Below are 115,343 nucleotides of genomic sequence, written 5' to 3' on the forward strand. Positions count from 1 at the left end.
TGTAATTTGGTCTATAGTCTTTGATTATATTGCTTATTCAAAAGTAAACAATATGCAATATAACCTTGTTTGACATTGATTAGTGACAAGTCGAGCTAATTTAATCATTGATATAATAAAATTGCAACTATCTAAACGTTTGCATCTTATTATATTACAAAAACAATGTGTCATTCGCCAAATTTTGTAGTAAAACCAACAAATAAACCATTGGCAGTCAATATTTCGAGTGTAGAAATACTCATCCTAAGCTTCATTTATACTACATATTGAAACATCATTGGCAAAATAATAGTTTGATAAACAAGCATTTAGCAGATTGCTCACACTTACCAAAAGAAATAAGGTCAAATTTCAGAAATGACGCCAGATATGCGTAAATTAACCATTATAAAGGTCTAAACTATACGATATTTCACAAAAGGCATCACTAAAATCGATTGATTAACTCAATGAATATTAAAACAGCTATTTACATTCTATTACTGTTTATTACTTCATCATCAGGCTTTGCACAACTACAACATTCACCTCATATCAAGCAATATACTACCGACAATGGATTGCCTCATAACATTGGGTTTGATGTAATCCAAGACAGCAAAAATTATATTTGGCTTGGTACCGATGATGGGTTGGTACGTTTTAATGGTAAGCGCTTTAAGACTTATCGAAGCGCTGATGGCTTACTGAGCAATTATATCATCAACCTGACAGAAAGCAAAGAGGGTAAACTATGGATTGGCTCGTGGAAAGGTGGGCTCAACTATTTATACAACGACTCTATTTTTACCCCTAAACTTGATTACCCACTTTTTCGAGTATCTTATGTAGGTGTTCAGGGTGATAAACTGTGGCTATCTGACCGTAGGTCTACACTATACCCTTATACTTATAAAAACAATGAATGGAAGTTTGGCCATCGTAAAAAATCCACTTTCCTGTACCAAACCAAGGATTCTTTCCCTAGATACAGCCATTATATACCTCCGTCTGAATACTCAAAATCAGGTTATACACGAAAACTAGATTATACCCAAGCCTATCTTACTACCACCAAAGCTATGTTATTATTTGGTTCACTTCCAGGAGTATGGCAATACCATAATGACACAACTTTCAGTCGTTTTTACCCTAATATAATCAAAAATGATACAGTATACGACATTTCTCAAGACGCTAACCAAACTTATTGGGTAAGCTGTAAAGGTAAAATTTTAAAAATAGATGCGGCAAAAAATGTAGAGGTGATTCAAAAGGGATTACCCAATCAAAATATTACCAATGTAGAGGTGACTTCTTCAGGTAAAATCTATTTTATTACAAACTATATCAATCTCAACAACCGGGGATTTTATAGCTATGACCCTACCACAGCCACTACGGTTGACCTTAAATCCAAACTTGGATTAAAGGTATTGCCAGTAGCAGTAAAAGTAGATCACGAAGATAATGTGTGGCTTATTACCAATGGTGAAGGAGTGTACTGTATGTTATCTCATCCTTTTACCAATTATGACAAACAAGATGGACTTACAAATATTTTTGTAAATACAATTAATGAAGATAAAGAGGGAAACATTTATGTAGGTACTATCAATGGGGTATTTGTTTATAAAAACAATGTTTTTTCAAGAAAGTATTTACTTGGGAAAAATGCTTCAGAGGAAGTAAACAGCATAATAAAAGATAAAAACCAATCATTATTGATTAGCATTTTACAAAATATTAAGCAAGGTTCACAAAGTCACCTATTCAGGAATACAACGAAAAAAGTTGAAAAACTCAATATCCAGTCGTTTAGTAAAAGCCCATACCTTGATAGTCAAAATAAAATTTGGACATTTCAAGATAATACTATTGTTTTTTGTGATTATTCTGAGACCAACTCTTTTTATACCAAGAGCTGCAAACTTGGTAAAGACCTAATGATCCATCAAGTATTAGAGTACCAAGGCAAACATTGGTTAGCTACTAATAAAGGGCTTCTTGCCTTTAAGCATACCATTTTAAGCAATAATAGTCTGGAGATTACCCTTACAGATACTCTTAATATAGCTGATGGTTTGAGCAGTAATTTTATAAACCAAGTAGCCATAGGTAAAAAAGGAGCACTATGGATAGGCACCAAAGAAGGAATATGTAAGTGGGTCAATGGAACCATAGCGTGTTTTGGCACTTCAGACGGGCTGGTATCTAACAACTGCAACCAGGTACTGGTAGATCATCAAGGTATTATATGGGTGGGTACTTCTAAAGGCTTGTCTCGTTTTGATGGCAAGCAATTTATCAACTATACCCATAAAAATGGACTCATTGCTTCTGATATTAACTGTTTGTTTTTAAGCAATAAAAAACAACTTTGGATAGGTACAAGTAAAGGAGTATCCAGGTTAGACCTTAGTAAACCCTTTAAGAAGGCGGCACCGCCCAAACTATACATAGAAGATATTCAGGTCAACGGCATTGATCAGAGATTAAATACTCCCCTTCAGGTTAAATATCACTCTTCCCTTAAGTTGTACTTCTCAGCATTGACTTATACCTACAACGAAGGGGTTCGCTATCAGTACCGACTCAAGGGAGATAAGTGGCAAGAAACCAGCCTAGCTTTTGTAGAGTACAGCACCCTTACCAAAGGAACCTATACGTTTGAAGTAAGAGCCAAGAAGTTTAACAGTGTCTGGTCTGCATCTACTAAAATAGTATTTGAGGTAATCCCTCCTTTTTGGGATACCTGGTGGTTCAAAGTATTGGTAGGTTTAGGCTTTGTTCTACTGGTATACGGCATTGTCAAGTGGCGGTCGCAACAACTGATAAAAGATAAACTTAAGCTAGAACAAGTAGTAGTACAACGAACTTTTGAGCTTGCCCAACAAAAAGAAGAAATTGCTTCACAAGCAGAAAAGCTTAAAGAAATGGATCAAATAAAATCTCATTTTTTCTCTAATGTTTCGCACGAACTTCGTACGCCACTTACTCTCATTATTGGTCCTGCCGAACAAATACTTCATTCGGCTGAAAGCACTACCACCCAATCTCACTCAAAGTCTATATTAAGCAATGCCCAACGCCTTTTAAAGCTGATTAACCAACTGTTAGACTTCTCTAAACTAGAAAGCGGCAAACTGATTTTACAACTTAAAACAGGTAAATTTCACGTTTTTTTGAAAAACATTATCTATTCTTTCGAGTTGCTTGCCAATCAAAAAAACATTGGTCTTAAGTTGCTATTGCATCAAGAGGAGATAATGGGTGAGTTTGACCATGACAAGCTTGAAAAAGTGTTTTTTAATTTATTGTCCAACGCACTGAAATTTACTCCCGAAAATGGCTTGGTTACAATAGAAGTAAAACAAAAAGAGGAGATGGTACAAATCAAGGTATCGGATACAGGGATTGGTATCCCTCCTCAGTCACTGCCTTTTATATTTGACAGGTTTTATCAGGTAGATGGATCACAAACCAGAACACACGAAGGTACTGGTATTGGGTTGTCACTGGTAAAAGAACTGTTGGAACTACACGGAGGCAATATAAAAGCAAGCAGTGAAGTGGATAAAGGCACCACATTTTTTATTCAACTCCCCATTGTTTGTCACTCTTCAAAAGCAATGGCTCCTACAAAAGAAACAGCTCTCACGCTGACCGACCCAGTAGATATAAATACACAAGAAGATCAAACACCACCTCCTTTGCCAGTTGAGGCAAGTCATACCGTATTGGTGGTAGAAGATAACCATGAACTCCGACAGTTTATAAGGACAGAACTAGCCGTTACTTATCAGGTAATAGAAGCAGCAGATGGCGTAGAAGGTATTGAAAAAGCTAGCAACCAACTGCCCGACTTGATTATAAGTGACCTGATGATGCCAAAAGCTGATGGGTTGGAGTTATTAAGAACACTTAGAAATAACCCACAAACTTGCCACATACCTATCATTATTTTATCGGCAAAGGCATCTTTTGAGAGTAAAATTACTGGATTAGAAACTGGTGGAGACGACTATCTCACAAAACCGTTTAGTCCTAGAGAGCTTGTGCTTAGAATAAAAAATACACTGGAAAGAAGGGAAAAACTAAAAGAGGCATTTATGCAGCAAATGGCCAAGCCAGAGCTTGTAGTAGAACCCTCTCAGGTAACGGCTACTTCTATGGATGAAGTTTTTTTGACAAAAGCGCTTGATACAGTAGAAGAACACCTCAATAATACAGGGTTTGATGTTTCAGCATTTAGCAAAGAAATGGGCATGAGTCAATCGGGCTTGTTCAAAAAACTCAAGGCTATTACTAATTTATCTACCACTGAGTTTATTCGTACTATTAGGCTTAAGCGAGCGGCTTCGTTGATTAAACAAAAAAGTGGCCGTATCGAAGAAATTGCGTTTCAGGTAGGTTTTAATGATGTATCTTATTTTAACCGTTGTTTCAAAAAACAATTTGGAGTAACCCCAAAAAAATACCAGTAACTTTGATGAGTTATTGGCAAATACCCCTCACAATCAACCGACAAACAACATTTTAATACAAATTACAGATATGTCTGGTTTTTTTCAACATACGTCCAAGTATCCCTACCAGGTTTTACCTTCCTTTGCATCATCAAATAATACAAATAACTGGTCGGTTATCAAACTACAAATTGCAAGTATGGAGCTTGTCTTGTCTTTTTAAGTGTAAGCAAAAACAGTGATTTTTATCTCCTGTTGGTAACCCACTCTTAAAAGTCAAGATAAGTGATGATATAAGATAAAGCATATTACAAAAGCAGTGATGATTTATCTTCAATAAGTGACTCAAATTTTGAAAGATAAAGGCAAGTTGAAAGGCTTGCCTTTTACTTACTTGTTGGTTTGTAACGAAGTCCGGCTAACCACTTATTTTACTTAAAACTTAACCAGTATTCATCAGTGAATTTAGACGCTATTACCCAAGGTCATTTGGTAAAAAGAGCCATACTTGACCAAATCATTACTCAGGCTCGTTCTCAAGTACAAGCCACTAACAGCATTTACAATCAATTTAAAAACCTGCTGGACCCTATGGAAACCTGGCGGCATGGGCATTATCGTAACCTTGCTTGTATGCTTGATATGTCCATCAATACTCTTAAGTACTATGTACAAGAAGGAGATCACCTCAAACAAAACAACAGAAAAAAAATATTGCAATTTTTAGGGTACTCTCCAAACAACTGGGACACACTCGAACAAGAAGCCATATTTAAGTTACTGGCAAAAAAGCTGAGTGTATAAGACACGAACCTAAATTTCAACTCCAAATATTCTTTGCCAAAAAAGTTAAGAAAAAAAATCACAAACTGTTGATTATCAAAGTTTTTATTTTTTAAATCTTGGTATAAAACCATTGCTTGACCTCCTACTTTTGCAATGTCAAATATAAAGACATTGTACAGTGAATCTCTTGGGAAAACGGGTAAAACGGTGCTAAACACTTAATTATTTTTTAGCACTATTTATCTATGTAAACAATGAGGGTCAATCATTTCAAACAAAACCAGATTTAATATTTCACTTATGAAACGACAGTTATCACTCCTCTTAGCAATGGCATGCTTTTGCATAGCTGGTTATGCTCAAACTAATGGTAGTTTTGAAAACCTTACAGGAACCAACCACGGTTTTGCTTTTTCAGCAGGGCAAGTAGTTGGCTGGAAACAATCGCATGGAACACCCAGCATTGCAGGTGGAGCGCCTGGTCAGGGAAACCGTTCCGCTTGGATGTGGTCTTACTCTGGCAGAGGCGAGGGTATTGTTCAACCGTATAGTTTCGCGGCAGGGCGTACTTATACCGTAAGCTTTTGGGTAAGAACCAATAATCCTGATGGACAGTTTTATATAAAAGCTGCCAATGGTGTACCCAATGGAACCTCTAGTAGCATACCATCGGTCAGTAGTCAAAAAACGATCTACAGCGCAGGATTGGTTTTTCCAAACTGGACCAAAAGAACCGTTACATTTACAGCTACCAGCAACTACTCTCAGCTGTGGATTTACCCCCAGCTTAATAGTTATCCAAGCAATGGACAAGCAGAGTTGATGATGGACGGGATCAGTATTTCTACGTGCACTCCTGTTTCTGTATATGTACCTAACTATAGCTTTGAGAGTTTGACAGGTACTAACCATGGTTTTGCTTTTTCGGCTGGGCAAGTAACTGGCTGGAAACAATCGCACGGTACGCCGAGTATTGGTGGAGGAGCTACCGGACAAGGAAGTCGTTCGGCGTGGATGTGGTCTTACTCTGGCAGAGGCGAAGGCATTGTGACGAATGTGGGGCTTCAAAGTGGTAAAACTTATAAGATCAGGTTCTGGGTAAGAACCAATAATCCTGATGGACAGTTTTATATAAAAATTGCCAACAATGTGCCTAGCGGAACATCTACCTCATCTACTATACCATCGGTAAGTAGCCAACAAACCTTATATACTTCTGGCTTGAACTTCTCAAACTGGACAGAGAAAACAATTATTTTTAGGGCTAATAACAACTACTCTCAGTTATGGATTTACCCTCAACTTAACAGTTACCCAAGCAATGGGCAAGCAGAGTTGATGGTAGATGGAATCAGAATTGAGACTGTTTGCCACAAAAAACCTGTGATATGGCCATTGCCTATCAAAGATATTAAAGAACTAAAAGTAGCTGTCTATCCTAACCCTACTACTGAACGTATTTCGGTCACTTTACCTACCGAGACAGAGGAAGCTACCATCACGCTTTATGACTTGGTCAGTGGTAGAAAAGTAGGCACATTTAAGGCTACTCAAATAGACAACGAATGGAGCATACCTGAGCACATCAAAGGTGGGTTGTACCAAATGGTAATCACTGATGCTAAAAACAATGCTACCAAATCTATGAGGTTAGTAGTAAACCGTAAATAAGTAGCATTTACTTACCTATAATATTAATATTTAACCCCTTGTTGTGAACAACAGGGGGCTTTTTATATCTCATTTTACAATTGATTATGAAATTTGTGATTAAATATTTGCCCATTTTATTCTGTACATTATTCATTTTTACGGCTTGTAATAAAGAAGCAACCCAACCCGATAACAATGACTTGCCACAAACCAAAAGTAAACAAACGTTAGATTGTAATATTACTTATTTGACAAGTACTTTTAAGGAAATGACCGTAGGCAACACTGTTACAGCCAGCATTAGAGGGGGCAGAGTGGATACTAAAGTCAAAACTTTTAGTTATAATATAAGCAATGCTACCAATGCCAACAGAACTTACTTAAAAATAAGTGGTTTTGATGATGGTTGCTCTTGTTACTCTCCTTCTGACGATGCCAACGGTTGCAAAAGGTTGGTTATAAAAGATAAGTATGGCAACGTAGTACTCAATACACTTTGTCAGCCAGTAGATAAATTTGTAAAAATTTCAGGTACTCAATTTTCGGTCATCCTCAATGTGCCTTGTTGGATTGGTGGGAGCTCAGAAGTAAACATTGAAGCAATGGATTGGTAGTTTTAAATATTACTTTACACGCTATTAAAACCACGCCTTACTTATACAAGCAGGGCGTGGTTTCAGCTATTTTAACGGTTGAGTTGCTTACCTATTGAACTCAAAAAATGACAGGACATGTGCCTTTTCCTTGTTATTATCCTATGCAAATAGCAAAATATCACAAAACACTTCGCTTTTACAGCAACCCTATAAGTCAACAATACGTTTTTCTAAAACAAAATCTCATTACTTGTCCTCTTCATGGGTAAGGTTAATCCTTAAAAATCAGTTTTCACCTAATTTCATTCCTTATGATTATTTATGAAAGTCAGTTCATACAAATAGAATTTTTCAAACAAAGTAATTCATCACTGGTCACCTGGTCATCTAAGTCTATAGATATGGATGAAAGCATCTATAAAACAGAGATGATGAACTACCTTCAGGCGACATTGAAAGCTAAACCAGATCGAAGTATTATTGATACTCGCCTGCTTAACTTCCCCATTTCTCCTGAGCTCCAAGCTTGGACTAATGAGGCATTCTTCCCTCCGTTATTAAGCATTGGCTTGACAAAAGCTGCATTTTTAGTCAGTACAGAGTTTGTCACCCAGCTTTCGATAGAACAAACCGTAGAAGATGCTGAAGATAATCCATTCACTACCCGGTATTTTGATAATTTAGAAGAAGCTAAAAGTTGGCTCTTAGCCTTGTAACTTCCAAAACAGGCAAATAATGCTGGTGTAGCATTATTTGCCTGTTTTCATTCATTAAATATACAGTACTGTCCACTGCTGTTTAGCCAGCCATCAAGTCTAACACCTTAACCACTAAATATCTAACTTATTAACCTCAAAAAAAACGAATCAAGTTCGGCTTGACACATCTAATACCAAAACTTCCAGTAAACAACCGCTTTAAACGAGCTCTAAAAGAATTTTAAAGCTGAAACAGCAAAAGTTCAAGAAAAACCACTAGTGTTATTTATTGGGCAACAATAGATATACCTGCCTTGTTGTATGTAGTTATTTTGAATAACTTTATCTATCAAGCAAAACTACTACTATTTACTACTTCTTTGATGAGAATTACTGTAACTATAGCTTTACTATCAACCCTTTTACTAAACGGCTGTGGGGTGTTTGCCCAGCCCCAGTTCAACGTAAAACACTATACAACTGACAACGGGTTGCCCCATAACATAGGCTATGGGCTACTGCAAGACCGTAAGGGGTATATTTGGATTGGTACTGATGATGGCTTGGCACGATTTGATGGAAAGAGTTTTAAAGTCTATCGTACTGATGATGGCTTATTGAGCAATTATATCATCGATATAGTAGAAGATCGCCAAGGAGTACTGTGGTTGGGTAGTTGGAAAGGTGGGGTTAACTGTATAAAGGACGATTCAGTATTTACACCGACGCTTAACAAACCTCTGTTTAGGGTAGCCTATATTGCCAAGGATAAAAATCAACTATTTTTATCAGATTTAGGTAATACAGTACGTCATTACACCCTCAATAAAAACCAATGGCTCAATCGTCCTTCTGGCTTAGTTTACCTTACTCACGACACTACTCTTACCTATGCGCAGAAGAAACAAACTAAAAAACTGATCAATGTACTCAATGTGCAAATACACTTGGCAAGTGATGGTACACCTTTATTTTTTGGCAAATTCCCTGGAGTTTGGCAATACCAAAACGACCAAATTTTTACTCCTTTTTGCAGCAACATTATTCGCAATGATTCTATTACTCACCTTTCGCAAGATACCCAAGGAAGGTACTGGTTGGGGACTCAAGGCAAAATACTGATAATTGATGCCCAAAAGCAATTGGATAAAACATACCATCATTTGCCCAATGAAAGTATTTATAGCATAAAAGTAGCCTCTTCGGGCGTGATTTACTTTCTCACTAACTATCACAAATTTAGTCATCGAGGGTTTTATAGCTACAACCCAACCACTCAAGAACTAACTGATTTAAAAAAAGCCCTCAAGCTCAAAACAACCCCTGTTGCCATAGAAATAGACAAAGAAGATAATGTATGGCTCACTACCAACGGCGATGGAGTGTATTGTATTAGTCCTTCATTGTTTCAACACTACGATCAAAAAGATGGCTTACCCAATGTCTTTATCAGAAATGTAAAAGAAGATAATGCTGGTAACATATACGTAGGTACTATTGATGGTTTGGTGCGCTACCAAAACGGGAAATTTGTCAATCAACAAGTACTTGACCATTCCTCTCGCTATCAAGTACTTAGAATGTTTTTAGATCGCCGCCACAATGTTTTGACATCAGTAGCTCCTTCAGAGTTGAATACTTCCAATAACATATTTTTGTATAAAGTAGCACACAAGACATCAACAAAACTCTACAATGCTTCTTTTTATAACCCATCATATGTAGACCAACAAAACCGCCTCTGGAGCTTTACTAACAAAAGTATTTTTTGGTATCCTTACCCAAAAAAATCACCGTTCAAAGTCCCTTATTATTATTTTAAAAAAGGGCTGATAGTCTCACAAATATTTGAGCATGAGGGGCAACACTGGCTTGCCTCTAACCAAGGTCTACTGGCTTTTGATACGCATAAGCGTCCAAATTTACGTTTTTTAGATACCCTCAACACTCGCCAGGGCTTGATTAGTAATGATGTAAATGTGGTAAAAAAAGCGCCTGATGGGGCATTATGGATAGGTACCAAAACAGGGTTGTGTCGCCTTAAAAATGGACAAATCACTTGTTTTACTCAAGCAAAAGATGGATTGATACATAATAACTGTACCCAACTAGAGTTTGACCGATATAACCGTTTATGGATAGGCACTCTTCAGGGTTTATCGTGTTTTGATGGACAAAGCTTTATCAATTATAGCCATAAAACAGGACTCATTGCCTCTGACATTAACTGCTTGTTTGCTGATAGTAAACAAAAACTTTGGGTAGGTACAAGCAAAGGCATATCGGTGTTAGACATTCGTGCATCGCTCAAAAGAATTCCCCTTGCCAAGGTATACATAGACCAGCTTCTACTGAATGATGTGCCACAAGAGATTCATTCTACACTAAGGGTTAATTATCCCTCTAACCTCAAAATCTATTTTAATGCATTGAGCTATACTTACCCCAAGGGCATAAGGTACCAATACCGTTTGAATAAGGGCAAGTGGAAAAACGTCCCCCAGCAAGTAATAGAGTACAACGCTTTTGAACAGGGGAATTATATTATTGAGATAAGGGCTAAAAAATTTAACAGTGGATGGTCACTGCCTAAGAACATTTTGCTCATTGTACGCCCCCCTATGTGGCTTACCTGGTGGGCAATCAGCTTGTACATTATAGTGGGGTTATTTATGATGTGGGGGGTGATCAGGTGGCGGTCAGCCACATTGGTAAAAGAAAAACTAAAGCTAGAACAGGTGGTCGTTCAACGAACTTATGAGCTTGCCCAGCAAAAAGAAGAAATTGCTTCACAAGCCGAAAAACTCAAAGTATTGAACCAGGTACAGTCCAACTTTTTTTCTGGCATTTCGCACGAGTTAAGGACCCCACTCACGCTTATTGTAGAACCTGCCGAAAAGCTACTACAATATAACCAAGAAGAGCCTGGGAAAAGGTATACACAAACGATACTTGGCAATGCCCAACGATTGCTCAGACTTATCAATCAATTGATGGATTTCTCGAAATTGGAAAGTGGTAAAATGACTTTGCAGCTTAGTAACAACAGTTTATACCAGTTGTTGGTAGAGGTAATAGCATCGTTTGAACTGCTTGCCCAGCAAAAAAACATTGAGCTTAAGCTTACTGCATCAAATCAGGCTTTACACTATAAGTTTGATCACGACAAGGTCGAGAAAGTAGTTTTTAATTTAATTAGCAATGCCCTAAAGTTTACCCCAACACAAGGAAACATAGAGGTTCATTTGTGGCAAAGCCCTGATGAGGTAAAGATCACTGTTACTGATACAGGCATTGGCATTGCTCCTGCAGATTTGCCTTTTGTATTTGATCGTTTTTATCAGGTAGATGGCTCTACTACCAAAAACTACCCAGGAACAGGCATTGGGCTTGCCTTGGTAAAAGAGCTGGTAGAGCTACACGAAGGCAGCATTGAAGTAACCAGCCAGGAAAACAAGGGAAGTACATTTGTGGTGAAGTTCCCCTTTACCTCAGTCAGTGCTAGTGAGGGCATCTCAGTAGTTATTGATACTCCACTGTATGGTACACCAGTAGCCTCTACCCCACTAGCAAATGCTTCTCCTGAGCCAGGTAGCCAGCCAGGTACTATCAACCTGCCTACAGTATTAGTCACAGAAGATAATTCTGAGTTACGGCAATTTATTGCCTCTGAGCTCATCGGTACTTATCGAGTAATAGAAGCCACCAACGGGGCAGAAGGCATTGAGCGGGCAATCAAGCAGTTGCCCGACTTGATTATCACCGACATTATGATGCCTCAAACAGATGGTTTTGAGCTGGTAAATACACTCAGGAACAACCCTGCAACAAGCCATATTCCTATCATTATTTTATCGGCTAAAGCCTCTCCCGAAAGCAAGCTCAAAGGGTTAGAAATCGGGAGTGATGACTACCTTACCAAACCATTTAGCTCAAAAGAACTCTTGCTAAAAGTAAGAAACATTATAGGCAGAAAAGAAAAACTATGGCAGGTTTTTCAACAAAGCCTGACTAAACCCAACCTACCTATTGAACCTTCGCAGGTAACTGCCACCTCTATGGATGAGGCATTGCTACAAAAAGCACTTGAAATAGTAGAAGTTCACCTTAACAATACCGCCTTTGATGTTACACTTTTTTGTCAGGAAATGGGCATGAGTCGCTCTAGTTTGCACCAAAAACTCAAGGCTTTGACCAATATGTCTACTACCGAGTTTATCAGAAGCATTCGGCTAAAAAGAGCGGCTTCATTGATTCAACAACAAAGTGGACGGATAGAAGAGATTGCATTTCAGACAGGCTTCAATGATGTATCTTATTTTAACCGTTGTTTTAAAAAACAATTTGGGATGACGCCAAAAAAATACCAACAACCAAATACATAACATACTCAATTACAGTAATTTAAAAACACTTACACATATCTTCAATTTTTCTATACATACGTCCAAGTCTCCCCATTTTTTTTCCTCTTCCTTTGCATCGCTAACCTACTGAGGCTACAATCATAACTTATGGAGCTTCAGGTATTAGTGTTGAATTATTTAACATTTATTAACAAACAAAACATAATTCATTATGCAATCTGTATTTAAATACCTTTTAGTTTTTGTATGCGCTGCTTTTATATGTGTATCATGTAATAGCACTGAAGAAGTAAACCCTGCTACTCAAAATACACCTGAAGCTATCAGTAGTCGTGTGACAGATGATATACTACAAGCTGGTGACGTTGTAACCCCAGGCATTAACAATGGAACCATTACTTATAGCTATCAAGTAGAGGGTAACTCTAACACCAGTAGAACCTGGATCAAGGTAAGCGATTTTGCGGAAGGCTGTTCTTGCAGTAGTGACTGCCCAAGATTAATCATTAAAGATATAAATAATAATACCATACTGGATACTAACTGCCAGCCACTTACTAAGTATGTACGAGTACCTGGCAACTATTTTTCTGTAACCATATATGATCCAAGTTGGATGACAAGCAACGGCTCTGATGTTAACATTCAGATTCAGAGCTGGTAGTGATATACCACCCAAAACCTCATAGGACTTGTTTCTTACGAGGTTTTTCATCATATCTATTGGTTCTAACAAGCAAAACGTAACTCATTATGCAATCTATGTTCAAATACCTTTTAGTTTTTGTATGTGCAGCTTTTATATGTGTATCATGCAATACTACCGAAGAGGTCAAGCCGGAGGCTCAAACATCTACTATTAGTAAAATAAATCAACGTTCTACCTGTAGATTAATTCCTTCAAGTATGCTTCCACAAAACATAACCACAGGTCAAATTGTCACGCCATCTGTTACAGGTAACGGTTCTAATACAATACTCAAAACATTTACTTACACAGTAACTAACCCACGTAATGCTTCCAGAGTATGGCTACATGTAAAAGATTTTGTTGATTGGTGTGGCGCTATAGATAACAACGATAGTTCTCCCTATACTACCCTGGTGATTAAAGATGCTAATGGCAACGAGTTGTATAACCAAAGTTGTGAAGTAGCCAGGTATGTAAAAGTACCAGGTAATAAATTTACTGTCACCCTGAAAGTACATTGTGCACTCACTATCACCCCAGAAGCCAATATTGAAGTAACCAATTTGTAATCAAATTAAGTAAAGGGTTATATACAATGACCTAATACTATCTAAAACCTAACTATATCAGCGATGCTTCTCCTCTGAAAGCATCGCTTTTTTTTGTAATAAATACAATTCTATGAGTTATCAAATATATTACATGTACACAGCCCCTTATACTACAGGTGTTGTCACATTATTATCATTTATTTTTATCATCGTTATATTACTCGATCTGGCAAAGGTATCTGCTGCTTTATTCTCTGATTTTGAAAAATATAAAGCCAGAAAAGCTATGATAAAACCAATGGTAAAACACAAAAGTAAAATATTGAGCTGGGGTGGCACACTATTAATAGGAGCCTTGGCTTTTACTCATTATTTCTTATCCGAAACAGAAACAAACCTCAAGGCAGGAGGTGTTATGTTTGGGGTAGCACTTGGGGTGGGAGTTTTATTTTTGATTGCAGGCTTAATCCATGCTTATCTTCAACCCAAAATAGAAAGTAAGAAAGGGTTAGTCATTTATTTTATTGTTTTGTCATTATTGTGTGGAGTCGTTTTGTACGCTACCTATGTTTTTAGCATAGTGCAACACCCCGAATTGATGGAAAAATGGCAGGAGTTACAATCAATAAATATACAAAACCCACTTTTTGTGGGGGTACATAAAACTGCTTATTTTTCTTAGAAATCAGTACCCATTGTAAAATAAGAAGATTCAAATTAATACTAAACCAGCGTATTTTACAGGATAACTTGTCAATTATCCTAAAAATAGAAATAACATTATCCGTTAAGTGATCTGGAAAAAATAAGATGTGCCAATTCAAGAAAATATATTGTTCTCAGACGATTCAAAAAAAACGGTGCATAGCCAAAGCTATGGAGCTTTTTTTTTGAGAAGAATGAGGGCAATAGATACACTTTAATGGCTCAAATTATTTATGAAAGATCACTAAAGTTGATCAAACTGTTGCTAACAACATGTCATAAAATAAGTATCCAACTAAACGGTGTTTAAGCACAGCCTTAAAAACCCGATAATTAATTGTTATATGAAGAAAAAGGCGAAAGTAGAAGCTAAATATATATTTCCTCTAATTTGTTTACTTGTAGCCATCTGTGTAGGTATTATTTACTTATTTGTAACGGGTATTATCGATAGTAATCCTGATACTTCTTATGGAGTATTAATTCGAACATCCTCTGGTTTAAAGCACCAAGTCGAGCTCTATAGTACATTTTTCTGGATAACCACCTTGATTGGCTATACTATATACATAGTAGCCAAAGGAATTAAACAAAAGGTGAAATTCACTTTTAAAGAACTTAAAACTTATACTCAAGAAGTACTGATGGGTTTTGTAGGTGCTTGGTTCTTTACTCTTCTAATGTTGGTCAGTGCATTTAGTAGCTACAACCAAAGCTTTAAGGAAGTAATAAAAACAGAAACAATTTATATAACAGCAATAAAAAGTCGAGTAAAACACCATGGGGGCAACAGAGGTAGTTCGGCTAAAACATATTATTATATTTCTACCAACTCCAAAAATAAGGCGTTTAAAAAAATTACTACCTCTAGTCTTTTTTATGGTTCGCTTCGAGAAGGGGTTCCTCTCGTAGTAAACTCATATCGTGGAAGGCTAAATTATTCATTTTCGGAGGTCAAAATTCCCAAAAGATACATTAACAAGGACTTGATTAATTTGAGGGGAAAGGCACTCCAAGGTTTTCTTAATCAAAAGGCTATCCCAGTTTATGTACTTTGGTTTGCGCTTATGGCAATACTTTGGCTCTTCATTTTTCTCTTGATAGCTTCACCAAGCTATAAGGAAAAAGCAAAGTTAACCTATAAAATCTTGTTAGTATTAGGGCTATTTCCACTCCCATTCGAGCTATACTTTTACTTTTTTAGCTACAATACATTTACTGCCACTATCATACTCGCAGCATTTTGGATGTCGATGGTATTATCTGCATTGCCAGGATCTATACTAGTGAAACAGATACTTCCTTTGATCATAAAGTTTCAAGCAAAAAAAAGAGGGGTATTGATATACTATATTTCAGTCTGTATTATTTTTTTAAGCCTATTGGCAGGGTTATTCATTTATCTCATCTACTTTATTGCCAAGCTCCGAAATATAGAGTTGTTTTAACTGTTCAAAATAGACTGTATGTTTACAAATGAATAACCCCCACAAAAATCGCTTTTTGTGGGGGTTAAAAAACTATGGACTACTGACTACCAACTAATCTACATGCTTCGTCTATACTGCCCACCTACTTCTTAGAATACCTTTTATCAAAACTGAATATTACACTTAGGTAGCCATTTCTTTATTTTTTCTTTTTCAGTTGCTGATATAGGGTTTTTTCTTAAGTTTAAATCTTTCAGATTTTTCAGCTGTCCAATATGCTCAGGTAAACTCTTTAAATTATTATATGAGAGGTTCAGTTGCTTTAATTTTTTGAGTTTTCCAATGCTTTGAGGTAATGTAGTAAGTTTATTAGAACTTAAATCTAACCGGAGTATGCTTTCAAGTTGTCCAATATTTTGAGTTAGTACAGTTAATTTATTATTCCCCAATATTAAAGCTTGCAAGTTTTTGAGTTTTCCAATGCTCTCAGGCACAATAGAGATTTGGTTATATAATAAATTCAATTTTTTCAAGTTTTTAAGTTTCTGAATACTTGTAGGTAAAGTATCCAAGCGATTGACTAATAAATATAATTCTTCCAGGCTTGTAATTTGTGTAATACTTGCAAATGATTTAGGTGTCTGATTAGCAGTTGCTAAATATAATTTTTTCAAGTTTTTGAGTTTTCCAATGCTGTTAGGCAAAGTTACAAGTGGGTTAGCACCTATATTCAATTCTTCTAATTTTTTCAACTGCCCCAAGCTTTCAGGTAAAGTAGAGAGCCTATTTCTTCTTAAATCCAGATATTGTAATTCCTGAAGCTGTCCTATGCTTTCTGGTAACCTATCCAATTTATTACGAACCAACGTCAGGTATTGTAATTCAGGAAGTTGCCCTATATTTTCTGGTAATGTGGTTAGGTTATTACTTGCTAAATATAATTTTTTTAAAGATTTTAACTGACCTAATATAGTCAGCATAGTTTGAAAATAATTTCCTTCTAAATTTAGTTCTTCCAGCTTCTTGAGTTGTCCAAAACTCTTGGGTAACCTGGTTAATTTATTTGAACTTAGACTTAACCAACGTAAGCTTTTAAGTCGTCCAATACTGTTAGGTAAAGTTGTAAGCCGATTTCTCCTTAAATTTAATACTTTCAACTGTTTAAGTTTGCCAATATCATCTAATAAACTAGTCAATGTATTGACTTCTAAAAAAAGCTGCTGCAAGTTTTTAAGTTGCCCTATGCTTGTAGGTAAGGTTGTTAGCTGGTTTGCTCCTAAATCTAGTTTTTTCAAGCTTTTGAGTTGCCCTATGCTTATAGGTAAAATTGTTAGCTGATTTCCTTGTAAATCTAGTTTTTCCAGGCTTTTGAGCTGCCCTATGCTTGTAGGTAATTTGGTAAGATAATTCTCTCTTAGATTTAATATTGTTAGATTTTTGAGTTGTCCAATATTATTAGGCAAAGCTACCAAGCCACTACTTTTTAAGTTTAATACTTTCAAGTTGTGAAGTTGTGAAAAGTTTTCTGGTAAAGTAGTTAGCAGATGGTCGTTCATATGTAATATTCTCAAGCTTTCTGGTAATTGGATATTGGCAGGCAAGATAATTCGTGAACTTCCATTTAAGTTTAATACCTTCAGTTTTTTAAGCTGTGTAATATTTTCAGGTAATTTCTTTAAGCTAAGATTAGATGTTAAGTTCAACTTTTGCAAATTTTTGAGCTGTTCTATATTATCAGGTAATTTCTTTAAGCTAAGATTATCTGTTAAATTCAACTCTTCTAAATTTTGAAGCTTTGTAACACTCGCAGGCAAAGTTGTGAATTTATTACGTGTTAAATTCAACTCTTCTAAATTTTGAAGTTTCGCAAAACTCGCAGGCAAAGTTGTGAGTTGATTATATTCTAAGTTTAATTTTTTTAAATTTTTTAGCTCTCCAATATTTGCAGGCAAAGTTGTGAGTTGATTATGTTCTAAGTTTAATTTATAAACTTGTTCAGGAGTTTTCAGAGCTTCAGTCAAAGACATATAAACTTTATTTTCCTGTGCCTGAATGGTCACTGTAGTCAACAGTAAAAATAGAGTGAAATAGAGTAGTAATTTCATTAGATGTTTAAGATAAAAACTTTGTTAAACAAAAACCCCACAAAATCACTTCTGCAGGGTTATTAAATATCACTTTTAAAAAGCACTAACTAACAAGTTTATAAGTCAGCGCTTTATGAACAAATTCTTTTTTGTAGAACAGAACCTGTGCCACTAAAAACCGATGCCTTCTATCTACTGATTTATAAAACATTAAAGATCAATGTTTTATAAATCGACAAGTTGCTTATAGAACAGCGTCAAACTTGCATCACCGATATACATCGGTATCTAAGGACTTGCCCCCTGTCGGGGCTATAGACTAGTCCTACATATTTCTACGGTACTGCCCACCTACTTCATACAAAGCATCAGACATTTGCCCCAATGAGCAAACCTTAGCGGCTTCCATCAAAGCATCAAACATATTCCCGTTTTCTATGGCAGTTTGCTGCAACTCTTTCAAACGTTGTTTACCAATTTCCTCGTTACGTTGGTGAAACGCATCGCGGGTGGTAATGGCAAACTCTTTTTCTTCGGTAGTAGAACGAATCACTTCATCAGGTACAATGGTAGGCGAACCATTTGGATCAAGGAAAGTGTTTACCCCAATCAATGGCAGTTCACCAGTATGCTTTTTCATTTCATAATGCATAGACTCTTCCTGGATCTTGGCACGTTGGTACATACGCTCCATTGCGCCCAGCACCCCACCACGCTCCGAGATAGACTTAAACTCGGTCAGCACGGCTTGTTCTACCAAGTCAGTGAGTTCCTCAATAATAAATGCTCCTTGCAACGGATTTTCATTTTTGGCAAGTCCCAACTCGTGGTTAATGATCAACTGAATAGCCATTGCTCGACGCACCGATTCTTCAGTAGGGGTAGTAATCGCCTCGTCGTAAGCATTGGTATGCAAAGAGTTACAGTTGTCATAAATGGCATACAATGCCTGAAGGGTCGTACGAATATCGTTGAAACCAATCTCTTGGGCATGCAAAGAACGTCCTGAGGTTTGAATATGATACTTGAGCTTTTGTGAACGCTCGTTTCCACCATACTTGTGCTTGATGGCTTTTGCCCAGATTCTTCGAGCCACTCGCCCAATCACCGAATATTCAGGGTCAATTCCGTTTGAGAAGAAGTAAGAAAAGTTAGGGGCAAAATCATCGATATGCATTCCTCGTGAGAGGTAATATTCTACGAAAGTAAAGCCGTTAGACAAGGTAAGCGCAAGCTGGGTAATGGGGTTGGCGCCTGCCTCGGCAATATGATAACCAGAAATAGACACTGAGTAGAAGTTGCGTATCTTATGGTCAATAAAATACTGCTGAATATCACCCATCATACGCAAGGCAAACTCAGTAGAGAAAATACAAGTATTTTGTGCCTGATCTTCTTTGAGTATATCAGCTTGTACTGTTCCACGTACTTTCGATATAGCACTGGCTTTTATTTGCGCATATACATCAGCGGGCAATACCTGGTCGCCCGAAACCCCCAATAACATCAATCCTAAGCCATCGTTTCCTTCGGGCAAATCACCGTTGTAGCGAGGACGCTCTACACCTTTGTCGGCATAGATTTTCTCAATTTTAGCTTCTACTTCAGCTTCCAGCCCATTTTCTTTAATGTACATTTCACATTGTTGGTCAACGGCAGCGTTCATAAAGAAACCTAACAACATAGGCGCAGGGCCATTGATGGTCATCGACACCGAAGTTTTAGGATTACACAGGTCAAAACCAGAATATAGTTTTTTGGCATCGTCCAAAGTAGCCACACTCACCCCAGAATTACCAATCTTACCATAAATATCAGGACGGTGGTCGGGATTGTTTCCATACAAGGTTACTGAGTCAAACGCAGTAGATAAACGTTTGGCAGGAAGCCCCTTTGATACATAATGGAAGCGTCGGTTGGTACGCTCTGGTCCACCCTCTCCAGCAAACATACGGGTAGGGTCTTCGCCCTGACGCTTGAGAGGAAATACTCCTGCCGAATAAGGGAAAAAACCGGGAGCATTTTCGGTAAGAATCCAACGCAAAATATCGCCCCAATCTTGGTAGCGTGGCAACGATACCTTAGGCACACGAGTACCTGACAAGCTAGTGTGATATAAATCTTGTTCAATGACTCTATCACGTACCTGAAACTGGTATTTGTCAGCTTTATAACGTTTAATGGTGTCTGCCCAGCCTTTGAGCGATGCCTTGCACTCATTGTCTAAGCGAGACTCCAAGTCATTGTACATATCAATGAGGTCTTTCAAATAATCAGGCTCCCCTTGTACATGTTCAATGGCGTGTACAACCTCTTCACTCTCTTCGACAAACTCGATGGTTTTTTTACCAATATTGGCGCGCAATTGATCAATTGTACCTTTGAGCTGGTACATACGGCGAGCAATGTTCGCCTGCTCATCTACAAAACTATCGTACTTGGCAGAGTCTTCACAAATTTCGGCAAGGTAACGAACACGGTCTGGAGGAATGATAAAGATTTTTTCAGACATTGCTTCACTGATAGAGAAGCCTGACTTAAGGTGTTCAGCTCCAGTACGCTCAACAATCTTGTCCATTAATCGGCGGTACAAAGTGTTGGTACCTGGGTCGTTGAACTGAGAAGCAATAGAACCAAAGATGGGTAATTCTTCGTCAGGTGTGTCAAACTCCAGTTTGTTGCGTTTGTATTGCTTACGTACATCACGCAAGGCATCTAACGAACCTCGTTTGTCGAATTTGTTGATAGCAATCATATCAGCAAAGTCTAACATATCTATTTTCTCCAACTGGGTGGCAGCTCCATACTCAGCCGTCATTACATAGAGCGATGCATCAGAGTGGTCTACAATCTCTGTATCAGATTGCCCAATACCCGAAGTTTCCACAATCACTAGGTCAAAGCCTGACGCTTTACAAATATCAATGGCATCTTGTACATGGCGACTCAAGGCAAGGTTAGACTGACGAGTGGCCAAAGAACGCATGTATACCCTGCCATTGCTGATAGAGTTCATTCGGATGCGATCGCCCAATAATGCCCCTCCAGTTTTTCTTTTAGAAGGGTCTACTGATATAACCGCAATGGTTTTATCTTCAAAATCAAGTAAATAACGACGAACCAACTCATCTACCAACGAAGATTTACCAGCACCACCCGTTCCGGTAATACCCAGTACTGGCGCTTGCGAGTTGGCTACTTTTTTACTTAAATCTTTACGAATTGTCTCAAATTCTTCCGGGTAGTTTTCGGCTACTGAAATCAAACGGGCAAGCTCAAGCGGGTTACGTTTGGGCAGGCTGTCAACGAGTTCGTTCAATGAGTGGGTAGGCACCTCTTCTGCCAAAGCCTCTTGTCCATTAATATCTCCAGCAGTTTGCAGCTTTTTCTGGCGGGTTTTATATGTCGAAAAATCTGACGTTTCCAACAAGTGGTTAATCATCCCCTGCAACCCTAGGTCACGCCCGTCGTCAGGCGAGTATATTTTATCAATGCCATACTGGTGAAGTTCTTCTGCCTCAGAGGGCAAAATAGTACCACCACCACCGCCAAATATTTTAATGTTTGCCCCACGCTCTTTGAGCAAGTCATACATATACTTCAAATACTCTACATGTCCTCCCTGGTACGAGGTCATGGCTATAGCCTGGGCATCTTCCTGAATGGCACAGTCTACCACTTCGGCTACGCTACGGTTATGACCAAGGTGAATTACCTCAGCACCAGAAGCCTGAATAATACGTCGCATAATGTTGATAGCAGCATCGTGCCCATCAAACAGAGAAGCGGCTGTTACCACCCGGATGTGGTTTTTGGGTTTATAGGGTTTTATCTTGTCGGTCATAATATCTTCTTTTCTAACTTTTAAGCTACAGGTGTCGAGCAACAAGTCTCAAGTAGTTTATGGATAAGCCTTTTGTAGCTCGCAACTTGATGCTATTACAAATCTACATAATTTTTAAGGTTATTGGAAACACACCATTTTGTCTGCAAATAGTCCGATTTGGTATTTTTTAAAATATGCCAATAAATATTAGGTAGGTACTTAGAGGCAAAAAAGGATACCACGAGTAAAAAGCATAAATAGTGTGTGAAATTTTATTTTGATTGAAACTAAAATTAACCTTAATAAGCAAATAAAAACATAAAAATAACGAATTCAACAAAAATATATAATGTGTGCAATTATTTTTTGCTTCAAAAACATTCACTTTTTATGGTACTCAATTTTCACTGTTTCACTTGTGATGCCCCACGATTTGCAAAGAAAATTTTAGGCAAAAAATAAGTAATCACTTATTTTTTGAGAAGCAAAGTATTCACCTCCTGGTTTTTATAACTGAAGCAGGTCAAACTTGACCTAAGAGCAATTTTATAATCCAAAAGAAAAGCCTGGGCAGGTTCTCTTATCCGCAAAACCAAAGTAAGCACTTCAAGTGTTGGATTAACACCAAATGAACTGTTTTTTATAAGAGTGCCTCTTGTATAAGTCAAAGTAGCTTTGAGCAATACAACTACACAAATTTTCGCTAATTTTAGTCATTTGTTTCCTTCTTTTACCCAGGTTAACAGTCCTGTTTTTATACAATTGGTTTTGTGCCATTTGTGGCATATATTTGATATGTTTGTAAAAACTCCTCCGAGCGCTTCTTTAAAATTAGCCAAAGGCAGAGCAGTTGTTTTATTTTAAGAAACCAATAGGTACTTGTTTACCTACATAATAAAAATTCAAACTATGACTTACGACGTTACAGTAATAGGGTCAGGTCCGGGTGGCTATGTTGCAGCCATCAGAGCTTCTCAATTAGGTTTTAAAACAGCCATTATCGAAAAATCTGCTACCTTAGGGGGCACCTGCCTCAATGTAGGTTGTATTCCCTCAAAAGCATTGCTTGATTCTTCTGAGCATTATTACAACGCTAAAAAATCATTTAAAACCCATGGTATCAAACTCAAAGACCTTGAGGTAGACATGCCACAAATGATTAAAAGAAAAGGTGATGTAGTAGACCAAAATACCAGTGGCATTCGGTTTTTGATGAAGAAAAACAATATTGATGAGTTTCATGGTTGGGGGTCTTTTGTTGATAAAAACACCATTAAAGTAACCAATGACAAGGGTGAAACTCAAGAAGTGAAAACCAAAAAGGTAATTATTGCCACTGGTTCAGAGCCTACTTCTTTGCCTAATATTGACTTTGATGGTGAACGCATCATCTCTTCTACTGAAGCACTTGAAATTACCAAAGTTCCTGAAACAATGGTCATCATAGGGGCTGGGGTAATTGCTACCGAGTTGGGGTCGGTGTATGCGCGCTTGGGCACTAAAGTAACTATGATAGAGTACCTGGATGCGGCTATTCCAAGTATGGATCGCACAATGAGCAAGGAGCTGACCAAGTCGCTTAAAAAAATAGGCATTAAGTTCTTTTTTAGCCACAGAGTAACCAATATTGTAAACAAAGGGGGACACACAGAAGTTACTGCAGTGAACAAAAAAGAAGAAGAAGTAAAGTTTACTGGAGAATACTGCCTGGTGGCAATAGGACGACGCCCTTACACTGAGAAACTAGGGCTTGAAAACATTGGTGTTCAAACCGAGCGGGGACGTATTCCGGTAAACGAACACCTCGAAACCAGCGTGCCAGGGATATACGCCATAGGCGACGTAGTACGTGGGGCTATGTTGGCTCATAAAGCCGAAGAGGAAGGTGTTTTTGTAGCCGAGGCAATGGCAGGACAAAAACCTCACATGAATTATTTGCTTATACCAGGCGTAGTGTATACCTGGCCAGAAGTAGCCAGTGTAGGCTATACCGAAGAGCAACTCAAAGACAACAAACATGAATATAAAGTAGGTACATTTCCTTACCGTGCACTGGGACGCTCGCGGGCTAGTATGGACATAGAGGGTTTGGTAAAGATATTGGCCGATAAAACAACCGATGAAATATTAGGGGTACACATCATAGGGGCACGTGCTGCCGATATGATTATGGAAGGGGTAGTAGCAATGGAGTTTAAAGCATCTGCTGAAGACATTGCCCGCATATCTCACCCACACCCTACTTATACTGAAGCTTTTAAAGAAGCTTGCCTTGCCGCAACAGAAAATCGCCCTATACACATGTAAGGGGTATTTTTGTGGTAAATCTCAAAAAGTAGAGGGGTTCTATACCTCTTCTACTTTTTGAAATTAAATAAAAGCTATTTTTTTGCAAATTTAATATTATTTATTACATTGGTCTAGTTTTGAAGCTTTTGCTTTTTTTTTAACAGACCACCAAAAAAGGCATGACATTAACAAAACATTTTTTCTTTCAAAAAACGAAAAATATCAGGGATGGCTAAGCTAAAAAATATTATTAAGCAACTCTCTAATGATGATTACGAACAGATATACAAATCATTAGCAGATAGTAATGCTGAGAAATCTGCTGACCTGCTAAGATACATGCACCAGGAGCAGTTATCTGATGCGAAGGTAATGGAAAAGCTTAAAGTAAACACCAATGCCTATTATACTTTACGCTCCAGGCTCAATCAAAAAATTGAGGAACATCTCCTTGCCCAAATAGAAAGCCCACGTACCGATCTCTTACGAAAAGTTGCTAATATCAATGAAATTGTGTTTACCAAAAAACGCACGATTGCTATTACAACTCTCAAAACTCTGGAAAAACAATTATTGGATTACGACTTATCCAACGAATTAATGATTGTTTATAAAACACTCAAAAAATTACACGCTACTTCTCCAGAGCACTTTACCTATTCTCAGCTGTACAACAAGCACGTTGCTTATACACTGGCGGTAGATGAGGTAGAAAGTTTATTGTCTGACTACTTTAAAAAATATGGCATATACAGCTTCTCAGACGATGATACTGACAAAATGAAGCTTTCGCTATTGATGAAAGAGGTACATAATAAGTGTAAAATGCACGCTTCCGATCACTCACATCGCTTGTATATTTACCAAAGTTGTGTAAATATTTTTCATCGCCTGTTTGTAGAGCCCGATGACGAAACTTTTGAGGAGGACAATTTAGAACCTATTGAAGATATTTTCAATAAGGTAGATAGTATCTTCTCAGACTATGAAAAAGATACCATTTATTTTCACCTCAATATTGTATTTCAACTGTTGCGTCTGGAGTATTATAATCACTATAAACTTTATCGTAAGGCTGAGAAATACTTTGAGGATGTAAACGATTCTATTGGCAGTTTACTTTCTTGCTACAACCTATACACCTTCCCTTCACGCTTTTTATTTACCAAGCTTGAGCGCCACAACCGTTTGGGTACTCAACACGACATGTACGAAGAAAACAAGGGGTTGTTTCTGGAGTTTGAACCTGACCGTCAAAACATTCCACAATATGTTACTTATGTAGCTTACCGGGCTTTGTGTTGTTTTTACGCAGAAAAATACGAGGAAGCAGTGCGCTGGATCAACAATTTGCTCAACGATATTAGCCTTAAAAAATACCCGTACGTACACCTTGAAATTAAGCTTTTGCTGGCAATACAATACTGTATACTCAAAGATAGCGACTTATTCTCGCAGCTTATGAACAGTATACAGCGTCAGATTCGTTTATTGGGTAAAGAGACCTGTATTCACGTGGTATTATTTTCTAAGATTCTGAAAACTGCCAACCAAACCAATCGTGCTGATCGGGAGACCAAAATCAGAGGGTTTATGGATAAGCTCAAAAAGACTTACTGGACTGGCTTTTGTCTGACCAAGTATATAAAGTTAGATGATGACTTTATCAAAAGAGTACTTTAATACCTAATATCACCTTGTAAACAACTTTTATTTAAACAACAAAACGCATAAGATCCTTGATCTTATGCGTTTTTTATGTCTTAGTCTTAGTGTGTATCAAAAAGCCTTATTACAGTTTCATTGCATTTAGGTTGTCTTTGGTCAACGGCTTGTTTACATACGCCTTTACGTACTCGTATCTTTTAGAACGTTTGATGTCTTTTGAGTTGATAGAAGAGGTAAGCATTACAATTTTACAATGTTGTTTGATACGATCGGGCAAACGTTCAAACTCGTCCAAAAATTGAAAACCATCCATTAATGGCATATCTATATCCAAGAAGATAACATCAGGCAAAAAGCTGTTATTGCCCATTTTAGAGGCTATTTTTTCTGCATTTCTTAAAAACTCTATGGCACTTTTTCCACCAGTATGAGTATAAATGTTGTCAGTAATACTGGAAGATTCGATAATTTTCTGATTAATAAGATTATCGATCTCATTATCATCTATTAACATTACCGCATTATATGTAACTTGTGAGTTTGTCATAGTTTTTGATTTTCTACCAAGTGATTTGATTGATGATACAACATGACCATTTGTAAGTATAGTTCTTATCAATTATTAAATAGACCTCTAAGTAGTTATTTTTTCATCTACACTTAATAAATGTTAATCATAGTATTTGAACTAAAAATAAAAAACATTTTATAATTAATCAATAATCCGCGAAAATGATCGGTTTATAAAAGGTAGTTTTTAAGTTAACTTTTCCAAAATACAAATTCTAGTAACTATTTCTTATGTTTTCAGTAATATTTAATTGTTTTCAGAAAAATAAGTTTGAGGCAAGTGGTGTTTTGTATAAAGCAAAAAAAACAAGGTGAGAATTTTATGATAAATTCCCACCTTGTTAAAACGAATATCTATGAGTTGAAGTTGACTAATTTAAACGATTATTTCAGTCAACATCAAACTTAATTCCTTGTGCCAAAGGTAGTTCCTGACTATAATTAATAGTATTGGTCTGACGACGCATGTATACTTTCCAAGAATCAGAACCAGACTCACGTCCACCCCCGGTTTCTTTTTCTCCGCCAAAAGCTCCGCCGATTTCAGCACCTGAAGTACCTATATTTACGTTGGCAATACCACAATCAGAGCCACGGAAAGAAAGGAATGTCTCGGTTTCCTGTACATTGTCAGAGAAGATAGCCGAAGATAACCCTTGTTTTACATCATTCTGAATATCAATGGCGTTCATTACATCACCACTGTATTTGATCAAATACAAGATAGGGGCAAAGGTTTCTTCCTGTACCATCTGGTAGCTGTTTTCAGCTTCTACAATGGCAGGTTGTACATAGTTGCCACCCTCTAAGCCATTCAAGCTTAACACGTCGCCACCAGTAAGCAGTTTACCACCTTCTTTTTGTACACTTTCCAATGCATTGGTAAAACCTTGTACAGCCTCTTGATCAATCAATGGTCCAACCAATGTGTCAGCCTTCAATGGATTACCAATAGATAACCCTCCATAAGCTTTCACCAAACGGTCTTTTACATTGTCATAAATAGAGTCATGAATGATCAAACGACGGGTAGTGGTACAACGTTGTCCACAAGTACCTACTGCGCCAAACAAGGTAGCTCTCATAGCCATTTCGATATTGGCGTTTGCGGTCATAATGATGGCATTGTTTCCGCCTAACTCCAGCAAACTTTTACCCAAACGACCAGCCACCGTTTGTGCTACGCTTTTACCCATGCGAGTAGAACCAGTAGCCGATACCAAAGGAACACGCTTATCTTCTGCCATCCACTTGCCTAGCTCAGCGTCTCCATTGATAAAACTAAAAATACCTTCAGGCAAGTTGTTTTCTTTCAATACCTGTGCAGCAATGTGTTGACAAGCAATGGCACACAAAGGCGTTTTTTCAGAAGGCTTCCACACACAAACATCGCCACAAATAGCCGCCAACATTGCGTTCCAAGACCATACTGCTACCGGGAAGTTAAAAGCCGATATGATTCCAATGATACCTAAGGGTTGGTATTTTTCAAGCATTTGGTGCTCAGGGCGCTCAGAAACAATGGTTTTTCCGTACAGTTGACGAGACTGACCTACGGCAAAATCGCAGATGTCAATCATTTCTTGTACTTCGCCCAAACCTTCTTGGTAAATTTTACCCATTTCGAGGGTAACTAATTTGCCTAAAGGCTCTTTATATTCTCTTAATTTATTTCCAATCTGACGAACAATTTCACCACGTTTTGGGGCAGGCACTTGTCGCCATTCTACAAAAGCTTTTTGAGCGGCACCAATTACCTTGTCATACTCTTCACGAGTAGCATATTGCACTGTTGCCAAGTATTGCCCATCTATAGGCGAGTGAATAGCTTTTTGAGTACCACCTTGTACCGAACCATATTCTTGTCCCGTTCCATAAGAAGGGTTCATGTCCTTGATTCCAAGTGTACTTAATATTTGTTGAATTTCTTCAGTGGTTTTTGTTGTAGCTTCCATATATCAACCTAGTGATTAATGATAAATTTGAGCAAAGTTACGCCAATTTTAAGGCAATAAAAAAGGGTATTTATAGATTTTACCCAAAATACCCTTTTTATTGTTCAAAAAATTTATTGGTATGTTTAGTGATCTTTTATAAATAATTTGAGCCATTAAAGTGTATCTATTGCCCTCATTCTTCTCAAAAAAAAAGCCTCATAGCTTTGGCTATGCACCGTTTTTTTTGAATCGTCTGAGAACAATATATTTTCTTAAATTGGCACATCTTATTTTTTCCAGATCACTTACCAGCCTATAGCATAGTAAGCTTTTTCGCCATTGGGGTACATTCCTTCTATCGCTATTACCCTTTTACGTTTTTTAATCAAACGCTCAATATCTTTGGGAGAATTGACTGACTCTTCACCAAAGTAAGTGATAATGAATCCTTTACGAATGCCTGACTCTTTCAGTTTCCCCTTACCAGCATCAATTACCTTTACTCCATGATCAATCTTGAGTTTGGTTTTTTCACTGAGACTTATTCCTTCAAACACCGCACCCAGTATTTTTTCAGTAGCTATTTTGCGTGGAGTACGCATAATTTTAAAGTTTCCCTGGCGGTTACGTAGTGTAGCCATTGTGCTTAATACCCGCTCGCCACGTGCATAAGTCACCTTTACCTGATCGCCAGGACGTCGAGTAGCAATCAGCGACTGAAGGTCAGCCATATTGCGTACTTGCTGGTCATCTATTTTAATAATGACATCTCCTATTTTTAGCCCGGCGCTGCGCGCAGCACCTGACTTAGTCAAGGTGGCAATGTACACCCCACTTACTACACTCAAATCTTTATTGCTGGCAAAGTTAGCATCTACATTTTGGATAGAAACCCCCAATAACGCCCGTTGGGTTTGTCCATACTTCATGAGGTCATCCAGCACCTTTTTCACAATATTTACCGGTATAGCGAATGAATAGCCTGAATAAGAGCCTGTGCGAGTCGCAATGGCAGTATTAATGCCTACCAACTCACCCTTGAGGTTTACCAGCGCACCACCGCTGTTTCCAGGGTTTACAGCTGCATCGGTTTGAATAAACGACTCTATGGCATACTGTCCACTTAGTATGTTGATGTTTCTGCCTTTGGCACTTACAATACCCGCAGTTACAGTAGAGGTCAAGTCAAAAGGGTTACCTACTGCCAATACCCATTCACCAATATGGGTTTTATCAGAGTTGCCATACTTTACAAAAGGCAAATTCTTTTCTTGTATCTTAAGCAAGGCGAGGTCGGTGGTGGGGTCTTTGCCAACAAGTTTGGCTTTATAGCTTCGCTTATCATTTAAAACTACATCTATTTGCCCAGCATTTTCTATTACATGATAATTAGTGGCAACATAGCCATTGTCAGTAATAATGACACCAGAGCCAGAAGACTGACGGGGGCGACGTTGACGACGGCGATAATTGTCTTCTCCGTGGAACTGCCTGAACATATCTTCTAAAGGGTCTGAAGAAGAAGAGGAGTATTTACCCTTGCCAGCATAGGTAGTTTTAATATGCACTACGGCAGACTTTACAGCGTTGGCCGCAATTACAAAATTCAAACCTTTGGGTACTTTAATGGTAGAGTCTTTAAGAAAATTAGCCAGTTGGATATTCTGACGATCCTGAATTGAACGAATGGTTTGCTTGGGTTGTAAGTATTGGTTGAGTTTTACAGCTACAAAGCCCCCTAGTATTGATGCCAACAACAGGCTTATTAAATAACTTTTTTTGTTCATAGTGTATCAAGTGTTAAACTGTATATCAGTAAGCATCAACAAGGCATTAGACGTAATGTATGACTCACTAACGTACTAAAAATAATAAATAATTTTAACTAATTGGTCATTCTTCTCATAAAAAACCTCCATCAGGCTTGTTTTTACATCATTCATTGCTCTGCAATTCCAGGCTCTTGTCAAGCAAAGCTTTTAGAGGCAAGCAACCTTTTGTGCCTTTACTTTGTTCACTTTAAAAAAATATTCAATTTTTTTTCCTACGTTAAACACCCCAAAAACCTTCATTAAATACCTGAGGACACCTTTTTATCAAAAGGATAAAAGTCAGACAGAATATTTTTTTATTTTTTTTCTCTAAAAACTTGCTTAATTATTCAAATCGTCCTTATCTTTGCAACGCATTTTTACTGAATGACACTCCTCCTTAGCTCAGTTGGTTAGAGCATCTGACTGTTAATCAGAGGGTCGTTGGTTCGAGTCCAACAGGAGGAGCGATATTTAGTGTTCATAGTGTTAAAGAATATTGTTGGTTAAAGGTAAAACTAAATTAGTTTTACCTTTTTTTATTCAATGTAGCATTTTATCAATAATACTCCTCCTTAGCTCAGTTGGTTAGAGCATCTGACTGTTAATCAGAGGGTCGTTGGTTCGAGTCCAACAGGAGGAGCAATACTTTCTTATCAAATTGCCTAAATAACCTTTAGTCAAAAATACCTAACTTTACTTTTTATTGTGATACCCTCCCATCTGAAAAGGTGTTTTAACTCAATAATTTTATACTTATAAAATTCTCACCCACTTTCCGCACGTGTATTTTAAAAATCAATAATTAACAAGTGCTTGAAGATCAGTAACTTATCAGTGTATTTTGCTTTAGGGAAAATACCTTATATCATTTAAAATCTCTTTTTGTTGCTAAGTGTAAAAACCCCTTAGAATATAATTCTTATTTTAATGTTTTTATGAATTTTTATATTGAGAAATACCTGTTTAAGTCTTGAAAATTCTGAAGTATACGTGCGAAAAGTCGGTTCTCAGTTAAACCTAGTACCTTAAACACTAAATACCTAACCCATTAAATTCGAACATACCCGAATCAAGTTCGGGATTTAGAAACTCGGCACAGTAGAACTGTAGCCTCGGTTCTTTGGCGACTTTTGCCCCCTGACTTTACTTTAAAAAACTTGCGTAGCTAAGGTTCCGATATGCATCGAAATTCAGAAAGCGAACTCTGCGCGATTTTTAAAGTTCGTCAGAAAACAAAACTCATCCCAAATAGTAGTGCATTTACTTAATGCTTAACGCCCTGGATTACTTCATTTTAGGACGTACCGTTTTTTTCTTGGCAGCCTTTTCTTCTTCACTCAAAGGCGACTCTTCTTTTTTAATTCTTTTGTAAACAAATAATTGCCACTTTTCCTCTTCCACCATGTTTTTATCCATTTCGGCGCGAGCCAATGTAAAAAACAGGTCAGATAAACGATTGATATAAGCAGGAATGGCTTCGTGTACTTCATCTTCTTTCATAAGGCTTACTAGGTGTCGCTCACCACGACGCATCTGCGTGCGTACCACATGGCACAAAGCAGACACTTCATTGCCTCCTGGCAACAAAAAATAATCAGAGGCAGTCCTTAAATTATTTTCTAACTGATCAATCCATTGCTCACAAAAATCTGCCCCATCGGTAGGCATGGGGTTTGTATTTACTTTTTTAACATCAGAGGGACGCGCCAAATGCGACATCATATCCATCATATCTTTCTGAATTTTTCGCAAGTTGGTTTGCCACTCATGGCTAATATCTAATTTAGCCCTTAACAAACCAATGGTAGAGTTTACTTCATCAAGTGTACCATAACATTCTACTCGAATATCATCTTTGAATACTCGCTTGCCACCGTATAAACCCGTTTTTCCGGCATCTCCTTTCTTAGTATATATTTTCATTGTTTTTTGTTTGAGGGCGGATAAGAGCTAAGCCTAAAGCAACCAGCACAATACAACATCTAGTAAGTGTTTGGGTCTCCTTTTGAATGGAGCGTACTATTCAGATGATGGACTTGTAGAATTGACCTGTTAGTCTTGATCCAGCCCTGGTTCGCGAAAGCTTTATCAAATTGACAAATAAAGTAAAGTATCCTGGCTTGTGGAGTTTTTCCAGTTACAGTTGCGCGTCAGCTCATGATTTTCACACGATTCCTTATTACTTTATTTGCATAGCGTAAGAGTTTGGTTTTAAACCAAGCCCCCATCTTGACTTTTAATAATAGATGATAAACACCTTGCTTCCTGCAGAATAGCCTGAGAACTCATCTTTACTTTTAATAATGAAATGTAAACCATTCAAAAAATCAGGGTGAGTTCTAGCAAAAAGCAAGGTTATTATTTTCGTTTGTATCAAAAACCAAAATGAGTTTACACTCTAAACTATGGCAATAAAGATAACGCAAGAAGGGATGTTTTCAAAGCAAATATTTACAATGAGGCATAGCTTAGTAAACTACCCAAATAATCTCCTTCATAAAAAAACACCTCTCTTTTAAAAAACGCTACAAACTTTCCAGTTCTTGCTGGAAACCACCAGATAAAATAGGAAAGCGAAACCAACTACGAGGGTCTATGCTGTAATCGTCTAAGTGAAAAGAAGGAGCAAACCGTTCTCGTTTCCATTGGTTACGACTCCATAAGCGAAAAAACTTACGAATATGTTCTTTCAAGAGTTCTATATCTGCTACTTCTGATTGCAGTTGTTCAAATATTTGCTTGGGTGAAAGGCGCTCATATAATGTAAGGCGCTCTATAGCCTGCAATACTTCGTAAGGCATCAGGTCTTTCTCATCAGTTTGTTGTTGAGTACTGTCATCGTCTTTGGGGCGAAGCTCAGCAGTAGGCTGCAAAGCATTGACATGCCTTAGTTCTTTTTGTCCCAGTGAGGTTTCTGCCCATTTGAGCCATTCACGGATAAAGTGTTTATCTACTCCTGCAATAGGTGATATACCGCCCGATGTATCGCCATCCATAGTAGTGTAGCCTACACTGCCCTCGCTACGATTAGAAGTAGCAATCAACAAAGCTCCTTTGATGTTAGCAAGCATCCAAATAATAGGAGAACGAGCTCTTGCCTGAATATTTTGTAAAGCAATATCGTGTTTATGCCAGCTCAGCGATTGGTTAATAATATATTCTATTTTTTTAGAGTAACTGGTCACATCCTCTTTGATGCTCCAGTGATGAAAGGTAGCACCCAAATCTTGAGCAAGCAATTTGGCAGAGTTGAGGGTTTGATAGCTCGAATTGTCAGAAGATTGATATACACATGTAAGCAAGTGTTTGACGATGTGCCTAAGAGGTGGGTCTTCTTCACGCAAAGCATCTTTCATTTGTTCTTCGTCAAAGGCAACTCCTGATTTTTCAAGAAATGCCTCCCAGCCCAATTCTGCTACTCCTCGCTTTACCATTTCGGCAACCATTACAGCGCAAGTAGATGAATCGGCTCCACCTGATAATGAGAGAATATAACCTTTGCTGCGGCTTTTGCGCATATAGTCAAACAAAGCAAGTGAAAGTACCTGTACAAACTCCTGATTTTTGTTAAACTGAGCAGCTTCCAGGGTAGCATCAGAGTTCTCAGGGTTTTTAAAATCTACCTGGGTGGTTAATAGGTCAACGTTTTTAAAAGAAAACAACTGATTACGCCCAATTACCTGATTGCCCTGAGTAACAAATACTTGCCCATCGTAGATCATCTTACCAGCTTCATTACCTAACAAGTTGCAATACAAATACGCAGGAGCATTGGCTTCCAACATCAGCTTTTCACGATTTTTGGCTTTGGCAAAAGCAAAATGACTGGCACTGGGGTTGAGTATCAGATTTACTTTACGTTTATTGAGTTGGTGCGCTGGACGCTTTTGGCCGCTCCAGGCATCTTCACATATTTCAAGACCAATTTTAATATTTTTGGCAATGTAAATAATATCTCCAAAAGGGTACTTTTTCGTTCCTACCTTTAGCATCTCCAGCCTGCCTGCTTTCCAGGCTTTAAACCAGCGTGGTTCATAATGTACCCCATCATTGGCAAGGTTTTGCTTGGCTGAGAAACCCAGAATTTCTTGGTTATGCATTAGACATACACAGTCGTACAAGTCATTATCAAACTTTACTGGCAAGCCTACTGCTACTACAATATTGGTGCACCACTGGGCGATTTCATTCAGTTGCCCAAGTGCCTTGTCTGCCACCCAATCGCTCAAAAACATATCTTCACATCCATACCCTGTAATGCACAGTTCAGGCAAACACAATACATCTACTGATGCATCCTTAGCCTGTTCTATAGCATTTTGTATATTTTTTAGGTTGTTTTCCCAATCCAACGGAGTTTGATTGAGTGCTGCACCGCCAATTTTAAGCCTTGTCATAATTGTTGTTTGTTTGAATACCTAAATTAGAAGGTTTCAAAAAACTTTCCAATTTTTGATTGCTTGGTTCTATAGATAAAAAACCGTTCGGAAAATCAACTTCCAAACGGTTATATTTTGCTTCAAAAGTACCTGCTCACTAATTGGCCGTAGTACCTGTAGAAGGTGTTGTGGTATCTTTATTGGTTTCGTTGTCTTGCTTTTTATCTTCAGCATCTTTAAAAAACCTACGCTGCATGACCAAAATAACTGCTACCCCCAGAAAGATAGCTGAATCGGCAATGTTGAAAATAGGCCAAAGCGCATAATATTGTCCTCCCAACCATTGAGGCAAATGCCCTTCCCAAATGTCAAGGTAGATCATGTCTATCACTTGCCCATGAAACCAAGGAGTAGGAGAACCGGCAGGAGCATTATTTAAAAACACTCCATAAAAAGTACTATCTACCACATTGCCCACCGCTCCGGCAAGTATAAGTGCTACACACCATACAAGCCCAGTATGCGCTTTGCGTTTGACAAGCAACGACATGTAGTAAGCAATGCCTACTGTAGCAAGCAAGCGAAACAGGGTAAGGATGAGCTTGCCATATACAGAACCTAGTTTAAGGCCAAACGCCATTCCAGGGTTGAGTACATAGTGAATTTTGAGCCAGCTTCCCAATACCTTAATTTCCCCAGCCAATCCTGGATCCATATTATAATGTACCAACAATTTTACTGCTTGATCGAGCAAGATTACGACAAAACTTAATAGAAAGTATTTATATAATTTATGTGTCTTTTTCATTCGCTTCAGAGATTCTTAAATGACATGGTAGTTGCCTTTACGCAATTGTCTTATATTTTTTTCGGCGTTTTTTGGCAAAAAATTGTTTTTGGCGCACAATAATAACAATAACTCCGATAAAAATTGCGGCATCAGCTATATTAAAAACTGTAGCAGGGACATATTTTCCACCAACAAAAGGAATCCAATGGGGTAAATACCCACCAAGCAAATCGATGTAAATCATATCTATTACCTGTCCATGAAACCAAGCAAAAGGGACATCAGCAGGGGCGTTGTTCAACAAAACCCCATAAAAAACACTGTCGATAAGGTTGCCTATAGCTCCGCCCAAAATGAGCGCAATGCAATAGATCAAACCTGAATGCGCATGACGATGGAGTAGCCTTCTAAGGTAAAACAAGATGCCAATGGTAGCCAATAACCTAAAAATAGTGAGTGCCAATTTGCCATAAGTACGCCCCCATTCTACTCCAAATGCCATTCCTGAGTTGAGCTCATACTGCACCTTAAGCCAGTTGCCCAGCAGATTAATTTGTCCCAAAAAACCTTGACCCATATTAAAGTGTATCCATAGTTTTACTGTATGATCAAGCAAAATCACCCCTAATACAAATACATACACTTTGTAATATTTCATAACTATCAGACTAAACTATTCTACCACCAGTGTGGTTAGCGTTAAAAAATGTAGTAATAGCAAAAATACAAAATGTTTGATAAAGAACCTTAAGGGTTTACAGCCTCTACCTACTTTATCTTTATAAACTTGCCCTTGTTTTATTAAAAGTTTTCCCTGCAAAAACACCAATCCTGAAAAAATGTAGTATCTTTGCGCACCAAAACCAATAGACAGACGGGTTCTGTCATTTATGGTCATTTACTTTAAGATAATATGGTAAGAATTAGATTAGCAAGAAGAGGGCGCAAAAAAAAGCCCTTGTACGATGTTGTCATAGCTGACAGAAAAGCACCACGTGATGGTCGATTCATCGAAAAAATTGGAACGTATAACCCACATACAGTTCCGGCTACTATTGTTTTAGACGATGAGCGCGCTTTGAAATGGGTATTGGATGGTGCACAACCAACAGATACCGTAAAAGCAATGCTTTCTTACAGAGGCGTATTGATTCGTAAACACCTAGAAATAGGGGTACGAAAAGGTGCGATCACTGAAGAGCAAGCAGCTCAAAAGTTTGAAGAATGGAAAGCTAAGAAAGATGCTAAGATTACTGCACGTATTGAAAAACTTTCTACCGAAGGCGAAGCAGCTAAAAAGGCTCGTTTGGCAGCAGAGGCAGAAGTAAGCGCAAAACGTGCTGAAGCTCTTAAGAAAAAACAAGAAGAAGCTGCGAAAGCTGCTGAAAGCGAAAATGCTGAAGGTGGTGAAGCTGGCGATGCAGAAGCTACTGCTGAAACCAACGAGGCAGAAAACACTGAATCATAAACAAGAGATTCCGAATATTCAGAAAAATCACTTGTTCATTCTTGACAAACCTTTGCTTTTCTTGAGAAGCAAAGGTTTTTTTATGCTTTCTATCGGGCAACACGTTGCTCAGAGCTAGTCACTAAATATATAACAATGAATTTTGAAGATTGCTACGAAGTAGGCTACATAGCCAAAACGTATGGAGTAAAAGGTGAAATCCATGCAGTGTTTGATGTGGATAACTCGGAAGAGTATCGTGAAATAGAATCAATTTTTGTGGTAAAAGATCGTCACATGGTCCCCTACTTTATCGAGCAGGTAAGGTTTGTACAAGGCTATGTACGTCTTAAGTTTGAAGAAATAGACGATGTAGACCAAGCAAAAATGCTGGTGGGGAGCAAGTTGATGTTACCTATTGATGTACTCCCCGAAACTGAAGAGGAAGAGTACTACTTCCACGATATTTTGGGGTATATGGTAGTAGATGCCGACAAGGGTGAAATAGGTAAAGTAACCCAACTCTATGATTCTACCAACCAAGATTTGATTGGGGTAACTCACCAAGGTAAAGAAGTATTAATACCTTATATCAAAGACCAGATCATTCAAAAGCTTGACCATGAACAAAAAGTTATTGTGGTAACTTTGCCAGGAGGTTTGCTGGATGTGTACTTGGAGGATGAATAAAATAATCAGTTAAAGATAAAGCCCCATTATTGGTCATATAATGGGGCTTATTTTTTATGAATGAACAATCACTATGACCAAGTATTTGATGCCTTATATCCCACTTGTTTCAAGTTTTGAGTGTAACTATTGCCTGAAAATCCCTCTTACCTGACGCTATGCTTTAGTGTACTGCTTCCTTTACTATTCCAATAAATCTTATCCCCAATTCAATATTTGACTAAACACCAGGTTAGTTTTTTTACAAAAGTCTCTCCACTGACTTTACCACCTAAAGTATTAAAAGTCAATTCAAATATTAATAGTCACAAAACCAATAAAACCATGTTAAAAAAACTTTTATGCTTGCTAACACTTATGATGGTTATGATTCCACTAGTTCAGGCACAAACCAACGTCCATTGGAAACTTACCAACGCTCAAGGTAAAGCTTTGTCTATCAACAAGCCATTGTCTATCAAAGCTACCCCTGACATAGTAGTAGTAGCCAATAACCAACAGGCTAAAATAAAACTTATGGAAATAACTGTTTTCAGAGGCGGAGGGTCAATTGCTACCAAGTTGTACAATTCGAACACTTTTTCGTTGGAAAAAGATTTCCAGCTTGAAAAGGGAGATGGCGTATTGATAAAAGTCAAAAAAGCCATAGATAGCAAGACCCAAAAAGTCAAAGAAGTGGATGGACAGATAGCTTTTACAACAACCAAGTAAGTAAGCCTTTCACTTTTTCCTTTACTAAAAAAGAGCATTGATACTAGTCATAGCTCTTTTTTAGTTTTGTGTTTTATCAATATCTATTGATGATTATTTTCGACAAATATAAACAAATGCAGGGGGGATATTTAAAGGGGTAAAATCACGAGTCACTGAGGGAAACTGTTTTTTGAGCATACCAAAACTTGCCAATGAATATTGAAACTGGGTATAAACTCCTTCGTCACTCAAAGTGTTTTTGATGGCTTCCATTATATTGGTGTTCAAATCTTTAGGAAAAATAGCCAAGGGCAATCCAGATACAACTGCATTGGTATGTATTAGGTTATGTTGCGCCAAATATTCAGGAATTTTCTCAGCAGAATCGGCAATTACGTGTAAACGCTTATCATTAATTCCTTCAAGCAAATCTATAAACTTTGGGTTTACCTCAAAACTCAGCAATTGAGCATCAGGTAGCATTTTATCAAGAATAGCTTTTGTAATGCACCCATTACCTGCACCCAGTTCTACAATAACTTTAGCCTTTGAAAAATCAATAGGCAATAGCATTTTACGAATCAAAAAACGAGAGCTTTGAGCAATGGTACCCGCTTGCCTGATATTTTTAGTAGCTTCAAAAAAAAATTGTAGACGGTTCAAATCTGAGAGAGTTTAAATGTAATTGCTGATAATAAAGCTTTGCAAAGCTACAAGGCTGGGGGCACAAATCAAAAGATACACCCACTAGTCCGCCATAAAATACACTCTGTAGCTCCCCAAAACATTTATCCAAGCCCAGGAAAACGCATACAAAAAAAACAGAAAATACACTCTTGTTATCCTACAAGAATATATTTTCTATGTTGAAACTTGCCTGTATAATGCGCTTATGCTCTCTATGCAGTGATGCTTTTCATTGATTTTAGGGATATTTTCCAGTTCATAATCCTTTCATTCTACTCACACAAACCACAGAGATAAGTTATTACAATGAAGGATACATTTTTAAGACTTACTCACTTTTGTTTCTTTACCAAGCAACCACTCCCTAGCTTCTGGCTCATTGTCAAAGTATTTCAATGCGGTCTCCATGTTTTGCACTGTCTGCTCAATACTCAGTTGTGATATAAACTCTGCTGCTACTACCATTGCTGATTTAGGGGGCAGATAATCATTAAACTGTTGCGTTACCCAGTCTTGCAGCTCAGGATCAACTATAAAGTTAAAATCTTGAGTCAACGACAAACTACCAACAAAAGGGTGATGATCACGAAAAACTTTCGCCAGTGCCAGTATTTCAGGTCTATATTGATCAACCGTAAGGTGCTGGGTACTGGAAGTCCACTTACTTATTATCCAAGAGTTTTCCGAATCATAAGAAACTTCCAGAAAGTCACTTTTATACTCTAATTCTACCATTGCCTGATAATTTATTGGTTTACTATATAAAAATAGAGAGTAAAATAAGGCATACTTTACCCTGCTATAAATTATTACTTATTAAATAATATGTTATAAATGCCTGTTAGCTTTCTTTCAACCTCGCTTTAAACATAGAACTCATCTCGTCTTTTAATAATGAGTTGCAAATCGTTCAAAAAAGTCAGACGAGCTCATATCCAATACTGCTATAAAAATCAATGATTTGTGTAGTTTTGGACTGTTACTTCATCAAATACAAGCACAAGGTGCTGGATTCTATTCAAGTAAAAAGTAACCAAAAATAATTGTTGTGAAAGGTCAGTGAGCTTGTATATTAAAGCTACTGTATTTATTCTCTTTTCTGGTTCGTAATCCTTCCACACAAACCTCAAAAGCAAGCTACAGGTAACCGTACGGTTGTTAATTCTCACTCACTTTTGTTTGGTTCATGAGCCATTCTCTAGCTTCTTGCTCGTTTGAGAAATAATTAACTATTATATCCATGCTTTGCACTGTTTGCTCAATACTCAGTTGTGACACAAACTCTTGTGCTACTACCACTGCAGATTTAGAAGGCTGGTATCCTTCAAATTGCTGAGTTAACCATTCCTGCGTTTCAGGATCAAGTATAAAGTAAAAATCTTGAGTCAATGCCAAACTACCAAAAACGGGCTTATGGTCAATAAAAGCCTGACATACCACCAACACTTCCTGTTTGTATTGATCAATGGTAAGATAGCGGGTATTAGGTGTCCATTTACTTATCACCCAAGAATTTTCTGAATCATAAGAAACTTCGAGAAATTCGCTTTTATACTCTAATTCTATCATTGCCTGATAATTTATTGGTTTATTATATAAAAATAGAGAGCAAAATAAGACATACCCTACACTCTATAAGTTATTATTTATCAAATAATACGTTATAAACACCTGTCAGTTTCCTTTGAATCTAAATTTCCAATGGCTTAAAACTCCCCTTCTGATGATATAGAAAGTGCTTATAGGCTCCTGTTTTCCTTTTCCCCACAAAAACCACCAAGGTGAGTGCTACTACAGTTCAATCTTTGAGTTTAGCTCATTTTTGTTTTATCAAGCAACCATTCCTTAGCTTCTGACTCATTGTCAAAATAACGAACTATTACATCCAGATCTTGCACAGTTTGCTCAATGCTCAATTGTGATACAAACTCTGATCCTACTACTATTGCTGATTTAGAGGGAAGGTACCCTTCAAAAATTTTTGTTATCCATTCCTGCATTTCAGGATCAACCACAAAATGAAAGTCTTGGGTTAATGACAAAATGCCTGCAAGAGGTTGGTGATCCACAAAAACCTTAAGTAATGCCAATGTTTCCTGTTTGTATTGGTCAATAGTAAGGTAACGAGTGTTGTCTGTCCACTTGTTCACCACCCAAGAGTTTGCCGAATCATAAGAAACTTCTAGAAAATCACTTTTGTACTCTAATTCTATCATTGCCTGATAATTTATTTGTTTAATTATATAAAATAGAGAGCAAAATAAATCACACTTTACCCTCTACAAGTTATTACTTATCAAATAATACGTTATAAGCGTATGTAAGTGCCCTTTCAATCTAATTTTCCAATGACTTAAAGTTTATTTTACTTTACCAATCAACCAATCCCTGGCTTCTGGTTCATTGTCAAAGTAGCGAACCATCACATCCATATTTTGTAATGTTTGCTCAATACTCAGTTGTGATACAAACTCGGCTGCTACTACCATTGCAGATTTAGGGGGCAAATAATCATTAAACTGTTGTGCTGTCCATTCCTGCGTTGCAGGATCAATCACAAAGTGAAAATCTTGAGTCAGGGACAAATTACAAGCAAAAGGATAATGGTTCATAAAAACCTCACGTGCCGCCAATATTTCCTGTTTGTATTGGTCAATTGTAAGATGACGGGTATTGGGTGTCCACCTAGTTACCACCAAAGAGTTTTCCGAGTCATAAGAAATCTCAATAAATTCACTTTTGTACTCTAATTCTATCATTGCCTGATGATTTATTGATTATATAAAAATAGAGCGTAAAACAAGTCACACTTTACCCTCTACAAGTTGTTAATTATCAAATAATACGTTGTAAACGTATGGAAGTACCCTTTCAATCTAATTTTCTAATGACTTAAAATTCCCTTCTGATGACACGAAAAAGAGTACCAGTTCACTATCCTTTTACCCTACCCACAAAACCACTGGGGTAAGCAGTTACCACAATTTAATGTGCAGTCTTCAAGTTTAGCTTGCTTTGCCAAGCAACCAATCCTCGGCTTCAGATTGACTGGCAAAGTATTTCACTGCGGTGTCCAAATCTTGCACTGTTTGCTCAATACTCAGTTGTGATACAAACTCTGCTGCTACTACCACTGCAGATTTAGGGGGCATATAATCAGTAAACTGTTGTACCACCCACTGCTGCAGGATGGGATCAATCACAAAGTGAAAATCCTGGGTTAATGACAAACTACCAGCAAAGGAATGATGGTCAACAAAAATCTGACGTAATGCCACTACTTCTGGCTTGTATCGGTCAATTGTAAGGTGACGGGTATTGGGTGTCCACCTACTTATCACCCAAGAATTTTCTGAATCATAAGAAACTTCGAGAAATTCACTTTTGTACTCTAATTCTACCATTGCCTGATTATTTATTGGTTAATTATATAAAAATAAAGAATAAAATAGGGTATATTTCATTCTTTATCAAATAATACGTTATAAGTAGCAGCCAGTTTCTTTTCCATTGGCTTAAAATTCCCCTTGCGAGGATATAGAAAATGTTTATAGATTTCTAATTCATACATCTTTCATTTTCCCTACATAAACCATTAGGATAAGTACTACCACAGTTTAATGTATAGCCTTTAAGTTTAGCTCACTTTTTTTGCTTTACCAAGCAACCAATCCTTGGCTTCAGATTGACTGGCAAAGTATTTCACTGCGGCCTCCAGATCTTGCGCTGTTTGCTCAATACTCAGTTGCGATACAAACTCTGCTGCTACTACCACTGCGGATTTCGGGGGCATGTAACCAGTAAACTGTTGTACCACCCACTGCTGTGTTGCAGGATCAATTACAAAGTAAAAATCTTGAGCCAACAATAAACTACCAGCAAAGGGATGATGGTCAACAAAAGCCTGACGAAACGCCATTACTTCCTGTTTGTATTGGTCAATTGTAAGGTGAAGGGTATTGGGTGTCCACCTGGTTATCACCCAAGAATTTTCCGAATCATAAGAAATCTCTAGAAATTCACTTTTGTACTCTAATTCTACCATTGCCTGATAATTTATTTGTTGATTATATAAAAATAGAGAATAAAATAAGGCGTATTTTATCCTCTATCAAATAATACGTTATAAGCACCAGCCAGTTTCTTTTCCAATGGCTTAAAATTCCCCTTGCGATGATATAGAAAAATGCTTACAAGTTTCTAATTCATACATCTTTCATTTTCCCTACACAAACCACTAGCGTAAGCACTGCCACAGTTTAATGTGTAGCCTTTAAGTTATTTAGCTTACTTTTTCTTTACCAATCAACCACTCCCTGGCTTCAGGTTCATTGTCAAAGTATTTCACTGCGGTCTCCATATCTTGTACTGTTTGTTCAATACTCAGTTGTGCTACAAACTCGGCTGCTACTACCACTGCCGATTTAGGGGGCAGATAATCATTAAGTTGTTGTGCCGTCCATTCCTGCGTTGCAGGATCAATCACAAAGTAAAAATCTTGATTCAGCGACAAATTGCAAGCAAAAGGATAATGATTAATAAAAACCTGACGTACCGCCAATATTTCCTCTTTGTATTGGTCAATTGTAAGGTGAAGGGTATTGGGTGTCCACTTACTGATCACCCAAGAGTTTTCCGAATCATAAGAAACTTCGAGAAATTCACTTTTGCACTCTAATTCTATCATTACCTGATAATTTATTTGTTGATTATATAAAAATAGAGAATAAAATAAGGCGTATTCTATCCGCTATCAAATAATACGTTATAAGCACATGCCAATTTCTTTTCCAATGGCTTAAAATCCCCTTTCCAAATCATATAGAAAAATGCTTATAGGTTTCTAATTCATACATCTTTCACTTTCCCTGTACCAACCATCGCAGTAAGCACTGCCATAATCTAATGTATGCCTTTAAATTTAGCTTGCTTTTTCTTTACCAAGCAACCATTCCCTAGCCTCTGGTTCATTGTCAAAGTATTTCACTGCGGTCTCCATATCTTGTACTGTTTGTTCAATACTCAGTTGTGCTACAAACTCGGCTGCTACTACCACTGCCGATTTAGGGGGCAGATAATCATTAAGTTGTTGTGCCATCCATTCCTGCGTTGCAGGATCAATCACAAAGTGAAAATCTTGATTCAGCGACAAATTGCAAGCAAAAGGATAATGATTAATAAAAACCTGACGTACCGCCAATATTTCCTCTTTGTATTGGTCAATTGTAAGGTGAAGGGTATTGGGTTTCCATCTACTGATTACCCAAGAGTTTTCCGAATCATAAGAAACTTCGAGAAATTCACTTTTGTACTCTAATTCTACCATTGCCTAGTAATTTATTTGTTGATTACATAAAAACATAGAATAAAATAAGGTATATTTTATCCTCTATCAAATAATACGTTATAAACACATGCCAGTTTCTTTTCAATCTAAACTTCCAATCCCCCTTCCAAATCATATAGAAAAATGCTTATAGATTTCTAATTCATACATCTTTCACTTTCCCTGTACCAACCATCGCAGTAAGCACTGCCATAATCTAATGTATAGCCTTTAAATTTAGCTTGCTTTTTCTTTACCAAGCAACCATTCCCTAGCCTCTGGTTCATTGTCAAAATAACAAACTGCTCCATCTAAGCTCTGAAGTGTTTGTTCAATACTCAACTGCGACACAAACTCTGCCGCTACTATTGTTGCCGATTTGGCAGGAAAATAACCTTCAAACTGTAGCATTACCCAATCTTGCAGTTCAGGGGCAACTATAAAGTTAAAATCCTGAGCCAATGACAAGTTGCCAGTAAGAGGTTGGTGATTAGCGAAAGCCTTCACCAGTGCATGTATTTCGCGTTTGTATTGGTCGACAGTGAGGTAACTGGTATTGGCTGTCCACTTACTTATTACCCAAGAATTTTCCGAATCATAAGAAATTTCCAAAAAATCGCTTTTGTACTCTAATTCTATCATTAACTGATAATTTATTGGTTTACTATATTAAAAATAGAGGGCAAAATAAATCACACTTTACCCTTTTGTTACTATTTACTATCTATCTAAAAAATACGTTATAAACACCTGCGAGTTTCTCCGTTTAATCTAATTTTCCAATGACTTAAAATCCCCTCTGATAATACGAAATCGCTTACGGGCTTCTACCACATAAATACTCCCAGGAAATTTCGTTAAGTGGTTTCGGTAATATTCCTTGGCTTTCTCAGGGTTTTTAAGGTATTCTTCGTAGATTTTTCCTATGGTAAAATGGGCATCATCAGCCAATATATCTTGCCCATGCTGTTTTACAATTTGTTCAAGCACTTCGATGGTTTCTTGAAATTTAGCCATTTTAAGCAGTAACTTAGATTTGCTCCATAAAATTTCATCTTTCAAACTGTGGTCTTTGTACTTTTTTTCCATCTCAACCAGCTTATCCAAAGCTTCTTTATCTTTATGCTGAAACATCAACAGCTCTACTCCAGCGTAGGCTTTCATTGCCGAGTTGGTAGTGTCCATATCCAATGCAGTGTTATCCCTGATCAATAAACTCAAATTCATTGCGTCGTTGGCAATTTCACGGGTAGTGGCTTCTTTCAAAATATCTAAATGCCCCTGTGCCAACTCAAAATCGCCCTTAAAATAAGAAAGTTTCCCATTGCGTAGCTTTGCCTCATACCCTAAAGGCCTTCTCTTTCGCGTTTTCTCCACCTGTGAGTAAAGCAAAGTAGCTTCCCAGGGTTCTCCCTTCAAAATATAAATATCGCCCAGGTCGAGGCGGCATTGGGCTATAAAGCGTTGATTGTACCCGCTCAGTTTGATAGCATCTTTTAAAGTAACCACTGCAGTGTCTTTCTTATCAAGATAAAAAGCCTGTAATAACGCAATGCTTCTCATGGCGTTCAACGTACGAAAGTTGCGCCCCAGGTCTTTCAATAGCTGGCTATAGTCACCAATTAATGACTCAATATCAGTTCTAGCTACGGGGTAAGTGTTCTTTACTACTGCTTCTTTGGCTTTGATTAAGTAATGGCGAGCCACTGAATAATTGCTACCTTTCGGATACTTCTTGACCACATAGGCAAACATTCGCTTGGCATTTTTGTAGTCCTCATTGCGCATAGCAATCATTCCAATGTTCAACAATTCGCTCCCTTCCTGTCGATAACGTCGGTCAAGTGCTTTGGCTTGAATAAAGGCTCTGTAAAACAACTTTTGTTGTAAATAGATCCAGAGTAGAAACTCGTTATAGATAATCTCACCAGGCTGCTTCTGTAGCTTTGTAAGCAATATTTTTTCAAACTTCTCTAAGTCTTTTTGAGTTGTCAGGCGATCTTGCAAGGCTCCTTTGACAGATTCCAGGTTTTTGCGATCGTCCAATGCGACATTGATATATTCATCAATCATTGGTTCAAACTTGCCCAAAGTAGCATACACATTGGCCAGTTCTTGAGCAAACAGGTACTTGTTGGCAATGCCTCGGCGGGCATTCAAATATATCTTCTCTGCCCAGGTAGCTTTATCAAGCAATACAAAGTGCTCAGCGGCCGCTGACACCACGTGATCAGGTTTCTTACGTACATCATTCACCACCCGCTCGAACTGCTTGTCAGCCCGCCCTATCTTGCCTTGTCGTTCGAGTACAAAGCCATAGTCAATAGGCAAAGTAGGATTTTCAGGCTCAATTCGCATGCGTCGCTTAATCAATTTTTCGGCATCTTTAAATTGTTTTTGAGCCAGCAACGACGCCAGGTAGTTAGTATAGACTTGTTGTAGGTAGGTGGTACGCAGTGAAAGTTTTTCATATAAACTATTGGCTTTTTCATACTCCTTCTTCTGAAAGTACTCATCTGCCAATTGTAGGTTTTTATTTTGTGCCACTGCTTGCGGTGGCATAATCAAATTTGCAAATATTATGATCCCTAACATCAAAAAAAATCGGGTAATGGTCTGATTCATTTTTTTATCTTTTTTTATTTCATGGCTAATATTCATGTTCATACATTAAAATATACTACAATAAAAATAACATCTTTCGAAAACACATTTCGAAAGTAACAGTATTAACGGCAATTCCTATCGATAAGATTTTTTTATCTTTTAAAAAATTCTGCTTTCAAGCGAAAAGCTTCTAACCTCTTTTAAATAAAGAACAATAAATTATTTAATTACTTAAGTATTATTATTATTATCATGCTGTGGATAACTTTTGTTTTTCACTTGAGAATATTTTCCTGCCAATATTGCTAAATATACATTGTCGAGGTTCACTTTTATTTCGAGGAGTTATACCCACCTTATTCGATTTGTCCACATACTTATCCACATTGTTTCAATTTGTTTTGCTAAAATCATGATCGAGAATCGATGTTGATAACCCCTATTTTTTGGTGGATAAACATGTGGATAAATTGTGGATAAACAAAGGGTTTTACACACCCCTATAGTTTTTCAACATTGGAGTTAAAGTTATCCACCTAAATATGTGGACAAATCAGGCACTTATCCACACAATTTTTAGGGTTATCCACAGGTTTTGTGGATAATGTGGATAAGTAGTGGGGGGATCTATGACTTGAAACTAGAGTTATCTACGTTGATTTTTAACATTTGTGGATAAATTAATGGTTTATCCACAAAGTTATCCACATTTATAGTCGAGTCTGTTGACATAAATAGCATTACATTCGATAATATCGCTTGGTTTTCGATAAGTATTTGCTGTCAATTGGTGTAGAAAGCCATTTAATTATTTAGGTGTAGCAATATGTTTAATCTATTAAATGGCTAATGAGGAGTTGTTTTCGAAGAAAAGTAAGTAGCAGAGGTTATCCACAAATCAATATAAAATTTGGGCAAAATCATTTTTTAGCGCTCACCATGACGTTCGATAAACTTGTTTTATCAAGTGATAAAGCTCACTTGTAAGTGGTTTATATAGCTTTAAGTTTAGAATTTAAGGATAATATTTTGTTCCCAGTTGGCTCTTAGTTGAATAGAACTAGGGTAAAATGTAATGTTTTCGGCAGGCTTGTTTTCCTTATAGTTTGAGAAATCCCACTTACCATTATTGTTTTCATCAATGATAATTCTGATGCTGTAACTGCCTGGAGCCAGGTTATCAAATTTAAAACTATTGCCTGTCACTTCGCCACTTTTACGTTCTTTGATTATCTGAAACTCTTGGTTGAGTAGTTGTATGATAAAATGGGGGCTTTGGGTTTCTATAGCAATATTTACTAGGCCTATTTTGGTAGGGTCTAGTCGGTTGAGCGTAGTTTTGATCATTTGGCTTGAGTCGTTTACTGCACTTACAAATGCAGCACTGTCAGCTACTAGTTTTATAACGTTTTTAAAAGAAACCGGGCGGGTGATGTTTAATTGGGTTTTAAACTGGTTCCATTCAAACTTGGCACTACTGTCTATCAATGGCTTTAGGTTTACCGTATCGGCATCTACCAGGTACTTGAGCTTTTCGGCTGCAAACTGTACTATAGGTTTGCTAAATTTAACAGTAAGGTCTAGTTTGTTTCCTACAATGCCTAGTGTATTTTTAGGTTGAATGTCTATTTTAAAGGTCGCTTTGTCTTTTTCTTTGACAGGCTTATTGTTGAAACGAAGATTTACCTCTTCACTCAATCTATTTTGGGCAGAGTCTTGAGCTATGATACGAAGCCGCAAGGAGTCTAAGCCTTGCATATTGTAGAAGGTCAACTTCTTGCCACGATCAGTCAGGTTATACAATACTTTTTGGCGCAGGTTGGTTTGTCCCGAATCTACTTTGAGTGTTTGAACTCCTTCGTTAAATTTTATTTCAAAATAGTGTTTTTGACGCAATTTGCCAATCATACGAGGGGCATCATAATCTTCTTGTACCAGGTTTAAGTTAAGTGAATCTTGACTTCCTTGAGTGAGGTCAACTATTTCGGGGGCAAACCCAATCAATTCATTTTTATTATAATACTTGTTATTGTTGGCATCCTGAATAGCATATAATCTATAGCGATTGGCTTTTATATTTTTGAAGTGGTAAATGCCAGCATCATTGGTTTGGGTAAGGTAGTATGGTTCATCTTTGTCTACTTTAAGCGTATCATCTACTTTATATAATGCTACAATGGTTTTTTTAGCTGCTTTATTTGTTAACGGAATCATTACTTTTCCTTTTATTTCCATTGTGTCCAATTGACTACCAGTACTAAAAGCCAGCCTTACTGGTGTAGGGTTGCCTTCGGTAATGTCTTGAATACTTTCCCGGAAATCAAGGTTGTAGGTAGTATTGCTGTCCAAGGGTTGTAAAAAGGTAATGCGTAGCCTTTTCTTGCTTATTTTAAATGTATAATCTTTGACTCTTGGGGTAATGATTAATTCTTGCTTTAGCTTGGGTGCTTTGATCCACTCATTAAAATATAATTCTATTTTGTCGTCCTTATAATTGAGTTGTTCAAGCTTAGGGTACGAACGAGCCGTATCCATGGTAGGAGGCAAGCTATCTTTGGCACCACCAGTGGGTGCCATAATATTGGCACAACCACTCACACTAAGGAGCATCCAAACCACCATACCAAGGTATACTATATATAGGTATATAACACGAGTCATCATCAACAGGAAAATTTATCAACTAATAGACTTAGCGGTGCAAACTTATTGATAATTCGTGTTTTGTGTCGAAATCGCTACTACTTATTTTTGAATTTGTCTGAAAATAAGCTGATCTAGGTAGTGAATAATTTCAGAAGTTTCTGAGTCAGCGCATTTAAGTTCAGTAAGAGAAGGTAAATGTTGCGAAAAAAAGATTTGTTGATGAGCCGATTCCAGCATTGTACTGGTAAGTGCATGGGCATAAGGGTAGTCGCTGTTATACGCTTTGATCATATTGGCTACTTTTTTACAAAGCGATTTGTAACTATGAAAAAAACCAAACTTATTTTCGTCGTCTACACTTTTGGTATAATAAGTTTTAGATGATTCAGACACTACTATGCGGTGCAAAGCAGCCTCATTGATATGAGGAAAGTGAGACTCACTGTGCGAGCTTAATGATTCAGCTATGATTCTAATGGCTATTTTAAGTTGCTTTTCTGTATCTTCTATATTGTTGGTTTGGTAGTCTATCTGGTACTCTAGCCAGCTCCAGTACCATACCAGTAAATACACCAGCAAGTTATGTTTGTTTTCAAAATAGCGGTAAATAGAAGCTTCAGTAGAACTGATTTGGTTGGCTAATTTCTTGAATGTAAAGTCCTCGAAGCCAAGTTCATCGATTAGGTCGATGCTTTTGCTTATGATTTTTTTTCCTAACTGAGTTTGTTCTGGGTCTCTCAGGTAGATATTATCATTGACATTTATTTTAATGGTCGCTCTAACACCCATTATTTAATTATGGTTTGATGTGAAACTACTATCAAAGTTCAAAGTAAAGGTTTTTATTTTAATAGTAAAACTATTATTCTAACTGATACACATAAAAGAAAGTTTTATGCAAGGTGAATTATTTAGCCTGTTTCTTTATAAGTGAGGAGAAAGGGTGAAAAAAACAAAAAAATCAATGACTCCCAAAGTCATTGATTTTTTTGTTTGGTAGTAGTTGGTCTAGTGCTTTGGGGATTAAATAAGTTGCCTATTAATTTGGATGAATTAACTACGTTGAGCTCGCGAAAAGCTCGGTTTTGTTTTCTGACGAGTCGTTAAAATGGCGGATAGCCATAGCTATCTAACTTTTTTACGAGGAAGTCAGAGGGCAAAAGTCGCTAAATAATATGTAAATAACTATGCACTAATACTCACCTTCTTCTATGTCATCAATCTCATTGTCAGCCTCGTTTTCGAGTACGTGGGCAAGCTTGGTACCCTTAAGCATATTGCTAAATACATGGGCTACGCTTTTACCTCCCAATATGGCAAGTGGAGACATCGACTTGGCTACTTTTTCGGCCAAGGCTTTGTCAGCAAAAGATTGTAACGCTGCAATGAGTTTAGGCGATACCGCTTCAGCCTTTTGTACCACTGCCTCCACATCAGCACGCAAAAGCTCCAACTCTTGCTCTAGTTCTTTCTGGGCAATATCCAGCAATAAATCTTCTTCTTTTTGCTTTCGTTCCAGTTCTGCATCATTTATTTGAGTCAGTAGACTTTGCTCTTCTAGGTTGGCTTCCAGGTTACGTCTTTTCGTCTGAATTTCAGTATTGATGCGGCTCAATATCAGTTCCAATTCTTTTTCAGCTTCTTTTTTCTCTAGTTCAAATTGTTTCTGCACAGTGACAGATTTAGTAGCTGAAATTTTTTGATTAATATCTTCACTTTTTTGGGTAAATTCTAGTTTTCGCTTTTCAGCGTCTATGCGCAAAGTTTGTTTGACTACTTCTTGCTGGGCAGAAATTAGTAAATTTTCAATGCTAATATCGCTTAGGCGAATGTCAAGTACTTCAAGGTCGTATATATGTACGTTGTTTTCTTCAAACAACCTGCCCGGACGTTTATTGGTCTTGCTTGAGGCACCCAATACTCCATTGCGTAAGATATCAATGCCATTGCCGTAAAAATCCATAATTGTATGTTTTTTCACCAAATTGCGAATGAATGAACGCATATGGTCGGTCAAGAACTTGACGTAGTTTTGCACATTAAACCATTTTTCAGAATCTCCGGTAAAGTTTACTCTATAAGATAAAGTAATGCTTACTTGAGTAAAGTCAGAAGATTCAGCCTTTACTATATCAGATATTTTGTTGTGCAAGGCACGCAAATATACGGTGTCTATAGTGTTTTCTGTAGTTTTAGGAGTGCCTGTAGAAAGTGTGATGGCTTCCAGGCTTTCATCATATTCCAGTAAATAAGTTTGAGGACCTACGATTACTTTGCGTTGCCCGGTTTTACTCACTACCAAAATAGCATAACCCGTCCATAAATTAATGGTTACCGCCCCATCATACTTTGTGTCTAAAGTAATGGTGCGAGGTGGGGTAAAAGTTTGGTCACGGGTAAATTCATCTCCAGCCATTTCTTTCGATACTTTTTCCTTTTTGTTGCGGCGGGGTTTTTCAGCAATTTCGTCATCAAGCTCTTCGGCTTCTACTGCCGCCAATGGTTCAGTTGATGCTTCAAGGTAACCTTCCGATGACTTTCGCCTGTCAAGTTCTCCCTTTAGTTGTTTATTATACTCCAGTGCCTCACTGTTGCCCGGAAACCACAACTTTACTTTTTTAGGATCAATTACTCTTTTTACAAAAACAGCTTCACGAGGGTCAGGCAAAAACATGGCAGGTCCTTTTTTAAGCGATACCTTTCCGGTTTTACGATTCAAATAGTAGCGTCCTTCACCCGCTGGAATGGCTATAGCATAATGCCGTTCCTTATTACCATATTTGATAATGGCGTGTTCGGGACGTGGGTAATAAATCATCTGCTCTTTACCAGTTACAAATAATTCCTCCCCTTCTTTGTAAGTCTGCCCGTTTTCTTCATAAGGAGCAATTACCTTGATATACAAGCCGCTCATTTCATTCAACTCTATGGCTTTAAACTTACGCGACCCATTTCGATAGACAAACTCCTCGGTGGGTTGAGGAAAAACCACGGCAGGCCCTTGAATATAACGTTTGTTGCCATCTTCATCCAACAAAATGCAATACTCTAACCGTTCTAATGTAACTGCTTCTCTTACGTAGTTGCCATTGACATCACGCACTACTTCTATGCCAGTAGGAGGAATATAAAAAGAAACAGAGTCTCCTTTAATAATAAGCATTTTGCCCATCGTCAAATCGGGCATATCTTCAATATTGGTTACCTCAGCAGTTTCGCTTCCATCATTATTTTCTTCTTCGTCTTTGGGGTGCTCTGCCGAGCTTTTGGTTTTTATTACGGCTTTTGCCCAGTTTTTATGAGCTTCATCTTCGTCGTATACCCTTACAGCCAAGTACTGATTAGACCTGAGGTTGTGCCCTCTCAGTACCTTTACCATTTGTCCTGGCCAAAGCGCAAAATTGATAGGACCAGGAATGTTTACTTTACGCCCTACATTTAATGCAACCAAATTACTTACTGTACCATTTTTGGGCTGGGTTTCATCTTGAGGTGGGTTTTTCATTACCACATACCAACCTTCTGGTGCAGTTGTAAAAGTTTGCAATGATTTGTCTAATGTACAGCGGTCAAATTTTTTACTGTGTGGGTCAAATATGACAGGTTTATCAGTATTCGCCAAACTAGTTTTGTAGGGACCAACATATACGTTGATATTCCCTTTGGTTTGGTCAGAAATAAAAGCAAATTCATTAGGGGTGAGCACCAAGTCGCGCTCGCGGTTTGAGTCTGACATATTGTTTCGTCTTTTGATTGTTCGGTATCTGGTTTTTAAGCAGTTATATTTATATAATCAACCCTGCTTTACAGTTGAATGAATTTACACAAAAATTTCACCTTTTTGAATAATGCCCACACTATTTGTTGTTTATCTACTAAAAAGCATAAGGCAGCAACCAACCCGGAGTAGTGGTAAAACAGGAAGTTTTATATTGTAAATATTTGATAGAAAAATTACCCAAGTTTACCCACTTTGCAGGTGCTTAGAGGGGAGTTTTGAGGCCTAAATCAAAACAACTAGAGTGAGTTTTGAACTTATCGCCTAAAATTTTCTATTTTCGCAGCATATTCTATCCTACATGTTGGAGAATGCATGTAGAGTAATTTATCATTGATAGTAGAAACCAAAGACTTATGTTTGAGTTTAAGAAAATTAACAATATGGTAGGTTGGGCTATTTTTGCCATTGCTACCATAGTTTATATGCTGACTGTTCAGCGAACAGCCAGTTATTGGGATTGCGGCGAATTTATTGCCTGTTCATATAAATTACAAGTTCCTCACCCGGCAGGAGCTCCTTTCTTTTTGTTGCTTGGGCGCATGTTTTCTTTCTTGGCTCTGGGTGATGTAACACAGGTAGCATTTTGGATCAATACCATCTCAGCTTTAGCAAGTAGCTTTTCTATCCTGTTTTTGTTCTGGTCTATTACTATGCTAGGGCTTAAGCTTTTACCAGTTAAAAACGAGCAAGATTTATCTCCCAGCCAAATTATTATGTTAATGGGAGGAGGTGTCATAGGAGCACTGGTATACACTTTTTCCGATTCGTTTTGGTTTTCGGCAGTAGAAGCCGAAGTATATGCGATGTCATCGTTTTTTACTGCCTTTGTTTTTTGGGCCATGCTTCGTTGGGAGCGCATAGACGATCCTCGTAGTTCTAACCGTTGGTTGATTTTAATTGCCTATATGATGGGCTTGTCTATTGGGGTGCACTTGTTGAACCTGGTGGCAATTCCAGCCTTGGGTTTGGTATATTATTATAAACGTTACAATACATACAACCTACTGGGTATTGTGGCAGCATTGGCTGTAGGTGGTGGTTTGATTATATTGATCATGTACGGCATTATCCCTGGTTTACCTACCTTGGCTGGTAACCTTGAAATCACCTTTGTTAATAGTTTTGGTTTGCCTTTTGGATCAGGTATTTTGTTTTTTATGGTAGTCCTATTGGGGGGTGTTACCTTCGGAGTGTACTATACACAGAAAAGAGAAAAAGTGTTGGCAAACACTGCCATGTTGTGCCTTACATTTGTTTTGTTTGGGTATGCATCTTACGGCATTGTATTGATTAGAGCCAATTATAACCCTCCTATCAATGAAAACGACCCTAGCGATATTGTACGTTATGTATCTTATTTGAAACGTGAACAATACGGTGATCGCCCTTTAGTACATGGGCGTACTTTTATGTCTCAGATTACTAAGCAAGATAGAGGAGAGGCAAAATACCGCAAGGATGACAAAAGTAAGCGTTATGAGATTTATGATTATAAAATTAAAAATACTTATGACAATACGATGTGGTTTCCTCGCATGTACAGTAAACAGTCCAATCACCCCGACTTGTACCGTGAACGTACTGGGTTAGCTAAAGGGCAGAAACCCAGAACTATACATAACTTAAAGTTTATGTTTTCTTATCAGTTGGGGCATATGTATTGGCGATACTTTGGCTGGAACTTTATCGGAAGAGAGAGTGACATTCAAGATGCTGGCGTAGCTACCTTTACCAGTCGTAGTAATTTGCCCGAAGGTATTGCTAAAAACAAAGCACATAATAAGTTTTATGGCATACCACTTATATTGGGATTATTGGGGGTGTTATTTATGCTCATGCGTAACCAAAGGGTAGGGCTAGTTACTGGAATGTTATTTTTCCTTACCGGAATAGGCTTAGTACTTTACCTCAATTCGCCCCCAGTAGAGCCTCGCGAGCGCGATTATATATATGTAGGTTCCTTTTATGTGTTTGCCATTTGGATAGGCTTTGGGGTCATGTTCATGGCAGAAGTCTTGCAAGGGGTGCTCAAAAAAGGATTGGCCGCACCAGTATTGGCAACAGCCATCTCATTAGTTGCCCCTGTGATCATGGCTCAGCAAGGTTGGGATGATCACGATAGGTCGCGTCAATATCAATCTATTGAGTCTGCCAAAAACCTTTTGAATTCGTGTGCCCCCAATGCTATTCTATTTACTGAAGGCGACAATGATACATTTCCGTTGTGGTATATACAAGAAGTAGAAGGCTTCCGTACCGATGTAAGGGTGTGTAACCTAAGTTTATTGGGTACTGCCTGGTATGCCCGCCAAATGACTCGTAAAACTTACGAATCGGAGGCTTTGCCTATCACATTGAAGCCTGAAAATTACCAGACTGGTACTAACGACTACCTTACTTATTGGGCGGCAAATCAGGGAAGCCGATTCAACGAGCGAGTAGCAAACGGTATGTTAAAGCAAGGCTTAAACCTAAATAGCTACATTGGCTTGTTGAACAAACAAGATAAACGATTGTATCAGTCAAGGGGGAACGATGGTATTTATACATACCCTTCTAAACTATTGGCTATTAATCAAAACAAGGCAGCTATTGTCAAGCAAAAAGATTTTGTTCCTAAAGATTTACACGATAAAATTCCATCTGTAATGATTTGGAATATGGGCAAACAATACATTTACAAACACCATTTGTTGATGTTGGATATTATTGCTACCAATGCCAAAAATGACTGGAAACGACCTATATATTTTACCAGCAATATTAGTGGGAATAACTCACTGAACCTTAAAGAGTTTATGCAGCTCGAAGGGTTGGCTTATCGCTTGTTGCCTGTACGTGTACCTGGAGCAAAAGATGGCTTTGTAAATGCTGAACTGATGTATGAAAACATGTTGCCTGTAAAGCTAGGTGGCATAGGCGATGGTAAAACTAAAGGATTTTTCTATCGTGGACTAGACGACCCCAAGGCGTACCATGATGAAAATGCAAGGCGCTTCCCTACTACTACCCGTTCTTCTTTCCGACGTCTGGTGCAACAGTTGATCAAAGAGGGCAAAATGGATAAAGCCAAAAAAGCAGCTAAGTTTTGTTTAGAGGCCATTACCGATGAGGCAATTCCTTATAGTATGTTCTTCACGCCTTTTATTGATGAGTTATTTAAAGTAGGTTTAGAAAAAGAAGCACTTGAAATGGCACGAACAATAGGGCACAGAGTAGAGCAAAAACTCAACTATATTTATGATAACAATTTGAGACGAAGAAACCCTAACTCGTTGCGTTATGCCATGTACAACCTTTACTCTTTAGTAAATGCTTTGCAAGGTCAAAAAGGGAAAGAAGCTCAAGCATTGCATAAAAAATATGACCAAGTTCAGAAGAACAATATGGGTCGATTTAGCAATGCCTTTGAATAAAAAATAATTGCTATCAATGTTATATAAAAAGCACCCTCAGCTGAGGGTGCTTTTTTTTTGAAAGTCAAACTTCTTTGACTCCCTGTTTTTTATGACTCAAATACTGTAATTAAATATAAATATGCTGTAATTTTGTTTAGCTATAATCTACACTGTTTAGTAAAACTAAAACTCTTAAAGTCTTGACCAATCAACAAATCTTTAATTTACTTAAGTTACACGCATCTCTGTTAGAGCTACACGGCGAAAATAACTTTAAAGTACGTTCGTACCACACGGCAGTTTTTAACATGGAAGCTTTGACTGAACCTTTGTCTGGCATGTCGCTCAAAGAGCTACAGGAGTTAGACGGAATAGGCAAGGCTATAGCCACCAAAATAGATGACATCAATCAAACCGGAACTTTCAAGCAGTTGGAGGAGTATCGGGCAAAAACTCCTGAGGGGTTGATAGATATGATGGAGATTGACGGATTGGGAATCAAGAAAATAAAAGTAATTTGGGAAGGGTTAGGTATTGAAGATATAGAAGCTTTGTTGCTGGCTTGCGAAACCGACCAACTTGCTCAGGTCAAAGGTTTTGGGCAAAAAACCCAGGAAAACATTAAAAATGCGCTTTTGTTTCGCAAAGCCAATGCACAGCGCTTGCATTATGCCCAAGCCGAGACATTGGCACAACAACTCAAGGATTATTTACAGGAAAAATCGCTTTCGGGTAAGTTTGAAGTAGTAGGGCAAATCAGACGTAAGCTTAATCTGGTAGACCAGGTACAGGTAATTGCTACTACGCCACAAGAAGAGTTATTTACAGTCCTGACAAACTGCGAGTTTTTGGAGCAAAGCCTCAAAAATACAGGTTTGTATGCGTGGCGAGGTAAATTCGCCAATAGTCCACTTAGGGTCGAAGCTCGTTGGTGTACTGCTGATGAGTTTGTTGGAGAAGTATTTATCCATTCAGCTAGTCCGGCACATTTGGAGTATGCCGAAGCTGGAATGCCCACATTATACCAAATAGCCCGCGAGCATAAGCTCCCTACCGAAGAAGCTATTTATCAGAAAGCCAACCTTGCTTATGTTGTACCTGAAATGCGTGAAGGTGATTTTGAGCTGGCGCTTGCCAAAGCAGGTAAGCTTCCTCAATTGCTGGAAGTGGGCGATTTGAAAGGTATTCTACACGCCCACTCTACCTATAGCGATGGCAAAAACACTTTAGAAGAAATGGCGCTTGCGGTAAAAAATGCCGGGTATGAATATTTGGGCATTACTGATCATTCTCAGTCGGCTTTTTATGCCAATGGCTTGCCAGTGGGCAGAGTACTTGACCAGATTAAAGAAATAGATGCATTGAATGAAAAGTTGGCGCCTTTCAAAATATTTAAAGGAATGGAGTCGGACATTATAGCCGATGGTGGGCTTGATTATGATAATGATATTCTTGCCAAGTTTGATTTTATCATTGCTTCTGTTCATTCGGGATTGAAAATGGCAGAAGAAAAAGCCACCGCAAGATTGATTAAGGCTATAGAAAACCCTTATACTACTATGTTGGGGCACCCTACCGGGCGTTTGTTATTAAGGCGCGAGGGTTACCCTGTAAACCACAAAAAAGTAATAGATGCTTGTGCAGCAAACAATGTGAGCATCGAAATAAACGCCAGCCCTTGGCGATTAGATATAGACTGGCAGTGGGTACACTATGCTATAGAGAAAGGTGTAAAATTAAGCATCAACCCTGATTCGCACGAGGTTGGCACCATTGATCATGTGTATTATGGGGTGTGTGTAGGGCGAAAAGGTGGGTTAACAAAAGAAATGACGTTAAATACTCTCGGAGTTGACACTTTAGGTAGATATTTTGCGGATCGAAAAAAGCAAAAGGGGATTTAATGTTTTGTTTTGTACCAGGGCTATAGATTAGCTGCTGGTACAGGGCTAAATTCAAGGCTGTGAGGTGGTGTTTTGAGGTGAGAGGCATAGTCGTTCCCTATTGTACAATATTTGCACACACACCATCTAAACAGAACTATGAAAAATATCATTTTAGACGAAGTAAAGGGGTTGATTCAAAACGAAAACATTGGTGATGCTCTTCAGAAACTCAGTGGGTTTGTCGAAGAACAACGTCAAGAAATGTACAATGTTTTGAGTATCCAACAGAGGTATTACAATGACTACCTCAACCGTATTGACGACTTGTCAATGAGTGAAGAAATCCACTCGCAAATAAAAACTAATTTGTGCCATAGTTTGCTCAAAATAGTAAACAATATAGAAGAGGCGACCGAAAAAGTAGCTGAGCCAAGCATAGCTCCAATGCCCAATAAGTTTGACATAGATTATGTGCTGCCTGAGCATAGTACTGTATTTATTATAATCGATGCCGACACCCCTACCACAGCCGAAGACCTTATCAGTACGGTATACCACGATGAATCTTTTCAAGAGGCGCAAGTATTGATTGTAAATGTCGAGCAATACGCATATTTTGATGAGTTTTTGACCGATTTGCAAGCCAACCACCTGGAGGGCTATCCAATAAATGCTTATGGCAAAGATTGGGTAGTGGGCAATCACACCCGTTTTTTTAAGTCTTTTGTATTGCCACACCAATGGCTGGCTTCTCAGGATGAAGAGGAAGCAAATGCTGAGAACGAAAAACCTGAGGAAGAAGGGCAGGTAAAAGCAATGGCTACCGAGGAGGAAACAGGTGAATTGTTAGAAGCTAATACAGAGGATAATCCGTTGGTAGATGCACGTTTACATATTCCCTTTAAGGACACAGGTATACACATCAAGTTTAAGTCATATTACGATTGGTGTGAGTGTAATTTTTGGGGAGTTGTTAATAGTGGTTTTGAGACTGCCTATGGTTTGTTTACGTCTGATGAGGCGGTTTTTCAAGACATTTTTTCGGGTGAATTTTCGTCAAAACTTACGGGTGAGTTTTTTAGCCTGATTCAAAAAAATGCCCCTGATTTGCCTTACAAAAAGTATAGTGAAGTAAACCCTGATGACTATAAATATAAACTCATCATTCAGCCTTATCAGCCCTTAGATAACGTACCCAACAAATCGGTTTTTATACTTTAGTGATATAACTTAACTTTTGATGGTTTGAGTTTTTTGTTGCTTTGTAAAAACGACTTGTAGGCACATTTGAGTTGTGTATGGCTCGGTTGCCTAACCTTTGAAACGTCCTAAAAAAGTTATCCACCAGTTATCCACAAAAAAACGAGGTAAAATGTGGATAACTTTTGGCTTTAAAATTCAGTGAAGGATTGTTGCAAGTTTTGCCTCAAAGGCAGAGGTAATACTTTGTTGTAACTCAATTAAAAAGGAGGAGCTACATAAGTAAAACCGTCTTCTCCTAAGTTATTAGTCAAAACTCTAAGATTTTTCTTTATATCATCATACGGTCCTGTCAAGTAGATAGGCTTACCGTCTTTGCCAAACTCTATTTCGTCTATTCCATCTGTAATCAAGTCTTCGTCCAAAAATCTTTGGGTAATTGCCCAGTCTTTATCCATAGGGTCAAAACCACAACTTGCTGCGTGGTCAATGCCCCCAAAAATAAGGTTATGAGCCGTTTCTTCATTAATTTGTTCATATTCACGCCCTTCTCTCATAAAATTTTCATCGACAAAATCTTCATATTCGTTAGCATCCATATTGATAAAATATAGGGTGCTTTTCAGCCCCAAACATCCCTTATCTATCAGGTAAACACAACAGCAAATTTTGCCGCTGTGCATTTTCTTACTTACATATACTGATACCAGCTCATGCCCCGAAAACCAGTCAGCACTGGCGTAGCATTTATAAAAAGGTAAATCACTACTTTTGTTCGCAATATACTTTCTGGTAAGTTGGCGTTCTTTTTTGGTTAGTTGCTGCATTTCTTTATAATTAAAATTAAAAATAGCACATTTTGCTTAAATTTAGACCCATTATATAATACTGTCTTAAAAATAACAAATATGCCTGAATTTAAAACCCTCCACGACGCCTTTGAATGGTTTCTTGAAAACGTGTATCCTCAACTTTCTTCTGAACAAAAAAGGCGATTAAAAGACGTAAGGTACGATTTCTATGCAGAAGGTAGGAAAGTATCAGTTAACCGTATGAATAGGTTTTTGCATGAATTTAGTGATTTTGAAAATATTTTCCGTGTGAATAACAAAAAACAAAAGTCGTAGATTTTTAAAATAAACGATTTTTCACTATCTTTGATCGTCTTTGAAAAACAAAGATGCCCCTGAGGTGTTAGATTTGACCGTCTTACCCCAGAGGCTTTGCTAAATATAAAAACTTAACAGTATGCAAGGTACTAATTTCTTTGAGGTTGCCCAAAGCCCTTATTCGCTTGATTGGTTTGAGCAAGGCATTCGTGCTCGTTTAGAGCATCTCTCATTATCGGCAGACACACCATTAGAACATTATAGCCAAACTGGGCAAAGCTTAAGCCCTGATAATATCGAAAAAATGATTAGTCATTTGGAGTTGCGTATGTTAGAAATGAGCTATTTGATAAACGAATTAAAATTGTTGCAAAAGCTTAAGACTGATGTGTTGCCTTAGTTTTATAAAAATACTTACTTCATTGCCTTACCTCAGCGTTTTGGGTAGGGCAATTTAGCCTACTTTTGTGCCCCAATATTGCCTCTGAAGTCAACACTTTTAAAAAAAATAAACCCTCTCCTGCTTTTTAATTTAAAAAGTGTAAATTAGTATTGAGTTTTAATTAGGTAAGGTATAGTTAACAAGATTACCTATACTCAGTCAGATTGATTATTAATATTGAATTGAACACACAAAATGGATAAATTTTCTTATATCGGAAACGCTGATGTGGCTTATGTAGAAGAGCTGTACCAGCAATATAAAAACGACCCCGAATCGGTTGACAGTACCTGGCAATATTTCTTTAAAGGATTTGACTTTTCGGTAGAGCAATATGGAGAACCAGGTGAAAACACCAACGGACAAAACGGGGCTGCTTCTACAACCAAAGGTAAAGCTTCTAAAACCGATATAGAGAAAGAAATCAGCGTTCGTGAGTTGATCTCGGCTTACCGTTCGCGTGCCCATCTTTTGTCTACAACCAACCCAGTAAGACCACGCCGCGACCGTCGGGCTCGGCTCGAACTCAAAGATTTTGGTTTGACCGATGCCGACCTTAATACTACCTTTGAGGCAGGACGTACTATTTTTGATCGCCCAGCTACTTTGAAAGAAATCACTGACGCCCTTAAGCATATTTATGAGCGCACCATTGGTTTTGAGTATGCCTATATTCGTGAGCCAGAAGTACTGGAGTGGTTCAAACAAAAAATTGAGAGCGAGTCGCTCAACTTCAATCCTTCGTCTGACTACAAAAAAAGAATTTTATCTAAACTCAATGAGGCAGTAGCCTTTGAGAATTTTTTACATACCAAATACATTGGACAAAAACGCTTCTCAATAGAAGGAGGCGAAAGCACTATTCCAGCCTTAGACGCGGTGATTAACCGTAGTGCAGAGCTAGGAGTAAAAGAAGTAGTAATAGGTATGGCACACCGGGGGCGTCTCAACGTGTTGGTAAACATTATGGGTAAAACCTATGAAGATGTTTTCAACGAGTTTGAAGGCGAAATGCCCGAAGAAGCAATGGGAGATGGTGATGTAAAATATCACTTGGGTTTTGCTACCGAAATAGACACTCCTGAAGGGCACAGGGTAAATTTACAATTAGCTCCTAACCCTTCACACCTTGAGGCGGTAGATCCCTTGGTAGAAGGATACGTACGTGCCAAGTGTGACCGTATGTATGATGGTAATGTAGATCGAATATTGCCTGTTTTGATTCACGGAGATGCGGCGATTGCCGGACAGGGTTTGGTATATGAAATTACCCAAATGTCGAAACTGGAAGGCTACCATACCGGAGGAACTATTCATTTTGTAATCAACAACCAAGTAGGTTTTACTACCAATTTTGAAGATGCCCGTTCTAGTATTTACTGTACCGACGTGGCAAAAATGACTGACTCACCTGTATTGCACGTAAACGGTGATGATCCTGAGGCAGTAGTATTTTGCTGTAGGTTGGCAGCTGAGTTTCGTGAGAAATTTAACCGCGATATTTTCATCGACTTGGTGTGTTACCGTAAACATGGGCACAACGAAAGTGATGAACCTAAATTTACCCAGCCTGCGTTGTACAAGCTGATCTCTAAGCACCCCAATCCACGTGAACTATACTTGAGTCGTCTCAAAGAAAGTGGTGACTTGGACGCAAGTATTGCCAAAGAAATGGAGCAGGAGTTTAAGCAAATGTTACAGGACAGGCTCAATATGGTTAAGCAAAAAGCCGTTGCATATAAATTACAACCTGTAGAGAAAGAATGGGAAGAGTTGCGTTGGTCTACTCCTACCGACTTTGATAGGGTATACGATACCAAAATCACGGCTGATATGGTGGATAAAATAGGGAAGGCATTGACCTTTTTGCCAAAAGGTTTCAAACCTATTCGCCAGATAGAAAAATTGCTCGAAAAACGCAAAGACATGTTCTTTGGCAGTAAAATACTTGATTGGGCTTCTGCCGAATTGCTGGCGTATGGGTCTATACTTGCTGAAGGTAAGATTGTACGCTTTAGTGGACAAGACGTAAAACGAGGTACTTTTTCGCACCGCCACGCTGTATTGCATGATGCCAATACCAGTGAACCTTTCTATAGCCTTGATTATATTCAAGAAGGGCAAGAGAAAATGCGCATCTACAACTCACTATTGTCTGAATATGGCGTACTAGGTTTTGAGTTTGGCTATGCGATGGCAAACCCTCACGCTCTTACCATTTGGGAAGCCCAATTTGGAGATTTTGCCAATGGTGCACAAATTATCATAGATCAGTTCATTACTGCTGTGGAGTCTAAATGGCAAAAAATGAATGGCTTGGTTATGTTGTTGCCGCACGGTTATGAAGGGCAAGGACCTGAACACTCAAGTGCCCGACTAGAGCGTTTTTTGCAAATGTCAGCAGAGTACAACATTATTGTGGCTAACTTGACTACCCCTGCCAACCTTTTCCATATTTTACGACGTCAGTTGGCTTGGGAATTCCGCAAGCCGTTGGTGATTATGTCACCTAAGTCGTTATTGCGTGACAAGAAAGTAGTGTCCTCTGTAGCTGAGTTTACCGATGGGCAGTTTCATGAAGTCATAGGTGATGACTATGTAGAGGCTAAAAAGGTGAAAAAAGTATTGTTGTGTACTGGTAAAATCTATTACGACTTGCTTAAAAAGCAACAAGACGATAAGCGCAAAGATGTAGCAATTATTCGTGTAGAACAATTGCACCCATTCCCTACTAAGTCTATCCACTTAAAATTGGGTAAATATGTCAATGCCAAAACGTATTGGGTGCAGGAAGAACCAGTAAATATGGGTGCCTGGAGTTACATTCAGCGAGTATATCGTTATGACCAAATAGAGGTCATCGCTCGTAAGTCAAGTGCTTCACCTGCCACTGGTTATCACACAGTACATAGCCAAGAGCAAGCGACTATTATAGAGGCTGCTTTTAAGTAAGAAAAGATAGTATTTATAAAATAAACAAAACCCCATTTGATTGTATATTGAGTGGGGTTTTATAATTTTATCCCTACCACCAAAATGTCATCTCTTTGACTTGTTTGGTGCATATATTCATCCAGGTTTTCTTCTAGCACTCGTTGTTGTTCGGACATTGGTTTCAAAGCCTGCGAAGCCAGGAGTTTTTTGAGTTTTTGTGAGCCAAAACTTTTTCTGGCTACATTGTTCTGATCACTATACCCGTCAGTGGTCAAAAATATTAAATCATTTTTGTGTAAGGTAAGTGTGTGCTCTTCAAAAACCTGATGGTTTCTGGGAACTATGCCAATAGAAATTCTACTACCTTTGACTTCACCAAACTCTTGACTATCACTTTTAATGTAATACATAGGGCGTTTGGCACCACCAAAAACAACCTTTACAGTGCCATCAGGCAAGTATTGAATATTGCACAGCGCCATGTCCATTCCTGATTGATTACCCGTTTTTTCTCGTTGTAGGGCGTGCTTTAACTCAGATTTTAGTGTTTCTAATATTTGGGCAGGTTGAATAATATTTTTTTGGTGTACAATCTCATTCAGCAAAGTATAACTCATCATACTCATAAAAGCTCCTGGCACCCCGTGTCCGGTACAATCTATAGCGGCTACTAGCCTTATATCCTTGCCATCTTTAGTTTTATCTGCCCAATAAAAATCTCCCGATACGATGTCACGTGGACGAAAAAGCACAAAATAGTTTTTAAATATTCCTTGCATTCTGTCATTAAAAGGCAAAATAGCATCTTGAATAAGCTTGGCTGCCTCTATACTCTTTTTTACCTGAAGGTTTTTCTGATAAAGCTGTTGGTTTTTTTTTTCAATAAAGTCACGTTGAGCGGTAATTTCTTCGTGTTGTTGCTGGAGCTCTTCGTGTTGTACCATAATCTCTTCTTGTTTATGCTGAAGCTCAACAGTACGTTGTTGCACCTTTTTTTCAAGGCTGGCTTTTTGTTTAAGCAACCGACTTGCATTGATGCGTAAAACGATTAATACAAATAATATTGCACATACCACATACAAGGTATAAGCCCACCAAGTGCGGTGCCAGGGAGGGTAAACCTTGAACTCGAAACGTGCCAACTTGCTTAGGTCACCATGCGCATTTTTAGCCCTTACTTCAAAAACATAATTACCTTCGGGCAAATTGGTATAATTAGTATTGCGTTCTATGCTCCATTTAGACCATTTTTCTTGAAAACCTTTTAACCTGAACTGATACTGGTTTTGGTTGCTATGTTCATAAAACAAAGAAGCGTAATCAAACCTAAGCGTGTTGAACTGATAATCAAGAGAGACAGAATGTAGGCTGTTTTCAGTAAAAAGAAGAGAATCATTATTAATGAATACTTTCCTGATAATGGTTTGATAAGTGTTGGGAGGACTCTTTTTCCATTGGTCATCATATAATATCATAGTTTGGTCTTTGGCTATTGCCACCCGTCCGTCTGTTAACTCTATGATAGCTTCACTATCAAGTGAAGTTTGTATAGCTCTGAAAGGTTTTTCTACGAGTGTATATCCGTTGTTAGAGGTTGCTTTTAGCATGGCCAACTCGACTTTATCAGGTTTTTTTATCTGGATAAATAAATTCCCCTTTCTTGTTTCATATATGTAATATACTTGTTTGCCTTTGGTGTAAGCATGTAAAATAGGGTGAGGATGAAAACGTTTTTTTGCCCGGTCAAATGCATATATGCCATCTGTTGTACCAAAAATTAGCTGACCGTTTTTTAAGCGAAACACTATATTGGCTGCAGTAGAAGGTAAGCCATCCTTGGCTGTATATACTACTTGCTTTACCACACTATCTTTTGCGGCATTGAGCCATACCCTAAAAATACCTAACTGGAAATCGTGAATCCATAAACTTTCATCTTTATCTTCTATAATAGAGTATATTTTTGCCGTTACTTTTTCGCCTTTTACTTTTTTCTTTATCCATTTCCCTTTTTTCTGAGCCATCAAAAATAATCCCTGGTTATAAGTACCTATCATCAGTTTAGAAGGGGCGTTTTTTAGTGCTACAAGTGTTTGTGTATAAGCTTGATCTACAATCCTTTCAGGCTTTCCATTTTTCATTTCATAAATAGTACCGGTATGTGCCACATAAAACCTGCCTTGGTGTTCCAAAAAGTCCCATACTCCATCTTTGATTCCTTTTACTTCTTCAAAACGACCTTGTTTGTTCAAGAATGAAAGCCCATTCATAGTACCCACATAGAGCCTTTGGTTATGATAGGTCATCCTTAGAATTTGCCCGGAAAAGCCGTGCCTTTTGTCCCAATAGGTAAAAGAGCTATTATTATGGATTTGCCCAATTCCTTTTTCACCCAAGGTCCATATATTACCTTCTTTATCAAAATCAAAATTGTAGATTAAAAGGGTGGGAGTATCTCGATTAGAAGCAATAAAACGTTGAATTTTACCATCTTTGCCTAATACATACAATCCTTTGTTTTTGATGGTAAGCGCAATAGAGCCATTGTTCAGCACCTTGAAATAATAAATAACAAAAGTCGTGTTTAATTTGGCAAAAACATTGTCGAGTTCAGTTGTAAAAGCTTCTTCTCTCTGAAATTTGCCGTTTTTTAGGTATAACCAACGCATTTGATGAGTTTTGGCATCAAACGCAAGCAAAGTGTCTTGGCTATAGTTTATTATACGCCATATATCAGGCAGGTTTTTTACTCCTTGAAGGAGGTTAGTTTTTACTAGTTTTTTTCCATTCCAAGCAAATAAATCACTTCCAGCTTGTGCATATATATTATTGTTAAAATGAAAGACTTGTTTGCCTTTTTTAGCAATGGGGGCAAATTGTCCCTTATTATAAATTGTTGAATCATCAGGATCTACATAAGTAAACTTGCCATTTTGATAAATCAATGCTTTTTTAAACCAATCTATAAAAGCAACGCCTTTGTCCAGAGGTAAAATAGTTCGAATCGTTTTAAATTTTCTCTGTTCTTTAGGAATAGATGGAATCAAGGATACATATTTGCGGTTTTGTCCGGTAGAGTCGTACCCCAAATAGCCTAATTCATTGTTGGAGCCCACAAATAGGGTGTCTTGGTAATAACCAATAGCAAAGACAAAACCTTTATTCTTTATTGGGAATTTACGCCATTCTTTACCATCATATTGTAGAATTCCAAAGTTATCGCCCACATACACCATGCCTGTTTTATCTTGCGTCAACGCCCAACTCTGGTATCCTCCTTTATAGTCTTTAGGTAGGTGTTTGGTCACGTAGGGAGTTTGCGCCTGAGAGACAGTAGCGGCATAAACAAGTAAAACATTGATAATTAAGAACAGTTTCATCATAGTGCATATAGTATAGTCGTGTAAGCCAAAGAGAGCCCTTGGCGTGAGTTATAGTTAATTTTATAACAAAGCAGCTGCCTTGCAAAGTACACAACAGGTAAGGAGTGCTATAGCTGAATGCCCAATATTACAATATCATCGCGTTGGTCTGCCTCTTCTTGGTATTCAGTTTTGGCTTTCAACAACCGCGTACGTTGTACATTTAATGGTTCATGCATGATTTCTTCTAACAACGTAATGAATTGCTTGGTTCCAAAAGATTTACGGTTGTTATTAGGTGTATCTACAAATCCATCACTACTCAAATAAAGTATATCAGTGCGTTTGAGTTGAACCGTGTGATTCTCTAACTCTTGGGCTATTTGCTTAGGTATCCAACCACCAATAAAAAAACGATTTCTTTGGATTTGATGCAACTTTTTTTGATGTGTATAATACAACGGACGTTTGGCGTTACTGTATATTAGCTCTACCTTGTCCGAATCATCTATATATTGCACCCTACACAAGCATATATCCATGCCATCATTATTATCTGATTCTTTCTGATGCAAACCCTTACGAATGCCCTCTTGTATTTTAGATATGATCTTTTTGGGATCAAAAACCTTCTTTTCATTGACTATTTCGCTCAATAATCTACTGCCTATCATGCTCATAAAAGCCCCTGGTACTCCGTGTCCGGTGCAGTCTACAGCTGCCACAAAACTATATACTTCAAAAGAAGGGATATCATCAATTATGACACGTTTCTTTACATGGCTCATCCAATAAAAGTCGCCAGAAACAATGTCTTTGGGTTCGTAGATGATAAAATGATCAGTAAAAACTTTTTCAAAGCTTTTGCTGCTGGGCAAAATGGCTGCTTGGATTTTTTGTGCATAACGGATACTGGCTGTAATTTCTTGGTTTTGGGTTTCTATTTTAAACTTTTGTAACTCTATTTTAGTATAACTATCCGTATTTTGTAATGCTATGGTAATATATACTGCAAGGTTACGTAACAAGTTGAGGTGATAATTTGTATATACGTTACTTTGCAAACTTTGTACACTTACCAAGCCAATTACTTCTTGTTCGACAATAAGTGGTATACAAATGAAAGCATTTAACAGTTCATCTTGTCGATAACTGTCCAACGACTCCACATAATTGTGATACTCTTTGTACACGTCATTCACTATAATTTCTTTTTGGCGAAGTACACACAGCACTCCAAACCTGTTTTCATCGGTAGCAGGTACTGTCAGTTGGGGCATTTTCTCGCCTAAATGTATATAGTCGTTAAAAGTAATCGTGTGTGCTTTTGGATCATATAAGCCTATCCCAAACTCTGCAACATCCATCAAGTTATTTACATTATTATACACAGTCTCTACTATCTGGCTTAACGATAGTTTTGAAGTGATTTCTTGCCCTATTTCACTCAATAGTTTTACATTCTGATAAGCTTGCTCTATTTCATCACTTTTACTTACCAATTCATTGTTGACTGTTTTCAGGATTTCAGCTTGTATCTGTATTTCTTCTTTTTGTTGTTCCAGTGCCGAATTTTTATGTTCAATAGCAGTATTGGCTTCTTTGAGGTTTTCAGCTTGTATCTGTATCTCTTCTTTTTGTTGCTCAAGTTCTGAGTTTTTTAGCAAGATTTCATCGTTCTTATGGCGAATCTCTGCAGTACGGGCTTCCACTGTTTTTTCCAGTTTATCTTTTTGTTGCTCCAACCTTCGAGTATATAGTTTGATGGTAACACCTATCAATATGATGCTCACGAATGTATACCCTGTATAAGCCCAAATGGTACGGTGCCAGGGAGGGAGTATTTGGAAACTGTAGGTAAACACTGGGCTTTTTTCTTGGTATAGGTTACGGGTTTGAATGTGCAATATATAACTCCCTTCTCTTAAGTTGGTATATTCTTTATAAGTCTCCTTAGTCCATGGCGACCACTCTTTGTCTAGTCCTGCCAGGCGGTAACGAAACTCGTTTTTGTGGTTATCAGCATAAAAGGTACTGCTTACATTAAACCTAAAACTATTATAAGTGTATTTAAATATGGGGTACTGATACTCCTGTTTGGGCAGGCTTGTCATTTGCCCCTGTGCATTGGCGAAGGTACCTCCAAATATTATAGAATCTTTTGCACCAGTAAGAGATATTTCGCGTAACAATACTTTGAAAGGTTGTTTTATACGGGGTTTTTGAGGGGCATAATGAATCACCCCTTCCTTGGTGGCAAACAATACATTTTTGTCATCTATTGGGTTCAAATGGGGGGCAAGTTTTTCTATAAACGAGCCACGCAATTTTCTGAAAGGATTGGTTATTTTTTTGTAGCTACCATTGGCTTGTTTTTGTAGCAAACCCACTTCCAGGTATTTGTCTTTTGCCTCTTTATGCGCCACATACCAAATTCCTTGTTGGGCGTCGTTGCGTAGATAAACCAACATTTTGTGATCACCAATTAACTTGTTTAACTTGGTTTCTCTCACCATTTTGTCTTGGGTTTCATCATATAAGTATACCCCATTTTCGGTAGCAAACATGTTTTCACCATTTACTTTAAACAAACGGTTATAGGTATTGGCAGGGAGTCCCTTGGTTTTGTCATAAAACTTAATATTTACTATACTATCAAGTGGTGTATTAAGCGTGAGTTTATAGATACCGTGTTGGTCACTACTTACCCAGACAGTACCTGCTTTTCCTTCTTGTATATAACGCGAGTTTTTTGAAAATCCCTTGATCACGTTTTTTACCTGCCATTGTTTGTCTTTCCACTCCAGTAAAATCAACCCCCTTTTACCGCCAGCCATCAACAAGTTAGGCTGCTTGTTCAAAGAGATTATAGTCCACATATTACCATTCGTCTTTTTCAAGGCTTGAACTTTGACGGGTTTTTGGAGAGTATTAAACTTTAAAATACCTGGATTGAAGGCGGCCAAGAGTTGGTTTTTGAAAGTTTTAAATTGCCACGTTTGATTCACCAAATTCGGAATGGTTTTAAAGCGAATCGAGTCTTTCAAAGGGTTTTCATAATGAAGCCAGTTTTTATAAAAAAATCCTTGGGAAGTACCTGTCAATAGCTTGTTTTGATGCACATAAGTGTAATAGGTAGAGCCTTCCAATCCTGACGAAGCGTCTAATACACTAAACGGTGAATTGAGTTCGATAAAAGCAATTCCTTTAGCAAGCCCTGCCCACAAATTATGGTGATGATCTATATATAAATTATACACTGAGTTGCTTTGTAGTCCATTGCCTTTATGAATATGTTGTACTACCTGCCCAGCCTTATTTAAAATAACAATGCCTGCACTTGAAGTGCCAAAAGCATAATGGTTATCATCTATTTGAGTGGAACAGTACAGCTCTTTGTCCAATAAGAATTGTTTGATATGAGGAGCAAAAGGGGTAAGGGTATCCCCATTGTAAATATATAATTGTGTGAATATGTTGAGCAAACTTTTGTTTTTACCAAACGGAAATCCTTCCATTGGTATTTTTTTGTTAAACTGAGGCACTTTCACTAGCTTACCCTGCACCAGTTTGAATGTACCTACTTTAAAGTCTCTAAAGTGTGCTTGGTTGTTGATCAGGCAAAGTGTAGTAAATCTCTTTTTAGGGCGAATTGCTTTTAATTTTTTATCTTTCAAAACAAACAATGCTGAACGGCTACGGCATATTACTCCTTCGTTAGTTACCACCATATCCCAAATGTCTTTAAATCCGGCAACATCTTTAGGAACTTGGTTCATAAGCGAAGCTACATAGGTTTTGCCAGTAGAATCTGTGTCTACATAACCAATAAAATTTTGTGCACCTACATACATTATCCCATCTTGCCCCATCTTCACGCTTCTTGTGGTTGATTTATTAGGTATTTCCAGCAAACGCCACTTTACCCCATCAAACTCTAGCAAGCCTGAAGAGTTGCCTACATAAATAATTCCTCGTTTATCTTGACCGATATACCAGTTCTGGTCGTGGGCGTGGTAATCATCTGTAGTATAATTTTTAATAAAAGGTAGTCCTTTGTTTTTGACCTGTGCCCAACAATAAGAAGATTGAATGGTTGATAGTAAACAAGCAAATAAAAAAAGGTAACGTGTAATCATAATCGAATAAATGTACTTGTTGTTTTTGGGCTATAATTTATCAATTGACTGGGTGAGGATTTGCTTTGTATAACAAATGACTGTATGTAGGTCAGGGTTTTGTGTAATTGTAATACAGTCTGTCTGGCGAATAGAATATGCCCAAATAATTCCCTGAATGCTGGTAATTTTAAAGTAGCATATAATTTAGGTTAGCAAACTTGTTTTTACACAAAAAACAAGCTAAAAAGAGCCAGTTTTTGATAAAAAATGCAAAGTACTTGTTAGTTATGTATTGAAAAATACAAGATATAATATAGGTACCCAAAAAAACATAAATAAGTTGTGTCAAATGTTACAGCAAATAACTAAGGTAAAGTTCCAAAAAGAAATAAGATATACTACTTTTGTGAGCAAACCAGCTACTCAAAAATACAGATATTTGGTAGTTGTGGAATAACCAAAAAAAATGTTTAAATTAGCCAACATAATATAGATATTTGGAACATTAACAACACCAAATCTTTATTCTTTTACTACATATGAAATGTGCTAAAATAAAGTCATCAGGTTTAGTTATATCATTATAATTAAAATGTAGAAATTATTATGGCAACATTATTTACTCAAAATACAGAATCGATCCTATAATTTAAAAATAAATTGAAAGGAAAAATATTATGGCCGTAGAAATGAAAATTCCTGATTTGGCGGAATCTATCACAGAAGTTGTTATTTCGCAATGGTTGAAACAGGATGGAGACTACGTAGAACTTGATGAAATGATTTGTGAGGTAGAGACTGACAAAGCTGCTCAGGAACTTGCCGCCGAATCAGCAGGAATTCTTCGTATTATGGTTCCTGAAGGCGAAACAGTGAATGTGGGTGATGTTATATGTCGTATCGAAGCAAGCGAAAATGGTTCTTCGGCTGGTTCTTCAAAAACTGCGGCTAATGCGTCTGACAATACTGCTACTAAAATTGCTACTACTACCGATGCACCCACTACCACTGGCAAAGAGGTAGAAATGCGTGTACCTGAACTGGCAGAGTCTATTACTGAGGTAATGATTGGAGCTTGGTTGAAAGAAGATGGAGATTTTGTTACTTTGGATGAGCCTATATGTGAGGTAGAAACCGACAAGGCAGCTCAAGAATTGCCCGCTGAGGCTACTGGTATATTACAAATGGTGGCAAAAGAAGGCGAAACCTTGAATGTGGGTGATTTAATTTGTACTATCAAAGTAACCGAAGCACCCGTAAGCAATGGTACTGCATCAAAACCTTCGTCAGATGCTGGTGCAAATAACATTGAAACTTCGTCGGCAGCTGGGCATCCATCACCTGCAGCAAGCAAAATACTTGCTGAAAAAGGCATTGATCCTGCTGATGTAAAAGGTACTGGTGTAGGAGGACGCATCACGAAAGAAGATGCCATGAATGCTCAAAAGAAGAAGCCTAAAGCTGAGGCTCCTGCCCAAAACAAAAAAGAAACTGCAGCACCCAAAGCTACTGTGTCCGCACCTGCACCAGGTAGCCGCAACCAAAACCGTAAGCGTATGTCACCGCTTCGTAAAACAGTTGCTCGCCGTTTGGTGTCTGTAAAGAATGAAACCGCCATGCTTACTACTTTCAATGAGGTAAACATGCAACCTATCAAAGACTTACGAGCTAAGTACAAAGAGCAGTTCAAAGAAAAGTACGGTGTAGGTTTAGGGTTTATGGGCTTTTTTGTAAAGGCTTGTTGTGCTGCATTGACAGAGATTCCAGGAGTAAATGCGATGATAGACGGCAACGAAATCGTTTATAACGAATTTTGTGATATTTCGGTGGCTGTATCAGCACCCAAGGGCTTGGTAGTACCTGTGTTACGCAACGCTGAGAGCTTGAGTTTTCAAGGCATAGAGCAAGGCATTAAAGACTTGGCACTCAAGGCTCGTGATAATAAGTTGTCTATCGAAGAGATGCAAGGAGGGACGTTTACCATTACCAATGGAGGGGTATTTGGTTCTATGTTGTCTACGCCTATTATCAACGCACCGCAATCGGCCATCTTAGGAATGCACAATATTGTAGACCGACCAATGGCTGTAAATGGTGAAGTGAAAATATTACCGATTATGTACCTTGCCTTGTCTTACGACCACCGAATTATAGACGGACGCGAGGCCGTAACCTTTTTGGTAAGATTAAAACAATTGCTCGAAGAGCCCGAAAGATTAATGTTTGGCGTATAAAGCACGTTTTTTAAGATATACAAAAGCCTGTTCAACATTTGCTGAGCAGGCTTTTGTTTTTTCACAACAATAAGTTGTTTATTAACGATTTTTTTGTAAAACGTAACCTTTTTGACTCTAAAAATCGTTATATTTATCAAAACATTCATAAACCAAAACCTAATATTATGAGTAGCGAATCGCATAAGAATGCCCGCAAAATGATGAGTTTCAACACTTTGGCATTCATTGTTTCATCTGTTTTCTTTGTGTACTTTGTAGGTATGTTATTTTATAGCTTACTTACTGCAGGTACCATTCTAACAGGTCCAGGTATTTTTAGTAGTGTGGCTCTTGTTGGATATGTACTTATTAGCTTGCGTCATGTACGACGTTCGTGGAAATCTTTCAGTGATCTAAACTACAAAACATCAATAACCAGTGGCATTATTGCCTGGGTTTACCCATTAGGAATGATTTTGTTAGCCTGGTTGCTTAGATAAGCTCCGGTACTCCAAATATAAATAAAGAGTTTAATGAGCCTGTAAGAACCTTTCTTACAGGCTTTTTTTACATAGCTAAGACCGGGTAAATTGGGTAATTACTTGTGTGTGTTGTGGGTATAGTTTGATAAGTTCCTCTCTCTTGGCAAGTTCAAAGTCTTCAAACTCAAATCCTGGGGCTACTGTACAGCCTATCAAGGCAAAACTATCAGGCGCAATTACTCTGATAGCAAACCACGATCCAGTAGGAATCACCGTTTGTAACAACTCACCATTGGCTATATCACTGCCAATGTGTTGGGTAGTCAGGTTGCCGTCAGCATCTATCATGTGTAGTTCTAGGGCGGTACCTGTATGAAAGTGCCATAGCTCGGTGGTGCGTAAACGGTGAAACGTTGAAAACTCTTTAGTTTCTAACAAAAAATAAATGCTGGTGACATGACAGCGCTTGCTTGGGTACCTTTCGGGAAGTGCTTCTTGTGAAAAAATTTCTTCAGAACGATAAGTTTCTTTGTAATAACCTCCTTCTGGGTGAGGAGTCATACCTAACTGGTCGATAAAGTATTGTGCGTTGTGAGGCATTGCTAATAGATTTAAGTCTATAAATACCCCAAAGTTGCTCATCTTATGTTTGCTTTCCCAAATTTTCTGTCATAAAATTAAATGTGTGTTTCAAAGTTGGTATTTAGAATTAAAAATGATGATTTTTTTGCTTGGCGAAGTCAACCAGGCACTGCTTTATCCTTAAAAATATAAGTCTTAAGTCCTCCTCCTTTTCAGTGCACAAGCGTCAAAACCATTTGCAACTCCTTCAATAAAAACTGGTCTTTTTCTAAAAAAAATACATACTATGAAAAGGATCATTCTTTACTTTGCTGTTTTGTTATTATTGGTTGCTGGAATCTGGTTAATATATAAAAATTATATTTTTGTTACTCCACTCATCATTCCTAAGGTAGCGATTCAACCGTTTTTGGGCATTGATGATGCTTCAGTTAAAGAAGTAAAAAAAGGCATTGAGCGTTACTATGGTATTCAAGTAACTGTCTTGCCTTTGATAACATTACCACCACATGCCAAAAACACCCATATTCTTAAAAAGTACCACTTAAGACTCCCTGTTCGCTATCGAGCTGATAGCCTGATTGCATACTTGAGGCGTACCAAATCCAATGATTTTGATTATATAATAGGACTTACTAATCAAGATATTTCAGTTACTAAAGACAAAAAGCCTAAGTGGTTGTATACCGATTGGGGGATTTTTGGTTTGGGCTATCTTCCTGGTTCTAGCTGTATTGTATCTACCTTTAGGTTGCATCGTTATGCTAACCTACAATTGATGCGTACTCGTTTGCGAAAAGTAGCCATTCATGAGTTAGGGCATAACTTTGGTCTTGACCATTGTCCCAGTCGTCAGTGTGTAATGCAAAGTGCTCGTGAAACAATGGTGACTATAGATACCGAACCAGAAAGCCTTTGCCATAATTGTAAAAATATAATGAAAGCTAAGTTTTTGCTGGGTTTTCCTGGTGAGTAATTAGTAAGAAAGTAATGGAATGATGGATTTATAGGGGTATATCTTTGAAAGCATCCAACGAAAAGGTATTTTTAGTAACTGTTTTTCATCCAACCTTTTTTCCTTATGATAGTAAAACGTGTAGCCTTACTCACTTTAGTATGCTTATGCACCACATTGGTTGATGCATATGCCCAGTTTGTTCGGGAAGACATCTTGTATATCAAACCCAATGCGCAAGATTATTTGTTGTATACTACTACCCGCTCTAACTTTGGTGCTTTTTCCAAAATATTGCCTAAGTCTACCAACATTGCAAAAAAATACCTTTACATCAACCCTGAAAAATACAGTATTGGTGAAACCTCTCGCTATAAGAAGATTATGTTTCCTACCGGAAACTTTGCCTTAATGAGCGAAGAACGTTTCACTGACAAAGAGTTGAAGGTAAATAAAGAAGGTATTTTTACCTTTAGGTTTGATTCTATACCAAGGCTAGGAGGGAGACATTATGGCTTATCTACTACTGTTAGATATTACAAACAGCTTACTTATGTGTGGGTACTACCCGAAGATTATGAGTTTGTTGATTATAGCTGCAACAAACCAGGGCAATGGGTAAAAAAAGGGAATACCTTGGCTTATTTTGGCTACAAAGTAAATGATGTATTACCTAAAATCAGGTTTCGCCCTGTGTTACAAGTTACCCTCGAAAACGTGAAATCACTCCTTTATGAAGTTAACTCTAAAGGAATGGCGGTAACCAGTAACAGCAAAGGAGTGCAAATTAATTGTCGTAGGGGAGTATTATTTACCAAGGGCACAACTGCGATTTCATCGCTAGGGCAAAATATTTTGGTAAGGTTGGCAAAAACCCTCAAAAGCTCTGTCAAAGTTCGCCTGGCAATTGCTGTTCCGGTCAGAAATGGAATAGATGCAGGGCGTTGGATGTTGGCGTCGGCAAGGGGGCGCACTATGGTAGAACAACTCATCAACCGAGGCATTGATCCGGCACGCATTGAGGTAAATACATTTGGTGTAAAAACTAGCCAGGCAAAAAAAGGCATTGAAATTCAACTAATTAATGCTCCCAAACGCAAGCAGTAATATAATTTGACTGTCTAAAGTACCTATAAGGCTTTAATGTGTTACTTTTTTTACCTCAAGTTTATCAGGGCATTGTGCCAACAATTGGGTTTGGGTAAGTTGTAATACTGGATGTACCAGCAAAGGAGCTATTTCTACCAAAGGTGTTAAAGTAAATCTGCGGAGAGCAATTTGGCTGTGTGGTACATTCAAATCCTCGCTCTCTAGCATCATTTGATCATAGTATAAAATATCAATATCAATTAGTCGTTCACCCCATTTCCTGTATTTTTGCCGCCCCATGGCTGCCTCTATGCTTTGGGTTACCCTTAGCAACTCCCTTACTTCCAGAGAAGTATTGATTGCCAATACCTGATTATAAAACACGGGTTGATCTGCTATGCCCCAAGGCATTGTTTCATAAATAGCCGAGTGTTTTTGTACCCTGCCTGCTTGGCTTGTCAGCATTTGTATGGCTGTATGTAGGTTTTGGGTTTTGTCTCCTAGGTTGGTTCCCAGCAATAAATAAGTAATAGACATAAAACAATTAATTGTAATTTATTGGGCAAAGTTAATATTGCTATTGCTATCTTAAATTAACTCTGTTTGTTTTTTTCTATTTTTGTTTACAACCATTGATAGTCATCCAAATTTAAAGATTATGATTCGTAGATTTTTAGGTAATGTCTTAGCTACATTCGTTGGTATTAGTTTGTTTACCGGGCTGGTCATTTTTTTCATATTTACCCTTGTAAGTAGTAGCAGTACTATCACTACTGACCAAAAGAGTGTATTGTTGCTTAAGTTAAATGGTAATATTACCGAACTAGACATAGATAACCCTGTACCTAGCCTTGACAATCCTTTGAATCCGGTGGTTGATGGCACAGGTTTGATGGGAATTTTGCATAACATAGAAAAAGCTAAAAATGATCCTAACATTGCTGGCATAGTGCTGCATTTGCAAAGTATAGGGGCTGGTTTTGCTTCATTAAAAGAGTTAAGAGAGGCTTTGAATGATTTTAAGCAGAGCAAAAAGTTTGTTTGGGCTTATGGCGAATACCTCAGCGAAGGCGCTTATTACTTGACCTCTGTTGCCAATAAAATTTACCTGAACCCTACGGGATCGCTTGAGTTCAATGGGTTGAGTGCACAACGTACATTTTACAAAGGAGCTTTTGATAAATTAGACATAAAACCAGAGATTTTCAGGGTAGGTACTTATAAAAGTGCTGTGGAGCCCTATATGACTGATAAAATGAGTGAAGCAAGCCGAAGACAAACCGAGTCTTACCTCAATAGTATTTATGATTTATACTTAAAAGATATTGCCACTTCCCGTAAAGTATCTCTTGCTCGGCTTACTCAGGCATCAGACAGTGGCTTGGTACAAAGTCCAGCAGACGCACTTAAGTATCAATTGATTACTAAAATAGGTTATTATGACGAGCTGGAGGCAGAGGTGAAGCAGCGGCTTGACTTAAACGAAAATCAAAAAATAAAATGGGTGAGGCTGAGCAAGTACCGTGAAGTAGAAACCGAATGGGAAAAGCAGCAAAAAAAATCTAACCACCGCATTGCTGTAATTGTTGCCGATGGAGAGATTCGTTCGGGCAATGGGAGGGATGGCATTGTAGGTGCTGCCAAAATAGTAAAAGCTTTGCGGAGAGCACGAAAAAGCAAAAGTGTAAAGGCCATTGTTTTGAGAGTAAATTCACCTGGTGGTAGTGCCTTGGCTTCTGATATAATGTGGCGTGAAATTCATCTTACCCGAAAGGTAAAACCTGTAATTGCTTCTATGTCTGATGTAGCAGCTTCGGGAGGGTATTATATAGCAATGGCGTGTGACACTATAGTGGCTCAGCCTAATACTATTACGGGGTCTATTGGCATTTTTAGTATTTACTTTAACCTTGCGGCGTTTCAAAAAAATAAGTTGGGCATTACCAATGACTATGTAAATACTGGCAAGTTTTCGGCTTTGGGTGACCCTTCTTACCCGTTTACTGAAGCCGACCGCCAGATTTTGCAACGTAGCATAGAAAGAGGTTATGAATCTTTTACTTCCAAGGCTGCCAAGGACCGTGGTATGTCGTTAGCTGAACTCAAAAGTGTTGCATCAGGTAGGGTGTGGGCAGGCAACGAAGCCAAACAAAATGGTTTAGTAGATGTTTTGGGTAGTTTTAACGATGCGTTGGCAATTGCAGCAAAAAAAGCAAAACTTAGCAAAAAAGACTATAGATTATGGTTTTTGCCTGTAGAAAAGCCTCTCATAGATAAAATTAAGGATAACTTAGGAGTATCGGTAAAAGCCCGGCAACGGATGTTAAAACAAGAGTTGGGAGAGTTATACCCTTACCTTGAAATACTCAAAAAAATCAAAGAAACCCCACAAGTTCAGGCACGTTTGCCTTATGATATTGTGATAAAATAAGCAAGCAACAAGCCACCAGGTGTTTTTTGCTTGTGGCTTGTTACTTTTCTTTTAGGAATTTAGTCAGAGCTACTAAAAAATAAAGTAATTCAAAAGAAGACTGTATCTGTTTGTTCCGCTTTGCAGAACCTTTGATTGAACGATGAAAAAAAACTTTGCGTAGCCTTAGCCATGGAAGTCCCTTACAGGGTAAATTTTTGAAGAAGCACAACGCTCAGAGATGAAGTTCAATGAATTAGGTTATTTTTGTAGTTTTACTAAGCACCGTTTATGACCCTATTTTACCTTCCCGCCATTGTTCTATTTTGGGGTACCACACCTGCTCATATTCGGGGTAACGCACCAAAGTGTAATGGTTGTCTACAAATTGATTAGGGTTGCGTAAAAATGTAAAATGGATGTCTGAGAAACTGGCACTTTGGGCATAAGTCCACATCTCTTTATTACGGGTACGCACTACTCTGGTAGGGTTGCCAAACACAATAAAAACCATTCCCTTATCAGTTTTCCAACCTGGTTTATAAGTAGTAAAAAACTTGTTGGCAAGTTTTACCCGGCGGTAATATTCACGAATGCTTCGTTTGGCTACCTTTATGTTGCCCGACATAAGCTCAAGCCAAAGCCTGTCTAAATCTTTTTTCTTTTCCGACGATTGCTTGAGCTTGTTCAACTCACCTTTGGTAGTAATGTATGTCAATGGATCTATCAAGTCTACTATTTTGCTAAATTTAGGGTAACGGTGTTCGGCTACAATAAAACTAATGCCATAGTATTGGTTAGTGTCTGCCTGTACTATATACAAGCCTGGTTTTTTAAGGTTCAACTGAGTATTAGTTTGTACCTTAAATGTACTGTCCACTTCCATTTTTTTCTTAATGTTACGACGCGACAATGACATAGGTGGACGAGCCGCCTTAAAGTTATGCTTATAGTGCTTTATAAGGAGGGTTTTATTGGTACCAGCCAAGTCCTTGATTTGAATGCTGGCTTTATTTAAAAAGTAGTTGCGAAAAAGAGGTTGCTTGCCTTGGGCGTCAAAAATACTAAAGCTTTGGCGTATTTTATTTACAACAAACTCTAGGGGTACATCCAAAGTGATTCTTTGCCCGGTTTTGCTGTCATTGGCTTCTATCAACATTACAGCACTGGGCATTGTTTTTTTGGGTATGCTAAAGTTGTAATAAAAATCAGCTCCTTGTTTGGTTATTGTTTCTGGAGTAAGCTTGAGAGTTTGGGTTTCTATAAATTCTTTACTACGGTAATTAGGCAAAACCCCGTACTTCAACGATACATCCTGTAGCATTTCTATCAGGTTTGAAGCATTTCTTAAGCGTGGGATATTAAGCTGTAAAAAAACATGTAAACGTTCATCTTTTGCTATTACCCGGTGTAGCATAGTCATAGGTTTGGCAATAGAAGGTCTTTTTCGGGTAGTAGCAATCGCTTTGGGTTTCGAGGTAGAGTTGGTTGTCTTTTTATTAGACGTTTTTTGCCCAGTGCTAAGCAAACACCCTTGCAGGGGCAAGAAAAGAGGCACAATGGCAAAAAACATGAACAGCAATCTTTTTCTCATTGTATTATTGGTTTGTTGTATTATCCTTAAATCTAACAGGTAAGCAGGATGAATGGTTAGGGTACACACTATTTTAATGACCATACAAAAAGGCAAATCCCCTATTTTGTCAAAACTCAAATTCAAGTTACAAAATTTTGTAACCTGCCTGTATATTCTTGACAAAGATATACTAAAAAGCACAGCAGGCTACCAAAAAGTGATGTACAATAATCAGTGTAGATTGTGGATAACTTTTATTAACATTCGATACTAAAATTGTCGATATATCAAGCTGCTATTTCCAACTTGCTGATAATAAGGAGTATACCTTGATATATAACAATGCTAACTGACACAAAGTTGATTCAATCAGTGAGGAACAAGTAAAGTTATGCACAATAGTCAATATAAAATGTGGATAACTTTTGTTAACATTCGACACTAAAATTGTCGATATGCCGCAACTTACTCAGGGTAACAATTATGTAGTGAAAAAATGAAATTTAAATATACTCTTGTTACCTTTACCAAAAACCCCTTAAAATTATGTTGTTAGCTGTAGACATTGGTAATTCTAATATTGTATTAGGGCTTTATCATCAGAACGAATGGATGTACCACTGGCGTTTACAAACCATTACCGAAAAAAGTGCCTCTGAGTACGAAATGAACCTTCGCACCTATTTTCTTGAACAAAATCTGGCAATCAGCGATGTCAATCATATTGCGCTAAGCAGCGTAGTACCAGGACTTATTCCTGTATTGCGCGATATGTTATGGCATTTGTTTGGCAAAGAGCCATTGGTGGTTACTCCTGAGGTAATTAAGCAACTACCGGTAGGTGTACAAAAGCCTCACGAAATAGGCTCCGACCTGGTAGCAAATGCAGTAGCAGGCTATGATATGTTTAAAGATAATTGTATTGTAGTTGATTTTGGTACAGCCCTTACGTTTACTACAATATCAACAAAAGGTAATATTTTAGGTGTAGCCATTGCTCCAGGGCTCAAAACTTCTATTTATGCATTGTATAAAAACACCGCCAAACTGCCTGATATAGAAATTCCACTTGAGTTGCCTGACTCTGCCATTGGAAAAAACACCGAACACGCTTTACAAGCAGGGGTTTTGCTAGGGTATGTGGGGTTGGTAGAGCACTTGATTGCTCATATTCGCCAAGAGTTAGGAGGAAACTGTAAGATAGTAGCTACAGGAGGATTGTCATCGGTTATTATTCCTCTCAAGCAACAGTTTGATGCTATAGAGCCAATGTTGACAATGGATGGTTTACGTTTGATTAATGAGTACATGCATCAAAAACAGGGGTGAGTTTGTTGAGAAAGGGAGCGTGTTTAGTCAATTACATTTCGGGTTGGTCAATGGCCTGTAGTTGAAACATTACCTGGGTACCTACCCCTTCTTCGCTTTCAATTTCAAGTTGTCCACCGTTTTTTTCTACAAACTCTTTACATAACAACAGTCCAAATCCAGTACCTTTTTCATTGGCAGTACCGTGGGTAGATAAGTGAATTTCGGGCGAAAATATTTTTTCCAATGCATCTGCTTTGATTCCTACACCTTTATCGATAATACTTACCTTAATAAAGTCCCCTTCTCTTTTTGTATAAATGTTTATTTGGTTTTTGGGATAGGTAAACTTGATAGCATTAGATAATAAGTTGCGTAACACAAAATCAAGCATATTTTTATCTGCTTTTACATAAGTTTGAGGCTCAATATGAATCATCAGGCTTATTTGTTTCTCAAGGGCTGCTTTTTCATACAATACCACATTGTCTTGAATAACAGGGGCAAGGTCAAATTCTTCTGGCACATATTCAAAGTCATCGGTTTGAACAAGTGACCATTGCAAGAGGTTTTCCAATAAATCTATAACACGTTGTACAGCCTTGTCCATATCTTCGGCAAAGTGCCGAATCTCGTCTTTTGAAAAACCGTTGATGTGGTGTAGTAAAACCTGTAAAAAACCTTTGATCGTATTGAAGGGGCTACGTAGGTCGTGTGATAGTATTGCAAGCAACTTGTCTTTTACTACATTAAGTTTTATGAGGTGCTCTTCTGATGCTTGTGATAGCTCGTTTACATTATTGAGTTCTTCGTTTTGGTGTTCCAGTATAAGTGACTGCTCCCTTATTTCAGTAAGTTGGCGCTGCATTTCCTGCAACATGCGATTAAAGTTGCGGGTAAGCTGCCCTACTTCATCCTGTGAGTTACTTTCTTTGATAGAGAGGTTTTCTGAAAAATTACTGTTGACTGTTTTGTTAATGTACCGAGACAAACCCACAATGGGGCGAGTGATCACAGTTGAAAAATAAATGCTCATAACAATGCTCAATACTACTGTTGCAATAACCATTGCAATAAATATATTCTCGAAATCGGCACTTATATTGGCTGCTCGTTGATTGATTTTACTTACAAAGTTTTGGGTAAACTTTGAAAGGTTGTCGGCGTAAGCTCGTAACTCGTGGGTGAGCCCCTTGCCAGCTCCTACTCCAATACGTTGTTTGAGCGCTACCATTTCTTTGAATGTTTTTAGGTAGTCTCTGAGTAGTTGTTGTGCCCTAATTTTGTCATTGTGGCGTACTTGTGGGTTAAGTATTACATCTGTTTGCCATTGTAGGCAAAGCTTTTCTAACTGTTGGGCGTATTTTATATCTTTTAGTATGAGGTAATCGCGCTCGTATTGTTTAAGGGTTAACAGCTTGATTTGATTAAGTGAAGTAAGCTTTTCTAAGGCCTCAGTGTATCGCTGCATTTCACCTTTGATGCCGTAATTTTTGAAACCCAAACGACGGGTAAGTTGTACTATTTGATCAAAAGATGTCTCATAGTTTTGTAACTCGTGTAGAATTTTTTTGGCTTCAGTTTCTACTACAGTCTGGTCTATGTCGAGTGCTTGCACCTCTTCAAAGCTTACCAGTGTATATAAATGTTTATTAACATCTGCTACCAAATTTTTGTGCTTTGTAATGTACTTACTACTGCCTTGAGCATAAAAGTTGGGATTGTTGGTTTCATAGTCAAAAAAATCTTGCTCCAGCTTGATCACCTTAAAAGTATTTACCAACACATTTTCAAGGTTAACAGCAATGGTAGATATTTTACTGCTTTTGCTATGAAACCAAAAGCCTATACTAGCAACTACTATGATGATAATGCTAAAAAACAAAAACGTAGTCAAAAGCTTGAATCTCAAAGAAATAAACTTGGGCAACATAAAAGTTAAGGAGTAAAACTAGTACTTGATCTACTAGGAAGCCAAAGTACTAGTGTTGATAAGCAATAAATTAGCCTGAGAAATTAGGGGAAGAAAGGCTTTAAAATAACCTTTGTTGAGTATTACTACTTGCCTTAAAAGCATCCTTATAGATTTGTAGATTTTCTTCATCAAAACAAACAAAAATAACCGATTCAAGGCTTGCTCCTTCGTCACTTTCTACAAAATCGCTGACTGTTTTGATGGCTATATCTGCGGCTTTACGTTTAGGAAATTTATAAATCCCTGTGCTTATATTAGGAAAAGCCACCGTTTTAAGTTCGTGGGCCACTGCAAGTTTGAGGCTGTTTAAGTAGGCACTCTTTAGCAATTCTTTTTCGTTATTATACCCTCCCGACCAAGTAGGTCCTACTGTATGAATGATATGTTTAGCAGGGAGCCTTCCAGCAGTTGTAATCACTGCCTCTCCTACTTTACAACCTCCTTGTCGGGCAATTATTTTATAACAATCCCTTAGTATATCTTCGCCACCTTTGCGGTGAATGGCTCCATCTACACCCCCGCCACCTCGTAACGAAGTGTTGGCTGCATTTACAATAGCATCTACTACTTCAATGGTTAGGTCCCCTTGTTTATAACTAATTTTTGAGTTCATATATTTTAAGTGTTAAATAACTGACAAGAGCGAATAGTTGATAAGATACAAATTTATTTGTACCTGCCCAAAAATTGGCTTTTAAGCTACTTGTTTATCAGCAATGAAGCAAATATTCTTAAATTGTTCGCGGAAAGGTACTATATTATTTAAAACCCTTAAAGGCTTCTTTTGAGTCGATACTGGGTGAGTGTAATAGCGTAAAAGAAGTGGCCAGTCAAATCAGTGTGTTTAAGCAAGTATTGTCAAAAAATCCTCCCAAAATCTGGCAAGAATTTTTCATCGCTTTGACGCAAAAAGCATATCAATTGAATAACCAAAACAATGAGTATTTGATTTATCAATTACCGGACAATCCTGAGTTAATACGTTTGATAGCCAAAGATGAGTTTTTGCGTAAATATATTATCAGGGCAGAGTATCACAGTGTATTGATACCTCATAAGCATAAAGCCAAAGTGAAAAAGTCGGGATTTTTGATTGTGCTTGAGTGATAAAGCCAGTTTATCACTCAAGCAACTGATTAAAATTTAGCCTGCTTGTATAAGAATTTGCCTTGCTACGGGCAACAGCTCTTGTTGTAGGTTTAAATCAAACTTGCTAAGACTGATTTGATCGCCTCCTTCAAATGAAATATCAATTTTGTATACATTATCTATTGATGCCTTTATTTCTATAAGAGAAGCCGCTGCTTGGGGCTTGTAGGCTTCATAAGCTATCAATGCTTCTTCATTTTGTTGGTAAGCCTTGGTTGTCTTGATCTTTTCGCCTGTAACACTCCTTTTATCATGCTTAAAAAGCTGATCAATTACTTGGGTATTTTTTAGAATATCAGCAAGACTTATTTTTGACTGAGGTAGTTCCCAGGTAAAGTCATAACCTACATTCTTAGACTGAATGATATACCCTTTGGTGGTTTGCTGATTGGTAAGTGTAAACTCTGTAGCTTGTTTTTCTAAGGCTGATACATCAAAGAAACCAATGGTATAGCTCGTTGGTTTTTTGCTTAGGTAATTAGCATACTTTTTTCTAAGTGCAAAAGGCAAGCGCTGATCGGTTGCTTCAGCATACCCGACTTGTTTTTGTTCTTGGTATAGCTTCTTGCTTTGTGCAATTGTTTTACGATTGGTAGGAAAGGTTTGTTTTTGCATTTGTCCATTGGTACCTACTACTCCTTCGTTTACAACCAACTCTTTGTCAGAGGCAAGCACCTCCCAAAATTGCTGCCCATTTTCCAGGTATTTATGAAAGGTATCATTGCTATCAGGACCAAACCTGTATACACGGTAGCGTCCATTATGGTTAAACTGCCAGCTTTCTTCAGCAGTTACTTCATCCATCAAAGTGGAAACTTCTGCCTGAAGCGCCTGAAACCCTTGTTGACGTAGTTTATTTTTTACATCTAAGGTGGTAGTGGTGCCAAATGCTTCTATCAGGTCTTCAGCTGCTTCTTTTACGGCGTCTTTGGTAAGGGTTTTCATAAGGTTGATAAATGCTAGGTGATTTTGACTAAAACCTTCATTTTAACATTTGAAGATACTAATTAAACTGAAAAAACAGCAGGTAAAGTCGTTGTTTTAGGCTATAGAATTAAGATTTATTTTTTGCTTAAAACTGGTGCTTGGCAAATGTTACTTACCAGCATTTCCACTTCTTGAGCGAATATTTTGACCATTACGTCCAGTACGGCTTTGGTATCTATAAAAAGCCCTTACTTTATTTTCTCGCTCATCGTCATAAAACGGTGAAGTACGTCTGCTATTTCTCGAGAATGTGCTGCCCGTTCCATACAAGTTCTTTTCATTACTTTTGCCGTAATAAGACTGACGTTCCCGATAATTATGAAAGTAATTCATAAAACGGGTTTTAGACACAGGATAAGCCTGTATATTACATATCCTTGCCATATTGCGGTACCTTCTTCTAAACCTCCAGGTAATTTGATCTTGTTTGGTTACCCATCTACCCATTTTTTTGTTTCCTATGTAATAAGCATAACCCGGTGGCGAAACAATCAACGAAACCTGATCGCCTTGTGGAGAGCCCTTTTTAGAAGCTATTTGCATATCAAGGTTATGATAATGTTCAAAGAACATGTCTTTGCCAACTGGTAAAAAATCAGTGACACTTACTTTCATACGGCGAGGGTTATCAGCATTGGTTATTACCTTATACTTGTGTTTAAAGCGGGCATTGTTTGGGGCTGATTTTGACCATCCTTCTACATCCATATTATAGAGTATTACAAACATTGGAAGCTTGCTTTCAGGTGTTTTGTCCAAAATATCTTTCAGCGGATTGGCATGTTCATTTTTGCTAATGACCACATAAGACATTAAACCTGTAAGTACAATTGCAGCAACAAAGTATATGGTAGATCTTTTCATAGTTGATAAAATATTGTAATGCTTAAAGTTAATGATTTTTGGGGCAAGTATTGGAGTGTAGGCAATAAAAAAACAGTCTGAATATTGCATCCAAACTGTTTTGATTTTGATATATTTTGAGAAATTAAATACTATTGTATTAAAAGCAAGGAAATTACTTTCCAGAGCTTCCACTTCTTGATCTTGAGCTGTAACCACTACGACCACTTGAGCGAGAAGAACGGCTGCTAGAGCGATACTTGCTGTAAGATGAGCGAGTACGGGTAGAACGACCACTGCTGTAGTAAGAACGAGAAGAAACGCCACGAGAGTAGCTACTACCAGTACCATATCTACGGCGAGAGCCAGTTCCTCCATAATAAGGACGTCTGCCAGCATAGCTACGCTGATACCTGCTGTAAGAGTTTCTACGTACAGGGTAAGTAGCCATGTTAAACATAGTAGACAAAAACATGTACTTTCCGTAGAAAGACCAGAAAGACTCACCACTACTGTTGGTCTTCCATTGTCCGTATTGCTTGTTACCTACATAGTTAGAATAACCAGGAGGTGCTGGAATCTTACTTACCACTTCTTTACCAGTAGTAGAATCTATACGTTTAGATGCAAGCTCCATTCCCATGTTATTGTAGTTTTTCGCAAAATCTTGCTTACTAACTTGTGTCCAGGGGGTAATGGTTTCTTTCTTTTTAGCTGGATCATCCAAGTTAGTAATCACCTTGTACTTGTTCAAACGACGTGAACCTTTTACGTCCATGTCATACAATATTACCGATAAAGGCAATTTGTCTTTAGGTGTTTGTCTAACGATGTCGTCTACTGGATACTTAATGTATTTTTCACTGCCACCACCACAGGAGGTTAGCATGAAGGTCATCATTAAGGCAAATAGATAAATAGAGTAGTTTTTCATAATTTTAAGGTAAAATAATGTTACTAAATTCACTTTCGTCTACCACCAAACCAACTGCCGCTTCAAACTCTTTTTCTCCCCATTGTTCAACAGAAAGCACATGTTTTTCAGCTTCGTCGTAATAACTCCAAGAAGTTACTTCTTCCCAATTACGTGTATCCACATCTCTAAAACGTGCGGTACCTTCTTCATCCCGGTAAAACGTAATTTCTTTTTCTTTGTAAGTGTAAGTAATTTCTTTGGGAGGAGTACCATTTCGGTGAATCTCTTCAGGAATATCAGCATCAATTGAACTTACTCTGATTTTTTCGGTGAGGGTACATTCCAGTTCTCCATCATCTTCTTCATAATGTAAGAACCTTTTTTCTTCTACTGTTGCCAGCAAAAATTCAAAAGTAAAGTACCTATCACCCCAATCATATTCATATTGAGCTTTGACTTCCCAGGTTTGGAGATCATAATCCAAAAAAGCACCCTTCCTTAAGTCTTTGACTTGGACATTGGTTGGATCATAAGTTAATTTTTCGTCAGGTTTTTCTTTTTTACTACCAAACAAGTTGCGTAACCATTTAAGCATTATAAGATGGTTTAAATTAGATTTTCTATACTAATATACAGCAAATAAAAAATTTTAGAGAAAATTTCAAAACTTAATCTTTATTTTATTTTTTTTTATAAAAATGCTTTCAGACGTAGTATTGCCAAAATAAATAGCAAAACTTTACGTAAAGTTTGGTGCCTTGTCAACGATAAAAGCCAACCCATTTGTTGTCTAATAAACAGTAAAAATGAAAGAAATTTTCAAGGAAAAACTTTTAAGTCTTCTATTACCCCATTGGCGCACTTTAATACCCTGGCAGGAAATTTTTCGAGTACCTCGTAGTCGTGTGTTGCCATGAGTATAGCAGTGCCACTGTTATTAATTCTTTGAAATAGTTTCAGAATCTCTTCCGACATATCAGGATCAAGGTTTCCGGTGGGTTCGTCAGCTAGTAGTACCATAGGTTCATTGATCAAAGCACGGGCAATCACTACCCGTTGTTGTTCACCTCCTGAGAGTTGATGGGGAAATTTTTTGTTGATTCCAGGCAAGTCTACTTGCTGCAAGAGGTCAGTGATGCGTTGTTGTATTTTCTGGGTATTTTTCCAGCCAGTAGCTCTCATTACAAAAGTCAGGTTATCAGCAATGTTACGGTCGGGGAGTAGTTGAAAATCCTGAAAAACAATGCCTAGTTTACGTCTGAGAAAGGGTACCTCTCTGTGAAGCAACTGGTTTACCTCAAAACCTGCCACATGTACTTGTCCTTTGCGTAGTGGTAAGTCAGCATACAACGTTTTCAATAAAGAGCTCTTTCCAGTGCCTGTTCTTCCTATAATGTATACAAACTCCCCTTTCTGTATGGTAAAGTTTAAGCCTGAAAGTACAAGGGATGCTTGTTGGTAAATGTTGGCATTGTTTACTTCAATGATGTTGTCAGGAGCTAAGAATGACATAAATTGTTTACGTTTGTTGTATCAAAAATAAAGTATTTTTGGAACAGGAGTAAATTATATGGTCTCGTTTTGCCTTTTGGTCTATAGGCAAAAGCAACTATTTTACTCCTTGTTAGTTAAGGTGAGTGTTATTTCTAAAAAACAAAAGCAACCTATAGAAAATCTACAGGCTGCTTTTATTATTTAGGATATTTTATGCAAAACTAAGCGTTTTGGGCAGTAGACTCTGCTTTTTTATGGTCTGACAAAAACTTGCTCAAGCCTATATCAGTCAATGGATGTTTTAATAGACCCAAAATTACATTTGAAGGGCAGGTTGCTACATCAGCGCCTAATTCAGCACACTTGATAAGGTGCATTGTATGGCGAACTGAAGCAGCCAATACTTGAGTGTTAAATTCATAAGTATTATAAATGTGTACAATCTGGTCTATCAATTGTAAACCATCAGTACTTACATCGTCTAAACGGCCAATAAAAGGAGATACATAAGTAGCGCCAGCTTTAGCGGCAAGCAATGCTTGCCCTGAAGAAAATACCAAAGTACAATTGGTTTTGATGCCTTGCTTAGAAAAATATTTCAGTGCACGCACTCCATCTTTAATCATAGGTATTTTTACCACAATACGAGGGTGAATAGCGGCCAGTTCTTCACCTTCTGCTACCATTCCTTCATAGTCAGTGGCTATTACTTCTGCGCTTACATCTCCATCTACAATGTCGCAAATTCTGGCGTAATGTGCCATTACATTGTGCTTTCCACTGATCCCCTCTTTTGCCATAAGCGAAGGGTTAGTAGTTACACCATCTAAAACACCTAAATCCTGTGCCTCCTGAATCTCTTTCAGGTTGGCAGTATCTATAAAAAACTTCATACAACGAAAACGGTCTTAATTTGGAAACCTTAAGTAGTTAATGGAAGCAAAATTAAGCAAAAGCCTGAATTAAGGAATGATTTATCCTGAAAGCTTTAAGTTTTTAATTAAAAAGAAGTGATGAATTGAAAAGAGGGTGATAGAAAAGGGAAAGTTAAAAGAGGAATAAAAAAGCAAGTGAGTCACGAGGCTACGACTTGATGCCCTTGCTGCTTTCCAACCCTGGGGGGTTACAAGGAGCCGTCGTACCCACATTGCACTGCAAAGGTAAAGCAAAATTTCAAATTTCAAAAATTTCAAATAAATATTTGATTATTAGCGACTTATTTTGGTCAATAAGCTATATTGTTGAATTTCAGCGTCTGTCATCCAGTGTATAGAAGACGCAGGTGCAGCATTAATTGTAAAGTAATAAAAGCTTTTGGCTTGTGTTTGACTAAAACCTACAGATACATAGTATTCAATGTATTTTCGGTGTTCAATATGCCCTTCAGGAAAGTCAGTGGCTTCTTGATCATTGCCTGCCCACGAATGTACTCCTATTTTAGTATTACTTCCTTTGCTTCTTTCTACTCCTGCCAGAAAAAAATCAGTACCTCCAGAGGCTACTAAACCTCCATCCACTATGTGAGTGTTTATCTTTTTTTTGTGAACCAATGCCGACAACTGCAAATTTACATCATCATCTGACGAACCGTCACAAGTTTTAATATGAATGATCGTAATATTGGGGTAAGCAGTGGTCAATGAAGTAAAGTTAGTAAGTGATTGACTGTTAACTTCTCCATTCATTTCTACACTTGTGTTGTTGTCTAATACTTTGAAAATGCCAAACTGTTTTTGTGAAGAGGGGGCATGCATTGTTTTACAGCCTGAAAGCATCAATACAATCAGTAGTAAAATTGAGGTATAATGCTTTATCATAGGTAGTGGGCAATCTATATACAAAAATGTGTGATGATGGATGGTTGTTTTGAGGAGAAAAAAAGGGAAAAGAAGAAAAAAGCATGACAGTATCGCACTGCTACAACCGGATGCCCTTGCTGTCTTCCGACCCTGGGGGAGTTACAAGGAGCTAGTCGCACTGCCACGCGCCACAAAAGTAGCAGTTATTATTTAATTGTCAAAATTTCGAATAAAAAAGCTATATTTTGTAACTTTACAGTATCAAAACTACAACTCAAGCAGAGTTTATGCGTTTTGATTTTAGGTTTTAAAAAAGAATTTCAAACACTATAATGAAAAAACAACTATTTATTCTTTTAGCACTTGCAGTAGTAGTAAGCGGAGTATTTGCTTTCACTACTGTAAATAAAGTTGATGGTCCTAAATTTAAATGGAGCAAGACTATACATGATTTTGGTAAAATAGAGCAAGGTAAACCTGTAAAAACAGCGTTTGAATTTACAAATAGCGGCAATGCTCCTATTATTATTACTAAAGTACAAACATCTTGTGGATGTACTGCCTCTGAATACCCCAAAACCCCTATCATGCCAGGGCAAACCAAAAAAATAAAAGTAGGTTATAATGCGGCAGCAATGGGTACTTTTAGTAAAACAATTACAGTAATGTCTAACTCAGAAAAACCCACTACTGTATTATTTATTAAGGGAGAAGTGGTTGCTAAGAAAAAATAAAGTACTGACTATCAGTATTGAATAAATATAGAAGCCTGTTTCTAACAAGAAACAGGCTTTTTTTTAGACCTGACTACGATATTGCTGCTTGGTTGGTGCGTGTAATTGGTTGTTGGTGTATACTTTTAAACCAATGTGCTATTTTTATAAGCCATATAGCCGATACAATGCAAATAGTGGCACAACCTATTAAAAATGGAACAAACAGTGGAGTTTGATATACTAAAAACAGTAAAATTGATGAAGTAATTAATAAGCGAGAAAACTCTATAGGTATTACCCAGTTTTTGCGTTCAAACAATCCCCCCGGGGTTAGTATGGCAAAGAGTGTTAGACCTACTCCAATGCCTTTGAGTGTCCAATCCATCTTATCTATTTGAGACATAAAATAAGCCGAACCTGCCAGGGTAAGAACATAATGAAATAGCACATACCAATTGACAATAGCAGGGGTTTGGGTGTTAAACTTTTGGTATTGATTGTGGTCTACTTCTGGGGCGTATTGCATGCCTCCCATGCTTTCGGGGCGCCAGCCAGGTTTGTAAAACAACACTTTAAGTTTGTTTATAAAACCCGGAGTTTCTTTGAGTTGTTTGCCAATGACTTGAAAATGGGTAAAGTTTACCAAAATAGGATTCCAGGTATTTACTGGCGTAGTGATGCCATAAATGGGCTGTTCTTCTTCTTCCTGAAAAGTGCCAAACATTCTATCCCAGATAATAAATGTACCTGCGTGGTTTTTATCTATATATTTTGGGTTACGTCCGTGGTGTACTCTGTGGTGGGAGGGAGTATTCATAAACCATTCTAAAAAGCCCATTTTTCCAATAGCCTCAGTATGAATCCAAAACTGATACAATAGGTTAAAGCCTGATACAATCACCACTGCGCTAGGGTCAAAGCCTAACAATGCCAGTGGCCAAAAGAAGAAAGAGGTAAAAAAGATTTGGAACCAACTCTGGCGTAAAGCCACTGATAAGTTGTAATCTTCGCTTTGATGATGTACCTGATGCCCGCTCCAGAATAAGTTGATTTCATGGTTCATTCGGTGTGCCCAGTAGTAGCAAAAATCCCAGGCAAAAAAGAGGATTATATAATTTAATACGGTGTTTTCAACTTTAAAGAAAGCTAGGTTTGCATAAATAAGGGTGTAAATAGCTACAGTAATGAGTTGGAAAAATATTTTGACTGCTTGCTGTCCTACACCACAGCTAATGTTAGTAATGGCATCGTTTAAACGATATCTTTTAGTTTTTTGGAATTGTTCTACAAGTAGCTCTAGGCCCATTAACCCAAAATACATGGGTATGGCAATTACAACAGGGTCAAAATTCATAAGTTAGTATAATTGGATTCGTGTATAGTACAAATTTACAGAAAATAGAAAGTGTATCAAATTTTCTGAGGACAATAACTTCCCTTGGTAAATTCTTTAAATTGTATAATTTAATGTAATTTGTCATGTTTGTTAAGTACAAATGTGGATAAGTTAAAGTTATCCACATATCCACATGCCAACGTGTGGATAACTTGTGAATAACTCATAGTCATTCTTTTTACCCCTTCGTTTATAGTAATTTTTACCATAATTATAACTTTGATACATTATTTTGTTTTGATTTTGTGTGTTTTTGTTTATTACTATTTTTTATCATACGGCACACCTCTTTTCTTAGTTGGTTTTTGCTTTTAAAAACAGTACTTAACATAATTTATTTATATTTAATTAATACAAAATAAGAGGTGTATGGTAGTCATGATACGTATAGGAAAAATACAATGTTCTTTGTGGTTTTAAATAAAAATTTCTGTTGATATTATTGAGAGCCTGTTGTGTAAATCAAACATTCTCTCCTTTCTTTGAGTTTATCACCCAATAATTCTTGTGAAAATTATTAACTGAAAAGCGTAGCTTTTATATTTACTGCATAAAAAAAGACTCTAAATCTATTATGTACAATACTGTTTTAATTATACACTCCTGGCTTCGTGTCATTATTTTAGTGCTTGCTGTAGTAGTGCTTTTCAAATCTTTGATGGGTTGGCTCAACAAAGGTAGTTATACCAAAGGCGATAATGCTTTATCAGCTTCTTTTGTGGGTTTTATCCACTTACAGGCTCTATTGGGATTCACTTTATACTTTTTCCTAAGCCCTATTACGGCAAGTGCAATGAAAAACTTTGGCGCAGCAATGAAAAACTCAGCAGTTCGTTACTGGGCAGTTGAGCATATCTTAATTATGCTCATTGGCTTGGTAGTAGCTCAAATAGGTCGTTCGAAGGCTAAAAAATTGACTGACTCTACCGCAAAACATAAAACAAGCTTTATCTTTTTTACTATTGCTATAGTATTAATAGTAGGCGGTATTTTTGCCGGAGCAGCTTCAAGACCTTGGTTTCGTATGTAACAATAGCTTATTTGTATTAAAAATAAAATCCCTTATTTTCGGCAAAGAGAATAAGGGATTTTTTCTTTAAGCTTCTTCTATAGCTTGTAACAATAGTTTGCAGGCGTCTCTTATCTGTTCTTCAGTAATAATCAAAGGTGGGGCTATGCGCAAAGAGTTATCACAGTTGAGAAACCAGTCTGTGAGCACCCCTAGCTCCATGGCTTTATCTATAATCGGTTTAAGTATCTCAAACGATTCAAATTCTACAGCCATTAATAGACCTTTGTTCCGTATCTGTTTTATTTTGGGATGAACCAGCAATGTTTTAAACAACTGGGCTTTTTGTGCTACTTCGTCTAATAAGCCTTCTTCTTGGATTGTTTGAATAGTAGCAAGCGAGGCCGCACAACTTACCGGATGACCACCAAAAGTACTGATATGCCCTAAAATAGGATTGTTTTTGAATACTGCCATCTTATCCTTTGAGCTTATAAAAGCACTGATAGGCATTCCTCCTCCCATTCCTTTGGCGCAGGTAATAATATCAGGTACGATGTCGTAATGTTCAAACCCCCAAAATTTTCCAGTGCGCCCAAACCCCGTTTGAATCTCATCAAGAATAAGTAATGTTCCTGTTTCGTTACAACGCTGACGCAATGCCTGAAAATATTCTTTTGTGCCCACTCTTATACCTGCTTCTCCCTGGACTGTTTCTACTACAAAAGCAGCGGTGTGTGTGGTAATATGACGAAGCTCATCAATATTGCCAAATTGTACATGACGAATCCCTGGCAACAAGGGGCGGTATTTTGTTTTGAACTCTTCACTGCCTCCTACCGACATTGCTCCGTGTGATGAACCATGGTAAGCATTATGACAAGCTACAAACTCTGCCCTGCCTGTATAACGTTTGGCAAGCTTCATGGCTCCTTCTATGGCTTCACTCCCTGAATTCATAAAAAAAATATTATCGAGAGAAGAGGGGAGGGTATTTATAATGGCTTGTGCCAATTGGTTTTGTGGTGTTTGTACTACTTCTCCGTACACCATCAAATGCATATAGGTTTCTGCTTGTTTTTTTACGGCATTCACTACGTTAGGATGGCAATGCCCCACATTGCTTACTCCTATGCCCGATATTAAATCTATAATGGCTTGACCATCAGTAGTATACATGTATATACCCGATGCTCTGGTTATTTCCAGCATTAAAGGAAAGTCAGTGGTTTGTGCTAAGTGATTTAAAAAAAGTTGTCTTTGAGAAATCATATACTCTCGGTTGATTTTTATGAGTCTTTACGCATTATCATAATGCATATATATTTAAAATTACTGTGTGCCAATTGGCGAAGTGTTATGAGATTTTATATGCAAATTCATTTACACTGATATTTGCAAAAGCCTCTAGTTCCTTTTTTTGATGTAAATGATGGCGTGTATGCATTTCTATTTGTTGGTACCATTCTAGTGAATTGAGCATACCAAAAATAACATGCTTGACTTTGTAGTGGTCACTATCATCAGCAATAGCTGTTGCCAAGCCTTGGAGTTGTTTTAGCAAGGTTGTCCACTGTTGTTTACACTCATTACGAGGTTTAACTTCTGGTGCACCACTTGTCCATTCTTTGGGTTGCTTTATTTTTTGTTTAGGAAATCCTCCATGTTTATACAGCATTTCTCCCATCTGAGTTTTTTTCCCTTCTAGGCTCCCTTTTTTGTGCTGTAAGCAATTATTGATATTATACATAAAAAAAGTAGAGGCGGTATAAATATGTTGATACATTTGTGCCAATGACCATGTGCTTTCTGTTTCCTTATATACGAATTGTTCGTCAGTATAACGGTCTAACTCTTGGACATAATAAGAGAAGAGCTCATTGAGTTTTTTTTGAGTTTCTTGAGTAGTGTTCATAAACGTTAAAAAATAGGTGTTGAAATGGTTATTTTGAAAATACGGCTAAAAAGCCTGTTTAAAGCTTATAGGAGATGTTTTGGGTGTTTTTTTTCGGCTATTCTCTCTGTTTTTCTCTTCTAAAATATGCTTTTTTTGTGCCGTAGTAAAATCAGCTAAAAAGTGTGTTTAGAGAGTATAGAGCTATATTTATAGGTTAAAAAAGCGCTTTTTTAACCCAAATAAAGGCGATAATTTCGTGATAATTTTTTGTGAACTGATCTATCCCCTTGATAAAGCCTTTAATTTAGACTACTTTTTGTGATATTCTTCAATGTGTTGTTGCATTTCTTGCTGAAGTTTACGAGCTGATTCTTTTGGGTTTTCCGAAAAGATAATTCCACGAGAGGAGTTTACCAATAATCCTATTTGAGAATTCATTCCATATTTTGAGACTTCTTGTAAACTTCCGCCTTGAGCTCCTACTCCTGGTACTAACAAAAAATGTTTGGGAGCCAAGCTTCGTATTTTTTGCAGCATGCTCGCTTGGGTTGCTCCTACTACATACATCATTGCCTCGTCATTGGTCCACTCTTGTGACCTAGTAAGAACTTCCTCGAAAAGTGTTTTTTTATCTTGGTTGATAGATAAAAATTGAAAATCTTGACTACTGGGGTTAGAGGTTAACGCCAGTAAAATCACCCACTTTTGTGCATATTCCAGAAATGGACTTACAGAATCTTTTCCCATGTATGGTGCTACTGTAATGGAGTTAAAATCAAGCGTTTTGAAGAATGCCTTGGCATATTGATGTACTGTATTACCAATATCGCCTCGCTTGGCGTCGGCAATGGTAAATATATTTTGAGGAATATGTGCCAGTGTTTTTTGCATAGTTTCCCAGCCTGCAGCTCCATTGCTTTCATAAAAAGCAGTATTAATTTTGTATCCTACACAAAAGTCAGCCGTTTGGTCAATAATGTATTTATTGAAAGCAAGTACAGGGTCTGTTTCAGATTTGAATCGAGCAGGAATTTTTTCAATGTCAGAGTCGAGCCCTACACATAGGTAAGATTGTTTTTGGAGAATTTGTTGGTAAAGTTCTTCTTTGGTCATGGTAAAAATGTGTTAGTTTACAAGCTCAAAGTTACAGCTTGTAACACAGAAACAAAAAACGGCAAAGAAAAAGGGTAAGAAGATTACCTCCTTACCCTCACAACACCAAGTAGCATTGTTGTTTATCTCAAATCGTTTAACTCTACGCCAGGATATTTTTTAGGGTTAAACTGGAAATAGCTTTTTGATATGCCATTTTTATGCTCTATAAACTTCAGTATAGTATATAGATATCTATTGCCGTTTTTCTCATAAGTTTCCCAACCCATGATTGTATTATCAGCTTTCTTTACCCTTAGTTTGAGCTTGGTCAATTGGTATTTTTTACGATCTTGTGGTACCATTTCTATGCTATGATAAGTCCCTTTGCTTTCGGCAGGCAACAATCTGTATTTGAAACCTTGCTTATAAATGGTGTAAATTTTATCAGGAGTAATTCCTTCATCTGGTTCGTATTCGGTTACATTGGCCTCATTGGTTTCTTTTAAGTAAGTCCATTGAGTTTTACCATCAGTCATTACTTCTTGTCCACTGGCTTTCAAGCGAAACATTTTTTTAGCTATAGTTATGCTTCCATTAAAGTTATCAGTTACACCAGAAGAGCTTTTAAGCGAATACCTGAATGAAGCACCAAATGCTTTCAGGTTTTCATACCTGTTTTTTACTGCATCCAAAATGCTTTTTGCTTTGGCGTCTTGTTGCGCGTATAAATTAGTAAATGTGAATAACCCGATGGCTAATAAAAATATCGTAGCTTTCAATTTCATGATCTTTGTTATTATGTTGTTGTCTGGTCTAATTGTTTAATTAGTCATTAGACACCTATTTTTTTATTTAGTTTAATTTCGTGCTAATAATAAAACCCACTCTAGTAAATTATATTATACTTCATGTTTTTTTATTAACTGTTATTGCTAATTTCATTAAGCAAACGCTCAAGACTGTATTCGTCAGGAATGAGTACTTCACGCGCTTTACTCCCTTCAAATGGGCCTACAATTCCGGCTTGTTCTAATTGATCAATCAAACGGCCTGCACGGTTATAGCCAAGTTTCAAACGGCGTTGCAGGAGCGAAGTACTCCCTTGTTGATGCATGACAATAATACGGGCTGCTTCGTCAAACAATTCATCACGATCGCCTACTGAACCGCCAGCACTGCCACCTCCCTTATTGTCTTCTCCATGAAACTCAGGCAATTGATAAGCTTCGGGGTAGCCCTGTTGATCACCAATAAAGTTACAAACACGTTCTACCTCTGGAGTATCTAAAAATGCCCCTTGCAGACGAATCATTTCTGCTCCCATAGAAAACAGCATATCACCCATACCCACTAGTTGCTCAGCTCCTCCGGCGTCTAATATAGTTCTGGAGTCAATTTTAGAGGTAACTTTAAACGACAAACGAGCAGGGAAGTTTGCCTTGATCACCCCTGTAATTACGTTTACAGAAGGGCGTTGAGTAGCTACTACTAAGTGTATACCAATGGCACGTGCCAACTGAGCCAAACGAGCAATGGGTTGCTCTACTTCTTTTCCTGCGGTCATCATCAAATCAGCCAACTCATCTATTACCAACACAATGTAAGGCATAAACTTGTGCCCTTTTTTAGGGTTGAGTTTGCGTTGAGTAAACTTCTGGTTATACTCTTTAATATTTCGGCAAAGTGCATCTTTCAACAGGTTATAACGATTGTCCATTTCCAGACACAGCGAATTGAGGGTATGAATTACTTTTTGATTATCAGTAATAATGGCTTCCTCTGAGTCTGGAAGCGTTGCCAGAAAATGTTTCTCGATGGCTGTGAAAAGAGCCAGCTCTACCTTCTTAGGGTCAATCAATACAAATTTGAGCTCGGCAGGGTGTTTTTTGTAAATTAAAGTAGCAAGAAAAACATTCAATCCTACCGACTTACCTTGACCAGTAGCACCAGCCATCAATACGTGAGGCATCTTGGCAAGGTCAGCCAAAAACACCTTATTTTCAATGGTTTTACCCAATACAATTGGTAAACTTGCCTTGGTGTTTTTGAAGGCTTCATCTTCCATAATAGAACGCATAGTTACCACTTCACGCCTTTTATTGGGTACTTCAATACCAATCGTTCCTTTGCCAGGAATAGGCGCAATGATACGTATACCCAATGCAGCAAGACTTAGCGCAATGTCATCTTCGAGGTTTTTAATTTTAGAAATACGAACTCCCGCTTCTGGTATAATTTCATACAGAGTTACTGTAGGACCAATGGTGGCTTTAATCTGAGAAATGCCAATGCCATAGTTGCTTAAAGTTTCTACAATACGATCTTTATTGGCTTCCAGCTCTTCATTTGACACCTGTCTTTTCATTTCAGGTAGTTCATTGAGCAAGTCAGCCGTAGGAAACTTATAAGTACTAAGGTCTAGAGTAGGGTCATAAGCTTCCAGCTTTTTTTCTTCTTTTGTTTCCCGGTTATGCTCTGCTTCCTCTTTAAAGTTAATGTCTTTTTGGATTGCCTTTTCAAAGAATGGGTTTACTTTTTCAGTCACCTTATCTATAGAAGGAGGGGGTGTTTGAGGGGTTACTGGTGCCGATTCATCAGTAAGCTCAAGGTCAAGTTTGCCCGTTTTTCTTTTAGATAGTTTCTCTGTACTTCGGCGAGTACGCTTAGGTGATACCTCTTTAGGCATTTCCAGAGGTGTTTCACTTGTAGGGTTTTTGAACGGAGGCATATCAGGAACTACCTCTTCATTATCTTCTGATAAATCTTCGGTGTCTACCTTAGGCCTGCGGGTAGTTCGTAGTTTGCTTGCCCGTTCTTTTTTAATAGCTTCTGTTGGATCTTCTGTGATTTTGGTAACCCTTTCTATAGGTTTGGTTTTATCCAGCGTGGGGTCGTCATCGGTTACTTCCAGAATAATGCCCTCGTCTGAAAATAAATCTTTGTGGTCTTCATCGTTGCCTGCTTCTGCGGTTTTGCCCGTTTTTTTGTTCTTGTCTACTCGTTCATATCGCACACTTTTGGCTGCATCGGAAATTGTTTTTACAATGCCATTATTGGTTGACACATACTTTTTATAATCGTCATAAGCGAAGGTTTTTACTACAAACCAGGCTAATACCGCAAAAGTAATGACTACAGAAAAGAATGATTTGAACAGTGGAATTAAAAAAGTATGGGCAATTTCGAAGCCCCAAGCACCACTTACAAAAGCGCTTCGGTCGGCAAGCGCCACCAAAGTACTAATCCAAATAAGAAAAAATATAGATACACGCATTAAGCGGGAAAGCCTAATAAGCGTAACATTGTTAAGAAAACGCCAGCCCAGTACAAAAGAGATCACAACTAATATATAGGCAGCAATACCAAAACCCTTGAATACAAAAGTATGGGCAAGAATCGCCCCGGTAAGCCCTAGCCAGTTTTGTACTTCAGCGCCACTTTGAGTAAGTTTATTATTCCAAAATGCTTCTACCAGGCTTTGGTCAGCTTTGCCTGTTCCCCCTAAAAAATAAGAGGTAAATGCGCCAAACATTGCCATAGCAAGCAATAGAAAAAACAGACCTAGGGTAAACCTTACATTTTTGTTTTTGAGTAGTAAGCTTATGATCTGCATAAACTCATTTTGACTCAATCGCCCCGAATCGTTTTTTCTTTTATATGTATTTTCTCGGACAGTCTTTGCCATATTATATGCAAATTTAATTGGTAAAAAGGCATTGATTCAAGCTAGTACTATTTGCTCGACACCAATTTTTGAGTGCCTTTGTTAGATTGCATTTTGATCAATGCTTTTTTTATGTTTTTGATTAATGCTGGTCCTTCGTAGATAAACCCAGAGTAGACTTGCACCAGCGATGCGCCAGCTTCCAGTTTTTCTATAGCATCAGCAGCAGAAGCTATGCCTCCTACGCCAATGATTGGGAAAGCCCCATTTGATTTTTGATGGATATACCTAATTACTTCAGTAGATCGGTCTTTCAATGGTTTGCCGCTTAAGCCACCTGCACCAATAGTTTCTATTTCTGTTTTGTCAGCTTGAAGCCCCCCACGGTCAATGGTTGTATTGGTAGCAATGAGTCCATCTATTTTAGTATCTAATAAAACTTCTACTACTTCGTCAAGTTGTTCATTGCTCAAGTCAGGAGCAATTTTAAGTAAAATAGGTTTGGTTTGAGGTTTTTGTTTGTTCTTATTTTGTAATGTTACCAAAAGCTTGGTCAGTGGTTCTTTATCCTGTAATGCTCTTAAGTTAGGCGTATTGGGGGAGCTTACATTTACCACAAAATAATCAACATAATCGAATAAAGCATCAAAGCATTTTTCATAATCGTTGATTGCTTCTTCGTTGGAGGTTACTTTGTTTTTGCCAATATTACCCCCCACTAAAATATTTGCCGGACGTTTTTTCAAGTGACCAATGGCAGTACTTACTCCATCATTATTAAACCCCATCCGGTTGATAATTGCCTGGTCTTTTTTTAGTCTAAATAATCGGGGCTTGGGATTGCCCTCCTGAGCTTTAGGAGTAAGCGTGCCTATCTCAATAAACCCAAAACCAAAGTTGGCCATTTCCTGAATCAAAACGGCATTTTTGTCGAAACCTGCTGCCAACCCTATCGGGTTTTTAAAAGTAAGCCCAAACAATTCTTTCTCCAATGTGGGGTGTTCATACATATACCGTTTTCGCATTAAGTGAGAAAGTCCAGGTATTTTAAATGCCCACTTAATCATTTTAAAAGTAGTATGATGCACTTTTTCGGCATCAAAACGGAATAAAACAGGTCTGACAAATTGTTTATACAAATCTTCTAAAAGTTAATGATGATGTTGTAAAAGTAACAGTTTTTTACCAAAGAGATAATGAACCTCTTTAATTATTGAGCAAAAGCTTTTCTAGTTGATTAAGGTCGGCTTTGATTTTTGACAGAGCAAGCCGATCACGATTTTTGATGGCTACTTCCAACGCTTTTTTTATACTGGCATGGTAGTGTTCTATTTGAGCATTTATTTGTTCGTTGGTATACTGAGGCGTAGGTACATCTTGGCTTTGATAAGCTTGCTCTTCTTTACCTTCTTCTATTTCGGTAGCTCTTTTATAGATATCTTCTACACTGAGTATAGGTACCTCGTCAGAGTCTTTGGCTACTTCGCCCAGCTTTTGTACATGGCTCTTATTTACTTTTACTTTGCCCTTCAGTATTTCTTGTTTCAGTTCAGGGTTTGACTTTCCAATAATGTCCATCCCTTCAGCAAACTTAGCGTCACGACGAATCGTTTTTTCATCTACATTGTATTCTTTAGCAATACGCTTTGCGGTAGACTCTTTGGGTTGGTCACTGTTGCTTAGATCAGTGCGTTGCCCTTGCGATTTCTCAGAGTTATAACGCGACCCACGTAAAAAAGCTTGTTGTTCTTTACTAAGGTTCCGTCGTCCCAGCTGGTTATTGATCATCCAGTTGCGCGCTTCAAACCTGGTTTTGAATTGTACCAGATGAATCTTAAAGTCTACATTATAAGTAGTACATATTTTATGACGGTTGTGTCCATCAATAAGTACATACTTTCCAGCAAGTTCGTCATCAGCATCATGGGGTACTTTCCATACCACCAAAGGTTCACGGCACCCTTCCTCTGCGATGTTTTGGGCAAGTTGGGCAAATTCATCTTCCTTGAGTGGAGGAATCAAATCTCTGAATTCATCCTCAATGTGAATCTTTGCTTTTATCTGCGACTCGCTTTCGCTTTTTTGTTTCACGGCTCCACTTAATAGGTTTGCCAGTTTATCTCTTTTAGCCATTAATGACCTCCTTTGAAAGGTTTAAATAATCTTCAGCAGCAGCGCAGGTTTTATCGTAAGAAAAAATATCTTGTCGATGAGTAGACGACTCTACCACTGCTACGTTTTGCCTGATAACGGTTTGAAAAGCTGCATCGGGATATTCGGTTTGAACTTTCTCTACAATGGTTCTACTTACCACTGTACGGTTTACTTGAGTAAGCAGTAGCCCCATAAGTCCCAGTGCTGGATTTAGGTTTTGGCGTAGCTCCTCTATCAATTCTATAATAGTATCAAGACCTTTGATGGCAAGGTATTGCGATTGAACCACGATAAGTACTTCGTTGGCGGCTATCATTGCATTGGCAGTGAGAATACCCAAAGAAGGCGGGCAGTCGATTAGAATAAAATCATAATCTTTTGCTATAGTTGCCAGTGCGTTTCTTAGTTTAAAATACCCATTTACCTCTGTAATGAGTTTTACTTCTGCCCCTGACAAATCAAGGTCTGCCGGAATGATGTTAAGTCCTGTAGCTATTTTTTGCACAGGCAACGCTTCACCTTCACACAATGCGTGGTAAATATTTTTTGGAGGCTCTTCTATACCTACCGACTGCGACAGGTTTGCCTGAGGGTCAATGTCTACTATAAGTACTTTCTTTTTATTCATCGAAAGTGCCTTACCCAAGTTAAGGGTAGTAGTAGTTTTGCCTACGCCTCCTTTATGATTTACTACGGCAATTATTCGTGGTTTCATTGAATCTTTGTCTAAGTTGTTGTCTGGATGACAAATAATAATTTAGCCATAAATTTACTACTTATAAAATATTTGCTCAAATAAATAGCAGGTTTTTGCTCATTGAGCAAGCGCTTAATCTATGCAGTAGGCAGTGTTGAGCAATGTGGTTTTGTGGGAAGTTACTTCTGGACAAAAAGTCCGAAAGTAGTTAAAATGTTTGACCTTCGAGCTGGGTTAGTTGAATACTCATATTCCAGACTTTTTCGGCGTATGCCTCATTAAGTGCATCTTTGTTAGGTGTTTTTTGTTTTTTATTGGCAAAGTACTTACCCGATATGTTGGCCACCTTAGGCGAACTAGCCAAGTATATAGAGGTAGCAGCTCCTTTGACTGGGTTAATCATAAAAGGCTTGGCTAGAGCAAATATTACTTTAGTAAAGCCCGATAAGTTTTTCGAAAAGTTAGTGCGTACTACTCCAGGGTGTAAAGCGTTTACTGTAATGGAGGTATTGGCCAAACGCTTGGCTAAGGCAATAGTAAAATGAATGTTGAGTAATTTTGAAATTGAGTAAGCTTTCATAGGAGTATAACCTTGTTCTAGTTGCAGGTTATTGATGTCAAAGTCAATAAACTTATGAGCGTCTGATGACACATTGATAATGCGTGCTGTGGGACTTGCCAATAAAGATGGCTTTAATAAATTGGTAAGCATAAAGTAGCCTAAATGGTTAACTGCTACAGTTTGTTCTATACCATCTGGAGTAGTTTGTCGAGTGGTACCAGCTGCAATAAAACCAGCATTGTTTATCAGTACATCTATAGCTGGGTAACGTTGGGTAAGTTCAACTGCCACTTTTTTTATTTGGGCTTGTATGCTAAAGTCGCATATAAAAATCTCTATGTTTTGATTACCACTTTCGTTGATAATTTCTTTTTTAGTCTCTTCAGCTTTGTTAGGGTTGCGGCAAACCATGGCTATAGTTGTTCCCTTTTTGGCAAGAGCGAGTGTGGTTTCTTTTCCAATGCCAGCGTTAGCACCAGTTATAATACATACTTTATCTTTCATAATGAGTAAGGGTTATTTGGGTGGTAATATACATATATAATATGAAGGGGTAATTTACTTTTGGACAAAATGTCCATAGGTAAATAGAAAGTAAATAATAGAAGATACATGAAATAATAAAAACCAGGAAAAGATGAATAGGTTAGAAAAACAAGCCACTAAGGAACGTGATCGCCCCGTAAACGGGATTTCGGGCATAGCCCTCAACAATAACCCCGATAAGAAATCGGGACTTTGAAGCTGTCCGATTTAGAACAAATTAGCTTCGCAGAGCTTGAACTTCGTTCTGCGGTTCTCTTTACTGACTTTCGTTACTTTTAGCCTTTGGCAGAGCCCTGCTGCGCCGAGCTCTGCCATCGGTTTTCGCCGTAGCTATGGCTACGCCTGCAAAAAGTGCCTCAGTCAGTCTTGAATATATGCCCTCAATCTCGACACTTATTTTGAACATGTTCCTAAACTTTGGAAAACTTATGATGACTCTGAGGTTTTTTGGAAAAGGTATGAGCAACTATATACACAAGAGGTGAGTTTAAATACTACATCCAAGCAAAAGCTGAGGGCTGGTTCGCTGGATTTTTCTGAGTTAAGTTTTAGGGTGGCAAAAGTGAAGTGGCAAAACATATTACTTTGTATAGGCATGAGTATATGTCTCTATGTAACTATTATGTGGAACTATACAACCAAAACCACGACTAGTGTAACAAGAGTAGGTTTAGGCTTATCAGAGGTTCCATCTGATATTTTACAGATGAGTAATTTACGATATATGTTATTTGAAAGCCTACGTGCTTCAGCCGTGGGATGAAAAATAATTGCTCCTGGAAGAAGCACATTCAGCGTCAAACATTTTTTTGATTTTCAATATATTTCTTGATGTTTTTTTCTGAAATACGCCCTACCGACTCAATGTAGTACGATCTTGTCCAAAGGGTTGGAAGTCTGCTTCTTAGTTTTGGGAATTCTTTTCTCAAATAGCGACTGGTATACCCCTTCAGTTGCCCAACAATGAAATGAGGAGCATCTACAGGCTTGGCTTTGATGAAAAGGTGAACATGATCTGTCATAGTCTCCATGGTTTGAATTTCAATGCCTAAGCTTTTTGCTTTTAGAAGCAAAAGTTCTTTGAGTCTTTTTTGTATTTCTTCAGTCAGGACTTTCCTGCGGTATTTTGGACACCAAATGATATGATAGCCAAGGCTGTAGACACTATTTTTAGAGCTTTTCCAACGTTTTTCCATAGCTTAAATATAGTATTTAACTGTCAAATAAATAATATATTTTCCGTATATTGCATTATGCTCCAAGTAGTTAAAACGTACAAATACAAGCTCCGAAATTTATCGGTTGCCCAAACTCAAAAGCTGAATAGTTGGGTGGGCGCCTGTCGTTTTGTGTACAACCTTGCTTTGGAGACAAAACAATACGTCTACAAAGCCTACGGGGTTAACTTGTCTCGCTTTGATTTGGATAAGGAGCTCAAAACCCTCAAGGATGTAGAGTGGATTAAGGATGTTCCTTCTCAAAGCCTCCAGGATGTGCTTCAAAGGCTTGAAAAAGCCTATCAATCTTTTTTCAAAGGGGGTGGTTTTCCTAAATGGGCAAAGAAAGGAAAGTACAACTCCATCACTCTTAAATCGGTCAATTGGGATAACTGCGAAAAAGGTCGTTTTGTCCTCCCAAAACTTGGTGAAGTCAAAACCTTCTACTCCCGCGAAATACCAAAAGAAGCCAAACTCAGACGAGCAACCATCATCAAAGAATCGGATGGCTTCTATATTTCTATCATGTTTTCCACCACCATCCAACCGCTTCCCAGTAATAACCAAACTGTGGGCTTGGATTGGGGTGTAGAGCATTTTTTAACAACTTCTGATAGTGAGCACATTGCCAATCCGCGCCTTTTTCAACGCTACCAAAAAAAGCTCAGGGTTGAAAAACGAAGCCTTTCCCGCAAAAAGAAAGGCGAGAGCAACTTCAAGAAGCAAGCCCGAAAACTGGCTAAACTTCAGACTAAAATTGCCCGTATTCGTAACGATTTTCAACACAAAATCAGCACAGGCTTAATACTCAAATATGGCTCTATTTCGGTTGAAAACCTCAAAGTTCGCAACATGACTGGTAGTGCCAAAGGCAATGCTGAAGAACCAGGTAAAAATGTTAAAGCCAAAGCAGGTCTTAACCGTGCTATCCTGGACACTGCTCCTTCTATGTTCTTGGACAAATTGGAATACAAGTCCAAGTGGCATGGACGAACTTTTGTCAAGATTAACCCAAAACATACCTCTCAGATATGTTCTGAATGTGGACACAAAGACAAAGAAAGTAGGATAACACAAGCTAAATTTGTGTGTAGCTCCTGTAATACCGAACTAAATGCAGATGTCAATGCTGCAAAAAATATTGAGGCAAGGGCTTTTGCCTCTATCCGTTAACGTGAACTATTGAGTTGTGCGTTGGGTAAGAATCCCCTCTGATTTAGCTTGGGGAGTAGTCAAAATGTTCCCGATTTGTTGTTGCAGTTGGACCAAAAGGTAAAAGAGCTTATTAGACTTAAGGTAAAGCTTACACAAGCCAACACAGTAGTGCAAGATAAAATATATGAAATAGGTGAGTTGAAATCAATGATTACTTTTTACCGTGAAATATCGGTGAAGCAAGGAAAAGTAAACATAGGTTATAATAATGAGTTGGTAGCGTATGAGGCTCAGTTTAAACAAAGAGACAAAGATGAAGCTATAGAAAAACTGGAGCAACGCATTATGAAACTACAAGATGAGCTAGATACATTTAACTATACCACATCAATTAGCTAAAAATATAAACACTGAAAGCCATTATTTTCTTAGAATCAATAGAACAAGATACAGCCTAAAGCTTCAGAGAAGCAGCTGTTGTAAGGGAAAGTACATTGGGCAAACATTGAGGTATATCAAGTCAATCATATCAAAGTTCAATGCTTGGTGGCAAAAATCAATTTTCATATTTCACAACACAAGATTCAGTCTATTTGATTGTATAAGTGGAGTATTGGTAAGTAGGTGTTTTTGTTTCACAACATCTAAACACTTTTGGGCAAAATGTCCGAAAGTGTTTTTTGCTTTAGGATGTCTTCAAAATACTTGTTTGGTTACTCTGCACAATTTATGAGAAATGGCTAACTTCCCTTTTTACAAAGTTTATCAATACAAATCAAATTAAACATGGCTTTAATAAAATCAGCACGAGGGTTTACTCCTCAGTATGGTGATAACTGTTTTTTGGCAGAAAACGCCACCTTGGTAGGAAACATCATTGCAGGAGATGACTGCACCTTTTGGTTTAATTGTGTAGTAAGGGGTGATGTAAGTGCCATACGTATGGGTAACCAGGTAAATGTACAAGATGGAGCAGTGGTGCATGCTACTTATCAACGTAGTGAAACGATTATTGGCAACAATGTATCTATTGCTCATAATGCTATAGTGCATGGCTGTACCATCGAAGACAATGTGTTGATAGGCATGGGAGCCATTGTGATGGATGGGGCCATGATTAAGTCTGGATCTATCATTGGGGCAGGGGCGATAGTATTACAAAACATGGTGGTAGAGTCTGGTACTGTGTGGGCTGGCAACCCAGCAAAATTACTCAAAGAAGCGAAAGATCTTACCAGTGAGATCACACGAATTGCTTCGGCTTATCCCAAATATGCCCGTTGGTTTATGGAAGGTGCCCACGCTGGTAATGATGAGTAACAAAATGCGTTGATGCCCAAAAGCCCTTACAACCTCTGGACTTTTTGTCCAGAGGTACTAATAAGCAGCCCCAATCCTTTTGATTATTTGTGAGTTAATCAATTGATAGAGTTTTAAAGGTTTCATTGTTCGCCAGTTATCTATTTCAAGTGAGCCCCCAAAGTTGATGTAGTAATCTATGTTGTATTGTTTCCATTGATCTATTACAAAGTCGCGAAAGTTGAATGCGGCTATCCAGCCTTCTTCTATATCTTCAAACCATTCTTCATAATAACAGTCATCGGAGCCATGAAAATTGAGCACATTCTCGCCTACCAGTAAAAACTGATTAATCCCGTGTCCAGTAAGGTTGTCAATCACACATCTTTTTAAATGCATAATATCATTATGTAGTGTGTCATTCCATTCGCCAAAAAGTTCTATAATCGCATAACGCCTATTATAATCTACAAAAAGTATCTTTACATATAGCGTCTCAGAACCTATCCAATCCCAAAGAGGGTGAATGTAGTATCCATAAATATCATTGGTATAATGTTGAACATTATACTCTCGTCCGAAAAAAGGAGAACGCATATCTCTGCAAGCCTGATAAGCATTCTCCCAATTGTAAAAAGGTTCTATTGTGTGCATGTTTCTGTAATGTTGTTGGCAAAAGCACTGATAAACTTGTAATGCTTTTATATCTATAAAAATACGAAATAATCAGGGGTTTACAAATGATATAGGCCAGAGTGGGGGAATGTATTTCAGGAATACATGTAATAAAAAAGCAGCTTTGAAATTAGACCCAAAACTGCTTTTTTATTTTAAATAAATTTATTTCTATGCTATACAAGTGATTAGTTTTCGTATAACCCAAAACCTATTCCTGTACTTAATGTGTTATAATCTTGTGTGCCAGTAGCGTAGTCAACAAATAAACTAAATACCCCTAACTTAAGGCGTACCCCTAGATTAAAACTGGCTTGTCTAAAGCTATGAGTTACTGTATAGGGATCAGTGATTTCGGCAATGACAGTATCTCCAAAAGTGAGGCTGTTAGGATCATTGTCTTGTATTGTAATGGGGTAGTTGCCTAAAATTTCAAACCTGGTGGAAGAAGTTTGGAACCATAAGCCTCCATAAAATGTGATGATAGGGAACTTTCGTGAAAACAATAAACCAGCATGAAATGCATCAACTGTAAAGTTGAGTTGTTGGTTGGTAAAGTTGCTGTAGTCTGGTTTGGCACTGACGCCTTGCAATACCAAAGTGGTGTCAGTAGGAGTAAGTGCTGTGTTGGACTTGATATTGGCATGACTAAAACCCATAGCCAGTGAAAACTTAACCGGCCAAAGGTTAAAACCTGGAATCCACTGTTGAAAATCGTGCTTAAGTCCTACTCCCCATAAACCTATTTTAGTTTTACCTTCAGAGTTATCTAATATATCTTGGTTATTATCAAATGCTAGTGGAGGAGCAAAACGGATAGATAGTTCTGTACCCCATAATAATCCTAAATTAAATTGAACGGCTGGTACAGGGGCAAAATTAAAGCCTACACCGTCGGGTAAGGTAAGCAAAGCGGGTGAGTTGTTGTCAGTGTCTACACCTTGAGGGAAATACCTAACAGTGCTGCCTTGGTTTGAACTTAATAATCCAGCAGTAGTGGATGACTCAGGGTCAAACAAAAAAGAGTTACTGAGTTCTAAAGCATTCAAGTCTAGTGTTTGATCCTGTTCAGGGGTAAAAGTGGCTGAAGTCACAATCCTTACATCAAACCTTCCAACACGCATAGGTTCTGCTACATTATGCCAACCATGATTCATAGCCGTACCAGCTGCTTTACTTATAGGCTTATAGTAGCCATCCATTAATTTGTTAAAATCAGATTGTGTTGTGTTCAATATCTGGACTAAATCAGTTTGGGCATAAACAATGCTTTCAGAAAAAAACATCCAACAGCTGAGAAATACCATTGCTGCTTTTTGCCAGATAGATAGGTAATAAGTTTTCATAAACATTTTTGATTTAGTTAGTAATCGATCTGATGTACTTAGGTTTATTGTTTTTTGTAATTATCTACTGCCTTTCTAACGCTGCCAAATTGTGTAAGTAATTTTTCAGCCTCATTATATTCTATTTGTAGCTCATTCATTACCATACGTGTGCCTCGGTCTACCAGCTTAGTATTGGATAGCTGCATGTCTACCATCTTATTTCCTTTTACTCTGCCAAGTTGAATCATCACAGAAGTCGAGATCATATTTAGTACCAGTTTTTGAGCTGTTCCTGCTTTCATTCGGGTACTCCCCGTAACAAACTCGGGTCCTACTATTACTTCTATAGCTACTTCTACTGCATTTGCCAGTGCACTATTTTTATTACAGGTAATACACCCAGTAAATACTCCATTTTTTCGAGCGTCACTTACTCCACCTATTACATAAGGAGTACGCCCCGAAGCAGCAATGCCAATCAATGTATCTTTGTCATTGATATTGTGTTTTTTTAAATCTTGCCAGGCTTGATCTATATCATCTTCTGCAAACTCTACTGCTTTTCGAATGGCAGTATCCCCACCTGCAATTAAACCAGTAACCCATTCATGGGGTACCCCAAAAGTGGGAGGGCACTCTGACGCATCTACAATGCCTAACCTGCCACTGGTACCTGCACCTATATAAAACAGGCGTCCCCCTTGTTGCATTCTTTTTACAATACCTACTACCAATGCCTCAATGTTGGGTATACAAGGCTTTATGGCTAGAGGCACTGTTTGATCTTCACGATTAATATTAGTGAGTAATGCACTGATTGACATCTGTTCCAGGTGTTCATAGTTAGATGAAGATTCAGTAGTAGATTTTGATTCGTTTGTCATGACAGAAGTGTTTAAATGTTTAGAGTTGTTCTTCATGGTAAAGGGTTAGCCCAGCAATAGGTGTTTCTAGTACATTACCTACATGTATATTTTTGTCATTGGCTACCTGTCGCAATATATTGCTAAAGTAAAATGCAATTGAGCCTACAAAATGTACCCGGTGTTGTTGTGCATCTTTAAGGGTAAGTACGTGCTTGTCGAAAAAAACAGCAAAGCAGTCATAAATCAATTTGTATATTGTGGGCTGTTTTTGGTAATCAAACAAAAACTTAGTAAAAGATGCAACATAGCGATTGGGGTAGGGTTTGTGGTAGAGGTTTTCTAATACTTCATCTCGAGTAACTTTAGGGTACCTTTTGGCAAATTTTTGGGTGAGCTCAATAGGAAGTGCGCCATACAAAAAATGAGTAAGTAGTATCTTTCCTAGGTGATAACCACTACCTTCGTCTCCTAGCAAGTAGCCTAGGTTGATCGCTTGTTGGCTAATTTGAGCACCATCGTATAAACTAGCGTTTGATCCTGTGCCCAAAATACAAGCAATACCTGCTTGGTGTCCACATAATGCCCTAGCGGCTGCCAGCATATCGTGATAGACTGAAATAGAACTTTTTGGAAACAGAGAAGATAATACTTTTTGAGCAATAGCATAGTTTGTTTCTGTAGAACAACCTGCACCATAAAAGTGTACTTGCCTGATGGTGGCAGGTAGTTTTGGTAAAATTTGGTGCTGGACACTATTTATAAAATCGCCAGAGTCATAGTTGGGGTTAAACCCCTTACTTTGCATTTGGCTTATTTTTTTGTCAGTATCAATTACCCGCCAGTCGGTTTTTGTAGAACCACTATCAGCTATTAAAATCATAGGGCTATTAAATAGATATATCAATTGAACACAAATATTTTGTAGAGAATGTGTACAATCAATATTTGTCTTATGTGTTTTTTAAAACAGTTTTTATTACTTTAACTTTCACAAAGCTTTTCAGCTTTATTGTTTTGGTAATATCTGCAAGATAGAAATTAATACATAAAGAGAATATATAGAATAGTTCTTGTATTAAATTGACCTTTCTTGGATATACCTAAGCACTTGAAAAAGATTAAATTCGAAAAAATAAATTCTCATGATAGAACAAGGTACGCTGGAGCTTCCTAAAGATGGTATTGCTGGCTTGCGTCAAAACTGGCGAATAGACCTTTTTGCTGGTTTATTGGTGTTTATGCTCACCCTTCCTTTATGTTTGAGTACTGCTTTTGCCAGTAACTTTCCTGTTTGGTCGGGCATCATATCGGCTTTAGTAGCTGGGAGCATTGTCACTTTTTTGAGCGGTTCACCCCTTACTATCAAAGGACCTACCATTGGTTTTGCTGCAGTGCTTGCTTATGGAGTACAAAACCTAGGGAGTGGTTATTTTATCACAGGTTATAAATATACATTGGTGGCCATTATTATGGCAGGGAGCCTGCAGGTTCTTTTGGGTTTGTTACGTATTGGCAACTGGCGCAGTATTATTCCCGATTCATTGGTATACGGACTGATGGGGGGTGTAGGTATTACTATCCTTGGGCGTCAGCTTTATTTTTTGCTAGGAGCTACCCCTGATGTTTCAAGTGAATCTATGTTATGGATGAAGTTACCTAACTTATTGCCCACAGACTTTGCAAGCCCTTTTTGGAACTTTATGGGTGGGTGGGTAGACACTTACCATGACACAGCCATTACTATTAACCCAAATATAGCTTTCATAGGCATTACCAGTTTGTGTTTAATGTTTATTTTTTCGTCTATCAAATACCCTAAAATATTACCATCTGCTGTAGTCGTTTTATTGTTTGGTTTGATGGCTACTTTCTACTTTAGCTTACATACCAAAGATACGGCACATCTTATCGTGCGAACAAGCTATGCTCAGGCCTTGTTTGTGTTTCCTGATTTTTCAAAGTTTTATATTTTGAAAACGCTTGAAGTTACTTTCATTATTTTAGCAATTAGTACCCTCGAAACAGCGGTCAATGTAAAAACAATTGATGCTGTAGACTTGTACCGCCGTCGATCCAAACTCAACAGAGAGGTATTGGCTATAGGCATAGGCAATATGATCAGTGGATTTTTGGGAGGGTTGCCCTTGATAGCTACCATGGACGAAAGCTCAAAGAATGTAAATAATGGAGCAAAAACGCGTTGGGCTAACTTTTTTCAAAGTTTATTTTTACTTGTATTTGTTTTGTTGGTTTTTTCAGTGTTCAAATATATTCCAAAAGCGGCACTTTCTGCCATCGTTATTTATGCGGTGTATCGTCTCAACTCTCCTCAACTCATCAAGGACTTAAAACAAGTAGGCAAAGAGCAATTGTTGATCTATATAGTAACCTTGATAGCTACTGTATTTTTAGGCGTGTTATGGGGGGTATTAATAGGCATTGTTATTACTTTAGTTTCTTATAAGCTATTGGGTGCTTCTTTTTCCTCGTTGTTTCGCATTAAAGTAACTACTACTCAAAAGAAAAGAAAGATTCGTATTTTCATTGAAAATGCTGCATTGGCTTCTAATTACCCAAGTTTACGCAAGCATTTACGTGATGTGCCTGAGGGACATTATTTAATCATTGACTTCTCTAAATCTAAGGTGATTGACTATGGCTTTATGGAAAATATATATTTCTTTGCTTATTCCTATAGTGTTCAAAACGGTAAAATAGAACTGAATGGTTTGGAACAACATAAGGCAGTGTCGGCACACCCGTTGGCTACCCGAAAACTTATAAAACGTAAAGCAGTAGATAAAAGCAAAAAAATACACTTGGTGGAAAAAGGGATATTAGACGAACGCCAGCTTGATGTACAAGGAGTGGCCGCTATCAATAATGCACGTTTTAAACCTAATATCACTTTTGATGGAGTAAAACTTCAGGGGTTTCACTTTGCCCTAGGGTATGAAATAAAGTACAGTGAAAATACATTTGCCAAGTTTTTTGGGGTAACTCGTATTGAGTTTTCAGATATATTCTTGTCCAAGGGTATTCGTATGAGTGAACAAAGCCATAAAATGTCGGTATTGCTAGTGTATGGGGTAGAAGCTTATATACCCGACTTTACACTTGGGCGAGAGCACTTATTAGCAAAGCTTATTCAAAGTGTGGGCTATGGCGACATAGACTTTGACGATTACCCTGGATTTTCGGAAGCCTACTTACTCAAAGGTGAAAAAGAAGAAGAAATTAGGGCTTTATTTTCCCGTGAATTGATTGATTTTTTGGAAAAAAACCAAGGTTTTAACATTGAAAGTCGTAATAATAATATATTGATTTATAAGGAAAAAGCTTTGATGAATAGGGTAGAAATGGAAGATGCTGTTGAGTTTACCGAAAACTTCTTGTCTATTATTTATAATGCCAACAAACAAAACAGTGAAGTAGCTATATAGAATAGGTTGGGTATTGTTGGGTACTATTGGAGAATGTTGTATTTTTGAATAGGTGCTTGTGTTGGGTACTTAGTTAAAACCAATGTGAGACTGTTATCTGGTAATTTAAAACATCCTTTCTCCTTGTTTTAAAAATCATGCAAAATATTCAAAAGAGTGAATTTTAAAACAAGTGCTTATTTTTATAAAATATTCTACTCCATCAACACTTATTTAAACATTATGG

The 115,343-nt window shown here is 37.8% G+C and carries 88 protein-coding genes, 2 tRNA genes, 1 other RNA gene and 1 riboswitch (1 of these 92 only partly in view); of the genes, 37 read left to right on the forward strand and 54 right to left on the reverse strand.

All coding sequences use genetic code 11. The annotated features are described in order from the left end of the window. Nucleotides 1–452 precede the first annotated feature (452 nt). The 10 genes from M23134_RS06625 (at nt 453) to M23134_RS06670 (ending at nt 15,946) form a co-directional block, all read left to right on the forward strand. Nucleotides 453–4,469, forward strand: coding sequence for a hybrid sensor histidine kinase/response regulator transcription factor (locus M23134_RS06625; protein ID WP_002694755.1), 4,017 nt, complete (start codon nt 453–455; stop codon nt 4,467–4,469). Between the two features lie 441 nt (nt 4,470–4,910). After that, the gene (locus tag M23134_RS06630) at nt 4,911–5,255 is read left to right on the forward strand and encodes a hypothetical protein (RefSeq protein ID WP_002694757.1); all 345 of its coding nucleotides are present in this window, start codon (nt 4,911–4,913) and stop codon (nt 5,253–5,255) included. A 282-nt stretch (nt 5,256–5,537) separates the two neighbouring features. Next, nucleotides 5,538–6,908, forward strand: coding sequence for a T9SS type A sorting domain-containing protein (locus M23134_RS06635; RefSeq protein WP_045113131.1), 1,371 nt, complete (start codon nt 5,538–5,540; stop codon nt 6,906–6,908). Between the two features lie 86 nt (nt 6,909–6,994). Further along, a complete protein-coding gene (locus M23134_RS06640; RefSeq protein ID WP_002694759.1) occupies nt 6,995–7,504 on the forward strand; it encodes a hypothetical protein in 510 nt (169 codons plus the stop codon). Between the two features lie 293 nt (nt 7,505–7,797). After that, complete coding sequence (locus tag M23134_RS06645; RefSeq protein ID WP_045113132.1) at nt 7,798–8,202, forward strand: hypothetical protein; 405 nt, start codon at nt 7,798–7,800, stop codon at nt 8,200–8,202. Between the two features lie 365 nt (nt 8,203–8,567). Next, on the forward strand, nt 8,568–12,569 hold the full coding sequence (locus tag M23134_RS06650) for a two-component regulator propeller domain-containing protein (RefSeq protein WP_045113133.1): 4,002 nt from the start codon (nt 8,568–8,570) through the stop codon (nt 12,567–12,569). A 193-nt stretch (nt 12,570–12,762) separates the two neighbouring features. Next, the gene (locus tag M23134_RS06655) at nt 12,763–13,215 is read left to right on the forward strand and encodes a hypothetical protein (RefSeq protein ID WP_002694766.1); all 453 of its coding nucleotides are present in this window, start codon (nt 12,763–12,765) and stop codon (nt 13,213–13,215) included. 89 nt (nt 13,216–13,304) lie between these two features. After that, nucleotides 13,305–13,811, forward strand: coding sequence for a hypothetical protein (locus tag M23134_RS06660; protein WP_045113134.1), 507 nt, complete (start codon nt 13,305–13,307; stop codon nt 13,809–13,811). A gap of 112 nt (nt 13,812–13,923) precedes the next feature. After that, nucleotides 13,924–14,475 carry a hypothetical protein gene (locus tag M23134_RS06665; protein ID WP_045113135.1) on the forward strand — a complete coding sequence of 184 codons (552 nt, stop codon included), beginning with the start codon at nt 13,924–13,926 and terminating at the stop codon, nt 14,473–14,475. A gap of 367 nt (nt 14,476–14,842) precedes the next feature. Next, a complete protein-coding gene (locus M23134_RS06670) occupies nt 14,843–15,946 on the forward strand; it encodes a hypothetical protein (RefSeq protein ID WP_002694771.1) in 1,104 nt (367 codons plus the stop codon). A 146-nt stretch (nt 15,947–16,092) separates the two neighbouring features. Here M23134_RS06670 and M23134_RS06675 read toward each other — a convergent pair whose 3' ends face one another. Then, entirely contained in the window at nt 16,093–18,033 is a 1,941-nt protein-coding gene (locus tag M23134_RS06675; protein WP_002694773.1) for a leucine-rich repeat domain-containing protein, read from the reverse strand. A gap of 307 nt (nt 18,034–18,340) precedes the next feature. Continuing rightward, entirely contained in the window at nt 18,341–21,859 is a 3,519-nt protein-coding gene (locus M23134_RS06680) for a methylmalonyl-CoA mutase family protein (protein WP_045113136.1), read from the reverse strand. An 891-nt stretch (nt 21,860–22,750) separates the two neighbouring features. Here M23134_RS06680 and lpdA point away from each other — a divergent pair. Together lpdA and M23134_RS06690 are read left to right on the forward strand one after the other, a co-directional pair. Continuing rightward, nucleotides 22,751–24,148 carry a dihydrolipoyl dehydrogenase gene (lpdA, locus tag M23134_RS06685; protein WP_002694782.1) on the forward strand — a complete coding sequence of 466 codons (1,398 nt, stop codon included), beginning with the start codon at nt 22,751–22,753 and terminating at the stop codon, nt 24,146–24,148. 210 nt (nt 24,149–24,358) lie between these two features. Beyond that, a complete protein-coding gene (locus M23134_RS06690; protein WP_002694783.1) occupies nt 24,359–25,813 on the forward strand; it encodes a hypothetical protein in 1,455 nt (484 codons plus the stop codon). Between the two features lie 109 nt (nt 25,814–25,922). Here M23134_RS06690 and M23134_RS06695 read toward each other — a convergent pair whose 3' ends face one another. The 3 genes from M23134_RS06695 to M23134_RS06705 all read right to left on the reverse strand — a co-directional run bounded on the left by M23134_RS06695 (nt 25,923) and on the right by M23134_RS06705 (nt 30,092). Further along, nucleotides 25,923–26,345, reverse strand: a complete 423-nt coding sequence (locus M23134_RS06695) for a response regulator (RefSeq protein WP_045113137.1) — start codon at nt 26,343–26,345, stop codon at nt 25,923–25,925. 412 nt (nt 26,346–26,757) lie between these two features. Then, nucleotides 26,758–28,323, reverse strand: a complete 1,566-nt coding sequence (gene amaB, locus M23134_RS06700) for an L-piperidine-6-carboxylate dehydrogenase (protein ID WP_002694788.1) — start codon at nt 28,321–28,323, stop codon at nt 26,758–26,760. 287 nt (nt 28,324–28,610) lie between these two features. Beyond that, a complete protein-coding gene (locus M23134_RS06705; protein ID WP_002694791.1) occupies nt 28,611–30,092 on the reverse strand; it encodes a Do family serine endopeptidase in 1,482 nt (493 codons plus the stop codon). A gap of 418 nt (nt 30,093–30,510) precedes the next feature. Here M23134_RS06705 and M23134_RS06710 point away from each other — a divergent pair. Next, nucleotides 30,511–30,584, forward strand: a tRNA-Asn gene (locus M23134_RS06710). Between the two features lie 101 nt (nt 30,585–30,685). Next, nucleotides 30,686–30,759 (forward strand) — tRNA-Asn (locus tag M23134_RS06715). Between the two features lie 644 nt (nt 30,760–31,403). Here the strand turns inward: M23134_RS06715 and M23134_RS06720 are convergent. The 4 genes from M23134_RS06720 to M23134_RS06735 form a co-directional block, all read right to left on the reverse strand. After that, nucleotides 31,404–32,042 (reverse strand): cob(I)yrinic acid a,c-diamide adenosyltransferase, encoded by a 639-nt coding sequence (locus M23134_RS06720; protein ID WP_002694792.1) that lies wholly within the window; start codon nt 32,040–32,042, stop codon nt 31,404–31,406. 165 nt (nt 32,043–32,207) lie between these two features. Beyond that, nucleotides 32,208–32,360: riboswitch (cobalamin riboswitch) on the reverse strand. Nucleotides 32,361–32,644: 284 nt separating this feature from the next. Continuing rightward, nucleotides 32,645–34,516 carry an NAD(+) synthase gene (nadE, locus tag M23134_RS06725; protein ID WP_002694794.1) on the reverse strand — a complete coding sequence of 624 codons (1,872 nt, stop codon included), beginning with the start codon at nt 34,514–34,516 and terminating at the stop codon, nt 32,645–32,647. A gap of 139 nt (nt 34,517–34,655) precedes the next feature. Continuing rightward, nucleotides 34,656–35,306, reverse strand: coding sequence for a lipoprotein signal peptidase (locus M23134_RS06730; RefSeq protein WP_002694796.1), 651 nt, complete (start codon nt 35,304–35,306; stop codon nt 34,656–34,658). A 37-nt stretch (nt 35,307–35,343) separates the two neighbouring features. Next, nucleotides 35,344–35,946: a lipoprotein signal peptidase gene (locus M23134_RS06735; RefSeq protein WP_002694797.1), complete on the reverse strand. Its 603-nt coding sequence runs from the start codon at nt 35,944–35,946 to the stop codon at nt 35,344–35,346. 255 nt (nt 35,947–36,201) lie between these two features. On the opposite strand from M23134_RS06735, the gene M23134_RS06745 reads away from it, so the two are divergent. The 3 genes from M23134_RS06745 to M23134_RS06755 all read left to right on the forward strand — a co-directional run bounded on the left by M23134_RS06745 (nt 36,202) and on the right by M23134_RS06755 (nt 38,136). After that, nucleotides 36,202–36,756: a 30S ribosomal protein S16 gene (locus M23134_RS06745; protein WP_002694801.1), complete on the forward strand. Its 555-nt coding sequence runs from the start codon at nt 36,202–36,204 to the stop codon at nt 36,754–36,756. Nucleotides 36,757–36,891: 135 nt separating this feature from the next. Then, a complete protein-coding gene (gene rimM / locus M23134_RS06750; RefSeq protein WP_002694806.1) occupies nt 36,892–37,425 on the forward strand; it encodes a ribosome maturation factor RimM in 534 nt (177 codons plus the stop codon). Nucleotides 37,426–37,791: 366 nt separating this feature from the next. Beyond that, on the forward strand, nt 37,792–38,136 hold the full coding sequence (locus M23134_RS06755; protein WP_002694807.1) for a hypothetical protein: 345 nt from the start codon (nt 37,792–37,794) through the stop codon (nt 38,134–38,136). 93 nt (nt 38,137–38,229) lie between these two features. Here the strand turns inward: M23134_RS06755 and M23134_RS06760 are convergent, their stop codons facing one another. From M23134_RS06760 to M23134_RS06825, 14 genes are all read right to left on the reverse strand, one after another. Then, the gene (locus M23134_RS06760) at nt 38,230–38,781 is read right to left on the reverse strand and encodes a class I SAM-dependent methyltransferase (RefSeq protein WP_002694810.1); all 552 of its coding nucleotides are present in this window, start codon (nt 38,779–38,781) and stop codon (nt 38,230–38,232) included. 345 nt (nt 38,782–39,126) lie between these two features. Next, nucleotides 39,127–39,540, reverse strand: coding sequence for a hypothetical protein (locus tag M23134_RS06765; protein ID WP_002694812.1), 414 nt, complete (start codon nt 39,538–39,540; stop codon nt 39,127–39,129). Nucleotides 39,541–39,963: 423 nt separating this feature from the next. Then, nucleotides 39,964–40,374, reverse strand: coding sequence for a hypothetical protein (locus tag M23134_RS06770; protein WP_002694813.1), 411 nt, complete (start codon nt 40,372–40,374; stop codon nt 39,964–39,966). A 242-nt stretch (nt 40,375–40,616) separates the two neighbouring features. Next, nucleotides 40,617–41,021, reverse strand: a complete 405-nt coding sequence (locus M23134_RS06775; protein ID WP_002694814.1) for a hypothetical protein — start codon at nt 41,019–41,021, stop codon at nt 40,617–40,619. 144 nt (nt 41,022–41,165) lie between these two features. After that, nucleotides 41,166–41,564, reverse strand: a complete 399-nt coding sequence (locus tag M23134_RS06780) for a hypothetical protein (protein WP_002694815.1) — start codon at nt 41,562–41,564, stop codon at nt 41,166–41,168. Between the two features lie 246 nt (nt 41,565–41,810). Next, entirely contained in the window at nt 41,811–42,209 is a 399-nt protein-coding gene (locus M23134_RS06785) for a hypothetical protein (RefSeq protein WP_002694816.1), read from the reverse strand. Between the two features lie 233 nt (nt 42,210–42,442). Continuing rightward, complete coding sequence (locus M23134_RS06790; protein ID WP_045113139.1) at nt 42,443–42,850, reverse strand: hypothetical protein; 408 nt, start codon at nt 42,848–42,850, stop codon at nt 42,443–42,445. Nucleotides 42,851–43,087: 237 nt separating this feature from the next. Then, nucleotides 43,088–43,492 (reverse strand): hypothetical protein, encoded by a 405-nt coding sequence (locus M23134_RS06795; RefSeq protein ID WP_045113140.1) that lies wholly within the window; start codon nt 43,490–43,492, stop codon nt 43,088–43,090. Between the two features lie 234 nt (nt 43,493–43,726). Continuing rightward, the gene (locus M23134_RS06800) at nt 43,727–44,131 is read right to left on the reverse strand and encodes a hypothetical protein (RefSeq protein WP_002694819.1); all 405 of its coding nucleotides are present in this window, start codon (nt 44,129–44,131) and stop codon (nt 43,727–43,729) included. Nucleotides 44,132–44,368: 237 nt separating this feature from the next. Then, nucleotides 44,369–44,773 carry a hypothetical protein gene (locus M23134_RS06805; RefSeq protein WP_002694820.1) on the reverse strand — a complete coding sequence of 135 codons (405 nt, stop codon included), beginning with the start codon at nt 44,771–44,773 and terminating at the stop codon, nt 44,369–44,371. 129 nt (nt 44,774–44,902) lie between these two features. Next, nucleotides 44,903–46,756 (reverse strand): tetratricopeptide repeat protein, encoded by a 1,854-nt coding sequence (locus M23134_RS06810; RefSeq protein ID WP_198144988.1) that lies wholly within the window; start codon nt 46,754–46,756, stop codon nt 44,903–44,905. A 990-nt stretch (nt 46,757–47,746) separates the two neighbouring features. Then, on the reverse strand, nt 47,747–49,402 hold the full coding sequence (locus M23134_RS06815) for an Ig-like domain-containing protein (protein ID WP_082226526.1): 1,656 nt from the start codon (nt 49,400–49,402) through the stop codon (nt 47,747–47,749). Between the two features lie 81 nt (nt 49,403–49,483). Continuing rightward, nucleotides 49,484–50,173: a TetR/AcrR family transcriptional regulator gene (locus M23134_RS06820; protein WP_002694823.1), complete on the reverse strand. Its 690-nt coding sequence runs from the start codon at nt 50,171–50,173 to the stop codon at nt 49,484–49,486. Nucleotides 50,174–50,576: 403 nt separating this feature from the next. Further along, the gene (locus M23134_RS06825) at nt 50,577–53,120 is read right to left on the reverse strand and encodes a hypothetical protein (protein ID WP_002694825.1); all 2,544 of its coding nucleotides are present in this window, start codon (nt 53,118–53,120) and stop codon (nt 50,577–50,579) included. Between the two features lie 398 nt (nt 53,121–53,518). Between M23134_RS06825 and M23134_RS06830 the strand changes: the two genes are divergently transcribed. The 3 genes from M23134_RS06830 (at nt 53,519) to M23134_RS06840 (ending at nt 59,670) form a co-directional block, all read left to right on the forward strand. Beyond that, nucleotides 53,519–56,581: a glycosyltransferase family 117 protein gene (locus M23134_RS06830; protein WP_002694827.1), complete on the forward strand. Its 3,063-nt coding sequence runs from the start codon at nt 53,519–53,521 to the stop codon at nt 56,579–56,581. A 182-nt stretch (nt 56,582–56,763) separates the two neighbouring features. After that, nucleotides 56,764–58,467 carry a DNA polymerase/3'-5' exonuclease PolX gene (locus M23134_RS06835; RefSeq protein WP_002694829.1) on the forward strand — a complete coding sequence of 568 codons (1,704 nt, stop codon included), beginning with the start codon at nt 56,764–56,766 and terminating at the stop codon, nt 58,465–58,467. 138 nt (nt 58,468–58,605) lie between these two features. Further along, nucleotides 58,606–59,670, forward strand: coding sequence for a hypothetical protein (locus tag M23134_RS06840; RefSeq protein ID WP_002694830.1), 1,065 nt, complete (start codon nt 58,606–58,608; stop codon nt 59,668–59,670). A 239-nt stretch (nt 59,671–59,909) separates the two neighbouring features. Here the strand turns inward: M23134_RS06840 and M23134_RS06845 are convergent, their stop codons facing one another. After that, nucleotides 59,910–60,476: a hypothetical protein gene (locus tag M23134_RS06845; RefSeq protein ID WP_002694833.1), complete on the reverse strand. Its 567-nt coding sequence runs from the start codon at nt 60,474–60,476 to the stop codon at nt 59,910–59,912. Nucleotides 60,477–60,557: 81 nt separating this feature from the next. Here M23134_RS06845 and M23134_RS06850 point away from each other — a divergent pair, with 81 nt between their 5' ends. The 3 genes from M23134_RS06850 to M23134_RS06860 all read left to right on the forward strand — a co-directional run bounded on the left by M23134_RS06850 (nt 60,558) and on the right by M23134_RS06860 (nt 64,152). Continuing rightward, on the forward strand, nt 60,558–60,776 hold the full coding sequence (locus M23134_RS06850) for a hypothetical protein (RefSeq protein ID WP_002694837.1): 219 nt from the start codon (nt 60,558–60,560) through the stop codon (nt 60,774–60,776). 121 nt (nt 60,777–60,897) lie between these two features. Then, the gene (locus M23134_RS06855) at nt 60,898–61,158 is read left to right on the forward strand and encodes a hypothetical protein (protein WP_002694838.1); all 261 of its coding nucleotides are present in this window, start codon (nt 60,898–60,900) and stop codon (nt 61,156–61,158) included. A gap of 237 nt (nt 61,159–61,395) precedes the next feature. Beyond that, entirely contained in the window at nt 61,396–64,152 is a 2,757-nt protein-coding gene (locus M23134_RS06860; RefSeq protein ID WP_002694840.1) for a 2-oxoglutarate dehydrogenase E1 component, read from the forward strand. A 59-nt stretch (nt 64,153–64,211) separates the two neighbouring features. Here the strand turns inward: M23134_RS06860 and M23134_RS06865 are convergent, their stop codons facing one another. Together M23134_RS06865 and M23134_RS06870 are read right to left on the reverse strand one after the other, a co-directional pair. Then, nucleotides 64,212–67,517 (reverse strand): SpoIIE family protein phosphatase, encoded by a 3,306-nt coding sequence (locus M23134_RS06865; RefSeq protein ID WP_002694841.1) that lies wholly within the window; start codon nt 67,515–67,517, stop codon nt 64,212–64,214. 107 nt (nt 67,518–67,624) lie between these two features. Then, nucleotides 67,625–71,635: a SpoIIE family protein phosphatase gene (locus M23134_RS06870; RefSeq protein ID WP_002694843.1), complete on the reverse strand. Its 4,011-nt coding sequence runs from the start codon at nt 71,633–71,635 to the stop codon at nt 67,625–67,627. Between the two features lie 659 nt (nt 71,636–72,294). On the opposite strand from M23134_RS06870, the gene odhB reads away from it, so the two are divergent. Both odhB and M23134_RS06880 read left to right on the forward strand, forming a co-directional pair. Continuing rightward, nucleotides 72,295–73,851, forward strand: coding sequence for a 2-oxoglutarate dehydrogenase complex dihydrolipoyllysine-residue succinyltransferase (odhB, locus tag M23134_RS06875; RefSeq protein ID WP_002694847.1), 1,557 nt, complete (start codon nt 72,295–72,297; stop codon nt 73,849–73,851). Between the two features lie 167 nt (nt 73,852–74,018). Further along, nucleotides 74,019–74,333 carry a hypothetical protein gene (locus tag M23134_RS06880; protein ID WP_157558374.1) on the forward strand — a complete coding sequence of 105 codons (315 nt, stop codon included), beginning with the start codon at nt 74,019–74,021 and terminating at the stop codon, nt 74,331–74,333. Between the two features lie 75 nt (nt 74,334–74,408). Here the strand turns inward: M23134_RS06880 and M23134_RS06885 are convergent, their stop codons facing one another. Beyond that, a complete protein-coding gene (locus tag M23134_RS06885; RefSeq protein ID WP_157558375.1) occupies nt 74,409–74,915 on the reverse strand; it encodes a cupin domain-containing protein in 507 nt (168 codons plus the stop codon). A gap of 268 nt (nt 74,916–75,183) precedes the next feature. Between M23134_RS06885 and M23134_RS37660 the strand changes: the two genes are divergently transcribed. Together M23134_RS37660 and M23134_RS06895 are read left to right on the forward strand one after the other, a co-directional pair. Beyond that, nucleotides 75,184–75,873 (forward strand): archaemetzincin, encoded by a 690-nt coding sequence (locus M23134_RS37660; protein WP_002694853.1) that lies wholly within the window; start codon nt 75,184–75,186, stop codon nt 75,871–75,873. A 105-nt stretch (nt 75,874–75,978) separates the two neighbouring features. Continuing rightward, a complete protein-coding gene (locus M23134_RS06895; protein ID WP_002694855.1) occupies nt 75,979–76,959 on the forward strand; it encodes an OmpA family protein in 981 nt (326 codons plus the stop codon). Nucleotides 76,960–76,992: 33 nt separating this feature from the next. Here the strand turns inward: M23134_RS06895 and folK are convergent, their stop codons facing one another. After that, the gene (folK, locus tag M23134_RS06900) at nt 76,993–77,478 is read right to left on the reverse strand and encodes a 2-amino-4-hydroxy-6-hydroxymethyldihydropteridine diphosphokinase (protein WP_002694858.1); all 486 of its coding nucleotides are present in this window, start codon (nt 77,476–77,478) and stop codon (nt 76,993–76,995) included. A gap of 121 nt (nt 77,479–77,599) precedes the next feature. On the opposite strand from folK, the gene sppA reads away from it, so the two are divergent. Then, nucleotides 77,600–79,372 carry a signal peptide peptidase SppA gene (sppA, locus tag M23134_RS06905; RefSeq protein WP_232296781.1) on the forward strand — a complete coding sequence of 591 codons (1,773 nt, stop codon included), beginning with the start codon at nt 77,600–77,602 and terminating at the stop codon, nt 79,370–79,372. 268 nt (nt 79,373–79,640) lie between these two features. On the opposite strand, the gene M23134_RS06910 is transcribed toward sppA, so the two are convergent. Then, complete coding sequence (locus M23134_RS06910; RefSeq protein ID WP_157558376.1) at nt 79,641–80,945, reverse strand: GWxTD domain-containing protein; 1,305 nt, start codon at nt 80,943–80,945, stop codon at nt 79,641–79,643. Nucleotides 80,946–81,473: 528 nt separating this feature from the next. Here M23134_RS06910 and M23134_RS06915 point away from each other — a divergent pair. Next, the gene (locus tag M23134_RS06915; protein WP_002694864.1) at nt 81,474–82,256 is read left to right on the forward strand and encodes a type III pantothenate kinase; all 783 of its coding nucleotides are present in this window, start codon (nt 81,474–81,476) and stop codon (nt 82,254–82,256) included. Between the two features lie 31 nt (nt 82,257–82,287). Here M23134_RS06915 and M23134_RS37665 read toward each other — a convergent pair whose 3' ends face one another. Further along, nucleotides 82,288–84,147, reverse strand: coding sequence for a HAMP domain-containing sensor histidine kinase (locus M23134_RS37665; protein WP_198144989.1), 1,860 nt, complete (start codon nt 84,145–84,147; stop codon nt 82,288–82,290). Nucleotides 84,148–84,268: 121 nt separating this feature from the next. Further along, nucleotides 84,269–84,823 (reverse strand): O-acetyl-ADP-ribose deacetylase, encoded by a 555-nt coding sequence (locus M23134_RS06925; protein WP_002694867.1) that lies wholly within the window; start codon nt 84,821–84,823, stop codon nt 84,269–84,271. 287 nt (nt 84,824–85,110) lie between these two features. Here M23134_RS06925 and M23134_RS06930 point away from each other — a divergent pair, with 287 nt between their 5' ends. Next, nucleotides 85,111–85,317, forward strand: coding sequence for a hypothetical protein (locus tag M23134_RS06930; protein WP_198144990.1), 207 nt, complete (start codon nt 85,111–85,113; stop codon nt 85,315–85,317). Nucleotides 85,318–85,353: 36 nt separating this feature from the next. On the opposite strand, the gene M23134_RS39685 is transcribed toward M23134_RS06930, so the two are convergent. The 8 genes from M23134_RS39685 to ffs all read right to left on the reverse strand — a co-directional run bounded on the left by M23134_RS39685 (nt 85,354) and on the right by ffs (nt 91,588). Then, on the reverse strand, nt 85,354–86,304 hold the full coding sequence (locus M23134_RS39685; RefSeq protein ID WP_002694871.1) for a WGR domain-containing protein: 951 nt from the start codon (nt 86,302–86,304) through the stop codon (nt 85,354–85,356). 150 nt (nt 86,305–86,454) lie between these two features. Further along, nucleotides 86,455–87,210 (reverse strand): hypothetical protein, encoded by a 756-nt coding sequence (locus M23134_RS06940; RefSeq protein WP_157558377.1) that lies wholly within the window; start codon nt 87,208–87,210, stop codon nt 86,455–86,457. 154 nt (nt 87,211–87,364) lie between these two features. Next, nucleotides 87,365–88,123 carry a hypothetical protein gene (locus M23134_RS06945; protein ID WP_002694875.1) on the reverse strand — a complete coding sequence of 253 codons (759 nt, stop codon included), beginning with the start codon at nt 88,121–88,123 and terminating at the stop codon, nt 87,365–87,367. Nucleotides 88,124–88,127: 4 nt separating this feature from the next. Further along, entirely contained in the window at nt 88,128–88,700 is a 573-nt protein-coding gene (locus tag M23134_RS06950) for a DUF4178 domain-containing protein (RefSeq protein WP_002694877.1), read from the reverse strand. A gap of 224 nt (nt 88,701–88,924) precedes the next feature. Continuing rightward, nucleotides 88,925–89,617, reverse strand: coding sequence for a cell division ATP-binding protein FtsE (locus M23134_RS06955; RefSeq protein WP_002694880.1), 693 nt, complete (start codon nt 89,615–89,617; stop codon nt 88,925–88,927). A gap of 203 nt (nt 89,618–89,820) precedes the next feature. Continuing rightward, the gene (fsa, locus tag M23134_RS06960; RefSeq protein WP_002694884.1) at nt 89,821–90,492 is read right to left on the reverse strand and encodes a fructose-6-phosphate aldolase; all 672 of its coding nucleotides are present in this window, start codon (nt 90,490–90,492) and stop codon (nt 89,821–89,823) included. Between the two features lie 315 nt (nt 90,493–90,807). Continuing rightward, entirely contained in the window at nt 90,808–91,353 is a 546-nt protein-coding gene (locus M23134_RS06965; protein ID WP_002694886.1) for a hypothetical protein, read from the reverse strand. Nucleotides 91,354–91,491: 138 nt separating this feature from the next. Continuing rightward, nucleotides 91,492–91,588, reverse strand: an RNA gene (gene ffs, locus M23134_RS39690) — signal recognition particle sRNA small type. Between the two features lie 142 nt (nt 91,589–91,730). Between ffs and M23134_RS06970 the strand changes: the two genes are divergently transcribed. After that, complete coding sequence (locus tag M23134_RS06970) at nt 91,731–92,132, forward strand: DUF1573 domain-containing protein (protein ID WP_002694890.1); 402 nt, start codon at nt 91,731–91,733, stop codon at nt 92,130–92,132. A 73-nt stretch (nt 92,133–92,205) separates the two neighbouring features. On the opposite strand, the gene M23134_RS06975 is transcribed toward M23134_RS06970, so the two are convergent. Next, the gene (locus M23134_RS06975) at nt 92,206–93,468 is read right to left on the reverse strand and encodes a sterol desaturase family protein (RefSeq protein WP_002694892.1); all 1,263 of its coding nucleotides are present in this window, start codon (nt 93,466–93,468) and stop codon (nt 92,206–92,208) included. Between the two features lie 616 nt (nt 93,469–94,084). On the opposite strand from M23134_RS06975, the gene M23134_RS06980 reads away from it, so the two are divergent. Continuing rightward, nucleotides 94,085–94,540 (forward strand): hypothetical protein, encoded by a 456-nt coding sequence (locus M23134_RS06980; RefSeq protein ID WP_002694896.1) that lies wholly within the window; start codon nt 94,085–94,087, stop codon nt 94,538–94,540. A 66-nt stretch (nt 94,541–94,606) separates the two neighbouring features. Here the strand turns inward: M23134_RS06980 and M23134_RS06985 are convergent, their stop codons facing one another. From M23134_RS06985 to tnpA, 10 genes are all read right to left on the reverse strand, one after another. Beyond that, nucleotides 94,607–95,788, reverse strand: a complete 1,182-nt coding sequence (locus M23134_RS06985; protein ID WP_045113174.1) for an aspartate aminotransferase family protein — start codon at nt 95,786–95,788, stop codon at nt 94,607–94,609. Between the two features lie 88 nt (nt 95,789–95,876). Then, nucleotides 95,877–96,434 (reverse strand): DinB family protein, encoded by a 558-nt coding sequence (locus M23134_RS06990; RefSeq protein ID WP_002694899.1) that lies wholly within the window; start codon nt 96,432–96,434, stop codon nt 95,877–95,879. A gap of 291 nt (nt 96,435–96,725) precedes the next feature. Next, complete coding sequence (gene pyrF, locus M23134_RS06995; RefSeq protein ID WP_002694900.1) at nt 96,726–97,529, reverse strand: orotidine-5'-phosphate decarboxylase; 804 nt, start codon at nt 97,527–97,529, stop codon at nt 96,726–96,728. 122 nt (nt 97,530–97,651) lie between these two features. Then, the gene (locus M23134_RS07000) at nt 97,652–98,296 is read right to left on the reverse strand and encodes a LolA family protein (RefSeq protein WP_002694901.1); all 645 of its coding nucleotides are present in this window, start codon (nt 98,294–98,296) and stop codon (nt 97,652–97,654) included. A gap of 134 nt (nt 98,297–98,430) precedes the next feature. Next, nucleotides 98,431–101,196: an FtsK/SpoIIIE family DNA translocase gene (locus tag M23134_RS40440; RefSeq protein WP_002694902.1), complete on the reverse strand. Its 2,766-nt coding sequence runs from the start codon at nt 101,194–101,196 to the stop codon at nt 98,431–98,433. A gap of 47 nt (nt 101,197–101,243) precedes the next feature. Beyond that, nucleotides 101,244–102,314, reverse strand: a complete 1,071-nt coding sequence (locus M23134_RS07010) for a quinone-dependent dihydroorotate dehydrogenase (RefSeq protein WP_002694903.1) — start codon at nt 102,312–102,314, stop codon at nt 101,244–101,246. Nucleotides 102,315–102,381: 67 nt separating this feature from the next. Beyond that, complete coding sequence (locus M23134_RS07015) at nt 102,382–103,308, reverse strand: ParB N-terminal domain-containing protein (protein ID WP_002694904.1); 927 nt, start codon at nt 103,306–103,308, stop codon at nt 102,382–102,384. Continuing rightward, nucleotides 103,301–104,044, reverse strand: coding sequence for a ParA family protein (locus M23134_RS07020; RefSeq protein WP_002694905.1), 744 nt, complete (start codon nt 104,042–104,044; stop codon nt 103,301–103,303). The genes M23134_RS07015 and M23134_RS07020 overlap by 8 nt, the downstream gene beginning before the upstream one ends. 190 nt (nt 104,045–104,234) lie before the next feature. Next, the gene (locus M23134_RS07025) at nt 104,235–105,092 is read right to left on the reverse strand and encodes an SDR family oxidoreductase (protein WP_002694908.1); all 858 of its coding nucleotides are present in this window, start codon (nt 105,090–105,092) and stop codon (nt 104,235–104,237) included. Nucleotides 105,093–105,931: 839 nt separating this feature from the next. Further along, entirely contained in the window at nt 105,932–106,330 is a 399-nt protein-coding gene (gene tnpA / locus M23134_RS07030) for an IS200/IS605 family transposase (protein WP_002694912.1), read from the reverse strand. Nucleotides 106,331–106,387: 57 nt separating this feature from the next. Between tnpA and M23134_RS07035 the strand changes: the two genes are divergently transcribed. From M23134_RS07035 to M23134_RS07045, 3 genes are all read left to right on the forward strand, one after another. Next, the gene (locus M23134_RS07035; RefSeq protein WP_002694913.1) at nt 106,388–107,524 is read left to right on the forward strand and encodes an RNA-guided endonuclease InsQ/TnpB family protein; all 1,137 of its coding nucleotides are present in this window, start codon (nt 106,388–106,390) and stop codon (nt 107,522–107,524) included. A 75-nt stretch (nt 107,525–107,599) separates the two neighbouring features. Beyond that, nucleotides 107,600–107,905 (forward strand): hypothetical protein, encoded by a 306-nt coding sequence (locus tag M23134_RS07040; protein WP_045113144.1) that lies wholly within the window; start codon nt 107,600–107,602, stop codon nt 107,903–107,905. 387 nt (nt 107,906–108,292) lie between these two features. Beyond that, nucleotides 108,293–108,826, forward strand: coding sequence for a gamma carbonic anhydrase family protein (locus M23134_RS07045; RefSeq protein WP_002694915.1), 534 nt, complete (start codon nt 108,293–108,295; stop codon nt 108,824–108,826). A gap of 57 nt (nt 108,827–108,883) precedes the next feature. On the opposite strand, the gene M23134_RS07050 is transcribed toward M23134_RS07045, so the two are convergent. The 4 genes from M23134_RS07050 to M23134_RS07065 all read right to left on the reverse strand — a co-directional run bounded on the left by M23134_RS07050 (nt 108,884) and on the right by M23134_RS07065 (nt 112,554). After that, nucleotides 108,884–109,459, reverse strand: a complete 576-nt coding sequence (locus M23134_RS07050) for a hypothetical protein (protein WP_045113145.1) — start codon at nt 109,457–109,459, stop codon at nt 108,884–108,886. A gap of 209 nt (nt 109,460–109,668) precedes the next feature. Then, nucleotides 109,669–110,826: a DUF6588 family protein gene (locus M23134_RS07055; protein WP_045113146.1), complete on the reverse strand. Its 1,158-nt coding sequence runs from the start codon at nt 110,824–110,826 to the stop codon at nt 109,669–109,671. A 44-nt stretch (nt 110,827–110,870) separates the two neighbouring features. Then, nucleotides 110,871–111,692: an N-acetylmuramic acid 6-phosphate etherase gene (gene murQ / locus M23134_RS07060; RefSeq protein ID WP_002694921.1), complete on the reverse strand. Its 822-nt coding sequence runs from the start codon at nt 111,690–111,692 to the stop codon at nt 110,871–110,873. Nucleotides 111,693–111,711: 19 nt separating this feature from the next. After that, a complete protein-coding gene (locus M23134_RS07065) occupies nt 111,712–112,554 on the reverse strand; it encodes a hypothetical protein (protein ID WP_002694922.1) in 843 nt (280 codons plus the stop codon). 262 nt (nt 112,555–112,816) lie between these two features. On the opposite strand from M23134_RS07065, the gene M23134_RS07070 reads away from it, so the two are divergent. Together M23134_RS07070 and M23134_RS07075 are read left to right on the forward strand one after the other, a co-directional pair. Next, nucleotides 112,817–115,117 (forward strand): SulP family inorganic anion transporter, encoded by a 2,301-nt coding sequence (locus M23134_RS07070; RefSeq protein ID WP_002694923.1) that lies wholly within the window; start codon nt 112,817–112,819, stop codon nt 115,115–115,117. A 222-nt stretch (nt 115,118–115,339) separates the two neighbouring features. After that, nucleotides 115,340–115,343 carry the 5' portion of a hypothetical protein gene (locus M23134_RS07075; RefSeq protein ID WP_045113147.1) on the forward strand. 650 nt of this gene lie beyond the right edge of the window, so only the first 4 of its 654 coding nucleotides appear in the window; the start codon lies at nt 115,340–115,342; the stop codon falls past the right edge of the window.

The sequence above is a fragment of the Microscilla marina ATCC 23134 genome, assembly GCF_000169175.1.
Taxonomy (GTDB): Bacteria; Bacteroidota; Bacteroidia; order Cytophagales; family Microscillaceae; genus Microscilla; species Microscilla marina.

Bases quoted from the DNA above. Each gene is read 5' to 3' on its own strand.
- M23134_RS06625 (WP_002694755.1), top strand. From the start codon at position 453: ATGAATATTAAAACAGCTATTTACATTCTATTACTGTTTATTACTTCA.
- M23134_RS06635 (WP_045113131.1), top strand. From the start codon at position 5,538: ATGAAACGACAGTTATCACTCCTCTTAGCAATGGCATGCTTTTGCATA.
- M23134_RS06640 (WP_002694759.1), top strand. From the start codon at position 6,995: ATGAAATTTGTGATTAAATATTTGCCCATTTTATTCTGTACATTATTC.
- M23134_RS06645 (WP_045113132.1), top strand. From the start codon at position 7,798: ATGATTATTTATGAAAGTCAGTTCATACAAATAGAATTTTTCAAACAA.
- M23134_RS06650 (WP_045113133.1), top strand. From the start codon at position 8,568: ATGAGAATTACTGTAACTATAGCTTTACTATCAACCCTTTTACTAAAC.
- M23134_RS06655 (WP_002694766.1), top strand. From the start codon at position 12,763: ATGCAATCTGTATTTAAATACCTTTTAGTTTTTGTATGCGCTGCTTTT.
- M23134_RS06660 (WP_045113134.1), top strand. From the start codon at position 13,305: ATGCAATCTATGTTCAAATACCTTTTAGTTTTTGTATGTGCAGCTTTT.
- M23134_RS06665 (WP_045113135.1), top strand. From the start codon at position 13,924: ATGAGTTATCAAATATATTACATGTACACAGCCCCTTATACTACAGGT.
- M23134_RS06670 (WP_002694771.1), top strand. From the start codon at position 14,843: ATGAAGAAAAAGGCGAAAGTAGAAGCTAAATATATATTTCCTCTAATT.
- M23134_RS06675 (WP_002694773.1), bottom strand. From the start codon at position 18,033: ATGAAATTACTACTCTATTTCACTCTATTTTTACTGTTGACTACAGTG.
- M23134_RS06680 (WP_045113136.1), bottom strand. From the start codon at position 21,859: ATGACCGACAAGATAAAACCCTATAAACCCAAAAACCACATCCGGGTG.
- lpdA (WP_002694782.1), top strand. From the start codon at position 22,751: ATGACTTACGACGTTACAGTAATAGGGTCAGGTCCGGGTGGCTATGTT.
- M23134_RS06690 (WP_002694783.1), top strand. From the start codon at position 24,359: ATGGCTAAGCTAAAAAATATTATTAAGCAACTCTCTAATGATGATTAC.
- M23134_RS06695 (WP_045113137.1), bottom strand. From the start codon at position 26,345: ATGACAAACTCACAAGTTACATATAATGCGGTAATGTTAATAGATGAT.
- amaB (WP_002694788.1), bottom strand. From the start codon at position 28,323: ATGGAAGCTACAACAAAAACCACTGAAGAAATTCAACAAATATTAAGT.
- M23134_RS06705 (WP_002694791.1), bottom strand. From the start codon at position 30,092: ATGAACAAAAAAAGTTATTTAATAAGCCTGTTGTTGGCATCAATACTA.
- M23134_RS06720 (WP_002694792.1), bottom strand. From the start codon at position 32,042: ATGAAAATATATACTAAGAAAGGAGATGCCGGAAAAACGGGTTTATAC.
- nadE (WP_002694794.1), bottom strand. From the start codon at position 34,516: ATGACAAGGCTTAAAATTGGCGGTGCAGCACTCAATCAAACTCCGTTG.
- M23134_RS06730 (WP_002694796.1), bottom strand. From the start codon at position 35,306: ATGAAAAAGACACATAAATTATATAAATACTTTCTATTAAGTTTTGTC.
- M23134_RS06735 (WP_002694797.1), bottom strand. From the start codon at position 35,946: ATGAAATATTACAAAGTGTATGTATTTGTATTAGGGGTGATTTTGCTT.
- M23134_RS06745 (WP_002694801.1), top strand. From the start codon at position 36,202: ATGGTAAGAATTAGATTAGCAAGAAGAGGGCGCAAAAAAAAGCCCTTG.
- rimM (WP_002694806.1), top strand. From the start codon at position 36,892: ATGAATTTTGAAGATTGCTACGAAGTAGGCTACATAGCCAAAACGTAT.
- M23134_RS06755 (WP_002694807.1), top strand. From the start codon at position 37,792: ATGATTCCACTAGTTCAGGCACAAACCAACGTCCATTGGAAACTTACC.
- M23134_RS06765 (WP_002694812.1), bottom strand. From the start codon at position 39,540: ATGGTAGAATTAGAGTATAAAAGTGACTTTCTGGAAGTTTCTTATGAT.
- M23134_RS06770 (WP_002694813.1), bottom strand. From the start codon at position 40,374: ATGATAGAATTAGAGTATAAAAGCGAATTTCTCGAAGTTTCTTATGAT.
- M23134_RS06775 (WP_002694814.1), bottom strand. From the start codon at position 41,021: ATGATAGAATTAGAGTACAAAAGTGATTTTCTAGAAGTTTCTTATGAT.
- M23134_RS06780 (WP_002694815.1), bottom strand. From the start codon at position 41,564: ATGATAGAATTAGAGTACAAAAGTGAATTTATTGAGATTTCTTATGAC.
- M23134_RS06785 (WP_002694816.1), bottom strand. From the start codon at position 42,209: ATGGTAGAATTAGAGTACAAAAGTGAATTTCTCGAAGTTTCTTATGAT.
- M23134_RS06790 (WP_045113139.1), bottom strand. From the start codon at position 42,850: ATGGTAGAATTAGAGTACAAAAGTGAATTTCTAGAGATTTCTTATGAT.
- M23134_RS06795 (WP_045113140.1), bottom strand. From the start codon at position 43,492: ATGATAGAATTAGAGTGCAAAAGTGAATTTCTCGAAGTTTCTTATGAT.
- M23134_RS06800 (WP_002694819.1), bottom strand. From the start codon at position 44,131: ATGGTAGAATTAGAGTACAAAAGTGAATTTCTCGAAGTTTCTTATGAT.
- M23134_RS06805 (WP_002694820.1), bottom strand. From the start codon at position 44,773: ATGATAGAATTAGAGTACAAAAGCGATTTTTTGGAAATTTCTTATGAT.
- M23134_RS06810 (WP_198144988.1), bottom strand. From the start codon at position 46,756: ATGAATCAGACCATTACCCGATTTTTTTTGATGTTAGGGATCATAATA.
- M23134_RS06815 (WP_082226526.1), bottom strand. From the start codon at position 49,402: ATGATGACTCGTGTTATATACCTATATATAGTATACCTTGGTATGGTG.
- M23134_RS06820 (WP_002694823.1), bottom strand. From the start codon at position 50,173: ATGGGTGTTAGAGCGACCATTAAAATAAATGTCAATGATAATATCTAC.
- M23134_RS06825 (WP_002694825.1), bottom strand. From the start codon at position 53,120: ATGTCAGACTCAAACCGCGAGCGCGACTTGGTGCTCACCCCTAATGAA.
- M23134_RS06830 (WP_002694827.1), top strand. From the start codon at position 53,519: ATGTTTGAGTTTAAGAAAATTAACAATATGGTAGGTTGGGCTATTTTT.
- M23134_RS06840 (WP_002694830.1), top strand. From the start codon at position 58,606: ATGAAAAATATCATTTTAGACGAAGTAAAGGGGTTGATTCAAAACGAA.
- M23134_RS06845 (WP_002694833.1), bottom strand. From the start codon at position 60,476: ATGCAGCAACTAACCAAAAAAGAACGCCAACTTACCAGAAAGTATATT.
- M23134_RS06850 (WP_002694837.1), top strand. From the start codon at position 60,558: ATGCCTGAATTTAAAACCCTCCACGACGCCTTTGAATGGTTTCTTGAA.
- M23134_RS06855 (WP_002694838.1), top strand. From the start codon at position 60,898: ATGCAAGGTACTAATTTCTTTGAGGTTGCCCAAAGCCCTTATTCGCTT.
- M23134_RS06860 (WP_002694840.1), top strand. From the start codon at position 61,396: ATGGATAAATTTTCTTATATCGGAAACGCTGATGTGGCTTATGTAGAA.
- M23134_RS06865 (WP_002694841.1), bottom strand. From the start codon at position 67,517: ATGATGAAACTGTTCTTAATTATCAATGTTTTACTTGTTTATGCCGCT.
- M23134_RS06870 (WP_002694843.1), bottom strand. From the start codon at position 71,635: ATGATTACACGTTACCTTTTTTTATTTGCTTGTTTACTATCAACCATT.
- odhB (WP_002694847.1), top strand. From the start codon at position 72,295: ATGGCCGTAGAAATGAAAATTCCTGATTTGGCGGAATCTATCACAGAA.
- M23134_RS06880 (WP_157558374.1), top strand. From the start codon at position 74,019: ATGAGTAGCGAATCGCATAAGAATGCCCGCAAAATGATGAGTTTCAAC.
- M23134_RS06885 (WP_157558375.1), bottom strand. From the start codon at position 74,915: ATGCCTCACAACGCACAATACTTTATCGACCAGTTAGGTATGACTCCT.
- M23134_RS37660 (WP_002694853.1), top strand. From the start codon at position 75,184: ATGAAAAGGATCATTCTTTACTTTGCTGTTTTGTTATTATTGGTTGCT.
- M23134_RS06895 (WP_002694855.1), top strand. From the start codon at position 75,979: ATGATAGTAAAACGTGTAGCCTTACTCACTTTAGTATGCTTATGCACC.
- folK (WP_002694858.1), bottom strand. From the start codon at position 77,478: ATGTCTATTACTTATTTATTGCTGGGAACCAACCTAGGAGACAAAACC.
- sppA (WP_232296781.1), top strand. From the start codon at position 77,600: ATGATTCGTAGATTTTTAGGTAATGTCTTAGCTACATTCGTTGGTATT.
- M23134_RS06910 (WP_157558376.1), bottom strand. From the start codon at position 80,945: ATGAGAAAAAGATTGCTGTTCATGTTTTTTGCCATTGTGCCTCTTTTC.
- M23134_RS06915 (WP_002694864.1), top strand. From the start codon at position 81,474: ATGTTGTTAGCTGTAGACATTGGTAATTCTAATATTGTATTAGGGCTT.
- M23134_RS06925 (WP_002694867.1), bottom strand. From the start codon at position 84,823: ATGAACTCAAAAATTAGTTATAAACAAGGGGACCTAACCATTGAAGTA.
- M23134_RS39685 (WP_002694871.1), bottom strand. From the start codon at position 86,304: ATGAAAACCCTTACCAAAGACGCCGTAAAAGAAGCAGCTGAAGACCTG.
- M23134_RS06940 (WP_157558377.1), bottom strand. From the start codon at position 87,210: ATGAAAAGATCTACCATATACTTTGTTGCTGCAATTGTACTTACAGGT.
- M23134_RS06945 (WP_002694875.1), bottom strand. From the start codon at position 88,123: ATGAAAAACTACTCTATTTATCTATTTGCCTTAATGATGACCTTCATG.
- M23134_RS06950 (WP_002694877.1), bottom strand. From the start codon at position 88,700: ATGCTTAAATGGTTACGCAACTTGTTTGGTAGTAAAAAAGAAAAACCT.
- M23134_RS06955 (WP_002694880.1), bottom strand. From the start codon at position 89,617: ATGTCATTCTTAGCTCCTGACAACATCATTGAAGTAAACAATGCCAAC.
- fsa (WP_002694884.1), bottom strand. From the start codon at position 90,492: ATGAAGTTTTTTATAGATACTGCCAACCTGAAAGAGATTCAGGAGGCA.
- M23134_RS06965 (WP_002694886.1), bottom strand. From the start codon at position 91,353: ATGCATGCCCCCTCTTCACAAAAACAGTTTGGCATTTTCAAAGTATTA.
- M23134_RS06970 (WP_002694890.1), top strand. From the start codon at position 91,731: ATGAAAAAACAACTATTTATTCTTTTAGCACTTGCAGTAGTAGTAAGC.
- M23134_RS06975 (WP_002694892.1), bottom strand. From the start codon at position 93,468: ATGAATTTTGACCCTGTTGTAATTGCCATACCCATGTATTTTGGGTTA.
- M23134_RS06980 (WP_002694896.1), top strand. From the start codon at position 94,085: ATGTACAATACTGTTTTAATTATACACTCCTGGCTTCGTGTCATTATT.
- M23134_RS06990 (WP_002694899.1), bottom strand. From the start codon at position 96,434: ATGAACACTACTCAAGAAACTCAAAAAAAACTCAATGAGCTCTTCTCT.
- pyrF (WP_002694900.1), bottom strand. From the start codon at position 97,529: ATGACCAAAGAAGAACTTTACCAACAAATTCTCCAAAAACAATCTTAC.
- M23134_RS07000 (WP_002694901.1), bottom strand. From the start codon at position 98,296: ATGAAATTGAAAGCTACGATATTTTTATTAGCCATCGGGTTATTCACA.
- M23134_RS40440 (WP_002694902.1), bottom strand. From the start codon at position 101,196: ATGGCAAAGACTGTCCGAGAAAATACATATAAAAGAAAAAACGATTCG.
- M23134_RS07015 (WP_002694904.1), bottom strand. From the start codon at position 103,308: ATGGCTAAAAGAGATAAACTGGCAAACCTATTAAGTGGAGCCGTGAAA.
- M23134_RS07020 (WP_002694905.1), bottom strand. From the start codon at position 104,044: ATGAAACCACGAATAATTGCCGTAGTAAATCATAAAGGAGGCGTAGGC.
- M23134_RS07025 (WP_002694908.1), bottom strand. From the start codon at position 105,092: ATGAAAGATAAAGTATGTATTATAACTGGTGCTAACGCTGGCATTGGA.
- tnpA (WP_002694912.1), bottom strand. From the start codon at position 106,330: ATGGAAAAACGTTGGAAAAGCTCTAAAAATAGTGTCTACAGCCTTGGC.
- M23134_RS07035 (WP_002694913.1), top strand. From the start codon at position 106,388: ATGCTCCAAGTAGTTAAAACGTACAAATACAAGCTCCGAAATTTATCG.
- M23134_RS07045 (WP_002694915.1), top strand. From the start codon at position 108,293: ATGGCTTTAATAAAATCAGCACGAGGGTTTACTCCTCAGTATGGTGAT.
- M23134_RS07050 (WP_045113145.1), bottom strand. From the start codon at position 109,459: ATGCACACAATAGAACCTTTTTACAATTGGGAGAATGCTTATCAGGCT.
- M23134_RS07055 (WP_045113146.1), bottom strand. From the start codon at position 110,826: ATGAAAACTTATTACCTATCTATCTGGCAAAAAGCAGCAATGGTATTT.
- murQ (WP_002694921.1), bottom strand. From the start codon at position 111,692: ATGACAAACGAATCAAAATCTACTACTGAATCTTCATCTAACTATGAA.
- M23134_RS07065 (WP_002694922.1), bottom strand. From the start codon at position 112,554: ATGATTTTAATAGCTGATAGTGGTTCTACAAAAACCGACTGGCGGGTA.
- M23134_RS07070 (WP_002694923.1), top strand. From the start codon at position 112,817: ATGATAGAACAAGGTACGCTGGAGCTTCCTAAAGATGGTATTGCTGGC.